General features: G+C 55.2%; 113 protein-coding genes and 1 pseudogene (2 of these 114 cut by a window edge). 44 read left to right on the top strand and 70 right to left on the bottom strand.

Annotated features, from left to right (window positions below):
- A protein-coding gene (gene dsbB / locus FU672_RS01835; protein ID WP_024909807.1) for a disulfide bond formation protein DsbB crosses the window boundary here: on the top strand, window positions 1-163 show its end. The gene continues 368 nt to the left of window position 1, outside the view; 163 of the gene's 531 nt are visible here — the last part of the coding sequence; its start codon lies off the left edge, out of view; its stop codon occupies window positions 161-163.
- A 125-nt stretch (window positions 164-288) separates the two neighbouring features.
- Here dsbB and ycgN read toward each other — a convergent pair whose 3' ends face one another.
- From ycgN to FU672_RS01850, 3 genes are all read right to left on the bottom strand, one after another.
- A complete protein-coding gene (gene ycgN, locus FU672_RS01840; protein ID WP_048029481.1) occupies window positions 289-729 on the bottom strand; it encodes a cysteine cluster protein YcgN in 441 nt (146 codons plus the stop codon).
- A gap of 93 nt (window positions 730-822) precedes the next feature.
- Window positions 823-1,482, bottom strand: coding sequence for a fumarylacetoacetate hydrolase family protein (locus tag FU672_RS01845; RefSeq protein ID WP_148241925.1), 660 nt, complete (start codon window positions 1,480-1,482; stop codon window positions 823-825).
- Between the two features lie 47 nt (window positions 1,483-1,529).
- A complete protein-coding gene (locus FU672_RS01850; protein ID WP_029742143.1) occupies window positions 1,530-1,805 on the bottom strand; it encodes a YcgL domain-containing protein in 276 nt (91 codons plus the stop codon).
- Between the two features lie 123 nt (window positions 1,806-1,928).
- Between FU672_RS01850 and minC the strand changes: the two genes are divergently transcribed.
- From minC to minE, 3 genes are read left to right on the top strand one after another with little or no spacing between them, the layout of a single operon-like run.
- Window positions 1,929-2,636 (top strand): septum site-determining protein MinC, encoded by a 708-nt coding sequence (gene minC, locus FU672_RS01855; RefSeq protein WP_148241926.1) that lies wholly within the window; start codon window positions 1,929-1,931, stop codon window positions 2,634-2,636.
- Window positions 2,637-2,659: 23 nt separating this feature from the next.
- Window positions 2,660-3,472 (top strand): septum site-determining protein MinD, encoded by an 813-nt coding sequence (gene minD, locus FU672_RS01860; protein WP_148241927.1) that lies wholly within the window; start codon window positions 2,660-2,662, stop codon window positions 3,470-3,472.
- A 3-nt stretch (window positions 3,473-3,475) separates the two neighbouring features.
- The gene (gene minE / locus FU672_RS01865; protein ID WP_008500504.1) at window positions 3,476-3,745 is read left to right on the top strand and encodes a cell division topological specificity factor MinE; all 270 of its coding nucleotides are present in this window, start codon (window positions 3,476-3,478) and stop codon (window positions 3,743-3,745) included.
- A gap of 74 nt (window positions 3,746-3,819) precedes the next feature.
- Here the strand turns inward: minE and rnd are convergent, their stop codons facing one another.
- The 5 genes from rnd to yoaA form a co-directional block, all read right to left on the bottom strand.
- Complete coding sequence (gene rnd, locus FU672_RS01870) at window positions 3,820-4,947, bottom strand: ribonuclease D (protein ID WP_148241928.1); 1,128 nt, start codon at window positions 4,945-4,947, stop codon at window positions 3,820-3,822.
- A gap of 71 nt (window positions 4,948-5,018) precedes the next feature.
- On the bottom strand, window positions 5,019-6,704 hold the full coding sequence (gene fadD, locus FU672_RS01875) for a long-chain-fatty-acid--CoA ligase FadD (RefSeq protein WP_148241929.1): 1,686 nt from the start codon (window positions 6,702-6,704) through the stop codon (window positions 5,019-5,021).
- Window positions 6,705-6,907: 203 nt separating this feature from the next.
- A complete protein-coding gene (locus FU672_RS01880) occupies window positions 6,908-7,489 on the bottom strand; it encodes a Slp family lipoprotein (RefSeq protein ID WP_148241930.1) in 582 nt (193 codons plus the stop codon).
- A 37-nt stretch (window positions 7,490-7,526) separates the two neighbouring features.
- Window positions 7,527-8,222, bottom strand: a complete 696-nt coding sequence (gene tsaB / locus FU672_RS01885) for a tRNA (adenosine(37)-N6)-threonylcarbamoyltransferase complex dimerization subunit type 1 TsaB (RefSeq protein ID WP_148241931.1) — start codon at window positions 8,220-8,222, stop codon at window positions 7,527-7,529.
- Between the two features lie 66 nt (window positions 8,223-8,288).
- Window positions 8,289-10,199, bottom strand: a complete 1,911-nt coding sequence (yoaA, locus tag FU672_RS01890; RefSeq protein ID WP_148241932.1) for a DNA repair helicase YoaA — start codon at window positions 10,197-10,199, stop codon at window positions 8,289-8,291.
- Window positions 10,200-10,332: 133 nt separating this feature from the next.
- Between yoaA and FU672_RS01895 the strand changes: the two genes are divergently transcribed.
- Window positions 10,333-10,677 carry a RidA family protein gene (locus FU672_RS01895; protein ID WP_134350647.1) on the top strand — a complete coding sequence of 115 codons (345 nt, stop codon included), beginning with the start codon at window positions 10,333-10,335 and terminating at the stop codon, window positions 10,675-10,677.
- A gap of 6 nt (window positions 10,678-10,683) precedes the next feature.
- Here FU672_RS01895 and FU672_RS01900 read toward each other — a convergent pair whose 3' ends face one another.
- Window positions 10,684-10,869: a YoaH family protein gene (locus FU672_RS01900; protein WP_148241933.1), complete on the bottom strand. Its 186-nt coding sequence runs from the start codon at window positions 10,867-10,869 to the stop codon at window positions 10,684-10,686.
- Between the two features lie 61 nt (window positions 10,870-10,930).
- Between FU672_RS01900 and pabB the strand changes: the two genes are divergently transcribed.
- The 4 genes from pabB (at window position 10,931) to pdeD (ending at window position 16,120) form a co-directional block, all read left to right on the top strand.
- A complete protein-coding gene (pabB, locus tag FU672_RS01905; protein ID WP_148241934.1) occupies window positions 10,931-12,256 on the top strand; it encodes an aminodeoxychorismate synthase component 1 in 1,326 nt (441 codons plus the stop codon).
- A gap of 6 nt (window positions 12,257-12,262) precedes the next feature.
- On the top strand, window positions 12,263-12,841 hold the full coding sequence (locus tag FU672_RS01910) for a CoA pyrophosphatase (protein WP_047652298.1): 579 nt from the start codon (window positions 12,263-12,265) through the stop codon (window positions 12,839-12,841).
- Between the two features lie 185 nt (window positions 12,842-13,026).
- Window positions 13,027-14,391, top strand: coding sequence for an L-serine ammonia-lyase (gene sdaA / locus FU672_RS01915; RefSeq protein WP_148241935.1), 1,365 nt, complete (start codon window positions 13,027-13,029; stop codon window positions 14,389-14,391).
- 130 nt (window positions 14,392-14,521) lie between these two features.
- Window positions 14,522-16,120 carry a cyclic di-3',5'-guanosine monophosphate phosphodiesterase PdeD gene (gene pdeD, locus FU672_RS01925; RefSeq protein ID WP_148241936.1) on the top strand — a complete coding sequence of 533 codons (1,599 nt, stop codon included), beginning with the start codon at window positions 14,522-14,524 and terminating at the stop codon, window positions 16,118-16,120.
- Between the two features lie 6 nt (window positions 16,121-16,126).
- On the opposite strand, the gene yoaE is transcribed toward pdeD, so the two are convergent.
- Window positions 16,127-17,686 carry a CNNM family cation transport protein YoaE gene (yoaE, locus tag FU672_RS01930; protein WP_148241937.1) on the bottom strand — a complete coding sequence of 520 codons (1,560 nt, stop codon included), beginning with the start codon at window positions 17,684-17,686 and terminating at the stop codon, window positions 16,127-16,129.
- A gap of 461 nt (window positions 17,687-18,147) precedes the next feature.
- Here yoaE and manX point away from each other — a divergent pair, with 461 nt between their 5' ends.
- From manX to mntP, 5 genes are all read left to right on the top strand, one after another.
- On the top strand, window positions 18,148-19,113 hold the full coding sequence (manX, locus tag FU672_RS01935; protein ID WP_148241938.1) for a PTS mannose transporter subunit IIAB: 966 nt from the start codon (window positions 18,148-18,150) through the stop codon (window positions 19,111-19,113).
- Between the two features lie 46 nt (window positions 19,114-19,159).
- Window positions 19,160-19,960, top strand: a complete 801-nt coding sequence (manY, locus tag FU672_RS01940; RefSeq protein WP_008500490.1) for a PTS mannose transporter subunit IIC — start codon at window positions 19,160-19,162, stop codon at window positions 19,958-19,960.
- Window positions 19,961-19,972: 12 nt separating this feature from the next.
- Complete coding sequence (locus FU672_RS01945; RefSeq protein WP_006810994.1) at window positions 19,973-20,824, top strand: PTS mannose transporter subunit IID; 852 nt, start codon at window positions 19,973-19,975, stop codon at window positions 20,822-20,824.
- A 54-nt stretch (window positions 20,825-20,878) separates the two neighbouring features.
- Window positions 20,879-21,337 carry a DUF986 family protein gene (locus FU672_RS01950; RefSeq protein WP_121932072.1) on the top strand — a complete coding sequence of 153 codons (459 nt, stop codon included), beginning with the start codon at window positions 20,879-20,881 and terminating at the stop codon, window positions 21,335-21,337.
- Window positions 21,338-21,735: 398 nt separating this feature from the next.
- Window positions 21,736-22,302 (top strand): manganese efflux pump MntP, encoded by a 567-nt coding sequence (gene mntP, locus FU672_RS01955; protein WP_032642447.1) that lies wholly within the window; start codon window positions 21,736-21,738, stop codon window positions 22,300-22,302.
- On the opposite strand, the gene rlmA is transcribed toward mntP, so the two are convergent.
- The 7 genes and pseudogenes from rlmA to mgrB all read right to left on the bottom strand — a co-directional run bounded on the left by rlmA (window position 22,299) and on the right by mgrB (window position 27,532).
- A complete protein-coding gene (gene rlmA / locus FU672_RS01960) occupies window positions 22,299-23,114 on the bottom strand; it encodes a 23S rRNA (guanine(745)-N(1))-methyltransferase (RefSeq protein WP_148241939.1) in 816 nt (271 codons plus the stop codon). The genes mntP and rlmA overlap by 4 nt on opposite strands.
- Window positions 23,115-23,179: 65 nt before the next feature.
- Window positions 23,180-24,898 (bottom strand): peptidoglycan DD-transpeptidase FtsI2/PBP3(PARA), encoded by a 1,719-nt coding sequence (ftsI2, locus tag FU672_RS01965; RefSeq protein WP_148241940.1) that lies wholly within the window; start codon window positions 24,896-24,898, stop codon window positions 23,180-23,182.
- 219 nt (window positions 24,899-25,117) lie between these two features.
- Window positions 25,118-25,327 (bottom strand): transcription antiterminator/RNA stability regulator CspE, encoded by a 210-nt coding sequence (cspE, locus tag FU672_RS01970; RefSeq protein WP_001062678.1) that lies wholly within the window; start codon window positions 25,325-25,327, stop codon window positions 25,118-25,120.
- Window positions 25,328-25,340: 13 nt separating this feature from the next.
- Window positions 25,341-25,485: pseudogene (locus FU672_RS01975) on the bottom strand (DUF2627 domain-containing protein).
- Between the two features lie 525 nt (window positions 25,486-26,010).
- Complete coding sequence (locus tag FU672_RS01980; protein WP_148241941.1) at window positions 26,011-27,000, bottom strand: MBL fold metallo-hydrolase; 990 nt, start codon at window positions 26,998-27,000, stop codon at window positions 26,011-26,013.
- Between the two features lie 23 nt (window positions 27,001-27,023).
- Window positions 27,024-27,314 carry a YebO family protein gene (locus tag FU672_RS01985; RefSeq protein ID WP_148241942.1) on the bottom strand — a complete coding sequence of 97 codons (291 nt, stop codon included), beginning with the start codon at window positions 27,312-27,314 and terminating at the stop codon, window positions 27,024-27,026.
- Between the two features lie 74 nt (window positions 27,315-27,388).
- Window positions 27,389-27,532: a PhoP/PhoQ regulatory lipoprotein MgrB gene (mgrB, locus tag FU672_RS01990; RefSeq protein WP_006175995.1), complete on the bottom strand. Its 144-nt coding sequence runs from the start codon at window positions 27,530-27,532 to the stop codon at window positions 27,389-27,391.
- A 160-nt stretch (window positions 27,533-27,692) separates the two neighbouring features.
- On the opposite strand from mgrB, the gene FU672_RS01995 reads away from it, so the two are divergent.
- Complete coding sequence (locus FU672_RS01995; protein ID WP_148242123.1) at window positions 27,693-27,932, top strand: YobH family protein; 240 nt, start codon at window positions 27,693-27,695, stop codon at window positions 27,930-27,932.
- 66 nt (window positions 27,933-27,998) lie between these two features.
- On the opposite strand, the gene kdgR is transcribed toward FU672_RS01995, so the two are convergent.
- Window positions 27,999-28,790 carry a DNA-binding transcriptional regulator KdgR gene (gene kdgR / locus FU672_RS02000; RefSeq protein ID WP_148241943.1) on the bottom strand — a complete coding sequence of 264 codons (792 nt, stop codon included), beginning with the start codon at window positions 28,788-28,790 and terminating at the stop codon, window positions 27,999-28,001.
- Between the two features lie 179 nt (window positions 28,791-28,969).
- Here kdgR and FU672_RS02005 point away from each other — a divergent pair, with 179 nt between their 5' ends.
- Complete coding sequence (locus FU672_RS02005) at window positions 28,970-30,343, top strand: MFS transporter (protein ID WP_148241944.1); 1,374 nt, start codon at window positions 28,970-28,972, stop codon at window positions 30,341-30,343.
- A gap of 50 nt (window positions 30,344-30,393) precedes the next feature.
- Here the strand turns inward: FU672_RS02005 and htpX are convergent, their stop codons facing one another.
- From htpX to msrC, 4 genes are all read right to left on the bottom strand, one after another.
- Window positions 30,394-31,275 carry a protease HtpX gene (gene htpX, locus FU672_RS02010; protein ID WP_014884290.1) on the bottom strand — a complete coding sequence of 294 codons (882 nt, stop codon included), beginning with the start codon at window positions 31,273-31,275 and terminating at the stop codon, window positions 30,394-30,396.
- Window positions 31,276-31,468: 193 nt separating this feature from the next.
- Entirely contained in the window at window positions 31,469-33,517 is a 2,049-nt protein-coding gene (gene prc, locus FU672_RS02015; RefSeq protein ID WP_063143722.1) for a carboxy terminal-processing peptidase, read from the bottom strand.
- A gap of 19 nt (window positions 33,518-33,536) precedes the next feature.
- Complete coding sequence (proQ, locus tag FU672_RS02020) at window positions 33,537-34,223, bottom strand: RNA chaperone ProQ (protein ID WP_023336085.1); 687 nt, start codon at window positions 34,221-34,223, stop codon at window positions 33,537-33,539.
- Window positions 34,224-34,319: 96 nt separating this feature from the next.
- A complete protein-coding gene (msrC, locus tag FU672_RS02025) occupies window positions 34,320-34,817 on the bottom strand; it encodes a free L-methionine (R)-S-oxide reductase MsrC (protein ID WP_148241945.1) in 498 nt (165 codons plus the stop codon).
- Between the two features lie 132 nt (window positions 34,818-34,949).
- On the opposite strand from msrC, the gene yebS reads away from it, so the two are divergent.
- From yebS to FU672_RS02045, 4 genes are all read left to right on the top strand, one after another.
- Window positions 34,950-36,233 (top strand): membrane integrity lipid transport subunit YebS, encoded by a 1,284-nt coding sequence (gene yebS, locus FU672_RS02030; protein ID WP_148241946.1) that lies wholly within the window; start codon window positions 34,950-34,952, stop codon window positions 36,231-36,233.
- On the top strand, window positions 36,202-38,835 hold the full coding sequence (locus FU672_RS02035) for a PqiB family protein (protein ID WP_148241947.1): 2,634 nt from the start codon (window positions 36,202-36,204) through the stop codon (window positions 38,833-38,835). Before yebS ends, FU672_RS02035 begins: the two co-directional genes overlap by 32 nt.
- A 77-nt stretch (window positions 38,836-38,912) precedes the next feature.
- On the top strand, window positions 38,913-40,355 hold the full coding sequence (rsmF, locus tag FU672_RS02040) for a 16S rRNA (cytosine(1407)-C(5))-methyltransferase RsmF (RefSeq protein WP_148241948.1): 1,443 nt from the start codon (window positions 38,913-38,915) through the stop codon (window positions 40,353-40,355).
- 106 nt (window positions 40,356-40,461) lie between these two features.
- Window positions 40,462-40,701: a YebV family protein gene (locus FU672_RS02045; RefSeq protein WP_008500472.1), complete on the top strand. Its 240-nt coding sequence runs from the start codon at window positions 40,462-40,464 to the stop codon at window positions 40,699-40,701.
- Between the two features lie 34 nt (window positions 40,702-40,735).
- On the opposite strand, the gene pphA is transcribed toward FU672_RS02045, so the two are convergent.
- Window positions 40,736-41,380, bottom strand: a complete 645-nt coding sequence (gene pphA / locus FU672_RS02050; protein ID WP_148241949.1) for a protein-serine/threonine phosphatase — start codon at window positions 41,378-41,380, stop codon at window positions 40,736-40,738.
- A gap of 167 nt (window positions 41,381-41,547) precedes the next feature.
- On the opposite strand from pphA, the gene FU672_RS02055 reads away from it, so the two are divergent.
- Complete coding sequence (locus tag FU672_RS02055; protein ID WP_148241950.1) at window positions 41,548-42,489, top strand: VirK/YbjX family protein; 942 nt, start codon at window positions 41,548-41,550, stop codon at window positions 42,487-42,489.
- Between the two features lie 174 nt (window positions 42,490-42,663).
- A complete protein-coding gene (locus FU672_RS02060) occupies window positions 42,664-43,560 on the top strand; it encodes a glycosyltransferase family 17 protein (RefSeq protein ID WP_148241951.1) in 897 nt (298 codons plus the stop codon).
- A gap of 440 nt (window positions 43,561-44,000) precedes the next feature.
- On the opposite strand, the gene FU672_RS02065 is transcribed toward FU672_RS02060, so the two are convergent.
- From FU672_RS02065 to yobA, 3 genes are read right to left on the bottom strand one after another with little or no spacing between them, the layout of a single operon-like run.
- The gene (locus FU672_RS02065; RefSeq protein WP_148241952.1) at window positions 44,001-44,339 is read right to left on the bottom strand and encodes a YebY family protein; all 339 of its coding nucleotides are present in this window, start codon (window positions 44,337-44,339) and stop codon (window positions 44,001-44,003) included.
- 16 nt (window positions 44,340-44,355) lie between these two features.
- Window positions 44,356-45,225, bottom strand: coding sequence for a copper homeostasis membrane protein CopD (gene copD / locus FU672_RS02070; RefSeq protein WP_148241953.1), 870 nt, complete (start codon window positions 45,223-45,225; stop codon window positions 44,356-44,358).
- Window position 45,226: 1 nt separating this feature from the next.
- Complete coding sequence (gene yobA / locus FU672_RS02075) at window positions 45,227-45,598, bottom strand: CopC domain-containing protein YobA (protein ID WP_148241954.1); 372 nt, start codon at window positions 45,596-45,598, stop codon at window positions 45,227-45,229.
- A gap of 137 nt (window positions 45,599-45,735) precedes the next feature.
- Between yobA and FU672_RS02080 the strand changes: the two genes are divergently transcribed.
- The 3 genes from FU672_RS02080 (at window position 45,736) to exoX (ending at window position 47,414) form a co-directional block, all read left to right on the top strand.
- Window positions 45,736-45,966, top strand: coding sequence for a DNA polymerase III subunit theta (locus tag FU672_RS02080; RefSeq protein ID WP_013096102.1), 231 nt, complete (start codon window positions 45,736-45,738; stop codon window positions 45,964-45,966).
- A gap of 110 nt (window positions 45,967-46,076) precedes the next feature.
- A complete protein-coding gene (locus FU672_RS02085; protein ID WP_148241955.1) occupies window positions 46,077-46,727 on the top strand; it encodes a carbon-nitrogen hydrolase family protein in 651 nt (216 codons plus the stop codon).
- Between the two features lie 24 nt (window positions 46,728-46,751).
- On the top strand, window positions 46,752-47,414 hold the full coding sequence (exoX, locus tag FU672_RS02090; protein WP_148241956.1) for an exodeoxyribonuclease X: 663 nt from the start codon (window positions 46,752-46,754) through the stop codon (window positions 47,412-47,414).
- Here the strand turns inward: exoX and ptrB are convergent.
- Window positions 47,411-49,471, bottom strand: coding sequence for an oligopeptidase B (gene ptrB, locus FU672_RS02095; protein WP_148241957.1), 2,061 nt, complete (start codon window positions 49,469-49,471; stop codon window positions 47,411-47,413). The two genes, exoX and ptrB, sit on opposite strands and share 4 nt — an antisense overlap.
- Window positions 49,472-49,556: 85 nt before the next feature.
- Window positions 49,557-50,204, bottom strand: coding sequence for a tellurite resistance TerB family protein (locus FU672_RS02100; protein WP_148241958.1), 648 nt, complete (start codon window positions 50,202-50,204; stop codon window positions 49,557-49,559).
- Between the two features lie 170 nt (window positions 50,205-50,374).
- Between FU672_RS02100 and purT the strand changes: the two genes are divergently transcribed.
- Window positions 50,375-51,553: a formate-dependent phosphoribosylglycinamide formyltransferase gene (gene purT / locus FU672_RS02105; protein WP_148241959.1), complete on the top strand. Its 1,179-nt coding sequence runs from the start codon at window positions 50,375-50,377 to the stop codon at window positions 51,551-51,553.
- 42 nt (window positions 51,554-51,595) lie between these two features.
- Here the strand turns inward: purT and kdgA are convergent, their stop codons facing one another.
- From kdgA to zwf, 3 genes are all read right to left on the bottom strand, one after another.
- On the bottom strand, window positions 51,596-52,237 hold the full coding sequence (gene kdgA, locus FU672_RS02110) for a bifunctional 4-hydroxy-2-oxoglutarate aldolase/2-dehydro-3-deoxy-phosphogluconate aldolase (RefSeq protein WP_014884307.1): 642 nt from the start codon (window positions 52,235-52,237) through the stop codon (window positions 51,596-51,598).
- A 39-nt stretch (window positions 52,238-52,276) separates the two neighbouring features.
- A complete protein-coding gene (gene edd, locus FU672_RS02115) occupies window positions 52,277-54,088 on the bottom strand; it encodes a phosphogluconate dehydratase (protein ID WP_148241960.1) in 1,812 nt (603 codons plus the stop codon).
- Between the two features lie 233 nt (window positions 54,089-54,321).
- Window positions 54,322-55,797 carry a glucose-6-phosphate dehydrogenase gene (zwf, locus tag FU672_RS02120; protein WP_023312228.1) on the bottom strand — a complete coding sequence of 492 codons (1,476 nt, stop codon included), beginning with the start codon at window positions 55,795-55,797 and terminating at the stop codon, window positions 54,322-54,324.
- Between the two features lie 356 nt (window positions 55,798-56,153).
- On the opposite strand from zwf, the gene FU672_RS02125 reads away from it, so the two are divergent.
- Complete coding sequence (locus FU672_RS02125) at window positions 56,154-57,023, top strand: MurR/RpiR family transcriptional regulator (protein ID WP_023312229.1); 870 nt, start codon at window positions 56,154-56,156, stop codon at window positions 57,021-57,023.
- A gap of 140 nt (window positions 57,024-57,163) precedes the next feature.
- A complete protein-coding gene (pyk, locus tag FU672_RS02130) occupies window positions 57,164-58,606 on the top strand; it encodes a pyruvate kinase (RefSeq protein ID WP_020883399.1) in 1,443 nt (480 codons plus the stop codon).
- Between the two features lie 62 nt (window positions 58,607-58,668).
- Here pyk and lpxM read toward each other — a convergent pair whose 3' ends face one another.
- From lpxM to znuA, 3 genes are all read right to left on the bottom strand, one after another.
- Window positions 58,669-59,640 (bottom strand): lauroyl-Kdo(2)-lipid IV(A) myristoyltransferase, encoded by a 972-nt coding sequence (gene lpxM / locus FU672_RS02135; protein WP_148241961.1) that lies wholly within the window; start codon window positions 59,638-59,640, stop codon window positions 58,669-58,671.
- Window positions 59,641-59,761: 121 nt separating this feature from the next.
- Complete coding sequence (gene mepM, locus FU672_RS02140; RefSeq protein ID WP_148241962.1) at window positions 59,762-61,081, bottom strand: murein DD-endopeptidase MepM; 1,320 nt, start codon at window positions 61,079-61,081, stop codon at window positions 59,762-59,764.
- Between the two features lie 15 nt (window positions 61,082-61,096).
- Complete coding sequence (gene znuA, locus FU672_RS02145) at window positions 61,097-62,041, bottom strand: zinc ABC transporter substrate-binding protein ZnuA (RefSeq protein ID WP_063143730.1); 945 nt, start codon at window positions 62,039-62,041, stop codon at window positions 61,097-61,099.
- Between the two features lie 77 nt (window positions 62,042-62,118).
- Between znuA and znuC the strand changes: the two genes are divergently transcribed.
- Both znuC and znuB read left to right on the top strand, forming a co-directional pair.
- Window positions 62,119-62,874 carry a zinc ABC transporter ATP-binding protein ZnuC gene (gene znuC / locus FU672_RS02150; protein ID WP_148241963.1) on the top strand — a complete coding sequence of 252 codons (756 nt, stop codon included), beginning with the start codon at window positions 62,119-62,121 and terminating at the stop codon, window positions 62,872-62,874.
- Complete coding sequence (gene znuB, locus FU672_RS02155; protein ID WP_148241964.1) at window positions 62,871-63,656, top strand: zinc ABC transporter permease subunit ZnuB; 786 nt, start codon at window positions 62,871-62,873, stop codon at window positions 63,654-63,656. Before znuC ends, znuB begins: the two co-directional genes overlap by 4 nt.
- Window positions 63,657-63,745: 89 nt before the next feature.
- Here the strand turns inward: znuB and ruvB are convergent, their stop codons facing one another.
- From ruvB to aspS, 6 genes are all read right to left on the bottom strand, one after another.
- Window positions 63,746-64,756, bottom strand: a complete 1,011-nt coding sequence (ruvB, locus tag FU672_RS02160; protein WP_148241965.1) for a Holliday junction branch migration DNA helicase RuvB — start codon at window positions 64,754-64,756, stop codon at window positions 63,746-63,748.
- 8 nt (window positions 64,757-64,764) lie between these two features.
- Complete coding sequence (gene ruvA, locus FU672_RS02165; RefSeq protein ID WP_148241966.1) at window positions 64,765-65,379, bottom strand: Holliday junction branch migration protein RuvA; 615 nt, start codon at window positions 65,377-65,379, stop codon at window positions 64,765-64,767.
- Between the two features lie 81 nt (window positions 65,380-65,460).
- Window positions 65,461-65,982: a crossover junction endodeoxyribonuclease RuvC gene (ruvC, locus tag FU672_RS02170; RefSeq protein ID WP_148241967.1), complete on the bottom strand. Its 522-nt coding sequence runs from the start codon at window positions 65,980-65,982 to the stop codon at window positions 65,461-65,463.
- A gap of 34 nt (window positions 65,983-66,016) precedes the next feature.
- Window positions 66,017-66,757: a YebC/PmpR family DNA-binding transcriptional regulator gene (locus FU672_RS02175; RefSeq protein WP_040075122.1), complete on the bottom strand. Its 741-nt coding sequence runs from the start codon at window positions 66,755-66,757 to the stop codon at window positions 66,017-66,019.
- 27 nt (window positions 66,758-66,784) lie between these two features.
- A complete protein-coding gene (nudB, locus tag FU672_RS02180) occupies window positions 66,785-67,228 on the bottom strand; it encodes a dihydroneopterin triphosphate diphosphatase (protein ID WP_033145850.1) in 444 nt (147 codons plus the stop codon).
- Window position 67,229: 1 nt separating this feature from the next.
- A complete protein-coding gene (gene aspS / locus FU672_RS02185) occupies window positions 67,230-69,002 on the bottom strand; it encodes an aspartate--tRNA ligase (protein WP_148241968.1) in 1,773 nt (590 codons plus the stop codon).
- 263 nt (window positions 69,003-69,265) lie between these two features.
- Here aspS and FU672_RS02190 point away from each other — a divergent pair, with 263 nt between their 5' ends.
- The 5 genes from FU672_RS02190 to cmoB are packed head-to-tail and all read left to right on the top strand — an operon-like array spanning window position 69,266 to window position 72,846.
- Window positions 69,266-69,832, top strand: a complete 567-nt coding sequence (locus FU672_RS02190) for a hydrolase (protein ID WP_148241969.1) — start codon at window positions 69,266-69,268, stop codon at window positions 69,830-69,832.
- Entirely contained in the window at window positions 69,829-70,647 is an 819-nt protein-coding gene (locus FU672_RS02195) for a DUF72 domain-containing protein (RefSeq protein WP_148241970.1), read from the top strand. The genes FU672_RS02190 and FU672_RS02195 overlap by 4 nt, the downstream gene beginning before the upstream one ends.
- Window positions 70,648-70,698: 51 nt before the next feature.
- Window positions 70,699-71,094, top strand: coding sequence for an MAPEG family protein (locus tag FU672_RS02200; RefSeq protein WP_021240443.1), 396 nt, complete (start codon window positions 70,699-70,701; stop codon window positions 71,092-71,094).
- Window positions 71,095-71,134: 40 nt separating this feature from the next.
- Window positions 71,135-71,878: a carboxy-S-adenosyl-L-methionine synthase CmoA gene (gene cmoA, locus FU672_RS02205; protein WP_148241971.1), complete on the top strand. Its 744-nt coding sequence runs from the start codon at window positions 71,135-71,137 to the stop codon at window positions 71,876-71,878.
- Window positions 71,875-72,846, top strand: a complete 972-nt coding sequence (cmoB, locus tag FU672_RS02210; RefSeq protein WP_148241972.1) for a tRNA 5-methoxyuridine(34)/uridine 5-oxyacetic acid(34) synthase CmoB — start codon at window positions 71,875-71,877, stop codon at window positions 72,844-72,846. Before cmoA ends, cmoB begins: the two co-directional genes overlap by 4 nt.
- A 176-nt stretch (window positions 72,847-73,022) precedes the next feature.
- Here the strand turns inward: cmoB and cutC are convergent, their stop codons facing one another.
- Together cutC and FU672_RS02220 are read right to left on the bottom strand one after the other, a co-directional pair.
- A complete protein-coding gene (gene cutC, locus FU672_RS02215) occupies window positions 73,023-73,766 on the bottom strand; it encodes a copper homeostasis protein CutC (RefSeq protein WP_148241973.1) in 744 nt (247 codons plus the stop codon).
- A gap of 78 nt (window positions 73,767-73,844) precedes the next feature.
- The gene (locus FU672_RS02220) at window positions 73,845-74,405 is read right to left on the bottom strand and encodes a VOC family protein (protein WP_148241974.1); all 561 of its coding nucleotides are present in this window, start codon (window positions 74,403-74,405) and stop codon (window positions 73,845-73,847) included.
- Between the two features lie 239 nt (window positions 74,406-74,644).
- Between FU672_RS02220 and argS the strand changes: the two genes are divergently transcribed.
- Window positions 74,645-76,378: an arginine--tRNA ligase gene (gene argS / locus FU672_RS02225; protein WP_148241975.1), complete on the top strand. Its 1,734-nt coding sequence runs from the start codon at window positions 74,645-74,647 to the stop codon at window positions 76,376-76,378.
- Between the two features lie 57 nt (window positions 76,379-76,435).
- Here the strand turns inward: argS and flhE are convergent, their stop codons facing one another.
- The 14 genes from flhE to FU672_RS02295 form a co-directional block, all read right to left on the bottom strand.
- Window positions 76,436-76,828: a flagellar protein FlhE gene (gene flhE / locus FU672_RS02230; RefSeq protein WP_121424215.1), complete on the bottom strand. Its 393-nt coding sequence runs from the start codon at window positions 76,826-76,828 to the stop codon at window positions 76,436-76,438.
- Entirely contained in the window at window positions 76,828-78,906 is a 2,079-nt protein-coding gene (flhA, locus tag FU672_RS02235; RefSeq protein ID WP_148241976.1) for a flagellar biosynthesis protein FlhA, read from the bottom strand. The genes flhE and flhA overlap by 1 nt, the downstream gene beginning before the upstream one ends.
- Entirely contained in the window at window positions 78,899-80,047 is a 1,149-nt protein-coding gene (gene flhB, locus FU672_RS02240; RefSeq protein ID WP_148241977.1) for a flagellar biosynthesis protein FlhB, read from the bottom strand. Before flhB ends, flhA begins: the two co-directional genes overlap by 8 nt.
- A 147-nt stretch (window positions 80,048-80,194) precedes the next feature.
- Window positions 80,195-80,839 carry a protein phosphatase CheZ gene (gene cheZ, locus FU672_RS02245; protein WP_023312251.1) on the bottom strand — a complete coding sequence of 215 codons (645 nt, stop codon included), beginning with the start codon at window positions 80,837-80,839 and terminating at the stop codon, window positions 80,195-80,197.
- Window positions 80,840-80,849: 10 nt separating this feature from the next.
- Complete coding sequence (cheY, locus tag FU672_RS02250; RefSeq protein ID WP_008500431.1) at window positions 80,850-81,239, bottom strand: chemotaxis response regulator CheY; 390 nt, start codon at window positions 81,237-81,239, stop codon at window positions 80,850-80,852.
- Window positions 81,240-81,256: 17 nt separating this feature from the next.
- Window positions 81,257-82,306 (bottom strand): protein-glutamate methylesterase/protein-glutamine glutaminase, encoded by a 1,050-nt coding sequence (locus FU672_RS02255; protein WP_148241978.1) that lies wholly within the window; start codon window positions 82,304-82,306, stop codon window positions 81,257-81,259.
- Window positions 82,303-83,169: a protein-glutamate O-methyltransferase CheR gene (gene cheR, locus FU672_RS02260; protein WP_148241979.1), complete on the bottom strand. Its 867-nt coding sequence runs from the start codon at window positions 83,167-83,169 to the stop codon at window positions 82,303-82,305. The genes FU672_RS02255 and cheR overlap by 4 nt, the downstream gene beginning before the upstream one ends.
- A 19-nt stretch (window positions 83,170-83,188) precedes the next feature.
- On the bottom strand, window positions 83,189-84,790 hold the full coding sequence (gene tap / locus FU672_RS02265) for a methyl-accepting chemotaxis protein IV (RefSeq protein ID WP_148241980.1): 1,602 nt from the start codon (window positions 84,788-84,790) through the stop codon (window positions 83,189-83,191).
- A 44-nt stretch (window positions 84,791-84,834) separates the two neighbouring features.
- Window positions 84,835-86,502: a methyl-accepting chemotaxis protein II gene (tar, locus tag FU672_RS02270; RefSeq protein ID WP_148241981.1), complete on the bottom strand. Its 1,668-nt coding sequence runs from the start codon at window positions 86,500-86,502 to the stop codon at window positions 84,835-84,837.
- An 84-nt stretch (window positions 86,503-86,586) separates the two neighbouring features.
- Window positions 86,587-87,549: a Csu type fimbrial protein gene (locus FU672_RS02275; RefSeq protein ID WP_148241982.1), complete on the bottom strand. Its 963-nt coding sequence runs from the start codon at window positions 87,547-87,549 to the stop codon at window positions 86,587-86,589.
- Window positions 87,546-89,930: a fimbria/pilus outer membrane usher protein gene (locus FU672_RS02280; RefSeq protein ID WP_148241983.1), complete on the bottom strand. Its 2,385-nt coding sequence runs from the start codon at window positions 89,928-89,930 to the stop codon at window positions 87,546-87,548. The genes FU672_RS02275 and FU672_RS02280 overlap by 4 nt, the downstream gene beginning before the upstream one ends.
- Entirely contained in the window at window positions 89,906-90,664 is a 759-nt protein-coding gene (locus tag FU672_RS02285; protein WP_148241984.1) for a fimbrial biogenesis chaperone, read from the bottom strand. Before FU672_RS02285 ends, FU672_RS02280 begins: the two co-directional genes overlap by 25 nt.
- A gap of 16 nt (window positions 90,665-90,680) precedes the next feature.
- On the bottom strand, window positions 90,681-91,229 hold the full coding sequence (locus tag FU672_RS02290) for a Csu type fimbrial protein (RefSeq protein WP_148241985.1): 549 nt from the start codon (window positions 91,227-91,229) through the stop codon (window positions 90,681-90,683).
- An 11-nt stretch (window positions 91,230-91,240) separates the two neighbouring features.
- Complete coding sequence (locus tag FU672_RS02295; protein ID WP_148241986.1) at window positions 91,241-91,813, bottom strand: Csu type fimbrial protein; 573 nt, start codon at window positions 91,811-91,813, stop codon at window positions 91,241-91,243.
- A gap of 429 nt (window positions 91,814-92,242) precedes the next feature.
- Between FU672_RS02295 and FU672_RS02300 the strand changes: the two genes are divergently transcribed.
- A complete protein-coding gene (locus tag FU672_RS02300) occupies window positions 92,243-93,508 on the top strand; it encodes a dicarboxylate/amino acid:cation symporter (RefSeq protein WP_148241987.1) in 1,266 nt (421 codons plus the stop codon).
- Between the two features lie 104 nt (window positions 93,509-93,612).
- On the opposite strand, the gene cheW is transcribed toward FU672_RS02300, so the two are convergent.
- From cheW to flhD, 6 genes are all read right to left on the bottom strand, one after another.
- Window positions 93,613-94,116, bottom strand: a complete 504-nt coding sequence (gene cheW, locus FU672_RS02305; RefSeq protein ID WP_008500420.1) for a chemotaxis protein CheW — start codon at window positions 94,114-94,116, stop codon at window positions 93,613-93,615.
- Window positions 94,117-94,135: 19 nt separating this feature from the next.
- Window positions 94,136-96,169: a chemotaxis protein CheA gene (cheA, locus tag FU672_RS02310; RefSeq protein WP_148241988.1), complete on the bottom strand. Its 2,034-nt coding sequence runs from the start codon at window positions 96,167-96,169 to the stop codon at window positions 94,136-94,138.
- 4 nt (window positions 96,170-96,173) lie between these two features.
- Window positions 96,174-97,103, bottom strand: coding sequence for a flagellar motor protein MotB (gene motB, locus FU672_RS02315; protein WP_029741333.1), 930 nt, complete (start codon window positions 97,101-97,103; stop codon window positions 96,174-96,176).
- On the bottom strand, window positions 97,100-97,987 hold the full coding sequence (gene motA, locus FU672_RS02320) for a flagellar motor stator protein MotA (RefSeq protein WP_008500417.1): 888 nt from the start codon (window positions 97,985-97,987) through the stop codon (window positions 97,100-97,102). Before motA ends, motB begins: the two co-directional genes overlap by 4 nt.
- Before the next feature lie 123 nt (window positions 97,988-98,110).
- Window positions 98,111-98,689 (bottom strand): flagellar transcriptional regulator FlhC, encoded by a 579-nt coding sequence (gene flhC / locus FU672_RS02325; RefSeq protein WP_013096051.1) that lies wholly within the window; start codon window positions 98,687-98,689, stop codon window positions 98,111-98,113.
- 2 nt (window positions 98,690-98,691) lie between these two features.
- Complete coding sequence (gene flhD / locus FU672_RS02330; RefSeq protein WP_063143681.1) at window positions 98,692-99,042, bottom strand: flagellar transcriptional regulator FlhD; 351 nt, start codon at window positions 99,040-99,042, stop codon at window positions 98,692-98,694.
- A gap of 794 nt (window positions 99,043-99,836) precedes the next feature.
- Between flhD and uspC the strand changes: the two genes are divergently transcribed.
- On the top strand, window positions 99,837-100,265 hold the full coding sequence (gene uspC / locus FU672_RS02335; protein WP_148241989.1) for a universal stress protein UspC: 429 nt from the start codon (window positions 99,837-99,839) through the stop codon (window positions 100,263-100,265).
- A gap of 15 nt (window positions 100,266-100,280) precedes the next feature.
- Here uspC and otsA read toward each other — a convergent pair whose 3' ends face one another.
- From otsA to araF, 5 genes are all read right to left on the bottom strand, one after another.
- Window positions 100,281-101,705: an alpha,alpha-trehalose-phosphate synthase gene (otsA, locus tag FU672_RS02340; RefSeq protein WP_148241990.1), complete on the bottom strand. Its 1,425-nt coding sequence runs from the start codon at window positions 101,703-101,705 to the stop codon at window positions 100,281-100,283.
- On the bottom strand, window positions 101,680-102,483 hold the full coding sequence (gene otsB, locus FU672_RS02345; RefSeq protein WP_148241991.1) for a trehalose-phosphatase: 804 nt from the start codon (window positions 102,481-102,483) through the stop codon (window positions 101,680-101,682). The genes otsA and otsB overlap by 26 nt, the downstream gene beginning before the upstream one ends.
- A 176-nt stretch (window positions 102,484-102,659) precedes the next feature.
- The gene (gene araH, locus FU672_RS02350) at window positions 102,660-103,646 is read right to left on the bottom strand and encodes an L-arabinose ABC transporter permease AraH (protein WP_025760332.1); all 987 of its coding nucleotides are present in this window, start codon (window positions 103,644-103,646) and stop codon (window positions 102,660-102,662) included.
- 14 nt (window positions 103,647-103,660) lie between these two features.
- Window positions 103,661-105,175, bottom strand: a complete 1,515-nt coding sequence (gene araG, locus FU672_RS02355; protein WP_148241992.1) for an L-arabinose ABC transporter ATP-binding protein AraG — start codon at window positions 105,173-105,175, stop codon at window positions 103,661-103,663.
- 71 nt (window positions 105,176-105,246) lie between these two features.
- The gene (gene araF / locus FU672_RS02360) at window positions 105,247-106,236 is read right to left on the bottom strand and encodes an arabinose ABC transporter substrate-binding protein AraF (protein ID WP_024909787.1); all 990 of its coding nucleotides are present in this window, start codon (window positions 106,234-106,236) and stop codon (window positions 105,247-105,249) included.
- 789 nt (window positions 106,237-107,025) lie between these two features.
- Here araF and FU672_RS02365 point away from each other — a divergent pair.
- Complete coding sequence (locus tag FU672_RS02365) at window positions 107,026-107,529, top strand: non-heme ferritin-like protein (protein WP_148241993.1); 504 nt, start codon at window positions 107,026-107,028, stop codon at window positions 107,527-107,529.
- A gap of 157 nt (window positions 107,530-107,686) precedes the next feature.
- Window positions 107,687-109,030 carry an anaerobic C4-dicarboxylate transporter gene (locus FU672_RS02370; RefSeq protein WP_148241994.1) on the top strand — a complete coding sequence of 448 codons (1,344 nt, stop codon included), beginning with the start codon at window positions 107,687-107,689 and terminating at the stop codon, window positions 109,028-109,030.
- A 42-nt stretch (window positions 109,031-109,072) separates the two neighbouring features.
- On the opposite strand, the gene FU672_RS02375 is transcribed toward FU672_RS02370, so the two are convergent.
- Complete coding sequence (locus FU672_RS02375) at window positions 109,073-109,324, bottom strand: DUF2766 family protein (protein WP_008500405.1); 252 nt, start codon at window positions 109,322-109,324, stop codon at window positions 109,073-109,075.
- Between the two features lie 108 nt (window positions 109,325-109,432).
- Window positions 109,433-109,516 (bottom strand): stress response protein AzuC, encoded by an 84-nt coding sequence (azuC, locus tag FU672_RS02380; RefSeq protein WP_014884364.1) that lies wholly within the window; start codon window positions 109,514-109,516, stop codon window positions 109,433-109,435.
- Between the two features lie 234 nt (window positions 109,517-109,750).
- Here azuC and yecR point away from each other — a divergent pair, with 234 nt between their 5' ends.
- The 3 genes from yecR (at window position 109,751) to tyrP (ending at window position 112,250) form a co-directional block, all read left to right on the top strand.
- Window positions 109,751-110,089, top strand: coding sequence for a YecR family lipoprotein (gene yecR, locus FU672_RS02385; protein WP_148241995.1), 339 nt, complete (start codon window positions 109,751-109,753; stop codon window positions 110,087-110,089).
- Between the two features lie 204 nt (window positions 110,090-110,293).
- On the top strand, window positions 110,294-110,791 hold the full coding sequence (gene ftnA / locus FU672_RS02390) for a non-heme ferritin (protein WP_111964846.1): 498 nt from the start codon (window positions 110,294-110,296) through the stop codon (window positions 110,789-110,791).
- 307 nt (window positions 110,792-111,098) lie between these two features.
- The gene (gene tyrP, locus FU672_RS02395) at window positions 111,099-112,250 is read left to right on the top strand and encodes a tyrosine transporter TyrP (protein ID WP_262348993.1); all 1,152 of its coding nucleotides are present in this window, start codon (window positions 111,099-111,101) and stop codon (window positions 112,248-112,250) included.
- Between the two features lie 34 nt (window positions 112,251-112,284).
- Here tyrP and FU672_RS02400 read toward each other — a convergent pair whose 3' ends face one another.
- Entirely contained in the window at window positions 112,285-112,953 is a 669-nt protein-coding gene (locus FU672_RS02400) for a YecA/YgfB family protein (RefSeq protein ID WP_148241997.1), read from the bottom strand.
- A 424-nt stretch (window positions 112,954-113,377) separates the two neighbouring features.
- Here FU672_RS02400 and FU672_RS02405 point away from each other — a divergent pair, with 424 nt between their 5' ends.
- Window positions 113,378-113,752: the start of a branched-chain amino acid ABC transporter substrate-binding protein gene (locus FU672_RS02405; RefSeq protein WP_148241998.1), read on the top strand. Its footprint extends 747 nt past the window's final position; the window shows 375 of its 1,122 coding nt (coding positions 1-375); the start codon lies at window positions 113,378-113,380; its stop codon lies off the right edge, out of view.

Raw genomic sequence — 113,752 nt, forward strand, 5'->3', positions numbered from 1 at the left:
GTTTGTCGCATCCGGTGACTGCTCCGTTCGTCAGTGGGAATTCCTGACGCTGGAGATGCCGCAGTGGCTGGTGGGTATTTTTGCCGCCTACTTCGTCGTTGCGTTGCTGGTGCTAATCGCTCAGCCGTTCAAACCGAAGAAACGCGATTTGTTCGGAAGGTAAAAGCAAAACGGCAACCGAGGTTGCCGTTTTTAGTGTTTGCGCCCTCTCCCGTGGGAGAGGGTTGGGGTGAGGGCATCAGGCCGCACAAACACAATAAAAAACCCGCTTCGGCGGGTTTTTTATTGTCAACGGGTCGGGTGGTTCATGATGTGATCTTCCCAGTCGCGCACCTCGGACTCTTTAACCGCAATGTGGCGCACAGAAATGCGTTCACCGTGCATCGCCGCTTTCGACCCCGTCAGCAGCGGGTGCCAGGTCGGTAAATCTTTCCCTTCGGCCAGCAGGCGATACGCGCAGGTATGCGGCAGCCATTCAAACGTCGGCAGATTATCCCGGGTTAACTTGATACAGTCAGGCTCAAATTCAAACCGGCGCTCATAGTTGCGGCACTGGCAGGTTTTAATGTTTAACTGCTTGCAGGCTACGTTGGTGAAGTAGATTTCGTCCGTATCTTCATCCATCAGCTTGTGCAGGCAGCACTGCCCGCAGCCGTCGCACAATGATTCCCATTCCGCGTCAGTCATGTCGTCGAGAGTTTTGCTTTGCCAGAAAGGGATGTCGTTCATCAGGATGTCCACACGTCAAAAGAAAGCGCACCTTATAACGAGTCTGGCACGTTGTTGCAAGTTTTGCCGCCCTCTTCAGGCGGCAAGAGGGGGTTACAGCACGCGGGTTTTCAGCGACAGGCCGTTAAAACCGACCTCAAGCTCATCACCGCTGAGCAGCGGACCAACACCTTCCGGGGTTCCGGTCAGGATCACATCGCCCGGTTTCAGGGTAAAGAAGCGGCTCATGTAGGCGATCAGGGGCACAATCTTATGGATCATGTCTGCCGTGGTGCCTTGCTGGCGGATCTCGCCGTTAACCTTCAGGCTAAGCGGGGTGTCCTGCGGATCGCCGGTAAATTCGCTCACCGGAACAAACGCCGAGATCGGGCAGGCGTTATCAAACCCTTTGGCTTTTTCCCACGGCTGCCCTGCTTTCTTCATTTTGCCCTGCACGTCACGCAGCGTCAGATCCAGCGCCACGCCGTATCCGGCAATCGCTTTCTGAACATGTTCTTCTGAGGCCTGGCGCAGCGTCGCGCCGATCAGCACGGCGAGTTCAACTTCGTGATGCACCGAGCCCAGCCCCTGCGGCAGCGCCAGCGGCTGGCGGATATCGCAAAGCGCCGTTTCAGGCTTAATGAACAGAACCGGCTCTTCTGGCGTCGCGCTGCCCATCTCCTGAATATGTTTTGCATAGTTGCTGCCCACGCAGACGACTTTGCTGACGGGATAATCCAGTAATGCACCTTGCCAGTTATGATGTTGATACATGGTCGCCCCCTAAACGGTTGATGTGTTGTGCCCAAAAACAGTTGAGACTATTTTTTACCGTTCGCCTCAAGATGTTGTTTTAATAAATTCTCGGGTGGCGGTGGAAGCTGTAAATAATAGCCTTGCTCAGCTAAGGCCGTTTTCACTTTATCCAGATCGGCATTGATCAGTTTTTTACGACCATCAAGCGGCAGCAGCATCGCCAGCTGTGGTCGGCCAAAGTTCTTCATTAATTCTTCAGGCACGCGTGAAAAATCGTCTTTCTTTTCGACATAAAGATAGGTCTGGTCACGGCTTGTACTTCTGTAGATCACACAAAACATGTTTTTACTCTGAATTAATGGGTGGTTGCTTGCCTCAATATACTCCTGACTATAACATGCCTGATACTCTTCGGAATATCGCAGCGAGTGGTTGCGGTTAATAGCAAATTGAGTAAGGCCAGGATGTCAAACACGCCCATCGAGCTTAAAGGCAGTAGCTTCACCTTATCAGTGGTACATTTGCATGATGCAAAACCCGAGGTTATTCGTCAGGCGTTAGAAGACAAAATCGCCCAGGCTCCCGCCTTTCTGAAGCACGCCCCTGTTGTTATCAACGTCAGCGGTCTTAAGGCTCCGGTTAACTGGAAACTTCTCCAGCAGGCCGTCTCCTCGACCGGACTGCGTATCGTGGGCATTAGCGGCTGCAAAGATACTGAGCTGAAAGCGGAAATTGACCGTGCGGGGCTGCCTCTTCTGAGTGAGGGCAAAGAAAAAGCCCCTCGTGCGGCACCCGTTGCCGTACAAACGCCCCCTCCTGCGGTGCAAAACGTTACTACCGTCACAAAAACGCGAATGATTGATGTGCCGGTTCGTTCCGGTCAGCGCATTTATGCACCAAACTGTGATCTAATTGTTACAAGCCACGTCAGTGCTGGCGCTGAGCTGATTGCAGATGGCAATATTCACGTATACGGTATGATGCGTGGACGTGCGCTCGCAGGTGCAAGTGGCGATCGAGATGCGCAAATATTTTGTACTCACCTGACGGCGGAACTGGTGTCCATCGCAGGTGAATATTGGCTGAGCGACAAGATCCCAGCCGAATTTTATGGCAAAGCGGCTCGCCTGCTTCTGGCAGACGACGCGTTGACCGTTCAACCGTTGAATTGATCCCTTTTTAACAAGGAATTTCTATGGCACGCATTATTGTTGTTACTTCGGGTAAAGGAGGCGTTGGCAAGACCACCTCCAGCGCGGCCATCGCTACTGGTTTGGCCCAGAAGGGAAAGAAAACCATCGTTATCGACTTCGATATCGGTCTGCGTAACCTCGACCTCATCATGGGATGTGAGCGTCGCGTCGTGTATGATTTCGTGAACGTCATTCAGGGCGATGCCACGCTGAACCAGGCGATGATTAAAGACAAGCGCACCGAGAACCTCTACATTCTCCCGGCTTCTCAGACGCGTGACAAAGACGCCCTGACTCGTGAAGGGGTGGAAAAGGTGCTCGACGAGCTGAAAAAAATGGAGTTCGACTTCATTGTCTGCGACTCTCCTGCCGGCATCGAAACCGGTGCCCTTATGGCGCTCTACTTCGCTGATGAAGCAATCATCACCACCAACCCTGAAGTTTCATCCGTGCGTGACTCAGACCGCATTCTGGGCATCCTCGCCTCTAAATCCCGTCGTGCGGAAAATGGCGAAGACCCGATTAAAGAACACCTGCTGCTCACCCGCTACAACCCGGGCCGCGTGAACAAAGGTGACATGCTGAGCATGGAAGACGTGCTGGAGATCCTGCGCATTAAACTGGTGGGCGTAATCCCGGAAGATCAGTCCGTGTTACGTGCCTCTAACCAGGGCGAGCCAGTGATCCTTGATATAACGGCAGATGCAGGTAAAGCGTATGCTGATACCGTTGATCGTCTGCTGGGAGAAGAACGTCCTTTCCGCTTCATTGAAGAAGAGAAGAAAGGTTTCCTCAAACGCCTGTTCGGAGGATAAGTTATGGCATTACTGGACTTTTTTCTCTCGCGGAAAAAGAACACCGCCAACATCGCAAAAGAACGTCTGCAAATTATCGTTGCGGAGCGTCGTCGTAGCGACGCCGAGCCTCACTACCTGCCGCAGCTGCGTAAGGACATTCTGGAAGTGATCTGTAAATATGTGCAGATTGATCCGGAGATGGTTACGGTGCAGCTGGAACAAAAAGACGGGGATATTTCGATTCTGGAGCTGAACGTTACGCTCCCGGAAGCGGAAGAGTCGCGACCGTAGGTTTGTGATTTCGTAGCCCCGGTAAGCGCAAAGCCACCGGGGGAATATGCCGGGTCTATCGCCCGGCATATTTTTTATCGCGGAAAACCTTCCAGCAGCGTATTCAGGCGATCGGCCATCAATTTCCCGCGCCATCCCGCCATCATTTCCGGCACGCCATTCTGCGGTTTCAGCTTCCAGTGCCAGTTCAGCAGCTGGTTAATCTGACGACGTGAGGCCAGTAGCTCCGCGGTCAGTTTGCTTTCCGTTGCAACTGTCTGCACCAGCGCTTTGATATCCTTAAACGCTTTGCGATAGCCCGGCATATCCATCAGGTTCAGCAGCGGTTCCGGCAGCGCATCTTCCGGCAGCTCCTGCGCTTTTGCGACCAGCGCCAGCAGGGTTTTGCCGTGGAAGCGGATCTCGCTGCCCGAAAGCCCAATGCTGTCCAGCTCGCCCAGGCTGCCCGGCATATAGCGCGCAACCGCCCAGAGATGCTCTTCGCGAACCACAAAGTTAACGGCCAGATCGCGCTCGCGCGCTTTACGCAGACGCCAGTCCGCTAACAGCTGCAGACACGCCAGCTGACGCGTACGCAGCTGCCAGGCGTTGCTGATATCACGCCAGGCCTCTTTCGGGTCAACCACTTCCTGGCGACGCTGCTGGGTCATACGACACTCGTCCAGCGCCGCAGAGAGCCATCCAGAGGCTTCTGCCTCTTTCATCAGCTGTCCGGCAATCGGCAGCAGGTAAAACACGTCTGCCGCCGCATACTCCAGCTGACGTGCGGTTAGCGGACGCGCCAGCCAGTCGGTACGGGATTCACTTTTATCCAGCGTCAGGCCCGTATACTCTTCCACCATGGCGGCAAAACCCCACGAGAGCGGACGATTACTGAACGCGGCGAGGATCTGCGTATCAATCAACGGCTGAGGCATAATGCCAAAGGTGTTCAGAAAGACTTCCAGATCTTCACTGCCCGCGTGCAGGTATTTCGTCACGGCGGTATCGAGCAGCAGGTCACGCATCGGCGTCCAGTCGGTAATGCCGAGAGGGTCGATCAGAGAGACATGTTTGCCGTCGTACATCTGAATCAAACCCAGCTGCGGATAATAGGTCCGGGTACGGACAAACTCGGTATCCAGGGCAATGGCAGGAAAGTCGCGCGTCACTTCGCACAGCGAAGCCAGCTCGTCATTGGTCGTGATCATCTGGTAATTCAAAACGGGTTCTCTTTTGTTTGCGCCCATAAAAAACGCCGGCTTAACCGGCGTCTGGGCGATTAGCGTGAAGCTCAGGCCTTATTGTCTACTTTGCCACGGGCTTCGTCACGTAATTCTCGTCGTAATATCTTTCCGACGTTGGATTTCGGCAGCTCATCGCGGAATTCAACCAGCTTCGGCACCTTGTAGCCCGTCAGCTGACGACGGCAGAACGTTATCAGCTCCTCCTCGGTGAGCGAAGGATCTTTCTTGACCACAAATATTTTGACCGCTTCGCCGCTGCTGCCGGAAGGGACGCCTACAGCAGCCACTTCGAGTACGCCGCTGTGCTGCATAACCACGTCTTCGATCTCATTCGGATAGACGTTGAAGCCGGAGACCAGGATCATGTCTTTCTTGCGATCGACGATGCGCAGGAAGCCCTCGTCATCCATTACCGCAATATCACCGGTGTGCAGCCAGCCGTCTTTGATGATTTCGTCGGTCGCATCGGGGCGCTGCCAGTAACCCAGCATCACCTGCGGACCTTTGACGCACAGCTCACCCGGCTCACCCGGCGCGACTTCGTTATCGTTATCATCGACCAGTTTGGCCTCTGTGGAAGGAACCGGCAGACCAATGCTTCCACTGTGATAGTCGATATCGTGTGGGTTGACGCTGACCAGCGGAGCACATTCCGTCAGTCCGTATCCTTCCAGCAAATACTGACCGGTGAGCTTCACCCAGCGCTCGGCGACCGCCTGCTGAACCGGCATGCCGCCGCCCGCAGAGAGATGCAGCGTGGAGAAATCCAGCTGCTGGAACTCTTTGTTATTAAGCAGCGCGTTAAACAGGGTATTTACCCCGGTCATGGCGGTGAACGGGTATTTCGCCAGCTCTTTCACCAGCCCCGGGATGTCACGCGGGTTCGTAATCAGTACGTTTTGACCGCCCAGCTCAATAAACAGCAGGCAGTTCATGGTGAGGGCGAAAATGTGGTACAGCGGAAGGGCCGTAATGACCAGCTCTTTTCCAGGATGCAGCAGTGGCCCGTAAGTCGCGTTAACCTGCTCAAGGTTCGCCAGCATGTTCCGGTGGGTCAACATCGCGCCTTTCGCCACGCCGGTGGTGCCACCGGTATACTGCAGAAACGCGAGGTCTTCCGCCACCACTTCTGGCTTCACATACTGCATACGGTAACCCGCATGCAGCGCGCTGCGGAAGGAGATGGCGTCCGGCAGGTGGTATTTTGGCACCAGACGTTTGACGTATTTGACGACAAAGTTAACCAGCGTGCCTTTAGCGGTGGAGAGTTGATCCCCCATGCGCGTCAGGATGACGTGTTTAACCTGGGTTTTGTCGACCACTTTTTCCAGCGTATGGGCGAAGTTGGACACAATGACAATCGCGACCGCGCCGCTGTCGTTCAGCTGATGCTCCAGCTCGCGCGGGGTGTACAACGGGTTGACGTTGACGACAATCATCCCGGCTCGCAGGATACCGAACAACGCCACCGGGTATTGCAGCAGGTTTGGCATCATCAGCGCGACGCGGTCCCCTTTTTGCAGCCCCAGCCCTTCCTGAAGATACGCCGCAAACGCCCGGCTACGCTCCTCAAGCTTACGGAACGTCATGACCTCGCCCATATTCACGAATGCGGGTTGGTCCGCGTAGCGCCTTACCGAGTGTTCAAATAATGCCACCAGGGATTGATAACGGTCAGGATTGATCTCAGCAGGAACATCTGCGGGATAACGGTTAAGCCAAACCTTCTTCAATGCATCACCTCTGAAATGAGTGTTCGTCGTCATCACAACCCCGATAATAAACAGTTTGTTAACATTATATTAACTCAGCGTACCAGTTTATTAATTGTTCAGATTTAAGGTTGCGAAGCGCGTCACTCTTTTTTTTCGTTTTATCCGTAAAAAAACAGAGACAGCGGCTGAGCCGCTGTCTCTTTCCTAACAATAACAGTAAGTTACTCAGTAACGATCGTCTGAACCTGTGCAGGACCCGGGTTGTACCAACCCCAGCCCGGGTAGCCGTAACGATAAGGATGCGGACCCCACATCCACGGATCCATCGGCTGAGGCGGCATGATCACCTGCTGTGCCAGCCGCCAGCGTTTATACCCGTTAACCTGCATGGTCATAAATTTATACGGCGTGCTGCCGATTTTGCCCTGCACGGCGCCGGTAATCGGTCCGACGACGGTCACCAGCTGTCCGCGAAAATCGACCGGATCGAGGAAGCCACTGACGTCCGCATAGATACGTCCCCGGGAGGCCTCGCCCAGTACAGGCCGCGCGCCGCTGTCCAGCGGAACGGTCGCGATCTCCAGACGGGTTTTCCCCTGCTGGTTTTGTACGTCTACTACCTTACCGCCAAAGCGCGCTTCCTGGCCGACGTAAAGCTCAGGCGCATTCATCACCCGAACCAGATCCTGCTGTGGCGTCGGGCTGCTGCCCTTAATCGCATCAGGAACGGAAACGCATCCGCTCAGTGCTATGGCAACTGCACCTGCCATAATAAGGCGTACTACTTTAGTCTGAACCGCCATGATGCGACTCCTTTTTCTCAGTTCCTGTTACTGAGATTCACTCGCGGCCCGGAAGTTTCTTCCACGCAACGGTGTTTCGCAAATAAACCGGCTCCGCGTGTTCAACGGCAACGGTTTTTCCTGCTGCGAGCAGCTGGCAGGCAATCGGAAGCATATCTTCCGCAGCCGGCAGCAGCACGTTGCCGTCCACCAGCGTCACCCCGGTGCCGCTCGCCATCTCCGGCCACGCCGGCCAGCCGGTGCCGACGGTCGCCCACTCACCGGAGAGCTGTTGCAGTCGTTCAGTGACCGCTTCCGGCTTAAGCACGGCTTCCGTCTCTTCACCGTGCCATACGCCCTGTTCGTCGCGGGTGTATTCTGCCCAGTAAACTTCGCCCATGCGGGCATCAATCGCTGCCAGCACGCGCGTTGCTCCGGTCATGCGCCATGCGCCCTGCGCCATGGTGGCAAGGGTAGAGACGCCGATCATCGGCAGTTCGGCGCCCAGCGCCAGCCCCTGCGCAATACCAATCCCGATACGTACGCCCGTAAAGCTGCCAGGGCCACGGCCAAAGGCCAGCGCGTCGAGGTCGGTTAAGGAGGTGTTGCCCTGGGTTAAAATGGCTTTTACCAGGGGCAGAATGCGTTGGGTGTGTTCCCGGGGGCACTCTTCGAAATGAGCAGAAACAGCACCGTCGTTCAACAGAGCGACAGAGCAAGCCTCTGTCGCGGTATCAATAGCCAGAATTCGCATCAGTCGTCGCGCTCTCGCAAGGGTCAGTCACAAAATGGCGCGCATCTTAGCACACTCCGGGGTAAATTACTCCGCCGTTGGGTTTGCCAGGAAACGCACAGCGCGTTTTATGTCCCGCGTCCGCGGCGCGGGCGGCAGGCTTGCAAGGAAGGTCGCGCCGTAAGGGCGCATCACCAGCCGGTTATCGCAAATGACCAGCACGCCGCGATCGGTGACGTCGCGGATCAATCGCCCTACCCCCTGCTTGAGGGTAATCACCGCGTCCGGCAGCTGTACCTCGTCGAACGGATCGCCGCCGCGCAGACGGCAGTCTTCCATTCGCGCTTTCAGCAGCGGATCGTCCGGGGAGGTAAACGGCAGCTTATCAATGATCACCAGCGAGAGGGTGTCTCCCCGCACATCGACCCCTTCCCAGAAGCTGCTGGTTGCCACCAGCAGGGCATTACCGGCGCTGACAAATTGCTGTAACAGCTGGCCTTTACTGGTTTCGCCCTGCAGCAGCACCGGTAACGTCATGGTGGCGCGAAACTGCTCGGCGAGGTCACGCATCATGGCGTGAGAGGTGCAGAGCATAAAACAGCGGCCGTTGTTGGCCTCGATCATCGGTTTTAACATCGCGGCCAGATGGCGCGCCGCACCCGGCTGATTCGGCAGCGGCAGATTACGGGGAACGCAGAGCAGCGCCTGTTTTTCGTAATCGAACGGGCTGGGCAGGAGCAGCGATTCCGCCTCCTCAATGCCAAGACGTTCCGTGAAGTGATGCAGATCGTCATTCACCGACAGGGTTGCCGAGGTGAAGATCCAGCTTCCCGGTTTTTGCGCCATCACCTCTTTAAATTTATCCGCCACCGTCAGCGGCGTGAGCGCCAGCGTGAAATGCCGCGAGGTGCACTCATACCAGTAGCTGAACCCCGGCTGGTTGATCTCTTTCAGCCGTTTGAGCCGCCCGCGATAGAGCGTGGCGCGCTCGAAGGCAGCATCCAGCAGCGCGGAACGGCCGAGCGACAGTTTTGCCACGTCGTAGCAGAGTTCCAGGGCATCATCGAGCAGCAGCAGCGCGCGCTGGATATTGCTGTCCGCCAGCAGTTCGCGCAGGTTACCGCGATAGCCCGGCTCGCCGAGCTGTAAGCGGAAATCCTGCGCGCTTTGCGCCAGGCGGTCGGCGCACTTCTGCAACTGCTGGGTATCTTTGAGTTCGGTTCGGTAAGCGATGGTGAAATCTTTCGCCAGATCCTGAAGCTGGCGGCTGGAAAGCGACTGACCAAAATACTGGCTGGCGATGTCCGGAAGCTGATGGGCTTCGTCGAAGATCATCACGTCCGCCTCCGGGATCAATTCGCCGAAACCGCTGTCCTTGACGACCATATCCGCGAGGAACAGATGGTGATTCACCACCACCACATCCGCATCCATCGCCGTTTTGCGCGCTTTCACCACAAAGCAGTCTTTATACAGCGGGCAGTCGCTGCCGAGGCAGTTGTCATTGGTGCTGGTCACCAGCGGCCAGGCAGGTGAGTCTTCCGGCACGCTCGCACAGGTGCTGATATCGCCCTCTTCGGTCTGGTTCGCCCAGGCGCGAAGGATAATGACGTCGCTGAGGGTTTGCACCGGCAGGTCACCGCCAGCCAGCGCCTGCTGCTCAAGACGTTCCAGGCAAAGATAGTTGGAGCGCCCCTTCAGCAAGGCCAGACGGCCCTTGTATTTCAGCGCCTTGGCCACTGTGGGCAAATCGCGGCTGTAGAGCTGATCCTGCAGCGCCTTCGATCCGGTGGAAATAATCACCTTCTTTTTCGCGCGCAGCGCCGGAGCCAGGTAAGCATACGTTTTACCCGTGCCGGTTCCGGCTTCAACCACCAGCGGCTGAGCCTTATCGATGGCGCGTGCAACGGCGTGCGCCATCTGACGCTGAGGCTCACGGGGTTTGAAGCCGGGAATAGCCTGCGCTAATTGACCTTCAGGGGAAAAATCGTCTGCCACGGTGCTCTCTCACTGTATTTTTGCACAGGGATTATGTCAGCCCATCCTCTCCAGTGCCACCCCAAATAGTGACGACAACGGAACAATATGGCAGTCTTGCCGCCTGATGACGAAAAATAACGAGGAAACGTTTATGACGATTGTGCGCATTGATGCCGAAGCCCGCTGGTCTGATGTGGTGATCCACAACCAGACGCTCTACTACACCGGCGTCCCCGCTAACCTGGATGCAGATGCCTTCGAACAGACGGCTAACACCCTGGCGCAAATTGATGCAGTGCTTGTTAAGCAAGGTAGCGACAAATCCCGCATTCTGGATGCGACGATTTTCCTGGCAAATAAAGACGATTTCGCGGCAATGAACAAAGCCTGGGATGCATGGGTTGTGGCGGGTCACGCGCCTGTACGTTGCACCGTACAGGCTACGCTGATGAAACCGGAGTATAAGGTTGAGATCAAGATTATCGCGGCGGTTTAAGCCCGGTTACTCTTCTTCATCTTCATCTTCGAATCGCGCCACAATCCGCTCGCCGGTATGACTGGCGCGAATTTCATGAGCGACAACGGTAATCGCCTCTCCGCTGCTCATACCCTGGGTCATCAGTTCCTGAATGCGTTCAACCGCTTTCTGCTGTTGGTCATGACTGAGAGAAGGTAAACCTGCAAACATCGTCAACTCCTGCTAAATTATTCGCGCTAATTATTTCACGCTACCCGGTAGTATGCCACACATGAACATGCGCTTCCCCACTGTTATTACCTTGCCCTGGCGTACAGACGCTGCGGAATTCTGGTTTGCCCGTCTGAGCCACCTTCCTTTTGCGATGCTGCTGCATTCTGGCCACGCGGACCACCCTTATAGCCGCTTTGATATCCTGGTAGCCGATCCGCTGAAGACACTGACGACCAATGATCTGTCGCGAACGGACGATCCGCTTATGCAGCTTCAGCAAGCCATTAACGCGCTGGGCTTATCTGCCACACCGAACCCGGACCTTCCTTTTCAGGGGGGCGCGCTGGGCCTGTTTGGTTACGATCTGGGTCGCCGTTTCGAAACGCTGCCGGAACATGCGCAGGCTGATATTTCCCTGCCAGACATGGCCGTGGGGCTGTATGACTGGGCGTTAATTGTTGATCACCAGAAAAAAACGGTTTCCCTGCTGAGCCATCATGACGTGCAGGCGCGTCTGGCGTGGCTTGAGGCGCAACAGCCTGCACCGGCACAGACGTTCACGCTGACCTCCGGCTGGCGCTCAAATATGAGCGCAGCGGAATATGCCGAAAAATTTTCGCGCGTTCAGGCGTATCTGCAAAGCGGTGACTGCTATCAGGTTAACCTCGCCCAGCGTTTCCAGGCGACATACCGGGGAGATGAGTGGCAGGCATTTACCCGTCTTAATGCCAGCAATAAGGCGCCGTTCAGCGCGTTTGTCCGTCTGGAACAGGGGGCAATACTCAGCCTGTCACCTGAGCGCTTTATTCATCTGGCCGAGGGCACGATTCAAACCCGTCCGATTAAAGGCACTCTGCCGCGTCTTGCCGATCCCGATGCCGACCGCCAGCAGGCGGAAAAGCTGGCCGCCTCGCCGAAAGACCGCGCCGAAAACCTGATGATTGTCGATCTGATGCGTAACGATATTGGCCGGGTGGCCGTTCCGGGCAGCGTGCGCGTGCCGGAACTGTTTGTCGTCGAGCCTTTCCCGGCGGTGCATCATCTGGTCAGTACCATCACCGCGACGCTACCGGCCTCCCGCACGGCCTGCGATCTTCTGCGCGCGGCGTTCCCGGGCGGCTCCATCACCGGTGCACCAAAGGTGCGGGCGATGGAGATCATTGATGAGCTGGAACCGCACCGCCGCAACGCCTGGTGCGGCAGCATTGGCTATATCAGCCTGTGCGGCACGCTGGATACCAGCATTACCATTCGCACGCTGACCGCCTGCAACGGAAACCTTTACTGTTCAGCCGGGGGCGGCATTGTTGCCGATAGCGAGGTCGATGCGGAATATCAGGAAACCTTTGATAAAGTTAACCGTATCCTGAAACAACTGGAGTAATCACGGGTGGAAAAAGAGAACCTGACGCTGGATGATTTTTTATCTCGCTTTCAGCTATTACGACCGCAGGTCAACCGCGAGGCGCTGAATCAGCGTCAGGCGGCTGTGCTGATCCCGGTCGTGCGTCGCGCGCAGCCGGGCCTGCTGCTCACCCAGCGTTCTCCCCATTTACGTAAGCACGCGGGTCAGGTCGCTTTTCCGGGGGGCGCCGTAGACAGCTCCGACGCCTCGCTGATTGCCGCCGCGCTGCGGGAAGCGCAGGAAGAGGTTGCCATTCCGCCGGAGGCTGTGGAGGTCATCGGCGTGCTGCCGCCCGTCGACAGCGTCACTGGTTTTCAGGTCACGCCGGTGGTAGGCATTATCCCGCCGGGCCTGCAGTATCACGCCAGCGTCGATGAAGTCTCTGCGGTGTTTGAAATGCCGCTGGATGAAGCCCTCCGACTGAGTCGTTATCACCCGCTGGATATTCAGCGTCGTGGGCATGACCATCGGGTCTGGTTGTCCTGGTATCAGCATTATTTTGTCTGGGGCATGACGGCGGGCATTATTCGTGAGCTGGCGTTGCAAATCGGCCTGAAGCCTTGACTATACTTTACATTCCGCCCTCTTCTACCAGGTTTGCGATCTGCGTCGCGCTATTAGCAAAACCCATCGTCAACCATTAGTTTAATTCATGTGAATAGTTAAGCCGAGGTCGGTGTTCCCTCTTACACTATGCGCAGTTATAACATCGTTACTGGAACCCCGGTAACCCTGTCAGGAGTGTGAAAGTGATTAGTATATTCGACATGTTCAAAGTGGGAATTGGCCCTTCGTCTTCCCATACTGTTGGCCCGATGAAGGCCGGTAAACAGTTCGTCGATGATCTGGTCGAAAAAGGATTACTGGAAAGCGTTACCCGTGTCGCCGTGGATGTTTACGGCTCGCTGTCATTAACGGGTAAAGGCCACCACACCGATATCGCCATTATTATGGGTCTGGCAGGGAATATGCCGGATACCGTTGATATTGATGCCATCCCGGCATTCATCCGCGACGTGGAAACACGCGGCCGCCTGCTGCTGGCAAACGGCCAGCAGGAAGTCGATTTCCCGCAGGATGACGGCATGCGTTTTCGTAGCGACAACCTGTCGCTGCATGAAAACGGCATGACCATTCACGCTTATAGCGGTGAAAAAGAGATTTACAGCAAAACGTACTACTCCATCGGCGGTGGCTTCATCGTCGATGAAGAGCATTTTGGCAAAGATAGCGTCGGCGACGTCAACGTACCGTACCCGTTCAAATCGGCTACCGAGATGCTGGGCTACTGCAAAGAGACCGGTCTTTCACTGTCCGGCATGGTGATGCAGAACGAACTGGCGCTGCACAGCAAAAAAGAGATTGAAGACTACTTTGCGAACGTCTGGCAAACCATGCGCGCCTGTATCGATCGTGGGATGAACACCGAAGGCGTTCTGCCGGGTCCACTGCGCGTGCCGCGTCGTGCCTCTGCCCTGCGTCGTATGCTGGTGACCACAGACAAGTTCTCTAACGACCCGATGAACGTGGTCGACTGGGTGAACATGTTTGCCCTGGCGGTTAACGAAGAAAACGCCGCCGGTGGCCGCGTCGTGACGGCGCCAACCAACGGTGCCTGCGGTATCGTTCCGGCAGTGCTGGCCTACTACGATCACTTTATTGAGCCTGTAACGCCGGACATCTATATCCGCTATTTCCTGGCGTCAGGTGCCATCGGTACGCTGTACAAAATGAACGCCTCCATCTCCGGTGCTGAAGTGGGCTGTCAGGGTGAAGTCGGCGTTGCCTGCTCTATGGCGGCGGCGGGTCTGGCAGAGCTGCTGGGCGCAAGCCCTGAGCAGGTCTGCGTGGCGGCCGAAATCGGTATGGAACATAACCTCGGTCTGACCTGTGACCCGGTCGCGGGCCAGGTGCAGGTTCCGTGCATCGAGCGTAACGCGATTGCCTCGGTGAAAGCCATCAACGCCTCACGTATGGCGATGCGCCGTACCAGCGAACCTCGCGTGTCGCTGGATAAGGTGATTGAAACCATGTACGAAACCGGCAAAGACATGAACGCGAAATACCGCGAGACGTCCCGTGGTGGCCTGGCCATTAAGGTGCAGTGCGACTAATACTGCCTTTCGCCCATCTGCAACGGATGGGCGAATTTCCCTCTTCTTTCTCGTCTCCTTCTGCTTTCCCCACTACACTTTTACTGTTGCGTCCGGCTTTTGTGGCTGGTGGCTTATCAGGCGACCGTTCATGCAAACTGCACAAACGATCATTAAAAACTATCGCCGAAAACGCGTTATCGTCTGTGTCACGGTTGCGCTCCTCACGCTCATCCTGACGTTAGGCATTCGCTTTATTTCACAGCGCAATGTTAACCAACAGCGGATCCTCGATTTTACCAGCCATACCGTTCGCGCCCTTGATAACGTACTGCTTTCTTTAGAGAACCGCCGCAGCGTGCTGCAACCCCTGGTTGGGCAGCCCTGCCCGCAGGCGCACCTGGTGCTGCGAAAGCAGGCCGCCATTTTGCAGACGGTACGCTCCATCGCGCTGATTAACGACGGCGTCCTGTATTGCTCAAGTATTTTCGGGAGCCGCAATGTGCCCGTTCGCGACTTCCTGAAAGAATTACCCGCCAGCACGGCGAAGCTGATTTTATCGACCGACCAGTGGCTGCTCAAGGGCAGCCCGATATTGATCCAGTGGTATCCCGTCTCTCAGGACGGTGAAGCAGGCGTTATCGAAATCATCAATATCGATCTGATCGCCAAAATGATCCTCGAGCCCCAGCGCCCGCTCATTAATGACGTGGCGCTGACCGTGGGCGATCGCTTTCTGCGCTATGGACAACGCGTCACCGACAGCCTGACGTTTGATGAGGAGGGCTCTCTTTTCCAGCAGTCATCAACCCGAAATCCTTTCACCATTACGGTCAGCGGGCCAGGCCCTGGAGAGTTAGCCTTAAAAAGCCTGCCAGCCCAGCTGCCGCTGGGGCTCATGCTCAGTCTGCTGCTGGGCTATCTCGCCTGGCTGGCAACGGCAAACCGGATGAGCTTTACGTGGGAGATTGATATGGGCATTGCGGCGCGGGAATTTGAGCTTTTCTGCCAGCCGCTGGTGAATGCCCGTACCCAGGCGTGCACTGGCGTGGAGATCCTGCTGCGCTGGAACAATCCGCGTCAGGGTTGGATCACCCCGGAGGTGTTTATCCCTCTGGCAGAAGAACATAACCAGATTGTCCCCCTGACCCGCTATGTCATCGCCGAAACGGTGCGCCAGATAGGCTACTTCCCTGCCAGTGCCGGTTTCCACATCGGCATTAACGTCGCCGCCAGCCATTTCCGTCACGCGGTGTTGATACAGGACCTGAACCGTCTCTGGTTCAGCGCCTGTCCGCGCCAGCAGCTGGTGATTGAATTAACGGAACGGGATGCGCTGCTGGATGCGGATTATCGCATCGTGCGCGAACTCCATCGCAAAGGGGTGAAGCTCGCTATCGACGATTTCGGTACCGGAAACAGCTCCCTCTCCTGGCTTGAAAAGCTGCACCCGGACGTACTGAAAATCGACCAGTCGTTTACCACCGCCATTGGTACCGACGCCGTGAACTCAACGGTGACGGATATGATTATTGCTCTGGGTCAGCAGTTGAATATCGAACTGGTGGCTGAAGGGGTCGAGACAGAGGAGCAGGCCTGCTACTTACGCCGCCATGGCGTACCCGTCCTGCAGGGTTTTTTCTATGCGCGGCCCATGCCGCTACGGGATTTTCCGAAGTGGCTGGCGGGAAGTGCGTCCCCGCCAGCGCATCATAACGGGCACATCGTGCCCTTAATGCCGCTGCGCTAAGCAGACTTACTCATCTTCGTCGTGGGCAGATTGTTCTTTAACAATACGAACCATATCAACGCGATAGTCGTTGGCTTCAACGATCGTAATGTGCAGCGGCGCCAGCTCGATCACATCTCCGACGCGCGGGATTTGTCCGTTAACGGCGATAACCAGACCGGCAACGGTCGCGATGTCTTCTTCATCGTTGATCACGTTTTCCAGCCCCAGCGTGTGCGAGAGCGCGTGCAGGTCGGTGGTACCTTTAACCAGCCAGCCTTCACCGTCAGCAACAATCTCTGGCGTTTCGTCGGCATCCGGGAATTCACCGGCAATCGCTTCCAGCACGTCCAGCGGCGTGACCAGCCCCTGCACCACGCCAAACTCGTTGGTGACGATAACAAAGCTACCGCGAGCGCGACGTAACACCCCGAGCAGGTTGATAGGATCCAGCGTTTCCGGCACGACAATCGCAGGCGACGCAGCAGCAACGGCTTCCACGTTGACGCCCTCCTCCAGGGCCACCAGCATCTCTTTCGCCCGCACGACGCCGATGATCTCATCCAGTTCACCGCGACACACCGGGAACAGGCTGTGTGGTGAAGAGAGCAGCTGCTGGCGAATTTCATCAACGCTCAGGTTTGCATCGACCCAGCTGATTTCCCCGCGCGGCGTCATGATGCCTCGCAGAGAACGGGAGGCCAGGGAGAGCACGCCGTTGATCATGTAGCGTTCTTGTTCCACAAACGCCCCTTCCGGGACCGGAACCGGATTATGGTTTTCGGAATCAGACCGGACGTTCACCTGGCGACGACCGCCCATCAGGCGCAGAATGGCATCTGCGGTACGGGCGCGCAGCGGCTGAGTCGACTGCTGCTTAATAAAGTTACGGCGCGCAATCTGGTTGAACAGCTCGATCAGGATCGAGAAGCCAATCGCAGCGTACAGGTAGCCTTTCGGAATATGGAAGCCAAAACCTTCCGCCACCAGGCTCAGACCAATCATCAGCAGGAAGCTCAGACACAGCACGACCACCGTCGGATGCTGGTTGACGAAGCGCGTCAGTGGCTTCGAGGCCAGAAGCATTACCGCCATCGCAATCACGACAGCGGCCATCATTACCGGCAGATGATTCACCATGCCGACCGCCGTGATCACCGCATCCAGCGAGAAGACCGCATCAAGCACCACGATCTGCAGCACGACCACCCAGAAGCTGGCATAGCCTTTACCGTGCCCATCATCGTGCTGACGGTTTTCCAGCCGTTCATGTAGCTCTGTCGTTGCTTTGAAAAGCAGGAATATCCCCCCGAACAGCATGATTAAATCACGCCCGGAGAAGGTGTAATCCATGACGGAGAACAGCGGTTTGGTCAGCGTGACCATCCAGGAGATGACGGAGAGCAGCCCCAGTCGCATGACCAGCGCCAGCGAGAGACCAATCAGACGTGCTTTATCACGCTGTTTTGGCGGCAGCTTATCCGCAAGAATGGCGATAAACACCAGGTTATCAATGCCGAGAACAATCTCCAGCACCACCAGCGTGAGCAATCCCACCCAGATTGACGGGTCCATTAAGAATTCCATGACAAGCTCCTGCTAAAGGAATGACGAAACGGTGCCCCACTCAACGTGGGCAAAACAGAGGCAGACAGAGTCGAAACATGGCGAGGGTCGCCGGTGAAAAAGGCGCGAAATGGCCTGGTAGATGACTGACGTCGGTGACGGTCCATATAGTGGGCTGTAGCCCTATACTCCTGAACAAGTAAACGGAGGCTAAACATATCAGAGACAACGTGTTTTACGCAAAGATTTACGTTCTTTTGCAAAAACGCAAAAAGACTAAATTTGTGTTGAGAATTTTCTCGATCGCGAAAGCTAAATTACGGATCTTCATCACATAAATTATTTTTTCACTGTCTAAAATAATTCGCGGAAGTCTTAGTTTTTTGAACTCTAACCCTTATCTGAATCGATTCGGTTCGCCAATACGATTCTCAGTACGACTGCCTGGCAGGCGTATTAATGATAATAAAAGGAGGTAGCAAGTGACCATTGCTATTGTCATAGGCACACATGGTTGGGCTGCTGAGCAGCTACTCAAAACGGCAGAGATGCTGTTGGGCGAGCAGGAAAACGTCGGCTGGATCGATTTCGTTCCCGGTGAAAACGCCGAGACGCTGATAGAGAAGTACAACGCTCAACTCGCGAAGCTGGATACCAGCAAAGGCGTGCTGTTTCTCGTCGATACATGGGGCGGCAGCCCGTTCAATGCTGCCAGCCGCATTGTCGTCGATAAAGAGCACTATGAAGTTGTCGCCGGGGTTAACATCCCCATGCTGGTGGAAACCTTCATGGCGCGCGACGACAATCCGGCGTTCGATGAGCTGGTGGCGCTGGCCGTTGAAACCGGTCGCGAAGGGGTAAAAGCCCTGAAAGCGCAGCCGGTTGAAAAACCTGCCCCTGCGCCTGCAGCAGCACCGAAAGCGGCAGCACAGGCAAAACCGATGGGCCCGAACGATTACATGGTTATCGGCCTTGCGCGTATTGATGACCGCTTAATCCACGGCCAGGTCGCAACGCGCTGGACCAAAGAGACCAACGTTCGACGCATTATCGTGGTCAGCGACGAAGTTGCCGCCGATACCGTACGTAAAACCCTTCTGACTCAGGTTGCTCCTCCTGGCGTTACCGCGCACGTCGTGGATGTCGCCAAGATGATCCGCGTTTACAACAACCCGAAATACGCGGGTGAACGCGTGATGCTCCTGTTCACTAACCCGACAGACGTTGAGCGCATTGTTGAAGGCGGCGTGAAAATCACCTCCGTGAACATTGGTGGTATGGCATTCCGTCAGGGCAAAACGCAGGTCAACAACGCCATTTCAGTCGATGCGAAAGATATCGAGGCATTCAACAAGCTGAATGCGCGCGGTATTGAACTGGAAGCCCGTAAGGTTTCCACGGACCAAAAACTGAAAATGATGGATTTGATCGGCAAAGTTGGGAAATAAGCCCGCGCCGGTTCTCACATAGAGATTATGTAATAGGAGAAGTGCAATGGAGATTACTACTCTTCAGATTGTGCTGGTGTTCGTCGTCGCATGTATTGCGGGTATGGAATCCGTACTTGATGAATTTCAGTTCCACCGCCCTCTGGTGGCCTGTACGCTGATTGGGGCCGTTCTGGGTGACATGAAGACCGGTATCATCATCGGTGGTACCCTGGAAATGATTGCCCTGGGCTGGATGAACATCGGCGCAGCGGTTGCGCCCGATGCCGCGCTGGCCTCTATCATTTCGACCGTTCTGGTTATTGCCGGTCACCAGAGTATTGGTGCCGGTATCGCCCTGGCGATCCCGCTGGCAGCGGCAGGCCAGGTTCTGACCATCATCGTTCGTACTATCACCGTTGCCTTCCAGCACGCGGCGGATAAGGCGGCCGAAAACGGCAACCTCACGGCACTGTCGTGGATCCACGTTTCATCCCTGTTCCTGCAGGCGATGCGTATCGCGATCCCGGCGGTTATCGTGGCGATCTCTGTCGGTACCAGTGAAGTCCAGAGCATGCTGAACGCCATTCCAGAAGTGGTCACCGGCGGTCTGAACATCGCGGGCGGTATGATCGTGGTTGTCGGTTATGCGATGGTCATCAACATGATGCGCGCAGGCTACCTGATGCCGTTCTTCTACCTCGGCTTCGTGACCGCTGCCTTCACCAACTTCAACCTGGTTGCACTGGGTGTGATTGGTGCAGTGATGGCGATTCTCTACATCCAGCTCAGCCCGAAATATAACCGCGTCGCGGGTGCCCCAGCGCAGGCTGCTGGTAACAACGATCTCGATAACGAACTGGACTAACAGGTGAGCGAAATGGTTGATATGACAAAAACTACCACCGAGAAAAAACTCACTCCGGGTGATATTCGTGGCGTGTTCATCCGTTCTAACCTGTTTCAGGGTTCATGGAACTTCGAACGTATGCAGGCGCTGGGCTTCTGCTTCTCCATGGTACCGGCGATCAAACGCCTGTACCCGGAAAACAACGAAGCACGCCGTCAGGCGATCAAGCGTCACCTGGAATTCTTTAACACCCATCCTTACGTTGCGGCCCCCGTACTGGGCGTAACGCTGGCGATGGAAGAGCAGCGTGCGAACGGCGCAGAGATTGATGATGGTGCTATCAACGGTATCAAAGTCGGTCTGATGGGCCCGCTGGCTGGTGTCGGTGACCCTATCTTCTGGGGTACCGTTCGTCCGGTCTTCGCGGCACTGGGTGCCGGTATCGCGATGAGCGGCAGCCTGCTTGGCCCACTGCTGTTCTTCATCCTGTTCAACGCCGTGCGTCTGCTGACCCGTTATTACGGTGTGGCCTACGGCTACCGTAAAGGGGTGGATATCGTTAAGGACATGGGCGGCGGCTTCCTGCAGAAACTGACTGAGGGGGCGTCAATCCTCGGCCTGTTTGTTATGGGGGCGCTGGTTAACAAGTGGACGCATGTGAACATCCCGCTGGTGGTGTCGACCATCACCGGGCAGGATGGTCAGACGCGTGTGACGACTGTGCAGACGATTCTGGACCAGCTGATGCCTGGCCTGGTACCGCTGCTGTTGACCTTCGCCTGCATGTGGCTGCTGCGTAAGAAAGTGAACCCGCTGTGGATTATCGTTGGCTTCTTCGTCATCGGTATCGCGGGCTACGCTGTCGGCCTGCTGGGTCTGTAAGTTTCAATGCTGTAGGCCGGGGGCTTGCCCCCGGTTTTTTTATCTGGAGGATGAATGACTGTCACGGACATCGTACTGGTTTTATTTATTGCAGCCCTTCTGGCTTACGCGATCTATGACGAGTTCATCATGCCCCGCCGCCACGGCGAGACGCTGCTCTCCCTTCCCCTTCTGCGACGCGGGCGCGTGGATGCGTTTATCTTCGCGGGCCTCATCGCTATTCTTATTTACAATAACGTCACCAGCCATGGTGCAATATTAACCACATGGTTATTATGTGCGCTGGCATTAATGGCGGTTTATCTGTTCTGGATCCGCACGCCGAAAATCATTTTTAAATCCCGCGGGTTTTTCTTCGCCAATGTGTGGATAGAATATAACCGTATTAAAGAGATGAATTTATCTGAAGACGGTGTGCTGGTGATGCAATTAGAACAACGCCGCCTGCTTGTTCGGGTGAAGAATATTGATGACCTGGAAAAGATATACAAGTTACTCGTTAAAACTCAATAAGTTATATATATAGCAATGGCTATATATTGCGTTTATCGTGCGCAAGAAATATAGCCAAAGCTATATCCCCTTCGTTAATCTGATCTCTATTTGTTAACGATATCTTCACGCTTAAAGACAAATGAAAATCGTTATCACTAAGCATTTTAAATAATGCCTCTTCATTGTTGTTTTATATTCTCAAAATATGTTAAGGTTGCGCCCGTCGTTGGGGAGTAGCCGATTTCCTGTTCGCAGGAAATGTACGTGTCAACATACTCGTTGAAAAACGTGGCGCGTACGGATCGCTGACAGCACATCTTATGTGCGGCGCGATCAGGCGAGACCATAGATACATCAACTGCTGTTTACTGGGGGCAGTGATGTGTCATATGGATATCCCCGGTCTGGACGCTGTTATGAATATCTCCGCTACGATCCTCCTCGCTTTTGGCATGTCCATGGATGCATTTGCTGCTTCCATCGGAAAAGGCGCCACGCTCCACAAACCTAAATTCTCAGAAGCCCTGCGTACCGGCCTTATTTTTGGTGCTATCGAAACGCTGACGCCGCTTATCGGCTGGGGCCTTGGCATGCTCGCCAGCCAGTTCGTGCTGGAGTGGAACCACTGGATTGCGTTCGTTCTGCTGGTATTTCTCGGTGGCCGAATGGTGATTGAAGGTTTTCGCGGCGGTGATGAAGAAGACGAGGAGCCTCAGCACCGCCACGGATTCTGGCTGCTGGTCACCACGGCAATTGCCACCAGCCTTGATGCGATGGCCGTCGGTGTCGGTCTGGCATTCCTGCAGGTCAATATTATCGCCACCGCGCTGGCCATCGGCTGCGCAACGCTGATCATGTCCACGCTGGGCATGATGGTCGGACGGTTTATCGGCCCGCTGCTGGGTAAACGCGCCGAGATCCTGGGGGGAATTGTGTTGATTGGCATTGGTGCCCAAATCCTCTGGGCACACTTCGCCGGTTAATCTTCGCGCTGCCAGACGTGGATACTGAAATCTGTCTGGCAGCAAAATGTTGAGCGTGCAGCTAACGCTTCCCACACTTCCGGTTTTGCCCGCCACGCGAACGGCGTCATCTGCAGCAACGCGGTGGCCTCTTCCCCTTTCAGCGTCATTTCATACGCCACGGTTTGCTCATGCTTTAGGGTAAAACCGGCCAGCTGTTCAGAATGAGGAGCATGCAGACGCACTTCGTCGTAGATCAGCCCTTTCAGCTCCATCAGATGACGCGGGCCCGGCGTCACGGTGACCACCCATCCGCCCGGTTTCACCACGCGAGCCAGCTCTTCCGCCTTGCAGGGCGCGTAAATGCGGATAACAGCATCCATGCTGGCATCGTCAAACGGCAGCCGGTGGCTGGATGCCACGCAGAACGTCACGTCCGCGTAACGCTTTGCCGCCGCGCGAATAGCCACTTTCGACACGTCCAGACCGAATGTCAACGCGCCCTTCTCACGGGCAATCTCAGCAAACCGTGCGGTGTAGTACCCTTCCCCGCAGCCGATATCGAGCATGGCGGTTGATGCACCCGGCAGAATGTCATTCAGCCTCTGCGCGACCGTCTCCCGCAGCGGCAGATAGTGTCCGGCATCAAGAAACGCGCGGCGCGCCTGCATCATCTCTGCACTGTCGCCTGGATCGCGGGAGCGCTTATGCTGCACCGGCAGAAGATTCACGTAGCCTTCTTTTGCCATATCAAACTGATGCCCCTGCGGACAGGTATAACTTTTATCTGAGTGCGTCAGGGGGGCGTGGCAAAGGGGACAACTGAAGGACATGGTGACTCCGGAGCATAATCAAAGGGCGAAGTGTACCGCTATTCGCCCTGGTTATAAACGCCCGGTTAACGCATAACGATGAGGTGATCGGAACCCGCCGGTAACCCGTCAGGTTTCACATTCTCCAGACGCAGCACGTTACCCATAATCTCACTGAAGACAGGCGCGGAGACGGCACCGCCGTAGTAGGCCCCATTTTGCGGATCGTTAATGACCACCACCAGGGCAAAGCGCGGATCGCTGGCAGGCGCAACGCCGGCAGTATAGGCAACGTATTTATCGACGTACTTCCCGCTGTCGTCAATTTTCTTCGCCGTACCGGTTTTTACCGCCACCCGGTAATCGCGAACGGCGGCCTTAACCCCGCCGCCGCCGGGCAGCGCAACGCTCTCCATCATGTGCTCCACCTCGTGCGCAATCTCTTCCGACATGACGCGGTGCCCGATAACAGGTGGATCGATACGCGTAATTGAGAGAGGTCGCTCAAGCCCGAAACCGCCAATCGTGGCGTAGACGTGCGCCAGCTGGAGCGGCGTCACCATCAGTCCGTAACCGAAGGCAAAGGTCGCGCGGTCGAGCTGGCTCCAGTATTTACGCTGGGGCAACAGCCCCGCGCTCTCACCCGTTAAGCCAAGCCCCGTATTCGTGCCAAACCCAAAGTTTCGATAGGTATCAATAAGATGCTGGACAGGCATTGCCAGGGACAGTCGGGAAACGCCGGTGTCGCTCGATTTTTGCAGGATCCCGGTCATGGTCAGTTCAGGATAATAGCCCACATCGCGGATACGATGCCCGTCGAGGATATACGGGTGAGTGTCAATCACGCTGTCCGGCTGGACCAGCCCCTGCTGCAGGGCCGTCATCAGCACCAGCGGTTTGACCGTCGAACCGGGTTCGAACGTATCGCTGATCGCACGGTTGCGAAAATCGTTTATCGTCGCGCCTTCCCGGTTATTGGGGTTGAAATCCGGGTAGCTCGCCATGGCGAGAATTTCCCCGGTTGGGATATTAATTAACACCGATGCCCCAGACTCGGCCTTGTTCCAGGCCACGGCATTATCGAGTGCATCTTCAGTGATGGTTTGCAGTCGCTCGTCGATACTTAACTGGATGTTATGCGCCGGTGCTGGTGCCACTTCCGTCAGGTTTTCAACCACGCGTCCGTAGCGGTCTTCCCTTACCTGTCGCACACCCGCCTTGCCGGTGAGCTGCGCGTTGAAGCTCTTTTCCACGCCTTCAATGCCCTGCCCGTCAATATTGGTGAAGCCAATCAGGTTCGCTGCCACATGGCCCGCAGGATAAAAACGGCGGGATTCATCGCGTAAATTGATGCCGGGCAGATTCAGTTTATCGATCCACTTTGCCTGTACAGGATCGACCTGACGGGCAAGATAAATAAAACGCCCCTGCGGGTTGGCGTTGATTCGCGCCGAGAGTGTGCCCAGGGAGAGATGCAGCGCATTTGCCAACGCCTGCCAGCGTTCGTCAACCCCGACGCCCCCTTTTGCCAGCACAGTTTTAGGATCGGCCCAAACGGCCCGGACAGGTACGCTCACCGCCAGGGGGCGACCTTCGCGATCCATTATCATGCCGCGCGGCGCATCAATCGCCAGTTGACGGAGGGAGCGCATATCTTCCTGCTTCACCAGATTGTCAGGCTTGATGATTTGCAGCCAGGCAACGCGGCCCAGCAAAAAAGCCAGACTACAAAAAATAGCTAAACAGAGCAGCACAAAACGCGCCGGCGTGAAATTTCCGGCAGTCGTTATCGATTTCTTCTTCACCTGAACCCCAGGACTGTTAAACAACGCCCTGATTTAACGAGAAAAGATGGGCTTAGGGTGGGGAAACAGTGCTACTAACCTCGCAGCTTTGCAACAAGTTACTAACAAGGCCACAGATGGTAATATTTTGAAAGATAAAGGGCATAAAAAAGCCCCGCGTTATGCGAGGCTTTATGTCTGAGATTGAAGTGCTAAGCGCTTCAGTCAGCAGTGGTTCGATCAGATAGCAGTTACGTTAACTGCAGCTGGGCCTTTCTGGCCGTCCTGAATTTCGAACTCAACGTTCTGGCCTTCAGCCAGAGTTTTGAAGCCGTTACCCTGGATTGCAGAGAAGTGTACGAACACGTCTTTGCTGCCGTCAGCAGGAGTAATGAAACCAAAACCTTTAGACTCGTTGAACCACTTAACTTGACCTTTAATCTTTGCCATTTTGCAAAATTCCTTAGAGTGTTTTCTTAGCCCGCAGGCATTAACTGAGATAAAACTGAGACATTACTGCATGAGGCACTAATATAAGGTTCGGCAGAGAAGCGGTATTCAACGACAACGTGTTTACTCAGGACTTCTTTACTGAAAATGCCACACATAAACAGAACTGTACCTCGTTTGACCCAAAACGTGTTATCACACACTATGTTTAATATGGCAAGCCATTTTTAAACATGTCTCGATCCGCCGCACAAATTCGAACAGTGCCTGTCAGGTTTTGCACAATTATGCGCATCACGTACAGACAGCTCTGCTGCGTAACAAAGACCCAGCATTGCTTTCACAACCGCTGTAATCTAAGACTTTTTTAACATAGCTCAATCATAACGAAGCGTCCAGCAACCGGGAAAAGAAATCTTACGTCTTGATTGAGTTAGAACAATTTGTGAAAACTTATGCTTAAATCATTGTAACGCGACCAAATTGTTTCAGAGAAAAAACACCGTTAATAACCCACACCCAGTTGTATTAAAATGCACCAGTTAATAAACCGTGTTATGCACCAAAATAATGAAATTTTTATGACTCTGCATCAAAAGAAGGCAAGCAAAACGTTTCGATATAAATAAAACATTTCTGCGCGCGTTTACATACAGAATATATGCAACAATTAATCGCTTCGTTTATAAGGATAAATATTCACCAATTTTCAATATCCTGAAAGAATGATTAACTGGTGCTAAATTATCTAGCGCGTCAGTTAACTCCCGCACAGGTTCATCCAGGGCTTCATCTGCCAGTTCAAACACGCCCCAGTGAATGGGAAACGCCAGAGGACAACCCATCTGCTGCCACAATGCCACCGCTGATTGCGGATCCATATGATGGACAGCCATAAACCATCGTGGGGCATAGGCACCAATCGGTAACGCGGCAGCATCTATATGGCCCAGGCGTTCTGGTATCAACAGCAGCTCAGGCGAATACCCCGTATCACCGCTGAACCAGAAACGATGATGTCGACCTTCCATAACCCAGCCGCACCATAATGAGCGATTGCGGTTCCATGGCGTGCGCATACTCCAGTGCTGTGCCGGTACAGCGGTCAGCGTGATCCCCTGCCAGGTGAAACTCTGCCACCAGTCGAGCTCAACCACGCGTTTTGCTCCCCGACGTCGAAACCAGTCGGCCAGGCCCAGCGGAACAAAAAAACTGATGTCGGGAAAGCGTTTGAGGATACGGCGAATGGTCGCGTCATCAAGATGATCGTAATGATTGTGCGAGATGACGACCGCATCAAGCTGATGAAGTTGATCGACTGACAGCACGGGAGGCGTTTTACGCTGTGGTCCCAGGAAAGGGAGCGGAGAAGCGCGCCGTGAAAAAACCGGATCGGTAAGGAGGATATTGCCGTCCAGCTGCAGCAACACACTCGCGTGTCCGAGCCACCACACCCCATCTTCATGAGGTTGCGTAAGCTCAACCGGTTGCCACCACTGGCGGATAAAGTCTTCATAACCCAACGCGGGTGGCTTCGGTAAACCGGCCTCTTTACGCGCTTTACGCCAACGGTCAAGGTCGCCGGGTTGATGTCCGACAGAATCGGTATTACGAAAACCGTTCGGAGTGTGATGTTTCAGGGAGGGGTCATACCAGGGATTTTTCCAGACCACAGCCACCTCCCAGCATAAAAAGATTAACGCTCAGCCACCAGGCGGATAAAGTCGTCTTCGTCTTTGGTATCTTCAGCGACCGCGTCTCTCGGCGCGTCTTTCTCTTCCGGTTCGTTAGCCTCACACAGACGGCGTAGCAGCGCAGTCTGACGTTTTTGCTGATCGAGCAGCGCTTCCAGCAGTTCAATCTGCTCGCTAGTACGCGAACTGGCACGGTTCACGAAAAACCAAATGACCAGCCCCACAAGCAGAACAACCAAAGAAATCACCAGGGATGCCATATTCAGCAGCCCTGAATTCAGTAACTCACCCATTTCACCACCTCAATAAAAACGTCTATTTTACCACTGGCGCGAAGGAAGGAAATCACCTTGAGAAAAAATGCGTGTTACCACGGAATAAACTTATTGATTGCGCAAACGCCGCTAAAAAACTGTACATCCTGATCGCACATCACATTGATCGTCTGCGTCCATAACACCACGCACGCTATCAGCACGATAATCAGAATTACCCAGCGTATTTTTTTCACTCCACACTCCGTCTAAAAACCTGATGTAACGAGATTATCACGCTTATCTTAAACAAGGACTAACTGCGCCGCCATCGCGTTTTTTTCAGAATTCTGCACTTGTTTCATCGCGTAAACCGTTTACGCTAGCATTATGATAACAACGATAAAAGAGGTAATGATGCGCTTAATCATTCGAACAATTATTGCACTGGCCATTGTCTGGATTGGCCTCCTGCTAACGGGTTATGGCGTGCTTGTGGGAAGCACCGAGAACGCAGCTGGGTTAGGGATTCAATGTAAATATTTAACAGCACAGGGCGTGAGCACTGCGCAATATCTGCATACTGACAGCGGGATCGTTGGCTTAACCCACTGTCCGGTCCTGCGTAAGACTTCCGTCGTGATTGATAATGGCTAATCAGCTGGGTAAATGACTGACAAAAAACGCCGCAACAGATGCGGCGTTTTTTTATGCGAGCAGAGATTAGAACGGGTAGTCGTGATAACCCATCTGTTCAGAAATCTTACGTGCGGCAGTGTGCAGAATAGCCACATACTCATGCAGACGCTCTTCGGAGAAGCGTAAGGTTGGGAAGGAGATACTTAAGCCCGCGATCACCACGCCAAAACGGTCAAACACCGGAACGCCGATGCAGCGCAGCCCCTCTTCCTGCTCCTCGTTATCTTCGCCATACCCCTGCTCGCGTACGTGGTCGAGCACCGTTAACAGCGCGTCCGTGCTGGTAATGGTTCGTGAGGTACTTTGCTTGTATTCCACGCCTTCGAGGATCTGCTTCACTTCCTCACGATCGCGCCACGCCAGCAGAACCTTACCAATCGCGGTACTGTAGAGCGGGTTGCGACGACCAATGCGCGAATACATGCGCAGATTGTACATGGAGTCGATTTTATGGATGTAAACAATGCTGTCTTCATCCAGCGCGCCGAGATGGATGGTCTCTTTGGTCAGGCGAGAGATTTCACGCATCTGAATATCGGCGCTGCGGATCAGGTCAACATTTTGTAGCGCACGGGCACCCAGCTCAAACAGCTTCAGCGTCAGAGAGTATTTTTCAGATTCGCCTTCCTGGGCAACGTAGCCCAGCGACTTCATGGTTTGCAAAAAGCGATATACGGTGCTTTTCGACATCATCACGCGCTGCGACAACTCTGTAATACCTATTTCACGCTCTTCTCCCAGCGCCTGTAAGATGCCAAACACCTTCAGCACGGAAGAAACAGAATCTGGCTGTTTATCCAAATCCGCAATAGCCATTTACCACCTCATAGAGAGTGTTTTATAAAAATCAGAACCGGTTTTTATTATAAGTTCCCGTCATGTCACCTGCAATCAATCCTCGTTTGCTTCGTTACAAATCTGCGACATATCACGGCTGTAACAATGCTAAAATAGTTACCCTGAGAATAATTTCACGCTGAGCTTTTTTAATCCTAATGGAAAAGACCCTTTCCGATGGCCTGCCTTTACCCCAGCGGTATGGCGCTATAGTAACCATCATTATCGGTATCTCGATGGCCGTCCTGGACGGCGCAATAGCGAACGTTGCCCTGCCAACCATCGCCAGCGACCTGCATGCCTCTCCCGCTAGTTCGATATGGATTGTTAACGCCTATCAGATTGCGATTGTGGTTTCCCTGCTCTCGTTCTCTTTCCTGGGCGATATGTTCGGTTACCGTCGGGTGTATCAATGCGGTCTGGTGGTTTTCACCATCACGTCCTTGTTATGCGCCCTGTCAGATTCACTGCATACCCTGACGCTTGCCCGCATTGCGCAGGGTTTTGGCGGCGCGGCGCTCATGAGCGTAAACACCGCGTTGATCCGCTTAATTTATCCGCAGCGTCATCTGGGGCGCGGCATGGGGATAAACTCGTTTATTGTCGCCGTCTCTTCCGCCGCCGGGCCAACCATTGCGGCGGCGATCCTATCCGTTGCGTCATGGCAATGGCTGTTCGCCATTAACGTGCCGCTGGGTATCGTCGCTATATTCTTTGCCCTGCGCTTTCTTCCCGCTAACGGTCCCAAAAGCACCATGCCGCGCTTCGATGTGGCAAGTGCGGTGATGAATGCCCTGACCTTTGGCCTGCTGATTACGGCGCTGAGCGGCTTTGCGCAGGGACAGTCTCTGATGCTTACCGCCGCGGAGCTCATCGCCCTGCTGGCAATCGGCTTCTTCTTTGTTCGCCGCCAGCTCACCCTCCCTGTGCCTTTACTGCCCGTTGATCTGCTGCGTATTCCCCTCTTTTCCCTCTCCATTTGCACGTCTGTCTGCTCGTTCTGCGCCCAGATGCTGGCTCTGGTTTCTCTCCCCTTCTTTCTGCAGGGCGTGGTAGGATGCTCAGAAGTGGAGACCGGCCTGCTGTTAACCCCCTGGCCGCTGGCGACAATGGTGATGGCGCCGCTGGCAGGTTACTTAATTGAACGCGTCCATGCTGGTTTATTGGGAGCGTTGGGGCTGGCGGTGATGGCGACAGGTCTTTTCGCGCTGGCTCTGCTACCGTCATCGCCAACCGATCTGGACATCATCTGGCGCATGATCCTGTGCGGTGCGGGGTTTGGTCTGTTCCAGTCTCCTAACAACCACACCATTATCACCTCCGCGCCGCGTCATCGCAGCGGAGGCGCCAGCGGCATGCTGGGGACCGCGCGCCTGCTGGGACAAAGCAGCGGTGCGGCGCTGGTCGCCCTGATGTTTAATCTTGCCGGACAAAACGGCAACCATGTTGCGCTTCTCACTGCGGGTGCGCTCGCCTCCCTCGCGGCGGTCGTCAGCGGCCTGCGGGTGACCCAGCCCAGAGTTCAGGCGTAAAAAAAGCCGGGCGGAGTGTTCTCCTGCCCGGCTTACTGTGGTGCTTTACGTTACTTCAGGTATTCCCCACTGCGCAGCGCTTCAATACGTTTATCCAGCGGCGGGTGAGACATAAACAGCTCGCTCAGCGATTTGGATTTACCGTTAATGCAGAAAGCCATCATGCTGTTCGCTTCCTGCGGCTCGTAGCTGGTTTTCAGACGCTGCAGCGCGGCAATCATCTTCTCACGACCAACCAGTTTCGCCGAGCCGGCATCCGCGTGGAATTCACGGTGGCGGGAGAACCACATGGTGATGATGCTGGCCAGAATACCGAATACCAGTTCCAGAACCATCGAAACGGCAAAGTAGATCAGCGGGTTGCCGTTGCTCTCTTCGCCTTCGTCGCGGTTGCCGCCCATAAAGCCTGCCGCAATCTGCGCCAGAATACGGGAGATGAAGATCACGAAGGTGTTCACCACGCCCTGAATCAGGGTCATGGTCACCATGTCACCGTTTGCGATATGGCTGATTTCGTGGGCGATAACCGCTTCGGCTTCGTCACGGCTCATGTTCTGCAGTAAACCGGTGCTGACGGCAACCAGTGACGCATCGCGACGAGCGCCCGTGGCGAAAGCGTTGATGTCCGGGGCATGGTAAATCGCCACCTGCGGCATGGCGATCCCGGCCTGACGGGATTGCTGAGCCACCGTATTCATCAGCCACTGTTCCATATCGTTACGTGGCTGTTCAATAACCTCACCGCCCACCGATTTCAGTGCCATCCACTTCGACATCAGCAGGGAGATGAACGAGCCACCAAAACCAAACAGCAGCGCCATAATCAACAGACCCTGAACGCTGCTCGACTGAATTCCTGTCAGGCTTAGCACGAGCCCGAAAACCACCATGACCGCCAGGTTGGTGAGCAGGAAGAGCGCGATTCGCATCATAATTTTCTTTTTACCTCAGTTTAACAAAACGCACTATGCGATTACCCACATCGTATGGGTATTGCGGCTATTTTCAAGCATCCGGCGGGCGTAAGTCACCAGAAAGACACAACTTTACACAATTGGAAATCTGGCTGACGGAAGGATGAAGAACAAAAAGAAACAGGCACAATTTCTTGTGCCTGTTGGGAGGTTATTTTGCCGGAGCGGGCTGTACGGCAGGTTTCTCTTTTTCCTGATTCGCCAGGTCGAGAGCGATATGCACCGTCTCGTCCAGATACGGATCCGGCTCCTGGTAATCTTTTGGCAGATCGTCCAGTTTCTTGAGCAGAGGCTTACCTTCACGCTTGAAGCGATCGTTGATACGCGCCAGGCGGGTTGCATCGTCTTCGTTGTTCTCTTTCTCACGCTGTGCGTAGTTCAGAGAAACGATATTCCGCTTATCTTTCAGGGCATTGAACCGTGCAATGTCCTTCATGATGTACTGGAATTCCGGATCTTTCGCGATGCGATCGTTATGCGCTTTCAGCAGTTCGGGGCCAAATTGCGTCATATCACCCGCTTTCACGTAGGTCGCGGCATTGATGCTGTCCCACGGCAAGGCGTTATCTTCAAACTTCTCACCGGTTTCCGTCTCTTCCGTGCCTGTTGGCATCATGATGTCCGGCGTTACGCCCTTACGCTGCGTACTGCCGCCGTTCACGCGGTAGAATTTCTGAATGGTGTACTGAACCGAGCCCAGTGCAGGCCATTCCGGGCGCAGCATTTGATCGTAAATACGATTCAGAGAGCGATACTGCTGAACGGTGCCTTTCCCGAAGGTTGGCTCACCGACGATCAGCGCGCGACCATAGTCCTGCATGGCAGCGGCAAAGATCTCAGACGCGGAAGCACTGAAGCGGTCAACCAGGACCACCAGCGGGCCTTTGTAGTAGACCACACCGTCGTTGTCGGCATCTTCACGCACTTTACCGTTGTTATCGCGCACCTGAACCACCGGGCCAGATGGAATGAACAGACCAGAGAGTGAAACCGCTTCCGTCAGCGCACCGCCGCCGTTACTGCGCAGGTCGATGATAATGCTGCTAACGTTCTGCTTTTCAAGCTTCTGCAGCTGAACTTTCACATCGTCAGTCAGCCCTACATAGAAGCCAGGAATATCCAGGACACCGACCTTCTCTTTACCCACGGTTTTCACCGACATTTTCACCGCGCGGTCTTCCAGACGGATACGCTCGCGGGTCAGGGTAACGATGCGGGTTTTGGTGCCTTTTCCGGCTGGCAGAACTTCCAGACGAACCTTGCTGCCTTTCGGACCTTTGATCAGCGCAACCACGTCATCGAGACGCCAGCCGATCACATCGACCATGTTCTGGCCGGTTTGTCCTACACCCACAATTCGATCGCCTACGCTAATCGCTTTGCTTTTGGATGCCGGACCACCCGCGACCATCGAATTGATCACCGTGTAATCATCGTCCATCTGCAGCACCGCGCCGATACCTTCCAGAGACAGGCTCATCTCGGTATTGAACTGTTCGGTGTTGCGTGGTGAGAGATAGTTGGTGTGCGGGTCGATTTCGTGAGCGAAGGCCGTCATGGCGAGCGAGAAGACATCCTCACTGTTGGTCTGCGCCAGACGACGAATGGCAAATTTGTAACGACGCGTCAGCGTGTCACGGATCTCTTTTTCGTCTTTGCCGGTCAGCTTAAGGCTCAGTTCGTCGTATTTAACTTTACCGTCCCACAGCGCATTCAACTCGGCTTCATCTTTCGGCCAGGGTGCTTTACTGCGATCCAGATTAAAGGTGTCAGTACCGGTGAAGTCCATCGGACGTTCCAGCACTTTCAGCGCGTACTGATAGCGTTCAAAGCGGCGCTTTTGCGACAGGTTGTAGAGATCGTAGAACAGATCCAGCTTGCCTGAACGCAACTCGTCCCCCACCTCGGATTTACGCTTAGCGAACTGCTCGACATCGCTGGCGAGCAAAACGTTATGGCTGTAATCCAGCAAGTTCAGATAGCGGTCAAAGATTTTGGCCGAAAAGGCCTGATCGAGATCGAACTGACGATAGTGCGAGCGGGTAAAACGTGAGGTCACGCGCTCGCTCACCGTCGCGTGCTGCGTCTCTTCCTTGAGTACCGGAATTTGATCAACACGCGTAATATCGTCCACTGCAAAAGCGTGACCTGTTATGGCAAACAGGCCCGCCAGCGCGGTGAGCTTAAAAAAAGTGTTCATGCCAGGCTTGGCCTCCGTTTCAGAACAACAAGTGTTCTGCGCGTACAATCATTGACATACCAGAAGTCAGCTGTACACGAACGCCATCTTTGGTGATTTCCAGTACGGTGGCGTCCATAGCATTGTTACCCGCTTTTACCTTCAGCGCCTGACCTACGCTCAGGGCGTTAATGTCAGAAACCGGTGTATGGCGCGGCTCTTCACGAGGGGCACGCGGGGCTTTTGCTGCTGGTTTGTCTGCACGCGGTTTGCGATCGTTATTATCGTGACGGCGCGGCGCAGGGCGTGGTTTACGCTCACGACGAGGCGCTTCTTCCTGCCCGTTTGCCGCTGCGGCTTCGCGTTTTTTCGCCTGCTGTTCTGCACGTTGTGCCTGAACGCGTGCTTTGGCTTCTTCAAGCTGCTTGCGCGCGTGCTCAACGTGCTGCTCGTCCAGCTCACCACACGGGTTGCCGTCGAGATCCACGCGGGTCGCGCCAGCTTTGATACCGTACAGGTAGCGCCAGCTCGAAGTATAAAGACGTAAGGCGGAACGCAACTGAGTTTTGCTGAGGTTCATTTCCCCTTCAACACGTGCCACCAGATCCTGAAAAATACCGACTTTCAGGGGACGAGCTTCACCTTCCGCGCTGAAGCACTGCGGGAAACGCTCGGCCAGAAATGCGATAACTTCTTTACTGCTATTCAACTTAGGTTGATTTTCCATGAAATTTCCTGATTACAACGGACGTTGCCAACAAGCGCAGGCATGAACAGGCGTCATTATAATGACGCTATCAGTAAATGCTACGTTATCCGTTGATTATCCTGCGACGCTCGCAAAGAATTTTTGATAATTGGTTGCAGCGAGGACGTTTTCCAGATTCGCCACCAGCTCGCGCAGCCCCTGTTCGTCCTCGGTTGTAAAGCGACTGAAGACCGTACTGTCGATATCCAGAACGCCAATAATCTGATTTTTGACCACCAGCGGCAGAACGATTTCAGAATTACTGGCGGCATCACAGGCAATGTGTCCGTCAAACGCATGAACGTCTTCCACACGCTGGACTTGGTTCTCGGCCACCGCCGTGCCGCATACGCCACGCCCTACCGGAATACGCACGCAGGCCAGTTTGCCCTGGAACGGGCCAAGCACCAGCGTTTCACCTTCCAGGAGGTAAAAGCCGGCCCAGTTGACGTCAGTAAGACGTTCAAACAGCAATGCGCTAGTATTTGCCAGAGTGGCTAAGAAGCTGGTCTCACCCGCCATCAATGCCTTAAAATCGCGGTTAAGATCCGCGTAAAATTCTGTTTTGTTCATTATTCAATCACTTAGTAGTCTTACAAATTTACCGCATAGCCTATTAAAATAAGCATTAAATGCGCTCATGCTCAAGATGAATCAGTTCATGAGTTATTATGACTTTCAACAATACTTATTTGTGCGCAGCTGATGGCCTTAAAAACAACCAAAATTACGCCGACAAGAAAGATAACAGTCCATACGGTAAGCGAAGCTTTGCCACGTGCACATTATCAGCGTTGCCCCCAGTGCGATACGCTTTTTATGTTGCCGAAGATGAAATCGCACCAAAGTGCCTTTTGTCCGCGCTGCGACGCCAAAATTCGTGATGGTCGCGACTGGTCGCTAACCCGCCTCGCCGCCATGGCCGTCACCATGCTGCTGCTGATGCCCTTCGCCTGGAGCGAGCCGCTGCTCAAGCTCTACCTGCTTGGCGTACGCATTGACGCCAACGTGCTGCAGGGTATCTGGCAGATGACTCGTCAGGGCGATCCCATCACCGCTGCCATGGTGCTGTTCTGCACCGTTGGCGCACCGCTGGTGCTGGTCGCCGGCATTGCCTATCTTTGGTTTGGCAATATTCTCGGCATGAACCTTCGCCCGGTGCTGCTGATGCTGGATAAACTCAAAGAGTGGGTGATGCTGGATATTTATCTGGTGGGCGTGGGCGTGGCGTCAATAAAGGTACAGGACTACGCCTTTTTGCAGCCCGGCATCGGGCTCTTTGCTTTCATCTGCCTGGTATTGCTGAGCATCCTGACGCTGATCCACCTGAACGTTGAGCAGCTCTGGGAGCGATTTTACCCTCAGCGCCCCGCCACGCGTCCCGATGAAAATCTGCGCGTCTGTCTGGGATGCCACTATACCGGCTTGCCCGACGCGCGTGGACGCTGCCCGCGGTGTCACATTCCGTTGAGACTGCGGCGCAACAACAGCCTGCAAAAATGCTGGGCCGCGCTGCTAGCCTCCCTGGTGTTTCTGATCCCAGCCAATATGTTGCCGATTTCCATCATTTACGTGAATGGCGGGCGTCAGGAGGATACTATCCTCTCCGGGATTATCTCCCTTGCGCACAGCAACGTCGGAGTGGCAGCGATCGTCTTTATCGCCAGTATCCTGGTTCCCTTTACCAAAGTGGTGGTGATGTTTACCCTGCTCATCAGCATTCACTTTAAATGTGAACAAGGCTTACGGACCCGCATTCTGCTGCTGCGATTCGTCACCTGGATTGGCCGCTGGTCAATGTTAGATCTGTTCGTGATTTCGCTGATGATGTCGCTAATTAATCGCGACCAGTTACTTGCTTTTACAATGGGACCCGCGGCTTTTTATTTCGGCTCTGCGGTGATATTGACTATTCTTGCTGTGGAATGGCTGGATAGCCGCTTACTTTGGGATGCACATGAGTCAGGAAACCCCCGCTTCGCCGACTGAAGCGAGAATTAAAACAAAACGCCGCATTTCGCCATTCTGGTTGCTGCCCGTCATCGCTCTGATGATTGCAGGCTGGCTGATATGGACGAGCTATGAAGATCGCGGGAGTACCGTCACCATAGATTTCCAGACCGCCGACGGCATTGTCGCCGGGCGAACGCCTGTTCGCTTCCAGGGGGTTGAAGTGGGTACGGTTCAGGACATCTCCCTTGGAAAAGGGCTGAACAAGATTCAGGTGCGGGTCAGTATTAAATCTGACATGCAGGATGCCCTGCGCAGCGAAACGCAGTTCTGGCTAGTGACGCCAAAAGCCTCTCTGGCCGGCGTGTCCGGGCTGGATGCGCTCGTGGGCGGTAACTATATCGGCATGATGCCGGGTAAAGGAGAGCCGCAGGATCACTTTGTTGCCCTGGATACACAACCCAAGTACCGCCTCAATAACGGTGATTTAATGATCCATCTGCAGGCGCCGGATCTCGGTTCTCTGAACAGTGGCTCACTGGTCTATTTCCGCAAAATCCCGGTTGGCCGCGTGTACGATTACGCGATCAACCCGAATAAACAGGGCGTCACCATCGACGTGCTGATCGAGCGTCGCTTCACCAATCTGGTGAAAAAAGGCAGCCGCTTCTGGAACGTGTCCGGCGTGGATGCGGACCTCAGCCTGAGCGGTGCGAAAGTGAAGCTGGAGAGTCTGGCCGCGCTGGTGAATGGTGCCATTGCCTTTGATTCCCCGGAAAACTCAAGTCCTGCCACCGCTGATGACGCATTTGGATTGTACGCTGACCTGGCGCACAGTCAGCGCGGCGTGATAGTCAAACTCGCCCTGCCCGATGCTAAGGGGCTAAAAGCCGGTTCAACGCCGCTGATGTATCAGGGGTTGCAGGTTGGTCAGCTCACTAAAATGACGCTCAACCCGGGCGGCTCGGTCACCGGCGAAATGACTGTCGATCCGAGCGTGGTCGATCTCCTGCGCGAGAAAACGCGCATCGAAATGCGCAGTCCAAAGCTCTCTCTGAACGATGCCAGCCTCAGCACGCTGTTGACCGGAAATACATTTGAGCTCATCCCCGGTGAAGGTGAACCCAGCAATAGCTTCGTGATTGCCCCGGCGGATAAATCCCTGCTGCAAAAGCCGGGTGTGGTGACGGTCACGCTGAATGCGCCAGAAAGTTACGGTATCGAAGCCGGTCAGCCGTTAATTTTACACGGCGTACAGGTCGGTCAGGTGCTGGAGCGTAAGCTCTCCGCGGATGGCGTGACGTTCTCGGTCGCCATCGATCCACAATATAGCGACCTGGTGCATGGTGACAGCAAATTCGTGGTGAACAGTCGCGTCGACGTGAAGGTGGGTCTGGACGGCGTGGAGTTCCTCGGTGCCAGCGCCAGCGAATGGGTTAACGGCGGCATCCGTATTTTGCCTGGCGATAAAGGCCCCGTGCGCGACAGCTATCCGCTGTATGCCAACCTGGAGAAAGCGATTGAAAACAGCCTGAGCGATCTTCCTACCACCACGCTGACATTAAGTGCCGAGACGCTGCCGGACGTACAGGCGGGATCCGTGGTGCTTTATCGCAAGTTTGAAGTCGGGGAAGTGATCACCGTTCGCCCCCGTACGGACGCGTTCGATATCGAACTGCATATCAAGCCGGAGTATCGCAAGCTGCTGACGCCAAACAGCGTCTTCTGGGCCGAAGGCGGCGCGAAAGTCCAGCTTAACGGTAACGGGCTGACCGTGCAGGCCTCCCCGCTCTCACGCGCGCTGCGCGGGGCGATTAGCTTCGATAACCTCAGCGGCGCGGGCGCGAATCTGCGCAAAGGTGATAAGCGTATTCTCTTCCCGTCCGAAACCGCCGCACGTGCCGTGGGTGGACAGATTACCCTGCACGCGTTTGATGCCGGTAAGCTGGCGGAAGGCATGCCAATCCGCTATCTGGGCATCGATATCGGGCAGATCCAGAAGCTGACGCTAATTACCTCGCGCAACGAGGTGCAGGCCACCGCCGTGCTTTACCCGGAATATGTGCAGACCTTCACCCGCACGGGGTCGCGCTTCTCGGTGGTTACGCCGCAGATCTCGGCCGCGGGCGTTGAGCATCTCGACACCATTTTGCAGCCGTACATCAACGTTGAGCCAGGCCAGGGCAATGCCCGCCGTGATTTTGAGCTGCAGGAAGCCACGATCACCGACTCGCGCTACCTTGGCGGCCTGAGCATCGTGGTGGAAGTGCCGGAAGCGGGCTCGCTGAGCATCGGCACGCCGGTACTGTTCCGTGGCATTGAAGTGGGTACGGTCACGGGCCTGACGCTCGGTACGCTCTCCGACCGCGTGATGGTGGCGTTACGCATCAGCGAACGCTACCAGCACCTGGTACGTAATAACTCGGTATTCTGGCTGGCATCCGGCTATTCGCTGGACTTTGGCCTGACGGGAGGCGTGGTGAAAACCGGCACCTTCAACCAGTTCATCCGCGGCGGTATTGCGTTTGCCACGCCGCCGGGAACGCCGCTGGCGCCAAAAGCGCAGCCGGGTAAACACTTCCTGCTGCTCGAAAGCGAACCGAAAGAGTGGCGCGAATGGGGAACCGCCCTGCCGCATTAATCTGACAGGCTCCGGTGTCAACGCACCGGAGCCTTTATGTTACACTGCGCGCCTGAACTTTTCCCTGTGGTGTGCCCGTGGCTCAAAACTCCGTATTTCTTCCTGAACAATTCCTGGCGCAAATGCGCGAGGCGCTTCCTTCTCACCTGTCGTTAGACGAATTTATCGCCGCCTGCCAGCGTCCGTTACGCCGAAGTATTCGCGTCAACACGCTGAAAATCAGCGTCGATGATTTTCTGGCGCTGGTCTCCCCGTACGGCTGGCAGCTTACGCCGATACCGTGGTGTGCAGAGGGGTTCTGGATCGAACGCGATGACGAAGCCTCACTGCCGCTGGGCAGTACCGCTGAACATCTGAGCGGTCTGTTCTATATTCAGGAAGCGAGTTCAATGCTGCCGGTTGCTGCCCTGTTTGCAGATGGCAATGTGCCTGAACGCGTGATGGATGTTGCCGCGGCGCCCGGCTCGAAAACCACGCAAATTGCCGCCCGGATGGGTAACCACGGGGCGATCCTTGCCAACGAGTTTTCCGCCAGCCGCGTGAAGGTGTTGCATGCCAACATCAGCCGCTGCGGTATTCATAATGTTGCCCTGACGCACTTCGACGGACGCGTGTTTGGCGCCGCCCTACCGGAAGCCTTCGATGCCATTCTGCTGGACGCCCCCTGCTCCGGCGAAGGGGTGGTGCGAAAAGATCCCGATGCGTTAAAGAACTGGTCCGTGGAGAGCAACCTTGAGATCGCCGCCACGCAGCGAGAGCTGATCGAGAGCGCATTTCACGCTTTGCGCCCCGGCGGCACGCTGGTCTATTCAACGTGCACCTTAAACCGCGATGAAAACGAAGACGTCTGTCTGTGGCTGAAAGCGACCTACCCGGAGGCAGTCGAGTTCCTGCCGCTTCACGATCTGTTTGCCTCGGCGCAAGAGGCGGTAACCCCCGAGGGTTTCCTCCACGTGTTCCCGCAGATTTACGACTGCGAAGGGTTCTTTGTGGCGCGTCTGCGTAAAACGCAGGCGGTTGCTCCCCTGCCCGCACCTAAATTCAAGGTCGGCAACTTCCCGTTTTCCCCCCTTAAAGGTCGCGATGCAGCGCAGCTTGAAGCCGCGGCCAAAAAGGTTGGACTGGTCTGGGATGAGAGCCTGCACCTCTGGATGCGTGATAAAGAGATATGGCTGTTCCCGGCTCAGATCGCGCCGCTCATCGGAAAGGTCCGTTTTTCCCGAATCGGGATCCGCCTGGCGGAAGTGCATAATAAAGGGTATCGCTGGCAGCATGAGGCCGTTATCGCCCTTGCCGGACGCGAGAATACCTTTGCCCTGACGCATCAGGAAGCCGAAGAGTGGTACCGTGGTCGCGATGTCTATCCGGACAGCACGCCATCAGGCGATGAGGTGATAGTGACGTATCAGGGATACCCGCTGGGACTGGCAAAAAAGGTCGGCTCAAGGCTGAAAAACAGCTATCCGCGCGAGCTGGTTCGGGACGGCCGACTGTTTACCGGTAGCGATCGCACGGACTGAAAAAAAGCGCATTTTTTTACTGGCGATTTTGCTCTCCTTGTCTACGATCAAAAATGGGTGATCGCACTGGTCATACCAGATTTTGACAACCGACCCGGAGAGCACTATGACGAAAACCAGCGTGCGTATTGGCGCTTTTGAAATCGACGACGCAGAGCTGCGCGGCGAAGCACAAGGCGATCGAACGTTAAGTATTCCCTGCAAATCCGACCCGGATTTGTGCATGCAGCTCGATGCATGGGATGCAGACACCAGCGTCCCGGCAATACTTGATGGCGAACACTCTGTCCTTTACCGTGAGCATTACGATAGTAAAACCGATGCCTGGGTCATGCGTCTTGCCTGACCTAAAGAGAACCCGCCCGAAGGCGGGTTATTTATTACTGCAGCTGCGCCAGCGTAAAGTAACCGTCGAAAACAGCCCCCGTATCAATGTAGTGGAGATTATCAAAATCATACCTTCTGTCGAGGGGCGTATGTCCAAACCAGAAATGATCCGCGCCGCTGATGCCCTGCCCTTTGCCCACCATAAATCCCATCAACCTGTCACGGTTCCATAAGACGCGCTGGGCACTAACCGGTTTTTGCCAGCGGTATTCCGCAGCCGGATAATCAGCATGGGCAATCACATTCAGACCGTTCGCACAGGTAATCTCGATGATATGCGGTAAATTGCGACAGGCGTCGAGCAACGACAGCGCAAGCTGCTGCTGGTCGTGTTCAAGATGCGCAAACCACGTTCCGCCATTTATTGTCCAGAGAGAAAAATCGTTATTATCCAGACTGTCGAGCGCCATTTGCTCATGGTTACCCCGCACCGCACGAAACCATTTTTCATGAATTAACTGCAGGCATTTAACGCTATCAGGGCCACGATCGATCATATCCCCGACAGAAATAAGCAAATCCTCATACGGGTTAAAGTGACGGCGTTTAAGCTCATCCATAAGCCACTGGTAACAACCGTGTATATCGCTGACAACCCAGACGTGACGCCACATCCCACCTTCAATTCGCTGATACATAGGACCTCCTTTTAACAGTATAGCCGCCGCAGAATAGTCAACAGACAGGCGCGGTCCTCATGAAGTGAAACAAACGGTAAACCAAACAGAAATAAAGATCCTCGCGCTATTAATCCCTTTTTATTGGCTCTTTAGAATAAGGGTAGAAAAAAAAGAGGGGTCTTCACGTGTCTAATACGCACCTGCATAACGATGTTTTTTATCCGCATCGCACAAATATTATTTCCGAGCTGGTGAACGGCAAACGCGTGCCGGGGCCAATCTGGCGGAAACGCGAATATCGCCTGAAGTTCCTTTTACGCTCGCTTCTGTTCTGGTCTTCTACCCATCGCATGCTGGAAGCCCTTTCTGGTCGCGACGATTTCGACAGACTGCTTGCCTCGCAAATTACGTTGCCCAGCAAGACCCACCGGCAGTATCTGATGCGCGGCCTGACGGCTAACGATCGCGCCGACGCTATCGTCAACCATTATTACTGGATTGATAGCCTGAAAGAGAGCGGTCTCGCTCAGGCCCTGACCAGCCCGCAGGAGCAAACCGTTGCGCAGTTCCATGCCAAAGACGGTGTAACCTATATGGTCAATGCTTCCTCTGCGGGGAAAGCCGAGCGCGAAGGCGAAAGCACCTTGTGGCTACGCGACAACGAGGATACGCTGCTGGCCAGCCTTACCTTTAGCGTCGCACGCAGCAACGGTCAGCAAGTCATGGTCATCGGCGGGCTTCAGGGACCCCGGCGCAGCGTATCGCGAGACGTCATTAAACAGGCCACCCGCGCCTGCCACGGCTTGTTCCCCAAACGGGTGTTGATGGAAGTCCTTTTCCAGCTGGCTGCGCAGTCATCTGTCCGCGCTATTTTTGCCGTCAGCGATGAGGGACACGTTTTCCGCGCGTTGCGATATCGCCTGAGCAAAGGCCGCCATTTCCATGCCAGCTACGATGAATTTTGGGCATCTCTGGACGGTAAAAAGCTCTCAACCTTCTGCTGGCAACTGCCGCTACAGATGGAGCGTAAATCCCTGGAAGAGATTGCCAGTAAAAAACGTGCCGAATACCGCCGTCGCTTTGAGCTGCTCGATGAAATAGAGGCATCCGTTAAGTCCCACTTTTAAGCCTGGCTGGCGTTTTCGCTCACTGCATAGTGGATGCATTCTGTTTAAAAGAGGAATGATAAAGCAGCCCACTATTGCACAGGGCGAGGGCGCTCAGTTAGCATTGCGCGAAATGAAACTGACGAATGCGTTGGGAAAAGCGCAATGCGGGCGCAAAAATGAGGGAATTCGGTAATGATCTATGACTGCTTCTTATATTACGATGAAGATATGCTTCTCGAAATCAGGCTGAATACGCTAGCGGACGTTGTCGATCGCTTCGTTATCGTTGAGTCAACGCATACCTTTACCGGTAAAAAGAGGCAGCTGCATTTTGACGTAAATAAATACAGTCAATTTAAAGATAAAATTATCTACGTTGTTCATGATAAAGAACCGATTACGAAAGCCGCTGAAGAATCACATCCGGTTCGAGAGGTCATTCCGGGGCTGCCAGACGGTATGGTGGTGGATGCGTGGGCAAATGAAGCCGCGCAGAGGAATGCTATCATGCAGGGTTTGACGCAGGCCAGCGATGATGATTTGATTTTAATTTCCGATGTGGATGAGATATTTTCCCCTCGGGTGGTAGCATCGATAAATCCCAAAAAGCTCTGCACCACTATTTATCAGAATTTCTATAATTATCAGTTTAACCTGCAGGTTTTTAATACTGACAACACGCCAAGAAAATGTAAATTACCGAGAGCTACCCAATATAAAAATCTCGTTAATTTCTTTGGCGGTGAACCTGAATCATTCAGGAATCTTAAACGCACCCGAAGCGTCAAAAACTGGTCCTGGCTAAAATGGAACTGGTTCAAGGTTAACAACAGCATCATTGAAAATGGTGGCTGGCATTTCTCATGGGTGATGACACCTGAGCGCATCTCAGAAAAAATGTCTACCATTTCCCATACTGAATATGATCTTCCTGAGTTTAACAACCCGGAACACATCATGAAGGTCATTAAAAATGCGGAAGATATCTGGGGACGCGACAGGACGTTAATCAGGCAAGAGCTGACGGTTGAAAACTTCCCGGAGTACATTGTCCGCAATAAAGACAAATTCAGCGCGTTCATTATTTAACTTACGGGCTGCCCTTTTGCTCGCCAGAAGACGTTTGCTCAGCGATCGCTCGGCCACAAAATTTTAACAAAGATCCCAAAAAACCCTGGACGCACGCGGTCCTGAGTATGTTATGGTTTAGACAGGATATGGAATGTTCGAGAAAGTTTCGGGTGATTTCGAGTCAACACCGAACAACGCTTTGAAAAACATACAGATAAAAAGAGACCGAATACGATTCCTGTATTCGGTCCAGGGAAATGGCTCTTGGGAGAGAGCCGTGCGCTAAAAGTTGGCATTAATGCAGGCTAAGTCGCCTTGCCTTTTAAGAATAGATGACGACGCCAGGTTTTCCAGTCCACAGCTAAAGCGGTCGGAAAAAAAGCGCCAGAGCATCATTAAATGTGAAAAACCGCAGTGCTTACGCAAGCATCTGCGGTTTTTTATTGGAAAGCTGAACGTTAGCAGAGCTTGTCGGCGCGCTCGATAAACGGTGCCAGACTCATTTTTTGTCCCGGATGCGCCGGGTCATCGATCTGAATAATGCTAATCGGCTGGCCGCTGCTCTTACCGCTGGCTACCTGCTGCTCTGCGGTTTCATTTAACGGGTATTGCACCAGCGTGCTCGGGTTGATCGCATACAGCGCATGACCCGGACGGCAGGTCAGCATTACCTCTTCGCGATTGAAAGCCCATTTGTCCTTACCCACTTCAAAACGGCTAACGGTGATAACCTGCGGCGCGGCAAGCGCGCTCCCCGTGCAGGCCAGCAATATGAGAGAAAGTACTGTCTTTTTCATATGATATTTAACCTTGTCAGAAGGGTTCCCAGGTGGCGAACAGACTGACCGTTGCCAGTACCAGCGCTCCCAGCACCACTTCTGCCTGTGTCATCCTGATAAAAATCTGTTGTGCTCGCCCGGTCTCCGGACGAAACCGTGGCACCAGAAAATACCGATTTGCCAGCGCAATTACCACCATCAACGCCACCAGCGCACATTTGAACAACAAAAACTGCACGTAGCCAGCCTGCCAGGGAATATGAACGCCCAGTATCATGAGCGCATTTATCACGCCGGTGAGCAGCACGCCCGCGACGGCGTAATGCCCCACGCGCGAGAAGCGCATCATGGTAAAGATGGCGGCATTCTGCCACCGCCCTTTCGCCAGGCGCATGCAGAACAGCAGGGGCAGTAATCCGCCAAACCAGGTTGCGGCACATATCAGGTGAACGGCATAATTAAGACGCTGCAACGCCCCCATCGGACCGTCGTTCATCGCCGCGTGCCCTACCCCAGCCAGCAGGATAAGCTGGCCCATTGCGAGCAGCAGCAGCCGCGAACCTTTCAGCGGCGCAAGCCATGCCGCACCGACCGTCATCGCAGCGAGAATAATTTGCCACAGCCAGACGCCACCAAACCGGGTCCCCATCACGCTGTACCAGACCTGCGGGGCAAACACATCTCCCCAGCCGTTACCCATCAATCCGCCCTGCAGCATAAACATCAGGAACGCTGCCGCCAGGCTCACTAAGGCCGCCACTTTCTGCTGCGACTGGAAACGTCGTGACATCAGACGCTGGAGAGAGGAAGGCGCAAACCAGACGCTGTAAAGCGCATTGCCAAAAACCAGCATTAGCGCCCCGAAATGGATAAAGCGTAACCCGATATAACACAGCGCCAGCATGCTATTTCACGCTAAAGTGATAGCTGCCTTTGGTTTTATGGCCGTCTACGGAGACTACATGCCAGTCCACCTGGTAAGTCCCTGACGCCAGCGTTTGTTCCAGCGGAACGGTGAGCTGAGCTTTATTCTTTTCGTCTCGCGTAGCGGTCCCCGTTTTGATGACCTGCTTTTGCGCATCCGTTACCACCACGCCGCTAAAACCAGGTTCGATACCTTCCGAAAAATTCAGCGTAAGTACCTGCGGTGCGGTCACCACGCTGTCTGCTGCCGGGATTTGCTGTTTAAGATGTGCATGTGCCAGCACGGAGGGCGTCATCATTGTCGAGGCCACAAAAACCAGTGCGCATACCGCGCGGGAAGCGGAGAAACCCATCGCAATCATTCCTTTTTGTTATGTCTGTATGCTAAAGAATAACGCTGTATAATAAACGAGTCGAGGATCATCCTGCCTCCGCTTGTCATCATCGTGCAATCGCGGTAACGTTGCCGCCGCATAAAAAGGAGAAGGTAATGAAGATCAATCTGGCCGCCCTTCCGCAGGACGAGATGGATAAAGTGAATGTCGATCTCGCTGCCGCTGGCGTCGCGTTCAAAGAGCGTTACAACATGCCCATCGTGGCTGAAGTCGTTGAACGGGAACAACCCGCCCATCTGCGCGACTGGTTTCGCGAAAGATTAATTGCCCACCGTCTCGCCTCGGTTAACCTCTCCCGTTTACCGTACGAGCCTAAAGTTAAATAAGCTTAACGAGTCGTTACACTTCCTTACGCGGAATCTGGCAGGATAAGAAAACCCTGATAAATTTAGGTGTATTCTTAAATCTCTGCGACTCAGTGTATAAGGAAGTCACGATGTCACATTGGAATATAGCGGCAGCCCAGTATAGCGGTCAGCACCAGAGCGTGGATGACCATGTTACGCACCACCTGCGCTTCATCGCCGAAGCAGCACGGCAGCGGTGTGATTTGCTGGTCTTCCCTGAACTCTCATTAACGGGCTCAGGCGCACCGACGTTACCTCCCCCACCCGATGACGCGCAGCTGGAACCGCTGCTTAACGCGGCACATTTTTACCAGATTACCGTTATTGCCGGAATTCCCCTGGAGCGGAATGGTCAGCGCCAGAAAGGCCTCGCGCTGTTTACGCCCGCTCGCCACCGCATCCTGCGCTACCCGCAAGGTCGCGGTGCCAGCCTGGTGCCGGGGGATAAACACCTTACCATCATTGATGCGCATGCCGATTCCCCCAATCTCGATCCCAGGGCAACGCTTGTTACCAGCTGCCAGTCAGTAAGGGATAACCGCTGGCGGCAGTCCATCAGCACCCTGCAGCGCTTCGCGCATAAATATGCCATTGCGGTGCTAATGGCAAACGCCTGCGGCGGTAGCGCGCTGTGGGATGAAAAAGGCCAGCTGATCGTACGTGCGGATAAGGGCGAGCTTCTGGTGACCGGTACGCTAGGCGGAGAGGGTTGGCAAGGCGATATCATTCCTTTAGGCTAGGCGTTTTAAGCTCAGGAGTTTTCAATGCTGCGCGTCATCGATACCGAAACTTGCGACCTTCAGGGCGGAATTGTAGAAGTGGCCTCTGTCGACGTGGTTGATGGTAAAATCGTCAACCCAATGAGCCATCTGGTGCGTCCCGATCGCCCCATCAGCCCTCAGGCGATGGCTATCCATCGCATTACCGAATCGATGGTGGCGGATAAGCCGTGGATCGAAGAGATCATTCCCCATTACTACGGTAGCCCATGGTACGTCGCGCATAACGCCAGTTTTGACCGCCGGGTGTTACCTGAAATGCCGGGCGAATGGATTTGCACCATGAAACTGGCGCGCCGACTGTGGCCGGGGATCAAATACAGCAATATGGCGCTGTATAAATCCCGTAAGCTCAGCGTCAGAACGCCAGAGGGACTGCACCATCACCGTGCCCTGTACGACTGCTATATCACCGCCGCCTTGCTGATTGACATCATGAATGCCTCTGGCTGGACGCCGGATGATATGGCGACAATCACCGGACGCCCTGCGCTACTGACCACATTTACCTTTGGTAAATATCGCGGGAAACCGGTATCCGAGGTGGCGGATAAAGACCCGGGCTATTTGCGCTGGCTGTACAACAACCTCGACAGAATGAGCCCGGAACTGCGCTTAACGCTGAAACATTATCTGGGTGACGCTTAACGCTCCGCACGGCCTGGCAGCGTTTCCTGCGCCAGGCCTATTAAAAAGGCATATTCCAGGGCAACCCCTTCGTACGATTTAAATCGTCCTGATTTCCCCCCGTGTCCGGAATCCATGTCGGTACACAGCAGCAGAAGATTGTCATCGGTTTTCAGCTCCCGCAGTTTTGCCACCCATTTTGCCGGCTCCCAGTATTGCACCTGAGAATCATGCAAACCGGTGGTGACCAGCATATGCGGGTAGGCTTTCGCTTCCACGTTATCGTACGGGCTGTACGCCTTCATATAGCGGTAGTACATCTCATCCTGCGGATTCCCCCACTCTTCAAACTCCCCGGTGGTAAGAGGAATGGATTCATCAAGCATGGTCGTGACCACGTCGACAAACGGAACCTGCGCGACAATCCCCTTAAAGCGGTCGGGACGCTGGTTGATCGCCGCCCCCATCAGCATTCCGCCCGCGCTGCCACCCATCCCAAAGCAAAGCTGCGGATCCCCGTAGCCCTGCTCAATCAGCGCATCGCAGACGTCGAGGTAGTCATTGAAGGTGTTTTTCTTTTTCAGGAATTTCCCGTCTTCATACCAGTGCTGTCCCAGTTCACCGCCGCCGCGAATATGGGCGATGGCGTAAACAAAACCGCGATCGAGCAGGCTTAACCGGCTGCTGCTAAAATCGGCGTCCATGCTTGAGCCGTACGAGCCGTAGCCGTACACCAGGATCGGATTTTTGCCTTTATGGAAATGTGCCCGATGGTAAACGAGAGAGACCGGTACCTCCACGCCATCACGGGCGGTGACCCACAGGTGCTCGCTGCGGTAGTTTTCCGACTCAAACCCTTTTACCTCGGTCTGTTTAATCACCTGGCGCTGCCCGGTATCCATATCCAGCTCAAACAGGGTGTCCGGTGTGGTCATGGATGAGTAGCCGTAGCGCAACCGCGACGATTCGGGTTCAGGGTTGAAACCAATCCACGTCACATAGGCCGGGTCGTCGAACGCAATCCCCACCACTTCCCGGGTTTTACGGTTGATTTGCCGGATACTGGTCAGCCCGCGCTGACGCTCTTCCACCACCAGCCAGTCGGTAAACAGGGTGAACCCTTCCAGCATCACCTGATCCCGCGCGGGGATAAGCACTTCCCACTTGCGCTCATCGCGCACTTTGGTTTTATAGAGACCAAAATTTTTGCCCTCGCGATTGGAGCGCAAATAAAAGCTGTGCTGGAAGTGATCCAGGCTGTACTCGTGATCCTTGCGGCGCGGCAGGAAACAAAGCGGCTGGGCATCAGGCAGTTCGGCATCCAGCAGCAGAACTTCCGACGTCGTCGCGCTGGCAAGGACGATAATCACATAGTGGCGTGAGGAGGTTTTATGCAGGCTGACATAAAACGTTTCGTCTTTCTCTTCATAAACCAGCTCGTCGTCAGCGGAGTCCGTTCCCACCGTATGTCGCCACACCTGATAAGGCAGCAGCGTCGACGCGTGCTTTTTGACGTAGTAAACCGTCTCGGAGTCATTCGCCCAGACAAAATCCGGGGAGACGTTTTCCAGCATTTCCGGATACCAGTTGCCGGTGTCCAGATTGCGAAACCGCAGGCCGTACTGGCGACGGGAGAGATAATCCTCCGCCAGCGCCATCACCGCGTTGTCAGGCGAAATGGACATGCCGCCCAGGGTATAAAACTCGCTGTGGGCGGCGCGCTGGTTGGCATCCAGCAGAATATCCCACTCATCCCATTCGGCGCTTAACACCGACTGACGCTGGTAGATAGGATACTCATTGCCGGGCTCGTAAATATGGCGATAGCGATAGCCGTTTTTGGTCCAGGGCGCGGAGATATCGCGCTGAGGAATACGCTGCACCATTTCATTCAGCAGCTGGTTCTGAAGCGTCTGCTGGCTGGACATGACCTTGCGGCCATAGTCGTTTTCCTCGTGCAGGTAGTCGAGTACCTCTGGCCGGGAGCGTGAATCGTCCCGCAGCCAGTAATAGTTGTCTATACGCGTATCACCATGCGTGGTGATCGCATAAGGTATACGTCGGGCTTTCGGTGGCATGTCATCATTCTTTTAAGTTTTACACCCTATAAGGTTGGCAAAACCCACGCATGATGCAAGCGAAACAGCGTCGCGACGGCGACGCCTATCCCTGTAATACCTGTTTTTGTTCCCGGATATCCCGCTCAATGCCCTCGCGCACGTCCTGAGGGATCTTTAACGCATCGCCCAGGGCGTTAAGGTAGCTCCGCTCCATAAAATGATCGATATCGATGGCGGCACAGCTGAGGAAATAGAGCTCCAGCGCCTCCTCCTCATTTTTCACACTTTGCGCAAGACGCTGCGGCTCGAGCGGCTGTTCTATCGCCTGTGCCACCAGCGCTCTCCCCTTCTCTTCGACACCGGCTTCGCGCAGCTGCTGCTCGATCGCCAATCGTTCTTTTTCGTCGATATGCCCGTCACTCTTCGCGGCAAAAACCAGCGCAAGAATGAGCCGTTCGGTACGCAGATCCAGCGGCGAGGTGTGCTCGCCATAATGCGGTTCATCGCTGTGCGCGGTCCGTACTCTGTCCTTGTATTTATTCCACAGCACGGTGCCCGCGATGGCGCCACCGCCGGCCAGCAGCGCGCCTGTGCCATACTTTGCCAGCAGCTTGCGCGAGGATTTATTCGCGACCAGCAGGCCTGCCAGCCCGCCGAGCGCCCCGGGTACCAGCAGTTTGCTAAGGTCCCGCTCGCCAGACGATGTTTTCTGCCCTAACAGGGATTGCAGTTGATTTAACCAGCCAGACATGGTTTCCCTCACTTAACGGTGAACATGTTCCACAGCGTAAGCGAGCGGGCGTCAGGAAATGTCTGGTCGGGCTAAAGAAGCGCAAATTTCTGCCCCCTCGTTTAGCCATGCACAAGACAGACGCAAACGTTTTCGTTTATACTGCGCGCAACTTTTTTAGGGGGATTGTTATGATTCGTTTAGGAACCGCGCTGCGACCTGCGGCGACGCGAGTGATGCTGTTGGGATCGGGCGAGCTGGGGAAAGAGGTCGCCATTGAGTGTCAACGTTTAGGTGTGGAAGTCATTGCCGTAGACCGTTACGCCGACGCACCCGCCATGCACGTCGCCCATCGTTCTTATGTGATTAACATGCTGGATGGCGATGCCCTTCGCGAACTGATTACGCGCGAGAAACCCGATTTTGTCGTACCGGAAATTGAAGCCATCGCCACCGATACGCTGATCGCCCTGGAGCAGGAAGGCCAGCGCGTGGTGCCCTGCGCGAAAGCCGCAAAGCTGACCATGAACCGCGAAGGCATTCGTCGCCTGGCGGCGGAAGAGCTGGGATTGCCCACATCGGGCTACCGTTTTGCTGGCGATAAAGCCGCATTCCAGCAGGCCGTCGAGGAGATTGGCTACCCGTGCATCGTTAAGCCGGTGATGAGCTCCTCCGGAAAAGGACAGAGCTTTATTCGCGACAGCAGCGCGCTCGATAAAGCATGGGACTACGCCCAACAGGGTGGCCGTGCCGGAGCCGGTCGCGTGATTGTCGAAGGCGTCGTGAAGTTTGATTTCGAAATCACCCTGCTGACCGTCAGCGCCGTTGACGGCGTCCATTTCTGCGACCCAATTGGGCACCGCCAGGAAGATGGCGATTACCGCGAATCCTGGCAGCCGCAGCAGATGAGCGCCCTGGCGCTGGAGCGTGCTCAGGCGATCGCCCGTAAAACCGTCCTGGCGCTGGGTGGCTATGGCCTGTTCGGCGTGGAGCTGTTTGTGTGCGGTGATGAGGTGATTTTCAGCGAAGTCTCCCCTCGCCCGCATGACACCGGCATGGTCACGCTGATTTCGCAGGATCTCTCCGAGTTCGCCCTGCACGTGCGCGCGTTCCTCGGCCTGCCCGTCGGCGGTGTCCGTCAGTACGGTCCGGCCGCCTCAGCGGTGATCCTGCCGCAGTTAACCAGCCAGAACGTCACGTTTGATAACGTCGACGGGGCGGTGGGTGCAGGATTGCAGGTACGTTTGTTCGGCAAGCCGGAGATCGACGGAACCCGCCGTCTTGGCGTGGCGTTAGCCTCCGGGAATAACGTTGACGACGCCGTGGCGAGAGCGAAAGCGGCCGCTGCAAACGTCAAGGTTGCAGGATAAAAAAAACGGGCCGTAAGGCCCGTTTTTCATGCGGCGAATGGCTTACTGCTTCGCGCCTTCAACCGCTTCACGAGCCAGTTTGGTGATGCGATCCCAGTCGCCCGCTTCCAGCGCATCCGCCGGAACCAGCCATGAACCACCGATGCACAGCACGCTTTTCAGCGCCAGGTAGTCACGGTAGTTAGCAGGAGAGATACCGCCCGTCGGGCAGAAGCGTACCTGAGAGAATGGACCCGCAATCGCCTGCAGCGCTTTGGTGCCGCCGTTCGCTTCAGCCGGGAAGAATTTAAACTCTTTCAGACCGTAGTCCATACCCAGCATCAGTTCAGAGACGGTGCTGATGCCCGGGATCAGTGGAATGGTACCTTCGGTGGCGGCTTTCAGCAGCGGCTCGGTCAGGCCCGGGCTGATGGCAAACTGCGCGCCCGCTTCAGTCACTTCTGCCAGCTGCTGCGCGTTGAGAACGGTACCCGCACCGATGATGGCGTCCGGCACTTCTTTGGCAATCGCGCGAATAGCATCCATCGCGCAGGCGGTGCGCAGGGTCACTTCCAGAACGCGAACGCCACCCGCAACCAGCGCTTTCGCCATCGGTACAGCGTGCTCCAGCTTGTTTACCACGATAACCGGCACGACAGGGCCAGTGGTCAGGATTGCTTCTGCACTTGTTTTCCAGTTTTTCATCAGAGTTTTCTCTCGCCAGATCGTTAAAATCAAGTCGTCTTAAAACGTAATACAGGTTGCGCCCTGCTCCGCGCCGGAGAGTTTCTCACGCAGCGCGCTGAACATTTCGCGTCCGGTCCCCACGCGCGATGCGCTCAGGTCAGGAATATGGGGTTGACGTGCCGCCAGCTCGGCGTCATCGACCAGCAGGGTTAACTCGCCCGTCTGGCCGTTCACGCGGATCATGTCACCGTCGCGCACTTTCGCCAGCAACCCGCCGTCGTAGGCTTCCGGCGTTACGTGGATGGCAGAAGGCACTTTACCTGAAGCGCCAGAGAGACGTCCATCGGTCACCAGTGCAATTTTGAAACGGCGGTCCAATAATACACCAAGTGGTGGCATAAGTTTATGTAATTCTGGCATCCCGTTAGCTTTAGGCCCCTGGTGACGCACTACCACCACGCAGTCTTTATCGAGCAGACCGGCGTCAAAGGCGGGTAACACGTCGTGCTGGCTTTCAAACACCACCGCCGGCGCTTCGATAATCTGGTTCTCTTCCGGTACGGCAGAGGTCTTCATTACCGCGCGGCCGAGGTTGCCGCTCAGCACTTTGGTTCCACCATGAGGAGAGAACGGTTTGTCGATGGTGGCAATCACCTGCGCATCAAGAGACGCGCTCGCCCCTTCACGCCAGTCCAGCTCGCCGTTGTTCAGCCACGGCTCCTGGGTGTAGCGCTGCAGGCCAAAGCCCGCCACGGTATTCACGTCTTCATGCAGCAGACCACCTTTCAGCAGCTCGCGCATCAGCAGCGGTACGCCGCCTGCGGCCTGGAAGTGGTTGATATCCGCAGGGCCGTTCGGGTACAGGCGTGCCATCAGCGGCACCACGGAAGAGATCTCGGAGAAGTCATCCCAGTTAATCAGAATGCCCGCCGCACGCGCCATGGCCACCAGGTGCATGGTGTGGTTGGTTGACCCCCCGGTTGCCAGCAGCGCAACAATCCCGTTGACGATGACTTTTTCGTCGACCATTTTTCCCATCGGCATCCATTCGTTGCCGTTGCCGGTCAGACGCGTGATCTGACGGGCTGCGGCCTCGGTCAGCGCCTTGCGCAGCGGCGCATCCGGCTGGATAAAGGACGAGCCCGGAAGCTGCATCCCCATAAATTCCACCACCATCTGGTTAGTGTTAGCCGTACCGTAGAACGTACAGGTCCCCGGCGCATGGTAGGACGCGGCTTCCGCCTCCAGCAGCGCCTGACGATCTGCTTTTCCTTCCGCGTACAGCTGGCGGATACGCACTTTTTCTTTGTTCGGCAGACCGCTCGCCATTGGGCCGGACGGCACGAAGATCGCAGGCAGATGCCCAAACGACAGTGCCGCCATCACCAGGCCCGGGACAATCTTATCGCACACCCCGAGATACAGCGCGCCATCAAACATGTTGTGTGACAGGCCAACCGCCGCGGACATGGCAATCACTTCGCGGCTCAGCAAAGACAGCTCCATACCGTCCTGCCCCTGCGTCACGCCGTCGCACATGGCAGGTACACCGCCCGCCACCTGGCCCACCGCATTCACGCTGTGCAGCGCGTTACGGATGATAGTGGGATAGACCTCATACGGCTGATGCGCGGAAAGCATATCGTTATAGGAGGTAATGATGGCGATATTGTTACGCAACATGCTTTTCAGCGACGCTTTATCATCAGGCTGGCAGGCAGCGAAGCCGTGCGCCAGGTTCCCGCAGGCCAGCTGAGATCGGTGGACGGTGTTGCTCTTTGCCTGTTCAATCCGGGCGAGGTAGGCCGAGCGGGTCTCTTTCGAGCGCTCGATAATGCGCTGTGTTACGCGTAACAATGTCGGATTCATAAAAGCTCCTCTAATTTATCTGTCCGGGCTCGGGAGTTTACAAAGTTGCTGGCGGTTGTTAACAACGCTGAAACGCTTGCTGTCCGGAGCTCAGGGGCAAAATCACTTCCGGCAGTGTAATAAAAAAAGCTCCGCGGGTGAATCCACGCGGAGCTTAAAAGTTGAAAATTGTGCCACTAGCTGTGTTAGATCATGTTACCGGTAAAATAACACTTTCGAGCCAGAGGATTATCTTACTCAAACTCGTTCCAGGAGCGGCCATCGCGGGTGATCATCGCAACCGACGCAACCGGTCCCCAGGTCCCCGCCTGATACGGTTTTGGCGCATCCTGATCGGCAGCCCAGGCTTCGGTGATGGAGTCGACCCATTTCCACGCCTCTTCTACTTCATCGCGGCGCACGAACAGCGCCTGGATACCGCGCATGGTTTCCAGCAGCAGACGCTCATAAGCATCGGCCAGGTGCGTCTGGTTGAAGGTTTCGGAGTAGCTCAGATCCAGCTTGGTGGTCTGCAGGTTGTGTTTATGATCCAGGCCCGGCACTTTGTTCAGAATCTGGATATCCACCCCTTCGTCCGGCTGCAGACGAATGGTCAGTTTGTTCTGCGGCAGTTCCTGCCAGGACTCTTTGAACAGGTTCAGTTCCGGATTTTTGAAGTAAACAACCACTTCGGAACATTTGGCCGGCAGACGTTTACCGGTGCGCAGATAGAAAGGAACACCCGCCCAACGCCAGTCGTCGATATCCACGCGGATCGCCACGAACGTCTCGGTGTTGCTGGACTTGTTCGCGCCCTCTTCTTCCAGGTAGCCAGGCACTTTTTTGCCTTGCGCAAACCCGGCGGTGTACTGACCGCGAACGGTCTTCTCACGCACGTTGGAGCGGTCGATGCGGCGCAGTGACTTCAGCACTTTCACTTTTGCGTCACGGATGCTGTCAGCCGTCAGGTCAGACGGTGGAGACATGGCAATCATGCACAGAATTTGCAGCAGGTGGTTCTGGATCATGTCGCGCATCTGACCGGCCTGGTCAAAGTAACCCCAGCGACCTTCAATCCCCACCTCTTCCGCCACGGTGATTTCCACGTGGTCGATAGTGCGGTTGTCCCAGTTATTCACAAACAGGGAGTTAGCGAAACGCAGCGCCAGCAGGTTCAGTACCGTCTCTTTACCGAGATAGTGGTCGATACGGTAGACCTGGCACTCTTCAAAGAACTCGCCCACCTGGTCGTTGATTTCACGCGAGGTTGCCAGCGACGTACCCAGCGGCTTTTCCATCACGACGCGTGCCGGTTTGGCGTTCAGTTTGGCTTCGCCCAGACCTTTGCAGATGGCGCCGAAGGTGCTTGGCGGCATAGCGAAATAGTTAATCGTGACACGATTTTTCTGATCCAGCATCGCGCCTAAGCGGGTAAACGCGCTGACGTCATTGACGTCCAGGTTGCAGAAATCGAGGCGTCCACTCAGGGTATCCCACAAACTTTCATCAATTTTTTCTTTCATGAAAGTTTCGAGCGCCTCGCGGACGACTTTGGTATAAGCGTCCTTGTCCCAGTCGGCGCGCCCAACACCCAGGATACGGGTATCCGGATGAATTTGGCCCGCTTTCTCCAGTTGATACAGGGAAGGCAGCAATTTTCGGCGTGCAAGATCGCCTTTCGCGCCGAAAATGACCAGGTCACATGCCTGGGCTGTTTGCGTTACCGCCATGTCATTCTCCTCAGTTGGATCACCTGGTACTTCTGCCAGGTATCGTTGTAATTTTATTACAATGCACTGTACTGCTTTTACGTCATTCCCGAAACCATTAGCGCTTATCGTCGCGTGCGATACCGCGATTTTTCACCCTTTGGATGATTACGACGGCGCAATGACGCAACAACCGTCGTTTCTTTGCGCAACAGGGTCACAGCAAAACCCGACACCGATCAAGTAATGAAAAAAAACAACAACATTATCTTGTCGATTATTACCCTTTATGGAAGCCACAAGGGTAATATCGGCTAAATCGAATCACGATTTCATCAATTTATGAAATCGTTTACACCCATGAGCATCCTGTTAACATGAACATGCTGGAAAAAATCCAGTTTCAACTGGAACACCTTAGCAAATCCGAGCGAAAAGTGGCCGAGGTCATTCTCGCCTCTCCCGCTCAGGCGATTCATTCAAGCATCGCCGCTCTGGCACAGGAAGCGGGTGTTAGCGAACCGACGGTCAATCGCTTTTGCCGCAGCCTGGAAACGCGCGGCTTTCCTGATTTTAAACTGCATCTGGCACAAAGTCTGGCTAACGGCACCCCTTATGTTAATCGTAATGTGGATGAAGACGACAGCGTTGATGCCTATACCGCGAAAATTTTTGAATCGGCTATGGCTTCGCTTGACCACGTCCGTCAGTCTCTGGACATGAGTTCCGTGAATCGCGCGGTGGATTTACTCACCCAGGCCAAGCGGATTGCGTTCTTTGGTCTCGGGTCGTCGGCGGCCGTGGCGCATGACGCCATGAACAAATTTTTCCGCTTTAACGTCCCGGTTATTTATTCCGATGACATTGTGCTGCAACGCATGAGCTGTATGAATTGCAGTGAAGATGACGTCGTGGTACTGATTTCGCATACCGGCCGCACCAAGAGTCAGGTAGAGCTGGCACAGCTGGCCCGTGAAAACGATGCCATGGTGATTGCCCTCACCACGGCAGGTACGCCGCTGGCGCGTGAGGCGACGCTGGCGATCACCCTTGACGTGCCGGAAGACACCGACATTTATATGCCGATGGTTTCCCGACTGGCGCAGCTCACCGTGATTGACGTGCTGGCGACCGGTTTTACCTTACGTCGGGGCGCAAAATTCCGGGATAACTTGAAGCGGGTCAAGGAAGCGCTGAAGGAATCGCGTTTTGATAAAGAATTGCTTATAAAGAGCGATGTTCCCTGATAGTTGATAACGAAGACGTAACCAATAATTACGATGTAACGATTTACGGCATTCGGTCCACTCTCCGCTGCCTTGCAGCAGATGAAGACCGATTCAATGTTCACGCAACACCAAAGTTGTTTCAGTCAACGGAGTATTACATGTCCAGAAGGCTTCGCAGAACCAAGATCGTAACCACCTTAGGCCCGGCCACCGATCGCGATAATAATCTTGAGAAAATTATCGCCGCTGGTGCCAACGTGGTGCGCATGAACTTCTCTCACGGTACGCCAGAAGACCATAAATTACGTGCCGATAAAGTGCGTGAAATCGCAGCAAAACTGGGCCGCCACGTTGCTATCCTCGGCGATTTGCAGGGTCCAAAAATCCGCGTATCGACCTTTAAAGAGGGTAAAGTTTTCCTCAATATCGGCGACAAATTCCTGCTGGATGCCAACCTGGGCAAAGGCGAAGGCGATAAAGAGAAAGTCGGGATCGACTATAAAGGCCTGCCGGCTGACGTGGTGCCTGGCGATATCCTCCTGCTCGACGACGGTCGCGTACAGCTGAAGGTGCTGGAAGTTCAGGGCATGAAAGTGTTCACCGAAGTCACCGTCGGCGGCCCGCTCTCCAACAATAAAGGCATCAACAAACTGGGTGGCGGCCTCTCTGCTGAAGCGCTTACCGATAAAGACAAAGCGGACATTGTGACTGCCGCGCTGATCGGCGTTGACTACCTGGCCGTCTCTTTCCCGCGCTGCGGCGAAGATCTGAACTATGCGCGTCGCCTGGCTCGTGATGCTGGCTGCGATGCCAAAATTGTCGCTAAAGTTGAACGTGCGGAAGCCGTTTGCGATCAGGATGCCATGGACGATGTGATCCTCGCCTCTGACGTGGTAATGGTTGCGCGTGGCGACCTGGGTGTGGAAATTGGCGATCCTGAGCTGGTAGGTATCCAGAAAGCGTTGATTCGTCGCGCACGTCAGCTGAACCGCGCGGTGATCACCGCCACTCAGATGATGGAATCTATGATCACCAACCCAATGCCAACCCGTGCAGAAGTCATGGACGTGGCTAACGCCGTGCTGGACGGTACCGATGCGGTCATGCTCTCCGCGGAAACCGCTGCAGGCCAGTATCCGGCAGAAACCGTGGCCGCCATGGCGCGCGTCTGCCTGGGCGCTGAAAAGATCCCAAGCATCAACGTCTCTAAACACCGTCTGGATGTGCAGTTCGACAACGTGGAAGAAGCGATTGCGATGTCTGCGATGTACGCGGCAAACCATCTGAAAGGCGTTACCGCCATCATCACCATGACCGAATCTGGCCGCACCGCGCTGATGACCTCTCGTATCAGCTCTGGTCTGCCGATCTTCGCCATGTCCCGTCACGAACGTACCCTGAACCTGACGGCGCTGTACCGCGGCGTGACGCCGGTTCACTTCGACAGCACCAATGATGGTGTGGCAGCCGCGCACGATGCCGTAAACCTGCTGCGCGACAAAGGCTATCTGGTGTCCGGTGATATCGTCATTGTGACCCAGGGTGACGTGATGAGCACCATCGGCTCAACCAACACCACGCGCGTACTCACGGTCGAATAATAACGGTAAATGTGCGATCCCCTCTCCCCTATGGGGAGAGGGACAGGGTGAGGGGTGTTTTTTTATTTCCTCGGATAAAGCTCTTTGCGTTTATAGGGCTCTGTTTCACCCGGTTTCCGCGTTTTAAGCAGCTTCAGAATCCACGTGTACTGTTCGGCATGCGGCCCCACCAGGATTTCTACTTCTTCGTTCATTCGACGCGCGATGGTGTGGTCGTCCGCGGTGAGCAGATCGTCCATCGGCGGACGGACCTCAATACTCAGGCGATGTGTTTTGCCGTCATAGACCGGAAATAGCGGGATCACGCGGGCACGACAGACTTTCATCAGGCGACCAATCGCGGGGAGCGTCGCTTTATAGGTCGCAAAGAAATCGACAAACTCACTGTGCTCGGGGCCGTGGTCCTGATCCGGCAGATAGTAGCCCCAGTACCCCTGACGTACCGACTGAATGAAGGGCTTAATGCCATCGTTACGGGCATGCAAACGTCCGCCAAAACGACGACGCACCGTATTCCAGACAAAATCGTAGATTTTATTTCCCTGGTTATGGAACATCGCCGCCATTTTCTGCCCCTGCGACGCCATGAGCATCGCCGGAATATCAACACCCCAGCCGTGGGGGACAAGGAAAATGACTTTCTCGTCATTGCGGCGCATCTCCTCGATGATGTCCAGCCCTTTCCAGTCAACGCGATCGACGATTTTATCCGGCCCTTTCAGCGCCAGTTCAGCCATCATCGCCATTGCCTGCGGCGCGGTGGTATACATCTCATCAATGATTGCCTCGCGCTCGGCGTCGCTTTTCTCAGGAAAACAGTAGTAGAGGTTGATCTGCGCGCGACGGCGGGCGCTCTTGCCTAAACGCCCGGCCAGACGGCCAATTTTCCCCAGAACGGGATCGCGAACAGAGGCAGGCAGCAACGCCATCCCCGCAAAGGCGTAAACACCCAGCCACGCGCCCCAGTTGCGCGGATGGCGGAAGGATTTTTCAAACTCAGGAATGTATTCAATATTGTTTTTTTGGGTTTCCATGCTGGATCCAGGGTCTGATGACGCAAAATTTTATTCAGATAGTGTAGCGAGGCAGCCGTCCACGCACAAAAGAAAAAGCCGGCGTCAGTGTGCGCCGGCTTTTTTAACAAAAACAGAGAGCTTAGTTTAAGCTCAGCTGCGGCATCACCTCTTTCACCTGCGCCAGATAATCAGTACGATCTTTACCTGTCAGGCCTTCGGTGCGCGGCAGTTTCGCCGTCAGCGGGTTCACTGCTTGCTGGTTGATCCACACTTCATAGTGCAGGTGCGGGCCGGTAGAGCGTCCGGTATTGCCGGAGATCGCGATACGGTCACCACGCTTCACCTTCTGGCCCGGTTTGACCAGCAGCTTACGCAGGTGCATGTAGCGGGTCGTGTAAGTACGACCATGACGTACTGCGACATAATATCCGGCGGCACCGCTACGTTTGGCCACCACCACTTCGCCATCCCCTACCGCCAGCACCGGTGTGCCCTGCGGCATGGCAAAGTCAACGCCACGGTGCGGCGCGACGCGCCCGGTTACCGGGTTCAGACGACGCGGGTTAAAGTTAGAGGAGACGCGGAACTGTTTTGCCGTCGGGAAGCGCAGGAAACCTTTCGCAAGGCCCGTACCGCTGCGGTCATAGAACTTACCGTCTTCGGCACGAATCGCGTAGTAATCTTTGCCCTCGGAGCGCAGACGGACACCCAGCAGCTGGCTTTGCTCGCGCTTGCCGTCCAGCATTTCGCGAGACATCAGGACGGAGAACTCATCGCCCTTCTTCAGCTTGCGGAAATCCATCTGCCATTGCATGGCTTTGATCACCGAGCTGATTTCAGCGCTGGTCAAGCCTGCATCTCGCGCGCTGGAGACAAAGCTCGCGCCCACGGTGCCTTTCAGAGCGCTGTTAACCCAGTCACCCTTCTGCATTTCGCTGGTCATCTTGAAACCGTTTGCAGTGCGATCGTAGGTGCGGGTTTCGCGGCGGGACATTTCCCAGGTCAGACGCTGCAGATCGCCATCCGCCGTTAATGTCCAGGAGAGCTGTTGTCCGATTTTCAGGTTACGAAGATCTTTATCCGCAGCCGCCAGCTGGCTGATATTGCCCATGTCGATGCCGTACTGGTTCAGCACGCTGCTCAGCGTGTCCCCGGTAGACACAACATATTCGTGGATACCCGCTTCGTTCTCGGTTTTATCGTCCAGTTCATCCTGCGGGATGGCTTCATCTTCCTGAGCCGCCTGGTCGATAGGCTCACTGGCTTCAGGCAGCAAAGAACGGATTTCGCTCTTTTCAAGCTCAATGGTTTTGATGATAGGGGCAGAACTCGGGTGGTAAACATAGGGCCGCCAGACGGCGACCGCTAAGGTGAGTACTGTAAGCGACCCCAGCATAACGCGGTGGGGTCGAGGCAGATTGTTAAATGCCAGGGCGACAGAGCGGGCTATCTGTTGCACGTATTCACTTCCTCGTTAATCTCCTTTCAGGCAGCTCGCATACTGGTTCGCCAGTTGGCTGAGGAACTGCGAATAGCTCGCTTTGCTCAACTGGATATTCGTACCTAGCGGGTCAAGGGTTCCCATGCGCACGGATGTCCCCCTGGCCACGGCTTCTACGACCGCTGGCCTGAACTGTGGCTCAGCAAAAACGCATGTCGCTTTTTGCTCAACCAACTGTGTTCTGATTTCATGTAAACGCTGCGCACCAGGCTGAATTTCAGGGTTGACGGTGAAGTGACCCAATGGGGTCAAACCGTAATGTTTTTCGTAATAGCCGTAGGCGTCATGAAAAACGAAATACCCTTTACCTTTCAGCGGTGCGAGCTCATTACCTACCTGCTTATCGGTTGCGGCTAATTGTGCCTCAAAATCCTTCAGGTTGGCGTCTAGTTTGGCTCGACTTTGCGGCATAAGTTCCACTAATTTGTCATGGATTGCAACCGCTGAAAGCCGCGCTATCTCTGGGGATAACCAAAGATGCATGTTGTACTCGCCGTGATGGTGATCTCCATCACCTTTTTCACCGTCTGCAGCATGATGGTCATGTTCGTCGCCGTCGTCATCCGCCCCTTTCATGAGCAACGGTTTCACGCCGGGGAGTTCGGCAATCGCGACCTGCTTTTCGCCAGCAACCTGTTTTGCTGACTTCTGCATAAACGCTTCCATTTCCGGACCAATCCAGACGACTAAGTCCGCGTTTTGTAAGCGTTTTACATCTGACGGGCGCAGGGAATAGTCATGCTCAGATGCACCATCAGGGAGCAAAACCTGGGTTTCCGTTACCCCGTCGGCAATGGCCGACGCGATGAATCCGAGTGGTTTAAGCGAAGCGACAACCGCAGCGTTAACATCTTGTGCGGTTGTACCCCAAAGGGCAGCGGATAATGCTGCGAAAAGAAGCGTATTTTTATGTAACATAATGCGACTAATCATCGTAGTGAATGCGTGGAATGTGATATTATAACATTCGTTGACTTCTTCAAGCTTAAAATGACATGACGACATTGGTTTCTCTTGAAAATATTTCGGTCTCATTCGGCCAGCGCCGCGTCCTCTCTGACGTGTCGCTTGATCTGAAGCCCGGCAAAATTCTGACGCTGCTCGGCCCCAATGGCGCAGGCAAATCCACCCTGGTGCGCGTGGTGCTGGGTCTTGTCGCCCCCGATGAAGGCGTGATCAAGCGCGAGGAAAAATTGCGTATTGGCTATGTGCCACAAAAACTTCACCTCAACGCCACGCTACCGCTGACGGTCAGCCGTTTTCTGCGCCTGCGCCCCGGCACACGGAAGGCCGATATTCTCCCGGCACTGAAACGCGTGCAGGCGGGTCATCTCATCGATGCGCCACTGCAAAAACTGTCCGGCGGTGAAACGCAGCGGGTTTTACTTGCCCGCGCGCTGCTGAGCAGCCCGCAGCTGCTGGTATTGGATGAGCCGACTCAAGGTGTGGATGTGAATGGTCAGGTTGCGCTTTATGATTTGATCGACCAGCTACGTCGAGAGCTTGATTGCGCTGTGCTGATGGTGTCTCACGATCTCCATCTGGTGATGGCAAAAACCGACGAAGTGCTGTGCCTCAACCATCATATCTGCTGCTCCGGTACGCCTGAAGTAGTGTCAATGCACCCGGAATTTATCTCTATGTTCGGCCCTCGCGGCGCTGAACAGCTGGGCATTTACCGCCATCATCATAATCATCGCCATGATTTACAGGGACGAATCGTACTGCGTCGGGGAAATGGACACTCATGATTGAACTGTTACTGCCCGGCTGGCTGGCCGGGATTATGCTTGCCTGCGCCGCGGGCCCACTCGGCTCGTTTGTCGTCTGGCGCAGGATGTCCTATTTTGGCGATACCCTGGCGCATGCGTCTCTGCTGGGCGTTGCCTTTGGTCTGCTGCTGGATGTGAACCCCTTCTACGCGGTGATTGTGGTCACGCTGCTGCTGGCCGCCGGTCTGGTCTGGCTGGAAAAGCGCCCCCACCTCGCTATTGATACGCTGCTTGGCATTATGGCGCACAGTGCCCTGTCTCTGGGCCTGGTGGTGGTCAGCCTGATGTCGAACATCCGCGTGGATCTGATGGCCTACCTCTTCGGTGACCTGCTGGCCGTGACGCCGGAGGATCTCATCGCTATCGCCATTGGCGTGGTGGTGGTGCTCGCTATTCTGCTCTGGCAGTGGCGGAATTTACTGGCAATGACCGTCAGTCCGGATCTGGCATTTGTCGACGGCGTGAAGCTGCAGCGCGTAAAACTGCTGCTGATGCTGGTGACGGCGTTAACGATTGGTGTAGCGATGAAGTTTGTCGGCGCGCTGATTATTACGTCGCTGCTGATCATTCCTGCCGCCACGGCGCGTCGTTTTGCCCGCACGCCGGAGCAGATGGCGGGTGTGGCGGTTATCATGGGGATGATTGCGGTAACGGGCGGGTTAACCTTCTCGGCGTTCTATGACACACCAGCGGGCCCATCAGTGGTGCTAAGTGCGGCTGTGCTGTTTATTTTCAGTATGATGAAGAAGACCGCACAGTAGCCGTGTATGTCCCCGGTGGCGCTTCGCTTACCGGGGCTACAAAGGCCAAATTGTAGGCCGGGTAAGGCGTAGCCGCCACCCGGCATTATTTACGGCATTGCCGGTGGCGTAATGCCGAAATGATTCCACGCCCGCACCGTTGCCATACGTCCACGCGGGGTGCGCTGCAGGAAGCCCTGCTGGATCAGATACGGCTCCAGCACATCTTCAATCGTCTCACGCTCTTCCCCGATTGCCGCCGCCAGGTTATCCAGCCCGACCGGGCCACCAAAGAACTTATCGAGAATCGCCAGCAGCAGTTTACGGTCCATATAGTCAAAGCCTTCGGCATCGACGTTAAGCATATCCAGCGCCTGGGCGGCGATCTCGGCGGAAATCGAGCCATCGTGCTTCACTTCGGCAAAGTCACGCACGCGGCGCAGCAGACGGTTGGCGATACGCGGCGTACCGCGGGAACGCTTCGCCACTTCAAACGCGCCCTCTTCGCTCATTTCCAGCCCCATATAGCGGGCGCTACGGCCAACGATGTGCTGGAGGTCCGCCACCTGGTAAAACTCAAGACGCTGCACGATGCCGAAACGGTCGCGCAGCGGAGAGGTCAACGACCCGGCGCGGGTTGTGGCGCCAATCAGGGTAAACGGCGGCAGATCGATTTTGATGGAGCGCGCGGCCGGGCCTTCACCGATCATGATATCCAGCTGGTAATCTTCCATCGCCGGATAGAGCACTTCCTCCACCACCGGTGACAGGCGGTGGATCTCATCGATAAACAGCACATCATGCGGTTCGAGGTTGGTCAGCATCGCAGCGAGATCGCCCGCCTTCTCCAGCACCGGGCCGGAGGTGGTGCGCAGGTTGACGCCCATTTCATTAGCGACGATATTCGCCAGCGTGGTTTTCCCCAAACCCGGTGGGCCAAAAATCAGCAGGTGATCGAGTGCATCGCCGCGCAGTTTTGCCGCCTGGATGAAAATCTCCATCTGGGAACGTACCTGCGGCTGGCCGATATACTCATCAAGCAGTTTCGGGCGGATCGCGCGATCCACCACGTCTTCTGCCTGAAGGGTGCCTGCCGATACCAGGCGGTCTGCTTCAATCATCCTTTACCTCACAATGCAGCGCGCAGCGCTTCACGAATCAGGGTTTCACTGCTGGCATCCGGTTTGGCAATTTTGCTCACCATACGGCTGGCCTCCTGAGGTTTATAGCCCAGCGCCACCAGCGCGGCAACCGCTTCCTGCTCGGCGTCATCATCCATCGCAGAGGCGCCAGGAGAGGTCAGTACCAAATCGGCCGCCGGGGTGAACAGATCGCCATGCAGACCTTTAAAGCGGTCTTTCATCTCGACAATCAGGCGCTCGGCGGTTTTCTTGCCGATGCCCGGAAGCTTAATCAGCGCCGCAGGATCTTCTCGCTCAACGGCATTCACAAACTGTGGCGCTGACATGCCGGATAAAATCGCCAGCGCCAGCTTCGGACCGACGCCGTTGGTTTTAATCAGCTCGCGGAACAAGGTCCGTTCCTGCTTGTTATTGAAGCCGTACAGCAGCTGGGCATCTTCACGCACCACAAACTGCGTAAAGACAATCGCCTCTTTGCCCGCGTCCGGCAGCTCGTAGAAGCAGGTCATCGGCATATGGACTTCATAGCCCACGCCACCCACTTCCAGCAGCACTAACGGGGGTTGTTTTTCAATGATGATGCCTCTGAGTCTGCCTATCACGTGACGCTCCTGCGTTCTGGAAAAATGTTGACTGGCGACATAATAAAAAAAGGCTGGATGTTTATCCAGCCTGATTTCTGATTATCGTAACCTGCCTCGCGCCAGATTGAGCCGCGTCTCGCTCATTTGCATCGCGTTCTGGCTGATGTGACAGTGGGTAATCGCAATGGCCAGCGCATCGGCGGCGTCGGCCTGCGGGTTCGCGGGAAGCTTCAACAAGGTACGCACCATATGCTGCACCTGGCTTTTCTCTGCGCTACCAATGCCCACCACCGTCTGCTTGACCTGACGTGCCGCATATTCGAATACCGGCAAATCCTGGTTCACGGCAGCGACGATGGCGACACCGCGCGCCTGACCGAGCTTTAGCGCCGAATCGGCGTTTTTCGCCATAAAGACCTGCTCGATGGCGAAGTAGTCCGGCTGAAACTGGGTGATGATTTCCGACACGCCCGCATAAATGAGCTTCAGGCGCGACGGCAGATCGTCAACTTTGGTGCGAATACAGCCGCTGCCCAGGTAGGTTAGCTGGCGTCCCACCTGACGGATAACGCCATAACCGGTGACGCGTGAGCCTGGGTCAATCCCGAGAATAATCGACATCACGCGTCTCCTGTAACGGATTTATACGCTCTCATTAGAGAGTCGCTGCAACCTCATCAGAGATTTCACCGTTGTGGTACACTTCCTGCACGTCGTCGCAGTCTTCGAGCATGTCGATCAGACGCAGCAGTTTTGGTGCTGTTTCCGCATCCATATCCGCTTTAGTGGACGGGATCATGGACACTTCAGCGTTGTCCGCTTTCAGGCCAGCTGCTTCCAGCGCGTCGCGCACGGCACCCATCTCTTCCCACGCGGTATAAACGTCGATAGCACCGTCATCGAAGGTCACCACGTCTTCCGCACCGGCTTCCAGCGCCGCTTCCATGATCACGTCTTCGTCGCCTTTCTCGAAGGAGATGACGCCTTTTTTGCTGAACAGGTAAGCAACGGAACCGTCAGTGCCCAGGTTGCCACCGGTTTTGGTGAACGCGTGGCGCACTTCCGCAACGGTACGGTTACGGTTGTCAGACAGACACTCAACCATCACCGCAGTACCGCCAGGGCCGTAACCTTCATAAATGATGGTTTCCATGTTCGCGTCTTCATCACCGCCCACGCCACGTGCGATAGCACGGTTCAGGGTGTCACGCGTCATGTTGTTAGACAGCGCTTTATCGATCGCTGCACGCAGACGTGGGTTCGAACCCGCATCGCCGCCGCCCAGACGCGCTGCTGTCACCAGCTCGCGAATGATTTTGGTAAAGATCTTACCGCGCTTGGCATCCTGTGCCGCTTTGCGGTGTTTGGTGTTGGCCCACTTACTATGACCTGCCATAAAAAGTTCTCCAAAAATCGCGCCTTCTCAGGCTGCGTTAATTACAAATTCTTCAATCGCCTGCCGGTTGCTCCACGACTTGGTCAGTGCGGCGGCGTCCGCCGCATTCACCCAGCGGTAGGTCAGGTGTTCGGTAAACACGATCTCCCGTTCATGGGGGAGCGCGAGACAGAACCACGATTCCGTATTGCGCTCGGTACCCGGCGCGTAGCGATGACGTAAATGGCTAAAAATTTCAAACTCCACTGTGCGCTGACAGTCCTTCAGGGTCAGTTGCTCGCGGGCAACATCAATGGTGACCTCTTCCTTTACTTCGCGCGCGGCGGCCTGCGACGCGGTTTCCCCCTCTTCCAGACTGCCGGTAACCGACTGCCAGAAATCAGGGTCATCGCGCCGCTGCAACATCAGCACCCGCTTCGTATCTTCTGCATAAATGACCACCAGGACCGAAACGGGAAGCTTATATGCCATATCAGTTTTTCTCTTCCTTCTTCACCACTTCAATGCCCAGCTCGGCCAGAGAGGCCGGGTTAGCAAAGCTTGGCGCTTCGGTCATCAGACACGCTGCGGCAGTGGTTTTCGGGAAGGCAATAACATCACGAATGTTATCGGTGCCGGTCAGCAGCATGGTCAGACGGTCAAGACCGAAGGCCAGACCCGCGTGCGGAGGCGTACCATATTTCAGCGCGTCCAGCAGGAAGCCGAACTTCTCGCGCTGCTCCTGCTCGTTGATGCCCAGGATGCCGAACACGGTCTGCTGCATTTCACCGCTGTGAATACGCACGGAACCGCCACCCACTTCGTAGCCGTTGATAACCATGTCATAAGCGTTGGCGACCGCGTCTTCCGGCGCCGCTTTCAGCTCTGCCGCCGTCATGTCTTTCGGCGAGGTGAACGGGTGGTGCATAGCCGTCAGGCCGCCTTCACCGTCGTCTTCGAACATTGGGAAGTCGATAACCCACAGCGGTGCCCATTTGTTCTCGTCGGTCAGGCTCAGGTCTTTGCCGAGCTTCAGACGCAGCGCGCCCATCGCATCCGCCACGACTTTCTTGTTGTCTGCACCGAAGAAGATCATGTCGCCGTCCTGCGCGCCGGTGCGCTCAAGGATCGCTTCCACGATGTCTGCGTTCAGGAATTTCGCGACCGGGCTGGTGATACCTTCCAGACCTTTCGCACGCTCGGTCACTTTAATATAGGCCAGACCTTTCGCGCCGTAGATCTTGATGAAGTTGCCGTAGTCGTCGATCTGCTTGCGGCTCAGTGCTGCACCACCCGGTACACGCAGGGCCGCCACACGGCCTTTAGGATCGTTAGCCGGGCCAGAGAATACGGCAAACTCAACGGCTTTCACCAGGTCTGCAACGTCCACCAGCTCCATCGGGTTACGCAGGTCTGGTTTGTCGGAGCCGTAACGACGCTCGGCTTCAGCGAAGGTCATGATAGGGAAATCGCCCAGCTCAACGCCTTTCACGTCGTTCCACAGGCTACGCACCAGGGCTTCCATCACTTCACGCACCTGCCCGGCGGTCATGAAGGAGGTTTCCACATCGATCTGGGTAAATTCAGGCTGGCGGTCAGCGCGCAGGTCTTCGTCGCGGAAGCATTTAACGATTTGATAGTAGCGATCGAAGCCGGACATCATCAGCAGCTGTTTGAAAAGCTGCGGAGACTGCGGCAGCGCGTAGAATTTACCTTTATGAACGCGGGATGGGACCAGGTAATCGCGCGCGCCTTCCGGCGTGGCTTTGGTCAGCATCGGGGTTTCGATGTCGAGGAAACCGTGGTCATCCATAAAGCGACGCACCAGGCTGGTGATTTTCGCACGGGTTTTCAGGCGCTGAGCCATTTCCGGGCGACGCAGATCCAGGTAGCGGTATTTCAGACGCGCTTCTTCAGTGTTGACGTGGTTGGAGTCCAGCGGCAGCGCTTCTGCACGGTTGATGATCACCAGATCGGACGCCAGCACTTCGATAGCACCCGTTGCCATGTCGGCGTTGACGTTTTTCTCGTCACGCGCACGCACGGTGCCGGTAACCTGAATGCAGAACTCATTACGCAGCTCAGAGGCCAGCTTCAACGCATCTGCGCGATCCGGGTCGAAGAACACCTGAACGATACCTTCGCGGTCGCGCATATCGATGAAGATAAGGCTACCAAGATCACGACGACGATTGACCCAACCACACAGGGTTACCTGCTGCCCGACGTGGGACTGACGCAGCTGCCCGCAATATTCTGTACGCATGAGATATCCCTTAATTAGCCGCAGGCTAAATGTCGCCTGGTATGCAGGCTACTATGTCGCAGCTTTCTGTATGTCACAACTGGATGAAAAAAGGCGGCTATTATACTGGAAATTCCGCCGGACGATAAGAGCGAAGCACGGCCTGGCGGTCGTTTGCTGCACTCTTATTGCGCATTCTCACAAAAATTAACAAAATTATCCGACCAGGAACAGGCCATCACGTCGTAAGGTGTCTGGAAGTGATTCATTTAACGGGAGTAACAATGTTAACACTTGATGCCAGTAAAACCGCACTTGTCGTAATTGATTTACAGGAAGGCATTCTGCCCTTCGCCGGTGGCCCGCATACTGCGGATGATGTGGTCAGCCGCGCCGCTCGCCTGGCGGAAACATGTCGTGCCAGCGGTGCGCCTGTTGTCATGGTGCGCGTCGGCTGGTCCGCGGATTACGCCGAAGCGTTAAAACAGCCCGTTGATGCCCAGGTTCCTGCGCGCGCCCTGCCTGAAAACTGGTGGACGTACCCGGTCTCACTCGGCAAACGCGACAGCGACATTGAAGTGACCAAACGCCAGTGGGGCGCTTTCTACGGTACCGATCTCGAGCTGCAGCTCCGCCGTCGCGGCATCGACACCATTATCCTGTGCGGCATTTCCACCAATATCGGCGTGGAGTCTACCGCCCGCAACGCGTGGGAGCTGGGCTTTAATCTGGTGATCGCTGAAGATGCCTGCAGCGCGGCCTCCGCGGAACAGCATCAGGGCAGCATGACCCATATCTTCCCGCGCATCGGCCGCGTGCGCAGCACGGATGAGATTATCAGCGCGCTATGATGTATGTAGGCCTGCCCCAGTGGTCGCACCCGAAATGGGTGCGCCTTGGCATCACCAGCCTTGAGGAGTATGCCCGACACTTCAACTGTGTCGAGGGTAACACCACCCTGTATGCGCTTCCCAAAGCCGAGATTGTTGCGCGCTGGCGGGAACAAACGGCCGACGACTTCCGCTTCTGCTTCAAGTTTCCGGCCACCATTTCCCACCAGGCCGCGCTGCGCAACTGCGGCGATTTGACCGAAGAATTTTTCGCGCGCATGTCGCCGCTGGCAAACCGCATCGGTCAGTACTGGATCCAGCTACCCGCCACGTTTGGCCCGCGCGATTTGCCTGCGCTCTGGCAGTTCCTGGATGCCCTGCCCCGTGAGTTCACCTACGGCGTGGAAGTCCGACACCAGGACTTCTTTGCGAAAGGCGAAGCTGAAAAAGCGCTCAACCGCGGCCTGCTTGAGCGTTCCGTTAACCGTGTAATCCTCGATAGCCGCCCGGTGCATAGCGCTGTACCCAATAACGAAGCCATCGTTGAAGCGCAGCGTAAAAAACCGAAAGTGCCGGTCCACGCCATCGTGACCGCACATAACCCAATGGTCAGGTTCATCGGCAGCGATAACATGCAGCAAAATCAGGCGATGTTCGCCGTTTGGCTGCAAACATTAGCGAAATGGGAACACTCCACCACGCCGTATCTCTTTTTACACACGCCGGATATCGCCCAGGCGCCCGAACTGGTCGATGCTCTGTGGCAGGCCTTGCGGGCTGCGGTGCCGTCCGTGGGCAGCGCCCCTTCCATCCCACAACAATCTTCTCTTTTCTGATATCACCCCCTATCATAGTGAAGTGCCATCTGCCAAAAACAGGGAGTTTGTATGGTCAGCGCGCTGTATGCGGTGTTAGGTGCATTACTGCTGATTAAGTTTTCATTTGATGTTGTGCGCCTCAGAACGCTGTACCGTGTCTCTTACGGTGACGGCGGATTTTCCGAGCTACAAAGCGCTATCCGCATTCATGGCAACGCGGTCGAATACATCCCCGCAGCCTTAATCCTGCTGCTTTTTATGGAGATGAATGGCGCAGAAACCTGGATGGTGCATATCTGTGGCCTGCTTCTGATTGCTGGCCGTCTGATGCATTATTACGGCTTTCACCACCGCTTAATCCGCTGGCGTCGTTCCGGCATGAGTGCAACCTGGTGTTCGCTTTTGCTGATGGTGCTGGCTAACCTGTGGTATATGCCGTGGGAGTTGGTTTTCTCCCTCCATTAGCGCACAATACGCCACTTTATTTTTCCCGGATTTTTACGTTATGTCAGATCGCGACACGCTTTTTTCCGCGCCAATCGCCAGCCTGGGCGACTGGACCTTCGATGAACGGGTAGCCGAAGTCTTCCCGGATATGATCCAGCGCTCTGTTCCCGGTTATTCCAATATTATTTCTATGATCGGCATGCTGGCTGAGCGCTTCGTTCAACCCGGCACGCAGGTCTATGACCTGGGCTGCTCGCTCGGCGCGGCAACGCTGTCGGTTCGTCGTAATGTTCATCACGAAGGCTGCCGAATCATTGCCGTCGATAACTCCCCGGCCATGGTTGAGCGCTGCCGTCGTCACATTGACGCGTATAAAGCCCCTGTTCCGGTGGACGTGGTGGAAGGTGATATCCGCGCGATCGAGATCAATAACGCGTCGATGGTGGTGCTGAATTTCACCCTTCAGTTCCTGGTGCCTGAAGACCGTCAGCTTCTGCTGGACAAAATTTATAAAGGGCTGAATCCTGGCGGCGCGCTGGTGCTCTCAGAGAAATTCAGCTTTGAAGATGCCGAGGTTGGCGAGCTGCTGTTTAATATGCACCACGATTTCAAGCGTGCGAACGGCTACAGCGAGCTGGAGATCAGCCAGAAGCGCAGCATGCTCGAAAACGTGATGTTGACGGATTCCGTAGAAACCCACAAAGCGCGTCTGAGCAAAGCCGGGTTTGAGCACAGCGAACTGTGGTTCCAGTGCTTTAACTTTGGCTCTCTGGTGGCGCTGAAAGCGGGGGAACCCGCATGATCGAATTCAGTAACTTCTATCAGCTGATTGCCAAAAACCAGCTCTCCCACTGGCTCGAAACCTTGCCCGCGCAGATTGCCGCCTGGCAGCGCGATCAGCAGCACGGCCTGTTAAAGCAGTGGTCAAATGCGGTGGAGTTTCTGCCAGAACTGACCCCGCATCGTCTGGATCTTCTGCACAGCATAACCGCCGAGAGCGAAGAGTCGCTCCCGGCCGGGCAGATCAACCGCATCGAAACGCTGATGCGTAACCTGATGCCGTGGCGCAAAGGGCCGTTTTCACTTTACGGCGTGAACATCAATACCGAATGGCGCTCTGACTGGAAATGGGATCGCGTTCTGCCCCACCTTTCCGATCTGACCGGACGTACCATTCTGGACGTGGGCTGCGGCAGCGGTTACCACATGTGGCGCATGATTGGCGCGGGCGCGCATCTGGCGGTAGGTATTGACCCGATGCAGCTGTTCCTGTGCCAGTTTGAAGCGGTGCGTAAGCTGCTGGGTAACGACCAGCGCGCGCACCTGCTGCCGCTGGGCATCGAACAACTCCCTGCCCTGAAAGCGTTTGATACCGTCTTCTCCATGGGCGTGCTGTATCACCGCCGTTCCCCGCTTGAACACCTGTGGCAATTGAAGGATCAGCTGGTCAGCGGCGGCGAGCTGGTGCTGGAAACGCTGGTGATTGAAGGCGATGAACATGCGGTTCTGGTGCCGGGCGATCGCTACGCGCAGATGCGCAACGTTTACTTCATCCCTTCCGCGCTGGCGCTGAAGAACTGGCTGGAGAAGTGCGGGTTTGTGGATGTGCGGATTGCCGATGTCAGCGTGACCTCTATCGAAGAGCAGCGCCGCACCGACTGGATGATCACCGAATCGCTGGAGCAGTTCCTCGACCCGGCCGACCACAGCAAAACCATCGAAGGCTATCCGGCTCCGATGCGTGCGGTGTTGATTGCGACCAAGCCGTAGCCCTTTAGCCGGGTGGCGGCTACGCCTTACCCGGCCTACTCCCGATTTTGTAGGCCCGGTAAGCGAAGCGCCACCGGGTGCAGGAGAAAAAAAGGCCCCTGTGTAATTGGCAGGGGCCTGGTACAAGCAAGCATCATATTGGGCGACATGATGCGCGGTAAAAAATCGGTACGTTGCTACACGTGATGGCGCTCAATCAGCGACTTCATTTCCGCAACCGACTCTCCCTCTACACCGTAGCGTGAATACTCATCCGCTTCAGCATCCGTCGACATTGACAACCCTGTATTGCGATAACGCATGGGCGAAGGTATCCATTTCCCCGCGGAGCTGTGCAGCTCTTCTACCCCGGCGTTTAAAAACCGTTCCAGATTGCTGGCGCGGACTCCCGCACCCGCCATTATTATTGGAACACCGGAATGTGCTTTTAGTTCCGTAATTAATTGCAGTCCTTTTTCAGCTGACGCCTGTTGACCCGATGTCAGAATGCGCGCCACGCCAAGTTCTCCAAGCGTTTCAAAGGCCTGAAGCGGATCTTTACACATATCAAATGCGCGATGAAAAGTGACGGCCAGCCCCTGCGCGGCGCTCATGATCTGACGCATGCGCGGTATATCGATATTGCCGTCCTCATCCAGCAGGCCAGTCACCAGCCCCGGGAACCCCAGATCCCGAACGAGGGCGATATCATCAAGCATGGCACTGAACTCGCCCGCCGTGTAACAAAAATCACCGCCGCGCGGACGAATAATTGGGTGAACGGGAATCGTGACGGCCTGGCGGGCAGACCTCAACACGCCGTAAGACGGCGTCAGCCCGCCCTCTTTGGGTGCCGCGCACAGTTCAATGCGGTCAGCCCCGTGTTTTTGCGCGGTCACGGCACACTCCACGCTGTAACAACAAATCTCCAGCAGCGCCATTTAATCCTCCTGAAATCCCCCTAAACAAACCATCATGACACGCCGTCCATTTTCAGTCCCGGCGTGAACTCACATCTCTTACGCTTCACTGGCAACGATCTGCTCAATGGTCCACGGATGAAACTTCACCGTGACCTGTCCGTCAGTGACGGCCAGCGTCGGGTTAGGTAACCGCTCGCGCTCGCCTTTGGGTGAACTCGTCTTCACAAAAATCCCCGGCTTGCTTAAACCTTCGTCAGAAAGAAGGGCCAGCGCGCGCGCGTTCAACGTCTCCGGCTCACCCGGCAGGACAATTTCGATATGTTCCCAGCCTTCGTGCGGATAACGTTTCTCGCCCGGCCACGGCAGTTCAACCACGGTGAATTGCCAGTGCGCCACGTTCACCGGTTCATGCAGTTTAAACAGGCAAATGGGGCGACCATTAATGATGTTTTCGGACAGTAGCTCGCCACACTGCTCGAACCCGCGACGCCAGCGCTCAGCGGTGGCATTCTGATGACAGCGCAAAGAGATGTGATCGGCCTCAAGCGGTGCGATATCCAGACCCAGACGGGTGGCAAGTTCTGTGAACGCCTGGGTGAAGCGCGGTAAATCTGCGGAAATATCATGCAGTTCGTCAATGAATTGCCAGTTCGCCATAAGTCACTCTCTTATCGTGTCGCAAAGCCGCTAATTTACTCTGTTGACCTGTTTTGACCAACCGCAGAATCCGGCTTTTTGCGACTGCATGATTATGCACACCTTCACTGCCTGGATTCTGAACAATCTTCGGCCCCCGCGATGCTGACGCCAGAAGGCATTTGCAGTATACTCCCGCCCTAAATTCTTTAACTGGCGCGGGCGGTTGTAAGCCCGCATCAAAAACGTAAGGTATCCAGGTGAATATTCAGGCTCTTCTCTCCGAAAAAGTCAGTCAGGCACTGATTGCCGCAGGCGCGCCTGCGGATTGCGAACCGCAGGTTCGTCAGTCAGCAAAAGTACAGTTTGGCGACTATCAGGCTAATGGCGTGATGGCAGTGGCTAAAAAACTGGGCATGCCGCCGCGACAACTCGCTGAGCAGGTACTGACGCATCTGGATCTTTCCGGCATTGCCAGCAAAACCGAAATCGCCGGTCCGGGCTTTATCAACATCTTCCTTGAGCCTGCATTCCTGGCAAGCCACGTTGACGCGGCGCTGAAATCTGACCGTCTGGGTGTTTCCCAGCCGGAGGCGCAAACCGTCGTGATCGACTATTCAGCCCCGAACGTGGCGAAAGAGATGCACGTTGGTCACCTGCGCTCCACCATCATCGGTGATGCCGCAGTGCGCACGCTCGAGTTCCTCGGCCACAAGGTGATCCGCGCGAACCACGTGGGCGACTGGGGTACCCAGTTCGGCATGCTGATTGCTTACCTGGAAAAACAGCAGCAGGAAAACGCGGGTGAAATGGCGCTGGCAGACCTGGAAGGGTTCTACCGCGAAGCCAAAAAACACTACGACGAAGACGAAGCCTTTGCCGAGCGCGCGCGCAGTTACGTGGTAAAACTGCAGGGTGGCGATCAATATTTCCTCGAGATGTGGCGCAAGCTGGTCGACATCACCATGTCTCAGAACCAGCTGACCTATAACCGCCTGAACGTCACCCTGACCCGTGACGACGTGATGGGTGAAAGCCTCTATAACCCAATGCTGCCTGGCATTGTGGCCGACCTGAAAGCCAAAAACCTGGCGGTTGAGAGCGAAGGCGCAACGGTTGTGTTCCTTGATGAGTACAAAAACAAGGAAGGTGAACCGATGGGCGTGATCATCCAGAAAAAGGATGGCGGCTACCTCTACACCACCACCGATATCGCCTGCGCGAAATACCGTTACGAAACGCTGCATGCCGACCGCGTGCTGTACTACATCGACTCTCGTCAGCACCAGCACCTGATGCAGGCGTGGACCATCGTGCGTAAGGCCGGTTACGTGCCGGATTGCGTTCCGCTGGAACACCATATGTTCGGCATGATGCTGGGGAAAGACGGCAAGCCGTTCAAAACCCGTGCGGGCGGTACCGTGAAGCTATCCGACCTGCTGGACGAAGCGCTGGAACGCGCCCGCCGTCTGGTGGCCGAGAAGAACCCGGACATGCCGGCAGACGAGCTGGAAAAACTGGCCAACGCCGTGGGTATCGGTGCGGTGAAATACGCGGATCTCTCCAAGAACCGTACCACCGACTATATCTTCGACTGGGATAACATGCTGGCGTTTGAAGGCAACACGGCGCCGTATATGCAGTATGCCTACACCCGCGTGCTCTCGGTATTCCGTAAAGCCAATATCGACGAAAGCGTGCTGGCGAATGCTGCCGTAACCCTCACGGAAGATCGTGAGGCACAGCTGGCAGCGCGTCTGCTGCAGTTCGAAGAGACGCTGACGGTTGTCGCGCGTGACGGAACGCCGCACGTGATGTGTGCTTACCTGTACGATCTGGCGGGCCTGTTCTCCGGGTTCTACGAACACTGCCCTATTCTGTCTGCGGAAAACGAATCGGTCCGCAACAGCCGCCTGAAGCTGGCGCAGCTCACGGCGAAGACCCTGAAGCTGGGTCTGGATACCCTGGGTATCGAAACCATAGAACGCATGTAATACAAAAAACCCGGCAAACGCCGGGTTTTGTTTTTTACAGCCCTGATAATGCAACCGTCAGCGGTAGTTCACAATGACAGAATTACTCTGCACCTTCAGCGCTGGGATTAAGCGTCCCCCGCCCGGCACTTCCCAGATGAAACGCAAAGGTTCAATGGCCGGTACGCCGTTGAACGCCTGTGTCGTGCCATTTTCGCCGTCAATTTCCGTGCAGCGCGTCTGAGAACAAAGGCGCACCCGCAGTCCGGCTGGTGTTGGACCAATCAGCCGGTAGTTCCAGACCACAAGGCCCATCTGACCGGAAACCCCTTCAGAAGGCGACAGCGGGTTAGAGGACATGGCGACACCCCGGTTGCTGAGGGTCACACCCATGCTGCTTGCCTGCCAGGTCCCCTCCCCGCCAGCCTGTGCCGCCAGCGGGAAGAGCAAAATCCAAAGCCATTTACGCATTATTTTCCTCCAATCGTCGCGGTCATGCGGATATGACGGTTATCCGACAGCTCCAGATTCGACAGCACGACCAGCTGATTCAGGCTACGACGCAGGAAGCGGGACAGCAGCGGACGCAGCGCATGGTTCACCAGCAGCACCGGCGGCGCACCCAGCATCTCCTGACGCGCCAGCGCCTCCTGCGTTTGCGCCAGCAGACGATCCGCCAGCCCCGGCTCCAGGCCGCCCCCACCCTGCAGAGCCTGAAGCAGCAGACGTTCAAGCGGTGTATCAAGACCAATGACCTGCACTTCTCCGGTTCCCGGGAACCACTGCTGGGTGATCGCACGGCCCAACGCCACGCGCACCACCGCCGTCAGCTCGTGCGGATCGCTCTGGATTGGCGCATGCTCTGCCAGCGTTTCCAGAATGGTGCGCATATCGCGGATCGGCACTTTCTCGTCGAGCAGGTTTTGCAGCACCTTGTGCAGCGTAGTCAGCGTCACCACGCCCGGGACCAGATCTTCCGTCAGCTTCGGCATCTCCTGCGTGACGCGGTCCAGCAGCTGCTGCGCTTCCTGGCGGCCAAACAGCTCCGCCGAGAATTGCCCAATCAGGTGATTAAGATGGGTCGCCACCACGGTACTGGCTTCAACAACCGTATACCCCTGGATCTGCGCCTGCTCTTTCAGGGCACTTTCAATCCAGATAGCGGCAAGGCCAAATGCAGGGTCGATGGTTTGCTCGCCCGGCAGAGTGCCTGCGGCAGTGCCCGGGTTAATCGCCAGCCAGCGGCCCGGATAGGCATCACCGCTGCCAATTTCGACACCTTTCATCAGAATGCGATAGCGCGCGGGCGGCAGGTCCATATTGTCGCGGATGTGAACAACCGGCGGCAGGAAACCCATATCCTGCGCGAATTTTTTACGGATACTGCGGATACGGCCAAGCAGCTCGCCATCCTGCTGGAAATCGACCATCGGTATCAGGCGATAGCCCACTTCCATTCCCAGAGAATCTTCCAGCTGAACGTCGTTCCAGGTCGCTTCGACGGCCTGGGTATTCTCCGGCATTTTGACCGGAGCAGGCTCCGCCGCAGGTTTGATTTCACGACCACGCATCCACCAGGCAAGCCCCAGCAGACCCGCCGTAAACAGCAGGAACACCAGGTTTGGCATGCCCGGCACCAGACCGAGCAAACCCAGAACGGCAGCGGCCAGCAGCATAACGCGCGGGTTGCTGAAGAGCTGGCCCACCATCTGCTCGCCAACGTCCTGATCGGTACTCACGCGGGTCACAATCACACCCGCCGCCGTGGAGATAACCAGCGCCGGGATCTGGGCGACCAGACCGTCACCAATGGTCAGCAGCGTATAGCTTTCCGCCGCGTGACCCATGTCCATCCCGTGCTGCAATACCCCCACCAGCAGGCCGCCGACCACGTTAATCACCATGATCAGAATGCCCGCGATGGCGTCACCGCGCACAAACTTACTCGCACCGTCCATGGAGCCGTAGAAGTCCGCTTCCTGCGTCACTTCCGAACGGCGTTTTTTGGCTTCATCTTCGGCGATAAGACCGGCGTTCAGGTCGGCGTCAATCGCCATCTGCTTGCCCGGCATCCCGTCCAGCACAAAACGCGCGCCCACTTCCGCGATACGCCCTGCACCTTTGGTGATAACCATAAAGTTGATGATAACCAGGATAACGAACACCACGATACCGATAGCGAAATTGCCGCCCACCAGGAAGTGGCCGAACGCTTCCACCACTTTACCTGCCGCTGCCGCACCGGTGTGACCTTCCATCAGGATGATACGCGTGGACGCCACGTTCAGCGCCAGGCGAAGCAAGGTGGTAAACAGCAGAATGGTCGGGAACGCGGCGAACTCCAGGGTACGCTGGGTGAACATCGCCACCAGCAGTACCATAATGGACAGCGCAATATTGAAAGTGAAAAGCAGATCGAGGATGAACGCCGGGAGCGGCAGTACCATCATCGACAGAATTAGCAGGATCAGAATCGGCCCGGCAAGGATCTGCCATTGGGTCGATTTCAGGTTGCCGGGCAGGCGCAACATTGCCACCAGATTAGCCATCAGTGTCCTTCTCGTTCATAAAATCCAGCGCGGCAGGCACCGGAAGGTTCTCAGGTTTCACAGGCCGTTGACCGCCGGCCAGACGCCAGCGCTTCAACTGCCATACCCAGGCCAGCACTTCCGCCACGGCGGCGTAGAGTTGTCCGGGGATCTGTTGTCCAATATCCGCATGGCGGTACAGGGCACGCGCCAGCGGAGGGGCTTCCAGGATCGGCACGCGGTGTTCTGTGCCAATTTCCCGGATACGCAGTGCGATCAGTCCGGCCCCTTTCGCGACGACTTTCGGCGCGCTCATTTTGTTTTCGTCATAGCGCAGCGCAACGGAATAGTGTGTCGGGTTGGTAACAATAACGTCGGCCTTCGGCACATCTTCCATCATACGGCGACGGGCGACGGCACGCTGCATCTGGCGGATACGCCCTTTCACGTGCGGGTCACCTTCCATCTGCTTATATTCGTCACGAATATCCTGACGTGACATGCGCAGTTTTTTGAAGTGGGTATAAAGCTGGAAGATCACATCAAAACCCACCATCGGGATAATACTGAGCACCACCAGCAGCGCGCAGAGCCCGACCAGATTCAGCGCGTTGCTCATCGCGGTGAGAGGCGATTCGCTGATAAGACGCATCATTTCCGGCCAGTGGTACCAGAGGTAAAACCCCGCGGAACTGCCCATCAGCACCGATTTGAGAATGGCTTTGAGCAGCTCAGCCCCGGTCTGAGCAGAGAACATTTTCGCAATGCCCGGCAGCGGGTTCAGCTTGGAAAATTTCGGCTGCAGCGATTTGGCACTAAAAACCAGACCGCCCAGCATCACCGGAGAGACCAGCGCGACCAGCACGACCCCGGTAATCAGGGGCAACAGCGCGACCATGGCCCCTTTAATAAGCTGAATAATCTGGCTGAGGATCAGATTCGGATCGTTGACCATGCTGTGGTCAAAACGTAAACCGGTGGACAACATTCCCGCCAGCTTGCGGGCGAGCGACTCCCCACCCCACCAGATAATGCACACCCCTACGATAAGGATCAGCAGGGAGGTCAATTCTCGGGATCGGGGGATCTGCCCTTCCTCACGCGCCTTTTCTAGTCGGTGGGGTGTGGGGGCTTCCGTTTTGTCGTCGTTCTCTTCTGCCACAGTGCATGCTCAGCCCATTACGTCACGGGTATCATGCCAGTGCAGCGGAAATCCAATGGCGGGAAAAGCCCGTTGATTCGGGCTCTTTTCGGTGATTTTGTCGTAAACCGCCTCAGGCAGCGTTAACCCCCTGAGGCGGAAAGACAATCAGAAGCCGAGGCTGTCCAGCAGGTCGTCGACCTGATCCTGGCTTGCCACAACGCCCGCTTTGCTGGCGTCGAGCTGGGGACCATTGAGCAGGCTTTCGTTCTCGCGTTTTGGACGGGCTGCCGGTTCCGGAATGTTCTCCAGCAGAACCATCAGCAGCTGACGCTCAATCTCCTGGATAACATCCATCATGCGCTTGATCACCTGACCGGTCAGGTCCTGGAAATCCTGCGCCATCATGATGTCCAGCAGCTGGGCGTTGGTGAAGCTGGTGTGGCCCGGCACATCACCCAGGTACTGACGGGTATCCGTCACCAGTTCGCGGGCATCCGCCAGCTCGATAGGGTTTTCAAACCACTCGTCCCAGCGTTTGCTCAGCGCTTTCGCCCCCTTTTCCATCGCATCCTGGTGCGGCTGTGACGCTTCAACGCTGTTAAGCGCACGTTCCGCGGCCTGAGCGGTCATCTGCACAACATAGTCCAGACGATCGCGGGCATCAGGAATGGCTTCCGCCGCTTCGGCAATCGCCTGATCCAGACCCAGCTCACGCAGGCTGTCACGCAGCATGCGCGTCAGGCTGCCGATGCGGACGATGATATCGCTCGGCGAGTGTTCTTCAACGGGTTTCATAGCAGGTTGCAACATTTCCATCACCTCACATGCCGAGTTTCTCGAAGATCTTACCGAGCTTCTCTTCCAGGGTTGCCGCGGTGAATGGCTTCACCACATAGCCGCTTGCGCCCGCCTGTGCAGCAGCAATGATGTTCTCTTTTTTCGCTTCTGCAGTGACCATCAGAACCGGCATAGACGCCATTCCCGCATCGGCACGAATGGTTTTCAGCAGTTCCAGACCGTCCATGTTTGGCATGTTCCAGTCGGAGATAACAAAACCAAACCCGCCAGCCTGCAGCTTGTTCAGCGCATCAACGCCGTCTTCTGCTTCTTCAACGTTGTTGAAGCCCAGCTCTTTCAGCAGGTTGCGCACAATGCGACGCATGGTGGAAAAGTCATCCACAACCAAAAACTTAAGCTCTTTATCCGCCATAAAATAATACTCCTGAGTCAAATACGTATTGCCTGTCCGGCACTGATTTTCGCCAGCATCTGCTGGCTTACCTGGCTAAGATCGACCACTTCGCTCACGCCACCCATATTGATGGCCTCGCGCGGCATGCCGAACACCACACAACTTGCTTCATTCTGCGCAATCGTCCAGGCGCCAGCCTGGTGCATTGCAAGCATTCCGGCGGCACCATCGTTACCCATCCCCGTCAGGATCACCCCAACGGCGTTGCGCCCCGCATGTTTCGCCACCGAATGAAACAGCACATCCACCGACGGACGGTGCCGGTTGACCGGCGGTCCGTCATGAATTTTGATTTGATAGTTAGCGCCGCTGCGCGACAGCTCCATATGCTTGTCACCCGGGGCGATATAGGCATGTCCCGGGAGCACGCGCTCGCCATCTTCCGCCTCTTTCACGCTGATCTGGCACAGCTTGTTCAGGCGTTCGGCGAACGAACGGGTAAAGCCTGGCGGCATATGCTGAGTGATCAGAATAGCCGGACTTGAAAGCGGCAATGGCTGGAGTACATGACGAATTGCCTCTGTTCCTCCGGTTGACGCCCCAATGACCAGCAGTTTTTCCGAGCTGAGTAAGGGACCGGCCTTCAGGGTCGCAGGCGCGGCCATCGGCGTGTGGGCGGCAAGCTTCGCACGCGACGCGGTACGGATCTTCTCAGCGATCATTTCGCTGTAGGCCAGCATCCCTTCGCGAATGCCGAGCTGCGGTTTGGTGACAAAATCCACCGCCCCCAGCTCCAGCGCACGCAGGGTGATTTCCGATCCTTTTCCGGTCAGGGAGGAGACCATCACCACCGGCATGGGCCGAAGTCGCATTAATTTTTCGAGGAAATCTATGCCATCCATGCGCGGCATCTCGACATCCAGCGTTAGCACGTCGGGGTTATATTTTTTAATTAAATCCCGCGCTACCAGCGGATCAGGCGCAGTGGCCACCATCTCCATGTCGCTGTGGCTATTGATAATTTCAGTCATGATCTGACGCATCAGCGCAGAATCATCGACAGACAATACCCTGATTTTACTCATGCTTTTTCCTTACTCAGCGCATATACCGTTTGCCCACGCAGGCTAAACTCACGCGCGAGGTTGCTGAAGTTTTCCGAGTGCCCGGCAAACAGTAAACCGTCAGGCTTGAGCAACGGAACAAACCGACGCAGAATGTCCTGTTGCGTCGTTTTATCAAAATAGATCATGACGTTACGGCAAAAAATGGCGTCGAACGGCCCCGGCACGTTGTACTGCTTATCCAGCAGGTTAACAGGCGCGAATTCGACGCAGTTCGCCAGCTCCTGGCGTACGCGTACCAGGCCTTCATGCGGGCCCGTTCCGCGCATGAAATAACGCTGCAGCTGCTGCGGTGACAGCGTTTTCAGTTCATCCTGGCGATAAACACCGTTACGCGCCTTCTCCAGCACCTCGGTATCGATATCGCTGGCGTAGACTTTCCAGCGTCCGGGCGTCATGCCCAGGGTGTCAGCAAGGGTGATCGCCAGCGAGTACGGCTCTTCACCCGTTGAGGCGGCCGCACTCCATACGCGATACTCCCCGGTGCGACGGCGTGCGTGCTCGGCCAGGACCGGAAAGTGGTGAGCTTCCCGGAAAAACGCCGTCAGGTTGGTGGTTAACGAGTTAATAAAAGCCTGCCACTCCGCGCTGTTCTGGTTCGCCTCGAGCATGCTCAGATAGCGGCCAAAATCATCCAGCTCCAGCGTACGCAAGCGTCGCACCAGACGGTTGTAGACCATGTCCCGCTTATGATCCGCAAGCACGATCCCCGCACGCTGGTAGATTAACTGACATATCCGACGAAAATGCGCGTCGGACAGCGCGAGGCGCTGTGTCATCTGCAACAATAATGACGTTTGCCCAGGGGGCATTGGTGATGTCATAGCGCCTTCTTAATTACATTCAGGATACAACTGGCACGGCCTGCGACCGCCCGACTTCTGTTACTGCTACAACGTGCTCTTTCACATTAAACACCGCGACCAGTCCGGTCAGACGATCTGCCTGGCTGGCCAGCTGATCGGTTGCCGCTGCCGCTTCCTCAACTAACGAGGCGTTCTGTTGCGTCACCTGATCCATCTGGCTGACGGCCTGGGCAACCTGCTCAATGCCGCGACGCTGTTCGTCCGACGCCGAGGCAATCTCGCCCATAATGTCATTAACCCGCGTCACGGAAGTGACGATCTCATGCATGGTTTTCGCCGCCGTATCCACCAGCGTTGAGCCCTGCTGAACGCGCGAGACCGACTCTTCGATCAGGACCTTAATTTCTTTCGCCGCGTTGGCGCTGCGGCTCGCCAGGTTACGCACTTCCCCTGCCACCACCGCAAATCCGCGCCCCTGCTCACCGGCGCGCGCCGCTTCCACGGCGGCATTCAGCGCCAGAATGTTGGTCTGGAACGCGATACCGTCAATCACGCTGATGATGTCACCAATTTTCTGCGAACTGGTGGCAATCTCCTGCATGGTGCTGGCGACATGGGACGCCTGGTCGCCGCCTTTCTTCGCCGTCATCGCCGCCTGTTTTGACAAGTCAGACGCCTGACACGCGTTATCGGCGTTCTGGCTAACCGTCGCGGTCAACTGCTCCATACTGGCCGCCGTCTGCGCCAGCGAGGCCGCCTGCTGCTCGGTGCGGGACGAGAGATCGTTATTGCCTGCCGCAATCTCTGAGATCCCGGTGTGCATGGCATAACTGCCCTGCCGCACGTCGCTCACCGTTTCCCGCAGCGATCCCTGCATCGCCTTCAGACTGGCAAAGATCGCCGAAATTTCGTTTTTGCCGAACACCGCTACCGGACGCGCCAGGTCCCCTTTCGCAATACTGTCGAAGTGGCTGCTGATAATCGCCAGCGGCTGCACAATCATTCTGCGCGACCAGAGCAGCGCCCCGCCGGTCAGCAACCCTGCCAGAATCACGACGACGGCGAAGATCGCTCCCGACATGTGATAGCTTTGACGACTCTGTTCACCCGCACGTTGAACAGACTGGTTGATATCCTGCTGCCACGCGTTAAAGCTGCCATCAAACGCCGCCTGTGACGCCTGAACCGGTGCGGTCATAAAGTCCGAAAGCTGGTTGTTCTCAAGCCATGTCGCCTGGTGGTCCAGATCGCTGTACCACTGTTCAAAGTTCGTCTTCATGGCGGCCTTCAGCGCTTTCTCTTTCTCGCTGTCGGCGGCCTGCGCCGTAAAGGCTTTAAACTGTGCGTCAGCCTGTTTCAGGCTGTCGCGCGCGGTCGCCATCAGCGCTTTAATGTCATCCGGCGGATAACTCAGCGCGGTTAAGGTTCCCGCCTTGTTCAGCGCAGTGCTTGCCTGCAACAGCACGGCACGCGTTTGTGCCAGTGCGGAGCGCTGCTGATTACTCGCCTCAACTTCCTGCAAATTCTGGTAGCCATCGCGAAACGCCCAAAAAGACAACCCGTTACTGCCAACCTGCAACACACCGCAAAGGATCAGAATCAGAAACAGTGTGGTCGAGATACGAATACGATTTAACATCCACGCTCCCATCAAGCGGCAAGCAGCCGCGGTTTAATTGTCAGTCAAAATGTTTCCCAGTTTTCATCTTGTCCGGTCGTCGCGGTGCGCGTACGGTTTGCAGCCGATTCAGCGGCTGGCGCGCGATACGTCGCCTGCGGGGTGACCGTGTTTCCAGCGAGTGAAGCGAGACGAAACGCCGAGACGGCCATCTTCAGACGGCTCGCCTGGTCTTCCAGGGCAGCAGCGGCCGCAGCGGACTCCTGCACCAGCGCGGCGTTTTGTTGTGTCACGCGATCCATTTCCGATACCGCCAGGGCAACCTGGTCGATACCACGACTCTGCTCATCAGACGCAGAGGCGATTTCACCCATGATGTCCGTCACGCGGGTGACGGCATTCACGATGTCATTCATGGTCTCCCCGGCACTTTCCACCAGCACGGAGCCGGTATCCACGCGGGAGACGGAATCTTCAATCAGCGACTTGATCTCTTTTGCCGCGTTGGCGCTGCGGCTGGCCAGGTTGCGTACTTCCCCGGCCACCACGGCAAACCCGCGTCCCTGTTCGCCCGCGCGCGCCGCTTCCACGGCGGCGTTCAGCGCCAGAATGTTGGTCTGGAAGGCAATACCGTCGATGACGCTGATGATGTCGGCGATTTTCTTCGAGCTGTCGGCGATTTCGTGCATAGTTTTCACCACGCCATCCACCACGCGACCACCGCGCTGCGCCGTCTCGGAGGCGCTTTCTGCCAGCTGAGACGCCTGGCGGGCGTTATCGGCGTTCTGCTTCACGGTCGCGGTGAGCTGCTCCATGCTGGCGGCCGTCTCTTCCAGGGCGGAAGCCTGCTGCTCTGTACGGGATGAGAGATCGTTATTCCCCATCGCAATTTCGCTGGTGCCGGTATAGATAGCCTCCGACCCGTTACGCACGTTGGCGACGGTTTCGATTAACGAACGCTGCATATGGTCAACGCTGTTTGCCAGCTCGGTGATCTCATTGCGCCCGGAAACGGTCAGCGTTTTGGTCAGGTCACCGCCGGCAATCTCACGAATGTGGGCAATGACGCGGCCGAGAGGGTTCAGCAGGATATGGCGAATGCCGTACCAGACCGCGACCAGCACAATGACCAGCGCCAGCGCCATCACGGCCATCTGCCATTTCGCAAAACGGTAGTCATTCTGGCTTGCAGTAAATGCCGAGTGATACAGATCGCCACTGACCTTCGCGTATTCCCCCAGCGCCGCGCCGAGCGCGTTTTGCATCCCTTGCGTAGGCTGCGCGAAATAGGCGTCCATGTTGCCGCTCTCCAGGAACTGAATCAGCTCTGTCAGACCGGCATGGTAGGCGTTGTATTTTTCATCGATATTCTGGCTCACCTGCTCCATAGCAGGCTGAGGGGTTATCTTTTTGAAGGCGTCGTAGTGTTTAGCGGCGTCAGCGAGGGTGGCACGGGCATTTTTCAACAGATCGGTTTTCGCGCTGCTCTGCTGATTGTTGGGATCCATCATCATGCGCGCGGACGAGCGGCTCAGGTTGATACGCGTTTGCAGCATCAGATCCCACGTCGACGTGAGTTCACTCTGCTGCAGGCGGAGATCGTTCGAGGCCGCAAAGCTGTCCTGGTTCTGTTTTAATGACGAGAAAAAAAGCCCGCCGGAGATAAGCTGAAGAAGTGCGAAAATGACCAGCACCATCATGAGCATTGTGACAACGCGGATACGGTTCAACATACAACACCTTCTCATAGATTTATTAACGGTGTTATCGGCACTGCCCACAGGAACTTTACATTTGAGAAAGGGAAAAGCGCGGGGTTAAAACGCCACGTCGACAATCAGCGTATCGGTGTAGGTTCCGGCGGGGGGTGTGGTTTGATTGGTCAGGACTTTCGCGGTGTAGTTGTAGGTGCGCAGTAAACCGTCGGTACTGACCTGCGACGATACCGCGCTGGACCAGCGCTCGCTGCCGCTGCCGCCCCAGCGGTTACCGGTGGCTTCCTTATAGATGTCGTAGCTCATGGCATTGCTGCCGCTCACCATACGCCGCACGTTGTTCAGCGCGTTAGCACCGTTATTAATACCGATGGTATACGTACTTCCTTTGGTACAGGTCACAGCAATCGCCTGCGAGACGGTGGGGAAACTTTGTACCAGCGGCGCGCTGTTGAAGTTCACATCTGGCGTGGTCATGGCGCTGCAGTCGTTGGTGACGGTCATGTTAAGTAGAATGGTGGTCGTCGCGGTGCCTGCCTGATTGATTGTGCAAATGCCTAGCGCGCCCACGGAGCACACGCTGTAGTTAATGCTGAAGGTTAACTGCACCTGATATGGCCCCGCAGTGACGTTTTGTCCGGCGACGGTGCGAAAATAGAGCGGAATGTTGTACTGCTTTGACCCCAGCAGCCCCAGCAAGGTATTCCCACTCCAGGTATACGATTTACTTATCTGTACCTCGCTGCTGCTCGCGCAGCCCGAGAGTCCGCACAGCCGGGTGGGGATCACGTCCGTGATGGTCGCATCATCTGTCCGTTTCATGGTGGCCCGGCTGCTGCCCGAAACCGATGCCGCGGTGTAGGTCAGCGTCACCGAGTCGTTGGTCAGCAGATTCAGTATGGCATCACAGGACACCACCAGCGTGCCGGTGGTTTCCACCTCGCCTGTTCCGCTGAGCGCGAAGGAAGTGACGCTGCCAAATGAGGCATTGACCGTACTGACGGTGCACGCCGCCCAGCCGCCGCCTGAGCACAGCAGCAGCATCAACAGCAGCAGGCGCGTCATGGCCCCTCCCGACATACCAGCGGGCCGTAGGTTTGCAGCTTGTGTTGCGGGTTGGCTCCCACGGTCAGGGTGGCCTTGCAGCGTTTTCCGTCAGGCGAAATCACCTCAAGCGGGTTCACATCGCTGAGATTTTCCAGCCAGGCGATGCCGTCATACCCCACCACCGCATTGCTGCGCGAGACGCGTCGGACCTGGCTTCCCACCGGCAACGCCTGCCCGTGCGCATCATACAGAATGACGCTGGCCACCCGCTCCTGCTCCATCGGGAAATCGACCAGATAGCCGCTGTGACGTCGGATGGCGATCCGCCGCTCCGTCTCTTTCAGGCGGGTATCCGCCGGCAGATTCAGGGTATCAATCCGGTAGCTTGCCGGGTAATACGCCGACACCCCGCTGACCAGCAGGTAGCCGTTGTTATTGGTTTTACCGACGGGCTGGTTCTCATAGCTGACGGGCACATCCGGGTGGCCGTCGGTACTGATGACCACAAACGCATCGTTGATCTTATTCGCCGCAAACAGCTCACCGTCCATAAGCACAACTGAGCCCATCGCCTCACCCCACCAGGTCATGGTGTCCCTTTCGCCATAACCGCCACCCTGCAGCTCTATGTTGTTATTGCGCCAGCCCAGCGTACCCTGTTGATAATCACTGGATCTTGACTGGTTGGCCCAGGCCATGTTCCAGCTGAACCCACCGTCAGAAGGCATGGAGTGGTTATAGTTGATGCGCTGGGTACTGCCTGCATCCGGGGTATGTTCAACGGTGACGGCAGCGCTGTCGCGTGCCCCCAACGGCACCTGCAGCGACAGCGCGACCGTCCAGTCTCCCCGCTGCCGGTCCCGGCTGCCAGCCAGGTAAATACTGCTCGCCCCCCACAGATTGCGGCTCCAGGAGAGATTGAGCAGCTCGGTTTTTTGACTGTCAAAACTCTCCACGCCGATCCAGGCCGCACCGATGTTGCCGTACTGTCCCAGATTGAAGGTCAGAGAATACTGGTCCGTATTACGGCTGAAGCTGGCGATGGGTTTATCGTTTTCGTCATACACCGTCGGCTGGTCGTAGAGGGCCAGGTTGCCAAAGCCGCGGTCGCGACGCGTGTGCTGGGTGGCGACGCTAAACTCGCTGGTACTGTACTGGTAGCCCCAGTTGATTTGCCCGCCCGCATCACCGCGCATGCGGCTTTGCGAGTAGGAGGTATTCACCACGCCAAACTGGCCGAGTTTTATGACCGTTCCCGCTCCGCCCAGCGCCAGCTCCTGCGCTGCTTCCGCGTGGCCCTCCAGCGTTAGCCAGTCCGTCATCCCGTAGCGGTACGAGCCGCTGCCTGCTGCCGAACCGTAGTCAAAATTCTTGATACCGTAATTGCGCCGCAGGCTGCCGAGCGTCACTGCACCATCGCTCAACCCTTGCTTAAGCAAGTCGCTGGTGACGTAAAACGGCAGCGTGGTGCTTACCTGGCGCCCCAGCGCATCCGTCGTGACCAGCACCGCATCTCCGGCGCCGTTGATATAGGGCAGATTCGTCAGGGTGAAGGGGCCCGGCTGAAGCTGGGTTGAACCGGAGCGATAGCCGTTGATAAAGAGATCGACCGAGGTGGGTACCGCGGCTTCCCCCGCGAACTCGGGCAGCGGCCATGTCACCAGGTCAGGGCGCAGGGAGAAATCCCGCCCGACGCTTACCCCGCCCATCCGCACGCTGGAGCTCCAGCTCAGGGCATCGCTGATCACGTCCCCGACGCTCCAGCTCATCGCGTCATCTTCGTTAGTGAACAACAGGGTCGTGTCATAGCGAACATACCCTTCCTGCTGACCGTCGTTACCGCTGAAATTTTCCCGCGCGTAACCGGTGGAGGAAAAGGAGCCGTTCTCGTTGAAGTAGCGGAACTCATGCCAGAGCGATGCCTGACCGCCGATATGTTCCGTGTGGTTGGTGTAGAGATCGTAATTCAGCAGCGCCCCGCGCCCGAAGTGCGGCTTGGCCTGCGCCGTTTGCGCACTGAAAGGGGTTACGCGGGCCGTCACCCAGTCGCGGGGAACGGTCAGCAGCAGGCGCTGCGCGGCGCTGTCGTACTCCACCCGAACCTGAGCAAGCGAAGTGAGATTCACCTCTCCGGTGGGAACATGCGCCGGGGGCAGCCCCGCGCGCAGCAAATCGGCGCTGGAGATAAAGAAAGCGCCTTTACGCTGCGTCACGGGCACCACCAGGCCGGTATCGTAGTGGTTGACCACGAGGGCAAGCTGGAAGACTGCCTCATCATTTATCGCCTGTGCCTGGGGAGGCGGCGGTAAACTGTCGTCGCCGGGCTCAGCCAGGGTCGCGGAACTGACGCATAGCAGTATCATCATCGCCGGCTTCAGTTGACGGGCGTCGACTGCCATTGTGCGTCCCTGGCATTAATCTGCGCGCTCATCCGCTCTGGCTGACGAACGCCAGCGGGTACCGGCCAGCTGCGGGTGCTGCCCGGAAGGACATACCCCAGTAATCCCTCCGCGACCGTGCGTTTCTGCCCCCCCTGCTCCAGTGCTACCTGGCTTAGCCTGACATGAACATCCCCCCGATTTCGGACCTCCAGCGCAGGCTGTCCACCCGCCTGCGTCACCCGCCAGCTCAGGTTTCGGGTCTCCGCCAGCGCGTGATGCGCGCCCTCTTTGAGGGTCGGGATCCCCTGTCCATACACGAACAGAGGAATGGAGTAACGCATTTGCAATTTGAGGCCGATGGTGGGTTCGGCTTTGGCATCAGGCTGGGGGATTTCATCGACGATAATGCGATAGGCCTGTTCGACGCCTGCGGGAACTGGAGCCTGTTTGATAAGGCGAATAAGCTGCTTGCTGCCAGTGCCAATCGTGACGATCGGCGGGCTGGCGACCACGGCCTGCTGCGCGGTATAACGCTCGTGTCCGTCCTCCTGCTTCCAGCGCACGATGCGGACCTGCATCGTCGTGGCGCTGTTTCCCTGGTTCTGGATCCACAGTTCCGTGGCGTTGGCGTCCGCAGCAAGCCATGGATCGATCGGCCAGAGCAGAATGGTGGCCGCCGCCTGCGCCTGGCCGGTTTCCACAGCCATGCCCAACGCGCCTGCCAGACAAACGAGTCTGAAAAATGGCTTCATCAACACTCTCCCTTTATTACCATGACAAGGTCACGGTGAGCTGATCGGAATAGGTTCCCGCCGGGCTAAACCCGGTCAGTAGCGCTACGCCAAAAAGCGGCAGCGCGATGTTATTGCTGTTGGTATAGGTCACCGGTATTGCCTGGTTGACGCCAATTTCGCTGTTCGCGGCCAGCGAGCTACTGCTGTAGAGCCGGTATGGCACCAGTTCTGTTCCACCGGACCGCTTCATACGACGAACGGAGGCGTAATTCTGCCCGCCATTAATACTCATGGTCAGCGCTACGCCAGGCGTACAGGCGATAGACAACGCCCCGTTTGGCACAAAGCTGGTGCTGACCGGCGCGCTCTCGACGCCGTTATGGGTGCCAAAATCCAGCGTACCGAGAAGCCCTCCGCTACCGGTGGCCACCGCGCATCCCGGTACAATGGTCGCGCTGACCTTAAAGGACTGTGATGTCACCGCACCCGCCGTGGGCATCATGAGCAATCCGACGATCAGCGCGAAAAAAGGCTGCACGCGTCCCCCTGCGCGTTTGCGCAGACCTGTGAGAGTTGCCTTCATGGCAGGCAGGATTAATAGGTTACGCTGACGTTAATCGTGTCGGTATAGGTACCAGGGACGACCGTCACGCTGTTACCACCGCCGGTAATACGCCCGTAGAGAGTGTAACTATCCACTCCTCCGGCCGTAGAGGCGATCGGCAACGCGGCGTTATTGGCAATCACGGTGTTAAACCCGCTGTCGCTGTACAGGCTGTAAGCCACACCCTGTGCCGCGTCGGCCGTGTTCACCAGATAGCGAGCTGGAGTTCCTGACGTGCCTATAACGGTGCCAGGGGCCGTGGAGTTGGTGTTGCCGGTGATCGCCACCGTATAGCTGGCGGTCGTGCATTGAATGGTGAAGGTGTTTCCGCCGCTGGCACCGGCCAGCTGCGTGGTCAGAGTGGAAAACGTTGCGGGATGGGTGCCGAAATCAAGTGTCCCGAAGTTAATGCCGTTTTGCGTGGGCGATCCGTTTATCAGGCAACCGTTTGTCAGCGTCAGCGTCGCGCCGATGGTGCCGCTGCTGGTGACGGCCAGCGCCTGATGGGCCGTTGTCGCAGTCAGTAAGGTACCTGCGCAGATCAAAAGGAGTTTTCTTTTCATTTACCACCCTCCAGAAGACGTCTCCGTTCCCTTGCCACATTTTATTTTTGTCGTTCAAGATGTTAGCCCCGCTTAAGGTTCCTTTGAGGGGGTTATTGAGAATTTAGTTTACGGATATCGCTTCGACCACCTGCCCCTCAACGCATAAGCCATATGTCTTATTGACTTAATTTTCCTATAAATAACAGATTGTTAAATTCATTTAATCCGCAATTTTATTTTATCTGGAGAGAATATATCCACAAAAGTGTGATGATGATCACAATATATCGTCAGGGCATTAGCAACAAAATTAATAAAACTTAAAAAGGAGTTGTATCCCCCTACACTTTGCGTCAATTTATGTGCCGAATAATTTCCCGCATCGTAATAAAAAATTTATATGTATCGATGCGGGCTACATCTGAAGCGCATAGAGGGTCTTTTTTCGTGGCAAGTGCAAACAAACTCACACTCTTCATCGTGATATTCATGCTGGCGGGTATTCTTTCAGGGGCAGCAATTCATGAATATGCATCTGCGGATGCCATCAAAGCCTGGTCGGATAATATTACCCTTCTGACCGATATTTTCCTCCGTCTGATCAAAATGGTCATTGCACCGTTGGTCTTCAGCACGCTCACCGTCGGCATTATGAAGCTGGGCGAAACCTCCACCATTGGCCGCGTTGGCGGCAAAGCGATGGTGTGGTTTATCAGCTCATCCGTGCTCTCTATTCTGGTCGGCCTGTTTATCGTCACACTGGAGCATCCGGGAAGCGGTCTGAACCTGACGATCCCAACCGAAGCGGTAGATACGGGTCTGGCCGTTGGCGGCATGACGCTGAAAGCGTTCCTGTCGCACACTATTCCGACCAGTATCGCAGGGGCGATGTCGAATAATGAGATCCTGCAGATTGTGGTGTTCTCGATGTTCTTCGGCATTGGCGGCGCGTCACTGGGACAGAAATTCAACGCACCGCTGGTGGCTGCGCTGGATGTCGTTTCCCATATCATGCTGAAGGTAACGGGTTACGTGATGTACGTTGCTCCGCTGGCCATTTTCGCGGCGATCTCCTCCGTCATTGCCACGCAGGGTCTGGGCATTCTGCTGAACTATGCCTCCTTTATTGGCGGCTACTATGTTGCCATTCTTCTCACCTGCATGGTGCTGCTGGCCGTGGGTTACATGGTGCTGAAAAAAGAGGTGTTTCGCCTGGTCAGCATGCTGAAAGATCCTGTTCTGGTGGCGTTTACCACCAGCAGCTCTGAAGCCGCCTACCCTAAAACGCTGGAGCAGCTGGAGCGTTTTGGTTGCTCGCGCAACATCGCCTCTTTCGTTCTGCCAATTGGCTACTCCTTCAACCTGGTGGGTTCGATGGTGTACTGCTCTTTCGCCTCGATGTTTATCGCTCAGGCGTACAACATTCACCTGAGCTTCTCTGAAGTGACGGTTCTGATGCTGACCCTGATGCTGGCGTCAAAAGGCATTGCGGGCGTACCGCGTTCATCCCTGGTGGTACTGGCAGCGACGATCCCGAGCTTTAACATTCCGGTGGCGGGTATTCTGCTGCTGATGGGGATCGACCACTTCCTGGATATGGGCCGTTCCGCAATTAACGTTCTGGGGAATGGTATTGCGACCGCGATGCTGTCGCAGAATGAAGGTGCGCGGGTAGCGGAAGCGGAAGCTGAGCTGGTAAAGCAGGAAGCGTAAGGTGAAAAAAAGGGTGAGGCCTGATGCCCTCACCCCAGCCCTCTCCCACAGGGAGAGGGAGCAAACACAAAAAACGGCAACCTGGGTTGCCGTTTTGCATTTACCTACGCTACGTGACTCGCGGCGATATCCAGCAGCGCCATCTCATCGCTGTTCAGCAGCTTCTCAATGTTCACCAGAATCAGCATACGCTCGCCGAGCGCGCCCAGACCGGTCAGGTATTCGGTCGACAGCGTGACCGCAAACTCCGGCGCAGGACGAATTTGGTCAGAGGTCAGGGAAAGCACATCAGATACGCCGTCCACCACGATACCTACCACGCGCTGCCCCAGGTTCAGGACGATCACCACGGTGTTGTCGTTGTAGTCAACGTCGCCCTGGCTGAACTTCACGCGCAGATCCACGATTGGCACAATGACGCCACGCAGGTTGGTGACACCTTTAATAAAAGCAGGCGTGTTAGCGATGCGGGTAACCTGGTCGTAACCACGGATTTCCTGCACTTTCAGGATATCGATGCCGTATTCCTCATCGCCTAAAGTGAATACCAGGAATTCCTGCCCTGATGGCTCGCCCGCCAGTTTCGTTACATTACTCATACCGGTCATGTTATTACCTTCTACTTAATCAGGCGGCTGTGTACGCCACACGTTGTTCACGATTTAATCCCTGAAGCGCCGACACATCGACGATCAGCGCCACGCTACCATCACCCAGAATGGTGGCGGCAGAAATACCCGGCACTTTGCGGTAGTTGCTTTCGAGGTTCTTCACCACTACCTGGTGCTGGCCAATCAGCTGATCAACCAGCAGCGCGTAGCGGCGGCCCGCGCTTTGCAGGATCACAACGATACCCTGCGTGGCCTCTGTCTTCGCCCCGTCCACTTCGAACACTTTCCACAGTTCCACCAGCGGCAGGTACTCACCGCGCACTTCGAGGACGCGCTCGCCGCCCGCCAGCGGATGCAGATCTTCTTCACGCGGCTGTAGGGATTCCATCACGGCGTTCAGCGGCAGGATAAAGACTTCGCCCGCCACTTTGACCGACATGCCGTCGAGGATCGCCAGCGTCAGCGGCAGCAGGATGCGAATGGTGGTGCCGGAACCCTGTTTAGACTGGATCTCAACGTGGCCGCCCATCTCCTGGATGTTACGTTTCACCACGTCCATGCCTACGCCGCGCCCGGACACGTCGGTCACCTGCTCTGCGGTAGAGAAGCCCGGCGCGAAGATCAGCATGCCCACTTCTTCGTCGGTCATGTTTTCATTGACCGCCATCCCCTGCGAAATCGCTTTTGCCAGGATGCGCTCGCGGTTAAGACCGGCGCCATCATCGGTCACTTCGATGCAGATGTTCCCGCCCTGATGTTCCGCAGACAGGATCAGGTTCCCGACCGGGGATTTTCCGGCGGCAATGCGGTTTTCCGGCAGTTCGATACCATGGTCGAGACTGTTACGCACCAGGTGCGTTAACGGGTCGATGATACGCTCGATCAGGCTCTTATCCAGTTCGGTTGAGCTGCCCATCAGGGTCAGTTCAATCTGTTTATTCAGCTTGCTGGCAAGGTCACGGACCAGACGCGGGAAGCGGCTGAAGACATATTCCATCGGCATCATGCGGATGGACATGACCGATTCCTGCAGGTCGCGGGCGTTACGCTGCAACTGACCCATGCTGGTAATCAGATCGCCGTGCGTGACCGGGTCCAGTTCGTTAGAACGTTGTGCCAGCATCGACTGGGTGATCACCAGTTCGCCAACCAGGTTAATCAGCTGGTCAACCTTCTCAACCGCAACGCGGATACTGGTTGACTCGCTGGAGCGCGCGGCAGGTTTTTCACCACGGCCAGGTACCGCGGCCTCTTTTGGCACCGCCTTCAACGCCGGGGCCGCAGGCGTCACAGCCGGGGCGACGGCCTGAGCGACGACAGCCACCTCTTCCGCAGCGGCAGGGGCTTCAACCGCAGCCGTTTCGGTTTCGAAGGCGATCTGGTCAGCTTCAATCACAAAGCACAGCACCGCGACGATATCGTCCTGGCCAATACCGTCATCAAGCGTCGCAGCAAGGCTGTCTTTGCCTTTTACTACATTGCTTAATTTCGCCAGATTACCCAGCTCTTCTTCCAGCAGGTTAACTTCATTCTCTTTCAGGCGTGACAGCACAACGCGCAGTTTGTCCGCCTGCGCGGCAGGTGCAGCCTCCTGCGGGGCAACCGCATCGACAACGCTCAATTTTGCGGCCGGAACAACCGCTGCGGCAACCTCACCTTTTGCTTCCAGCGCGAGCTGGCGCAGTGCATTGCAGATGTATTCAAAGCTGGCGGCATCAGGCTCTGCCGAACTTTTATAGGCGTCGAGCTGTTCCTGCATAATATCTTTGGTTTCCAAAAACAGGTTGATAATGTCGGTATTGAGCTGCATCTCACCGCGTCGTGCTTCATCAAGCAGGTTTTCCATTAAATGGGTCGTTTCCTGCAGGATGGTAAATCCAAACGTTCCGGCTCCGCCTTTAATAGAGTGCGCCGCACGGAAGATGGCATTGAGCTGCTCGGAGTCCGGTGCTTCGGGCACCAAATCGAGCAAGTGTTGCTCCATATCGGCCAACAATTCGTCGGCTTCATCAAAGAATGTCTGGTAAAAATCGCTAATATCCATGCTCACGCTATCACCTCGGATTGGCTGGTGGCGATGTTGGAACGGCAGCCGAAGGAACGGCCCCAGGCTGTTTTAAATCGTCCAGTGACTCATTCTGACTTTCGGCGTTTTCATGCAGGATGGCCTGCTCCGCCTGCTGGTTCAGCACTAAAAGACTGATACGACGGTTGATGGCATCATCCGGCCCGCGGTCGGAAACGCGCATGGTTGCGGCCATGCCGACTACGCGCAGTACCTTGCCATCATCAAGCCCACCTACCACCAGCTCGCGACGCGAGGCGTTGGCACGATCGGCAGAAAGCTCCCAGTTGCTGTATCCCTTCTCCCCACTGGCGTACGGGAAATCATCCGTGTGTCCTGACAGACTAATTCGGTTAGGAATGCCGTTCAGCACCGGTGCAATACCGCGCAGAATGTCGCGCATGTACGGTTCGACTTCCGCACTCCCGGTTTTAAACATTGGGCGGTTCTGGCTGTCGATAATCTGAATACGCAGCCCTTCCTGCACCAGGTCGATCTTCAGATGCGGGCGCAGCGCGCGCAGCTTCGGATCCGCTTCAATCAGCTGATCGAGATCGCCACGCAGTTTCTTCAGTCGCGCCTGCTCCATCTTTCTTTTCAGCTCGTCGATGTTCGGCTCTTTTTTCACCTCACCCTTCTGCTGGGTGTAATCATCGCCGCCGCCCGGGATCGGGCTTTCGCTGTTAGAGATACGCGGCCCACCGGCCACCGCCGTTGCCAGCGGCGTTCGGAAATATTCGGCAATCTGGATCAGTTCTTTTGGGCTGGAGATGGAGATCAGCCACATCACCAGAAAGAACGCCATCATTGCAGTCATAAAATCGGCGTACGCAATTTTCCACGAGCCGTGTGCACCATGCCCACCGCCCTTGTGCTTGCGTTTTTTTACGATGACGATCGGATGGGACTGGTTTTTCATGCGTCCTCAGTTGTCGTCTGTTGATTTGGGTTTTTCACCGCACGCACGTGTTCTTCAAGCTCGATAAACGACGGACGCTCGCTGGAGTAAAGCGTTTTACGACCAAACTCAACCGCGATCGGTGGCGCGTAACCGTTGAGGTTAGAGAGCAGCGTGATCTTCACGCACTGCATCATTTTGGTGGTCTCCGCGCTCTTCTGGCGCAGAACGCTTGCCAGCGGAGAGATGAAGCCGTACGCCAGCAAAATACCGAGGAAAGTTCCCACCATCGCATGGGCAATCAGCGCACCGAGCTCGGCTGCCGGACGGTCTGCCGAGGCCAGGGCGTGAACCACCCCCATCACCGCGGCAACGATACCGAATGCCGGAAGCGAGTCGCCGACCAGCGCCAGGCTGTTGGCCGGCACTTCAGATTCGCTTTCGTGGGTTTCGATCTCTTCGTCCATCAGCGCTTCGATTTCGAAGGTATTCATGTTGCCGCTGATGATGAGTCGCAGATAGTCGACGATGAAATCCAGCATCATGGCGTCAGCAAGAATTCGCGGATAGCTGGCAAAAATTTCGCTCTCTTTTGGGTTTTCAATATCCCGTTCAAGCGAGAACATCCCCTGCTGACGCGACTTCGCCATCAGGCGATAGAGCAGTGCCAGCAGATCCATATACATGCTTTTGGTGTATTTCGAGCGACGGAACAGCAACGGAATCGCTTTCAGCGTGCCCTTGATCGATTTACCGTTGTTACCAACGATAAAAGCCCCTACCCCTGCACCGCCGATGATAATAAGTTCAGCCGGTTGATAGAGTGCTCCAAGGTGCCCGCCGGTCATCATGTAACCGCCGAAAACTGTACCGAGAACTACCAGGTAACCTAATAAGATAAGCACGACATCATCCTTCCGCTAGTGACTATGGCAAGGACGTCCAGCTCGCAGCGTTTACCGTTTGCGGGGTAAAAAAAAGCAGCGGTAATTGCTTACCGCTGCTGGAATCTTTCCCACACGTTCGGGTTAAACAGCTTGTTCGATCTGTTCATCCAGCAGTTGTGGAATAATATCGGCAGCATCCCGGGAAAGTTTACGTCTTTTTACTGCGCGGGATGGAGGCTGACATAAACTACAGGCGAAGCTGCCTGCAGGCTGATGAGCATGGGTAATAAAATTGCCATCGCAGCAATTGCAGCGCGACAGTTCAAGCATTCCGCTCTCAACAAAACGCACCAGCGTCCATGCGCGGGTCAGCGCCAGCAGAGGGCCTTCTTCCTGCTGTGGGCATTGTTCAAGGTAAAGTTTGTACGCTTTGATCACGGCGTCAACGCCGCTACACAAACCGGTTTTAAGAAGATACTGCCAGGCATTACAGAACATGGAAGCGTGAATATTCTGCTCCCACGTCATAAACCAGTCGGTAGAAAACGGCAGCATGCCTTTCGGCGGGGGACTACCACGTAACTCTTTATACAGTTTGATGAGACGGCCACGGCTCAACTGAGTCTCGCTTTCCAGCATTTGTAAACGAGCACCCAGTGTAATCAGCTCCATGGCCAACTGTATGTCACGCGCTTCCTGAACAATGCTTTTCTCGCTCATTGCTAGGCCCTTTTCTTACGGGCTGCGTCATCAGGCTGGCTGATTTCGGTAAGCAAGCGAGTGGAGAGAAGAATACCGGTGTGGATCTGTTGAAGATCGTCCACACGGGAATCCTGCGTCAGACGCGTTATTGTCTGCGAATCATCGAAACGGAACTGGCAAACCAGTTGATTCGTTTCAGCCAGTTTAACCATCTGCGGGAGGGTTAAGCCGCCCAGCATGGTTGCCATCTCTTCGTTAATACCCAGACGAAACATCGCGGACGCCTTGTCCTGACTAATCAAACGCTGCGCGAGCAGTAAATACGACAAATTGATGTCATAGATATGTTTTAGCAACTCGGATGTATGCATTGTTCCCATCCCGAATAACCAACTATTATTTTTATGCGGAAAGACCGCACCCCGTGATGTCGCCGGGAAATCACCCGGTATAAAAAAGAAAAGGCTAAATGCATAGTTGAATTTAGGTTTGTATTCACTGAAACCGTAAGAGAGAAACCGCGAATGCGTCTCTTACATGTTTTATCATTTCTTACAAATAACTAAGATTTTTCCTAATTCGACGCAAACTCTACTCGTCAGTTTTGCCACATACAATCCAGCCACCCTCAAATTTAAAAAAAATGTGATCCACGTCACACAATTTAAGTGAATATCCCCCATAAATCCATCAGTATGACTTGTAATTTGTTCACTTTTTAACCGATCAGTACTGTTTTGTATTCTTAATTGACGAATACTCATGCAGACGGGTGATCCGAACTGGCATGCAACGTGCTTTTATCGCCGTAAGCGCCGCGCGGAAACATTTACAACAAACCCCTCTCCGGGAAACATTTTTCTTACCGTGAAAAAACATATAGTTATGCAGATAGCACAAAAAAGATGTTTCAGGACGTGATCATTTGAAATGAGTTTGTAACGCGTCAAAACGATTTAACAGTGAAAGCGTGAATTTGTGTGATTTACGTTAAGTTGTTAATTTTTTTCATTTAGGCGCATTTTTCAGTTATTCTTCTTATAAGAATAATTAATGAATAATTATGATAAGCTTCACACTAATGTCGTAATCAGCTCTTGCAGATCCAGGGAATTCGCGGTAAAGGTGATCAAACGCTGTCTGTCAGACACCTAAGGAGTGCGCCATGAGTTACTCCCATCTTCTTGTTTCCGTTGCAGTTTCCCCCGAAAGTCATCAGCTCGTCGCCCGGGCAGTTTCCATTGCCAGACCCCACAATGCCCGCATCAGCCTCATCACGCTCGCCGCAGAGCCAGAGATGTATAATCAGCTGGCAGCCCCTATGCTGGAGGATATTCGTGAGGTCCTGCAGGAAGAAACACAGCAATTTCTGCGCGAATTGGTGGAAAAGGCACAATATCCGGTTTATGAGACAATTATTGCGACCGGGGAACTTAATGCCCATATTCTCGACATGTGTCGTAAACAACATATTGATTTAGTGATTTGCGGGAATCATAACCACAGCTTTTTATCGCGTGCAGCCTGCGCGGCGAAATCCATTGTCGCGTCGAGCCAGGTCGATGTGCTGTTAGTGCCGCTTGGGGGGAATTAACCCCCCAGAGGAAAATCAGGCGAGTTTAGGGAAGGTCGCGATCTTTTTTTGCAGATCGCCTTCATGACTTTGCGGGATGATATCCCGGAGATCCTGAATAAAACGTGCCTGCCAGTGGTTAATGTCGTTCTTACGGATCGTCTCCATCATGTCAGCATGGCGGGAAAGACGTTCCGTGAGCGGCATTGTCAGGGCGCGATTCAGCGCGTTTGCCACATCATCCCTGTCATAAGGGTTAACGATAAGCGCTGACGTGAGCTCATTTGCGGCTCCGGCAAACTGGGAGAGCACCAAAACCCCCGGATCGGCAGGATCCTGGGCCGCCACATACTCTTTCGCGACGAGGTTCATCCCGTCGCGCAGCGGCGTGACCAGGCCAACATCCGCATAGCGGAAAACCTTCATCAGGATCTTACGGTCAAAGTGCTGATTCAGGTAAAAGAGCGGTGTCCAGCCCAGTTGCCCGTAGCGGCCATTAATGCGCCCTGCTTCTGTCTCCAGCTGGTGGCGAATATCCTGATAGGCCTGAACCTCACCGCGCGACGTCGGCGCGATCTGGGTATAGCGGATTTTACCGTGATGCTGCGGGTATTTATCCAGCAGCGTTTCATACGCCAGGAAGCGTTCCGGCAGCCCTTTGGAATAATCAAGACGCTCTACCGAGAAGATATTTTTCACGTGCTTGAGTTCATTCTTAAGCTGCGCCAGCTTTGGCGGCAGCGGGCCGGAAGCCTGCTCAGCGATTTCGTCAGGCTCAATTCCTATTGGATACACTTCGGTGTGGAAGGTTTTCCCCCACGCCGTATGGTTTTTCCCGCCTTTAGTCATCAGACGCGTTTTACCTGACACGGAGTCAAGGAACGCGAGGCGGTCATTTTCGGTCTGGAAGCCCAGCAAATCGTAATCACACAGCGCCTCCAGCAGCTCTTCATGCGGCGGGAGCGCGGTAAAAATCTCCGGCGTCGGGAACGGGATGTGCAGGAAGAAGCCAATCCGGTTATTTACCCCTCTTTTTCGCAGCTCTCTGGCGAAGGGCAACAGGTGATAATCGTGGATCCATAAAATATCGTCTTCTTCTATTAATGGCAGCAGTTTATCCGCCAGCAGCGCATTCACGCGCGAGTAGCCTTCGAAGGCTTCACGCTGGAATTTGACCAGGTCAAGACGATAGTGAAACGCAGGCCACAGGACGGCATTCGAGAACTGCGAGTAATACTCGTTATAGTCTTTCTCTTTCAATGCAAACGAAGCCCACGTAATATTTCCGCGCGTCACCTTTTTGAGCGGTTTCTCTTCTTCACTGATTTCCCCACTCCAGCCAAACCACAGCCCGCCAGCGGCTTTTAAGGCACCTAACACCCCTACCGCCAGGCCACCTGCACTGGATTTTTTATCATCAGGCGGTGCGATTCGGTTAGAGACGACGACTAAGCGACCCATAATGCTTTCCCCCTTTGCTTTGCGCTATTTGTTGTTGTTGCTGGTTAGCGATGTCAGATATCCACTGCCAGACGCTGGCGACATCCGCCAGTCGCCATTCGGCTACAGTGTCACCAGGCCCCACCTTGACGGCGATCCCTCCGGCCTGATTCACCACACGAAACCCGGCCTCGTCGGTCAGGTCATCCCCAATGAAAACGGGCGTTCGCCCTTTGAAAGGCGGCGACGCCATAAACGCGGCGATGGCGGCACCTTTATTAATCCCTTTCGGTTTTAACTCCACTACGCATTTGCCGGGTTGCAACGCCAGCTGTGGATGCGTATCTGCAACCGTCTGAGCAAGCGCAAGCACGGCCTCCTCATGCTGCGGCGCCTGACGATAATGCAGGGCAAAGGCCATGCCTTTGGCTTCCAGCTCGGTGCCAGGCAGCGCTTCGAGCGCAGCAGAAAGCTGCTTATGGAGCGTTTGCGTGAGCGCGTCGGGGAGTGAAACGATATGCGTGTGATCATGGATGTCGCGGCGCTCCGCTCCGTGTACACCGGCCAGCGGAAAGTGGTAAGGACTGGCGAGCATATCCAGCTCGGCCATTGAGCGCCCTGATATCAATGCCAGTGCTCCCTCGTTCATGAGCGAGAGCTGATGCAAATCCTGTAAAACCGCATCCGGAATAGACACCTGGTCAGGGTGCGGCTTTATCCCGGCGAGCGTGCCGTCGAGATCAAAAAAGAAAGCATAATGTCCGGGCAGTACAGGCGGTGCGGTTAACATGTCAGCCACCCTTTTCCTCCTTACGGTTTACGAGAGGTAAACGCCTTTACCTCTTTCATAGCCATGTAAGTATAGACAGTGTGACGTGGCTCGCCATTTGACAACCGCCCCGCCAGTTTTGCTGGCGAGGCGGTTAAGGGGTCAACTAAGGTTATAAGTTGAGCAATAAAAGACGGGGAAAAGGGTTACACGGTACGCTTCGCTTTTTGCTTGTAACGGTCGAAAATCACCGCTGCCAGCAGGATCAGGCCACGAACCACGTACTGCGAGAACGGCGAAATATTCAGCAGGTTCATGGCGTTCTCCACCGTGCCTAAAATCAGGATACCGGCCACCACATATGAGATTTTTCCGATGCCACCCTTGAGGGAAACGCCCCCTAACACGCAGGCCGAAATGACGATCAGCTCGTAACCGATAGAGGTCATCGGCTGGCCGCTGGTCATACGCGAAGCCAGAATAATCCCCGCAGCGGCAGAAACCAGCCCTGAGAGCACAAAGATAATAATCTTGGTTCGCACGACCGGTACCCCAGCCAGACGAGCGGCTTCTTCGTTACCGCCAATTGCCAGCGTATTACGGCCAAAGGTGGTCCGGTTGAGCAGGAAGCCGAACAGGATCAGGCAAGCCACGGTCAGCCAGATAGGCGCAGGCAGACCCAACCAGTTGGCGTAACCCAGCGTAAAGAAGCGCTCGTCTTCAATCCCCACCGCTTTACCATCGGAGATGATATAGGCCAGCCCGCGGACAATTTGCATCGTCGCAAGCGTGGTGATCAGGGCGTTAATCTTCAGACGCGCGATAACAAAACCGTTCACCAGACCGCTGATGACGCCGAGTAACAGACCGGCCAGAACGCCTATCCACAGGCTCTCCGTCATGTTGATCACCACTGCCGTCGTGACGCCCGCACAGGCAATCACCGACGCCACCGACAGGTCAAAATCGCCGGAGGCCAGACAAAACAGCATCCCGCAGGCCACCATCCCGGACATGGAAATGGCCAGTCCCAGTCCCTTCATATTAATAAAGGTGGCAAAATTAGGAACAAAGATCGCGCAGGCAAGGAACAGTGCGGCAAATACCACCAGCATGCCGTACTGATCCCAGATACGTCCAACACTCAACGCCGACTTCGACTTCGGCACTCCGGATGTAGTAACAGAGGACATCATTAACTCCTTACTCAGGCGACAGCCTGGCTGACTTTAGGCATGGCGAGCTTCAACGCCTGTTGTTCATTCGCCTGTTCATGAAGTAATTCACCGGCAATTTCACCTTCACGCATCACCACAATGCGGTCGGCCACGCCAAGCACCTCCGGCAGATCGCTGGAGGCGAAGAGCACCGCCACGCCGCGTTTTGCCAGCTCATAGATCACGTTATAAATCTCGTGTTTTGCCCCCACATCGATACCGCGCGTCGGTTCGTCCAGCAAAATGACCTTCATATCTTCTGACAGCCAGCGGCCTAAAATCGCCTTCTGCTGGTTTCCGCCTGACAAATTCATGATCAGCTGTTCCGGACCCGGTGTTTTGATATTCAGCGAGCGAATATGGTGGTCGGCGTTGCTCGACTCCCAGCTATCGTTTATCAGGCAGCCTGCGCGAATAAACTTGCGGCGGGCGGAAATATTGATGTTGTCGCGTACCGAATGCACCGGAATAATCCCCTCGGCTTTACGGTCTTCCGGGCAGAGCATCATGCCCGCCTTGATCGCGTGGGCCGGCTTCTGAATATCTACCCGCTCGCCGTCAATGGAGACCAGCCCATCGGTAATGCGGGTACCGCCGAACAGGCCTTTCATCAATTCACTGCGCCCCGCCCCCACCAGACCAAACAGGCCGACGATTTCGCCGCTGCGGACGGATAACGAAACAGGCGTTCGCACGCCCGGCGCTTTGACGTTATCCAGGCGCAGGCGTTCAGGGCCATACTGGCGCGGCTGCCAGTGATAAATATCACCCAGCTCGCGTCCGACCATCGCCTGAACAAGCTGGTCATGGTTAACCTGCTCCATGTCGGTAAAGGTGCGCACATAGCGTCCATCTTTAAAGACGGTGATGGCGTCGCTCAGGGCAAATATCTCTTCCATACGGTGTGAGACATACAAAATCGTACGGCCTTCCTGCCGCAACTCGCGGATCACGCGGAACAGATTGTCAATTTCACGCGCAGAGAGCGAACTGGTGGGCTCATCGAAGGCAATAATTCTGGCGTTACGCGCCAGCGCTTTGGCAATTTCAACCATCTGCCACTGGCCGATGGAGAGATATTTCAGCGGCGTCTGGGGATCGACGTCCAGTCCAAGGTGTTTAAGCTGCAGCCCCGCTTCATAATTAAGTAGCGAACGATTCACCACGCCGCCTTTATGCGGGAGCTGTCCTAAATAGATATTTTCCGCCACGGTCATCTCAGGAATGAGGTGCAGCTCCTGGTAGATGATGGCTACCCCGGCATTGAGCGCCGCCGTGGTATCGGCAAACGCCGCCTCTTCGCCGCGAATGGCCAGCGTGCCGGTTGTTGGCGCGTAGTTGCCGCTGAGGATTTTTAACAGCGTGGATTTTCCCGCACCGTTTTCCCCCATCAGGGCGTGAACCTGGCCGGCATAGCAGTCGAAGCTGATATCGGTCAGCGCGTTAACACCGGGAAAGGTTTTCCCGATGCCGCGAAAAGAGAGATACGGATTAGACTGTTGCATAACAACTCCGTGATTCCTGTAGTGTGTACGTCTGGCCCCTCACGATGCATGAGGGGCACAATCACAGCGTATTACTTACCGCCCAGTCCTTTTTTCGCCAGCTCCTCTTTGAAGTTGTCGCGGGTAATCAGCACCACGTCGGTCACTTCGGTAAATTTCGGCGGCTCAGCTCCTTTGGTTACCCAGTTGTAGAGCATCTCACTGGATTTGTAGCCGTGAACGTCCGGGCTTGGCAGCAGAGAGCCGTAGAAGCCGGTAGCCTGCGCTTTGGACAGCTCGCTGACGGCGTCAACACCGTTGATGCCAATCCCGATCACGTCAGGCGCTTTGAAACCCTGGCCTTCCGTCGCGCGTACCCCACCCAGCACGGTGTTGTCGTTCATGCCGACTACCAGCCAGTGTTTGACCTCCGGATGCTGGACCAGCATAGAGTTCGCGGCGTCGAAAGCGCCCGGGATATCGTTGGATTTGGTTGGGACTTTATAGATCTGTTTTTCCGGGAAGCCAGCCGCTTTCAGCGCGTCCATTGAACCGGAAGTACGGCGACGTGCGGTGTCCAGCTCGTCCGCGGTGATGGCCATCACCGCGGTCTCTTTGACATCCCAGCCGCGCTTTTGCATCTCTTTATAGAGTTCCTGGCCCTGGCGTTCGCCGATTTTGGTGGCCGCCATCATGACCAGCGGGACGCTGTCCATCGGCTTGCCTTTGGCGTTAACGAACTGATCGTCAACCGCAATGACCTTCATGTCGTAACCGCGCGCTTTCGCCGCGATTGCCGATCCCAGCTTTGGATCCGGGGTACAGATAACAAAGCCTTTCGCGCCGCTGGCCGCCAGGCTGTCGATGGCGTTCAGGGTTTTCTCACCGTCTGGCACGGCGATTTTAATCACTTCAAAACCTAAATCTTTCCCGGCTTTATCGGCGAATTTCCACTCAGTCTGGAACCAGGGTTCTTCGGGCTGTTTTACCAAAAAACCGAGTTTTAAATTCTCAGCGATAGCGGATTGTGACATAACGGCAGCCAGACCGATGGCCGCCAGCGCTTTAGTAAATTTGTGCATGGTAAACTCCAGCTTTAGCATTCTTTTCTGTAGGGAATATGTGCGTGCTTCTTATTTAATCGGACTTAAAACAAGGCATTAGCGCTTACCTCGTCATAAGCGTTATTGCTTGTGATAGTTTTAGCGGGAAATTAATCATCCATAAGAGAGCCCCATCACACCGCAGAATTACAGTAATTGCGTACATAAATTCAGCGAAAAATGACATAAAAAAGGCAGGATTTGTCGGACAAATGAAAGTGGGTTAAGCAGAATTATCCATAAGATTAGCTAAGATATCCCTGATACCCCTCAGCGGGCAAAACGGTACCTGGCGTTAAATGGGTTCAACATGTTTTTCATCACAAATGTACAATGCAGCTGAAGAATCGTTATTCCGCAGAATTTGATTTAGCGCAATTTTATTAGCACATCATATATTCGAAACGATTAATCCGTATTTCTCTTTTTTACGGAGCATTATTCCAACTTAATATTTTCGAAAGAGTAACAGTGTATCACTGCAATAAAAATCGTTAATTATTAGACCATTAAGCCACGTTCAATTCATGGCGAGCGAATTGCATTTCTGTACTATATTAAACTTTGTAATGTATGGTAAATACAGCTTAATTAAGAGTTTTCTTAGACCAAAGACAAGGGTATGCTTATTTATATCGAACACAGGAAGTGAATTTCGGTCGACTTCGGTCACGGCAGAATGTCTATTTCTGCTCTTTTTCTTCGTATTTGCCTGACGCTCAGGTTAAGCAACGGACATCACGTCCCACAGTCAATAAGGATATGAGTATGGCTACCCAAACGATGATGCAAAAACTTAACGCGCAGATGAACCTTGAGTTCTACGCCTCGAATCTGCACCTTTACTTAAGTGCGTGGTGTTCCGAGAATAGCCTCACGGGATCTGCCACATTCTTTCGCTCTCAGGCGCAAAGTAACGTCACCCATATGATGCGTGTCTTTAACTTCCTGAAAGCCGCAGGGGCAAATCCTGTCGTTAAAGCCCTTGATGGGATCAATGAAAACTACTCTTGCCTGGAAGAGCTGTTTCAGAAAACGCTTGAAGAGTATGAACAACGCTGCAGCACCCTCAACAAGCTGGCCGATGAAGCCAAAGCGCAGCAGGACATTACGACGCTTAAATTCTTACGTGATATGGACAAAGAACAGCAGCAGGATGGCATGCTGCTGAAGACGCTGGCGGATGAGATCCATAATGCGCAGCAGGCGGGTTTATGTCCTGAGCAAACCGACCGTCATCTGCTCGACATCGTGGCCGTGCAGCATCATTGAGTCTTTTGACCTGCTTCCGTTCCGGGGGCAGGTTCCCCTTCTAAGCTCCAACCTTCTGCTTTTGCTGAAATTTAACAAATCAGATCTGGCTCCCAATGATTAACCACACAACGTGTGATGATTTATTTAGTTACATAATCATTGACGAGGGAGCATCATGATCACCATTGAGTTTGTTGTCATTCTCCTCTGCCTGCTGACGGGTACGCGTTTCGGCGGTATGGGGCTTGGGTTAATCAGCGGTATTGGTCTTTTTATTTTATGTTTTATCTTTGGTCTGCAACCGGGTAAGCCGCCGGTAGACGTTATGCTGACCATCCTCGCGGTGATTGGTTGTGCGGCTACGCTGCAGACTGCGGGTGGCCTCAACGTCATGATGCAGTTTGCTGAACGTCTGCTGCGCAAACACCCGCAGCACATCACCCTGCTCGCCCCTTTCACCACCTGGATGCTGACCTTCCTGTGCGGCACCGGGCACGTGGTCTACACCATGTTCCCCATCATTGCGGATATCGCCCTGAAAAAAGGGATCCGCCCCGAGCGCCCCATGGCCGTGGCATCGGTCGCATCGCAGATGGCGATTACGGCATCCCCCGTTTCCGTTGCCGTGGTGTCGCTGGTGTCCATCCTGGCGGCCCAGCATGGGATCGGCCACGCGTGGGGGATTCTGGAAATTCTCGCCGTGTCGGTTCCCGCTTCACTTTTCGGCGTGGCCATTGCGGCCCTGTGGAGTTTACGCCGTGGAAAAGATTTGGCAGACGACATGGAGTTTCAGGAAAAGCTGAAAGATCCTAAGCAGCGCGAGTTTATCTACGGCGGAACGGAGACGTTAATGAATCAGCGTTTCCCTAAACAGGCCTACTGGTCCACGTGGATTTTCTTTGCCGGTATTGCCGTGGTCGTTCTGCTGGGGGCATTCCCTGAACTGCGCCCCGCCTTTGAGCTGAAAGGCAAAATGACGGCGCTGTCGATGAACCTTGTCATTCAGATGATGATGCTAATTGCGGGCGCCGTGATGCTAATGGCCTGTAAGGTCAATGCGTCGGCGATTTCCAACGGCGCGGTGTTCAAGGCCGGTATGGTGGCGATCTTCTCGGTGTTCGGCGTGGCGTGGATGAGCGATACCTTTTTCCAGGCGCATCTCGATGAGTTAAAGCTGGCGCTGGAAGGCGTCGTGAAAAGCCACCCGTGGACGTATGCCATTGTGCTGTTTCTGGTGTCAAAACTGGTGAACAGCCAGGCGGCTGCGCTGACGGCCGTTGCGCCTATGGGCCTCATGCTTGGCATCGACCCGAAGATGCTGATCGCCTTTTTCCCGGCGTCATACGGCTATTTTGTCCTGCCGACCTATCCAAGTGATTTGGCCTGCATCGGCTTTGACCGTTCAGGCACGACCCGCATCGGCAAATTTATCATCAACCACAGCTTTATTCTGCCAGGGCTGATTGGGGTAAGCTGCGCGTGTGCGGCAAGCTACCTGCTGGTCCAGACGTTCTTCTGACCGCATCAAAGGGCGACGCCTGCCGTCGCCCATTTCCCTGCTTTAGTGGGACTCACCCTGAGGGGTGAATCGCAGTTCAATCAGCGCGATGGCTTTTTGGATCGCACGAAGCGTAACCGGGTCAGCGGCAGCAGGATGGCTGGCGAAATCGATGTTTTTCAGCTGCGTAGACATCTTCTCGCGCACTTCAACCGGCGCAATCACGTCCAGAACATCAAGAATTTGTTTGATAACCAGCTGACAGGCAACAACGTCAGAGACCAGCTCCTGATCGGCGCTCAGGTTTTGTGACATGGGGTTTTCTCCTTATTTAAAGGCCGTCATAGTAGCAAAACACGCCCCCTGACATCTTCCCTTCATCGCCTGCAGGTACAAAAAAACCCGCCGAAGCAGGTTTTTTTATCAGAACATGGCGCCCGGCGGCACGTCTTTGAACGTGCGGCAGTAATTGGCCCACATGCTTTTCAGGATTTTGCGCAGTTTCACGATGATGCTCCATTAACTTGTTATACAACTTTATTATCAACGTGCCTATAATATGACCATTATCACAAAAATCAACACACTTGTGACGCACATCACATTTCCATCAGGGTATGGCCTGAAAGCGCTCACCGCTGACCCGTTGCGAAGAGTGAGGGCAGATTGTCCGGCTATTCCAGGCATTGCAGCGGGCATCTGCGGGTACGATAACGTATTTCCATCCACTCAGAGCGAACCATGAAAAGAGTCATTGTAGCCGGCACAATCCTGCTGCTCGCGGGGTGTAGTATTAACCGCCAGGCTGAAGTCAGCAGCCTCGACGCGCCGAACGGCATCGTCCGCCTCGACTACGGCCAGGCAGCGCTGCAAAATGCGTATTCCGATGAGTATGTGAATAACGGCACGGCGGCAAAAGCGTGTCAGAACATGGGATTTGCCACTGCCTCAGCCTATGGTCAGCCCATTAAAACCTGCACCCTGACCAGCGGCTCTGTGTGCCTGAACGAGAGCGTGACTATCCAGTATAAATGTATGGGTTACGCCGTTAATCCTAAGTCAAATAATCCGTGGTATTAATCGAAGCTGCCAGCGCGTGCTGGCAGTTTATTTCATTACGAACAAAAATAATTCTCATTAATAAGTTATAAAAATCGCCAATGCGTTTTATTCCCATTCGTATTTTAAATAAATAAAATAAAAATTTTACGTTTTGCAAATAATTAAATAACAAATTATAGTGTCGCTCATTGTGAACCAGAAATAATAATCCGGAGCGTCACCATGCTGAAAACTGAAATGATCGACAAGCTCAACGCACAAATGAACCTTGAGCTTTTTTCATCCCTGCTCTACCAGCAGATGAGCGCCTGGTGCAGCTACCACAGTTTCGAAGGTGCGGCCGCGTTTCTGCGTCGTCACGCTCAGGAAGAGATGACCCACATGCAGCGTCTGTTTGATTATCTGACAGATACGGGCAGCCTGCCGCGCATTGACACCGTGGCATCACCGTTTGCGGAGTATAATTCTCTCGATGAACTGTTCCGCGCTACCTACGAGCACGAGCAGCTGATCACGCAGAAAATTAACGAACTGGTTCATGCGGCGATGACCAGCCAGGATTATCCAACCTTTAATTTCCTGCAGTGGTACGTCGCTGAGCAACACGAAGAAGAGAAGCTGTTTAAATCCGTGCTGGATAAATTATCTCTGGTGGGGAAATCCGGCGAAGGTCTTTACTTTATTGATAAAGAACTTTCCACTCTTGATACACAGAATTAATATCAATGCGGTGCTGGTTTCCGGCACCGCGTTAATTTGCCTTCCCTCCCCCGCCTAAAACACGCATTTTATTCCCTGTTCGCTTTGTTTACGTCACGCCTGACCGTCGCCCCGCGTCGGATTGGCAGCAGCACAATACGTAAACCTTTCATTACACCCCTTGTAACGGTGGTTTGACGAATTACCCCTTTTGCCTTACTCTGCGCCGCAGATTTATTCGCGGTTAAGCATCGTTGTAGAGGAAAGCGTGAAAAACAGAACCCTGGGAAGTATTTTTATCGTCGCCGGAACGACAATTGGCGCAGGAATGCTGGCAATGCCCCTGGCCGCTGCGGGCGTGGGATTTGGCATGACCCTGCTGCTGCTGGGCACGCTCTGGGCGCTGATGTGTTATACCGCACTGTTGCTGCTTGAGGTTTACCAGCATGTGCCTGCCGACACTGGTCTGGGTTCTCTTGCGGCCCGCTATCTGGGACGCTATGGCCAGTGGATAACCGGCTTTAGCATGATGTTCCTGATGTACGCCCTGACCGCCGCCTATATCAGCGGCGCCGGGGAACTCATCGCCTCCAGCGTCAACGACTGGTTTGGCTCTGACATTACCCCTGCGACCGGGGCTATCTTCTTTGCGCTCATCGGCGGCGGCGTGGTCTGCGTGGGGACATCGCTGGTCGATCTGTTTAACCGTTTTTTGTTCAGCGCCAAAATTCTCTTCCTGATTGTCATGCTGGTCCTGCTGGCACCGCATGTGCACAAGGTCAACCTGCTGACGCTGCCGCTGGAAAAAGGGCTGGCGCTTTCCGCGATCCCGGTCATTTTCACCTCGTTTGGCTTCCACGGCAGCGTGCCAAGCATCGTCAGCTATATGAACGGCGATATTCGCAAGCTGCGCCGTGTCTTTGTTATCGGCAGTGCTATCCCGCTGATCGCCTATATTTTCTGGCAACTGGTGACGCTGGGCAGCATTGATTCTTCAACCTTTATAGGGCTGATGGCGCAACACGCCGGCCTGAACGGTTTTCTGCTGGCCCTGCGCGAGGTCGTCACCTCCCCGCACGTGGAGCTGGCGGTGCACCTGTTTGCCGACCTGGCGCTGGCAACCTCGTTCCTGGGCGTGGCGCTCGGCCTGTTTGATTACCTGGCGGACCTTTTCCAGCGTCGCAATACCGTGGCCGGACGGTTACAGACGGGCGCAATCACCTTCCTGCCGCCGCTGGCTTTTGCGCTGTTTTACCCACGCGGGTTTGTGATGGCGCTGGGGTACGCAGGGGTGGCGCTGTCGATCCTTGCCCTCCTCCTCCCTTCCCTGCTGGCATGGAAGAGCCGCCAGCAGCATCCTCAGCAAGAATATCGCGTGGCGGGAGGAAAACCGCTGCTGTGCGTTGTGTTTGGCTGTGGGGTGGTGATTATTCTGGTGCAGATGTTGATTGCAGCCGGGATGCTGCCAGAAGTGGGATAAATAAAAAAAGGGGCTATCATCAGCCCCCTTTTTATCAGTGCAAACAGCAGCTCTTAAACTTCTTACCGCTGCCGCAAGGACACGGATCGTTACGCCCGACCTTCGTGCCGTTCACCGTCGGCTTCTTCACTTCCGGCTGCTGCGGGTTGTTTACCCAGTATTGATATAAACGCAGTGCCGCAGGCTGAATGCTCTCGATGCTGGCGATATACTCCTCTTCGGACAGTTCATCCAGCTTTTCGCTGTTCTCTTCCGTCCCGTGCAGCGCAATCACCTCAAGATCGGCCTTCAGGGCTTCCGGCAAGGCTGACCAGTCCGTCAGCGCCACACCGCGCATATAGCCATAGCACCACTCTTCCACCACGGTATAGCTCTCACCGTCAACGTCGTTATAACCGAACATCGGTTCAAACTGTTCCGGGTACTCGCTCAGGCGCTCGGCAATATCGTTCATATGCTTAAAGCAGAGATCGATAAAACGGTTCATCTCACGATCGTTTTTCCAGCGCGGAATGTACTTCTCACCACCCCACACCGCCACCAGCCAGGCATCTGGCTCAACGACAACAGGACCGGAAAGCACTGCGGTAAGCATGCCGTCCAGTTCGGACACGTCAATTACGGACGCGTCATCATGACCGTAAGACATTAACGTCTCTTCAAGCCACGCCATTTCGCTTTCATTCAATGGGCCTTCAGTCATCGCTGACACTCCTGCAAAAAGGAAACGATCCTAACACATATCTCCCGCCTCTCCGGGCTGAAGTTTAGGTCTTTATTGCTGCAAAAACGTGCAAATCGTGACCGTTGCACAACTTATGGGCTTTATTGTTAACGATATGTGATCTCCGCTGTAATTTCTTCTCCTCCCGCAAGGCGGCATAACGCGGCGCTCTATACTCAAACATGTCGCAAGCCCGTCAATGGGTTAACCATTCTGGCAACGTTTTTGCTTAACGTTCTTCGCGCGACCCTGCGCAGGGAAATCTCGCCGTAATATGCAGGATGCCGTCTGTATCTTGTTCGTTTAGTGCATTTTGTTCTTGCTCGTGTTTTGGATTGGCTGCGCCGTCGGGCGTTCGGGTTTACGCCGTGGTGCAAAAACCTCTTTGCTAAGGAACATAATAATGTCGCTGAAATTTATCAGAACTCCTCTTTCTCTTGTGTTGGCCGGTTGTCTGGTGACGGCGTTTTCCGCCCGGGCAGATATTGTGATTGGCGTGGCCGGGCCGTTCACGGGTCCGAATGCCACCTATGGCGATCAGTACTGGCACGGCGCAACGCAGGCCGCTGAAGACATTAATGCCGCAGGCGGCATTAACGGCGAGAAGATCAAACTGGTTCAGGGGGATGATGCCTGTGAGCCTAAGCAGGCCGTGGCCGTGGCCAACCGTTTAGTTGACCAGGATAAAGTCAACGCCGTGGTCGGCCATTTCTGCTCCTCTTCCACAATGCCCGCCTCCGAGGTGTATAGCGACGCGGGCATTATTGCGATTACCCCC

Source organism: Enterobacter asburiae (assembly GCF_008080435.1).
Lineage (GTDB): Bacteria > Pseudomonadota > Gammaproteobacteria > Enterobacterales > Enterobacteriaceae > Enterobacter > Enterobacter asburiae_C.

What these genes read in the sequence shown, in the direction of transcription:
- ycgN (WP_048029481.1), bottom strand. Translation starts at nt 729, where the DNA reads ATGAACGACATCCCTTTCTGGCAAAGCAAAACTCTCGACGACATGACT.
- FU672_RS01845 (WP_148241925.1), bottom strand. Translation starts at nt 1,482, where the DNA reads ATGTATCAACATCATAACTGGCAAGGTGCATTACTGGATTATCCCGTC.
- FU672_RS01850 (WP_029742143.1), bottom strand. Translation starts at nt 1,805, where the DNA reads ATGTTTTGTGTGATCTACAGAAGTACAAGCCGTGACCAGACCTATCTT.
- minC (WP_148241926.1), top strand. Translation starts at nt 1,929, where the DNA reads ATGTCAAACACGCCCATCGAGCTTAAAGGCAGTAGCTTCACCTTATCA.
- minD (WP_148241927.1), top strand. Translation starts at nt 2,660, where the DNA reads ATGGCACGCATTATTGTTGTTACTTCGGGTAAAGGAGGCGTTGGCAAG.
- minE (WP_008500504.1), top strand. Translation starts at nt 3,476, where the DNA reads ATGGCATTACTGGACTTTTTTCTCTCGCGGAAAAAGAACACCGCCAAC.
- FU672_RS01880 (WP_148241930.1), bottom strand. Translation starts at nt 7,489, where the DNA reads ATGGCGGTTCAGACTAAAGTAGTACGCCTTATTATGGCAGGTGCAGTT.
- tsaB (WP_148241931.1), bottom strand. Translation starts at nt 8,222, where the DNA reads ATGCGAATTCTGGCTATTGATACCGCGACAGAGGCTTGCTCTGTCGCT.
- FU672_RS01895 (WP_134350647.1), top strand. Translation starts at nt 10,333, where the DNA reads ATGACGATTGTGCGCATTGATGCCGAAGCCCGCTGGTCTGATGTGGTG.
- FU672_RS01900 (WP_148241933.1), bottom strand. Translation starts at nt 10,869, where the DNA reads ATGTTTGCAGGTTTACCTTCTCTCAGTCATGACCAACAGCAGAAAGCG.
- pabB (WP_148241934.1), top strand. Translation starts at nt 10,931, where the DNA reads ATGAACATGCGCTTCCCCACTGTTATTACCTTGCCCTGGCGTACAGAC.
- pdeD (WP_148241936.1), top strand. Translation starts at nt 14,522, where the DNA reads ATGCAAACTGCACAAACGATCATTAAAAACTATCGCCGAAAACGCGTT.
- yoaE (WP_148241937.1), bottom strand. Translation starts at nt 17,686, where the DNA reads ATGGAATTCTTAATGGACCCGTCAATCTGGGTGGGATTGCTCACGCTG.
- manY (WP_008500490.1), top strand. Translation starts at nt 19,160, where the DNA reads ATGGAGATTACTACTCTTCAGATTGTGCTGGTGTTCGTCGTCGCATGT.
- FU672_RS01945 (WP_006810994.1), top strand. Translation starts at nt 19,973, where the DNA reads ATGGTTGATATGACAAAAACTACCACCGAGAAAAAACTCACTCCGGGT.
- FU672_RS01950 (WP_121932072.1), top strand. Translation starts at nt 20,879, where the DNA reads ATGACTGTCACGGACATCGTACTGGTTTTATTTATTGCAGCCCTTCTG.
- mntP (WP_032642447.1), top strand. Translation starts at nt 21,736, where the DNA reads ATGAATATCTCCGCTACGATCCTCCTCGCTTTTGGCATGTCCATGGAT.
- rlmA (WP_148241939.1), bottom strand. Translation starts at nt 23,114, where the DNA reads ATGTCCTTCAGTTGTCCCCTTTGCCACGCCCCCCTGACGCACTCAGAT.
- cspE (WP_001062678.1), bottom strand. Translation starts at nt 25,327, where the DNA reads ATGGCAAAGATTAAAGGTCAAGTTAAGTGGTTCAACGAGTCTAAAGGT.
- FU672_RS01985 (WP_148241942.1), bottom strand. Translation starts at nt 27,314, where the DNA reads ATGGGTGAGTTACTGAATTCAGGGCTGCTGAATATGGCATCCCTGGTG.
- FU672_RS01995 (WP_148242123.1), top strand. Translation starts at nt 27,693, where the DNA reads ATGCGCTTAATCATTCGAACAATTATTGCACTGGCCATTGTCTGGATT.
- kdgR (WP_148241943.1), bottom strand. Translation starts at nt 28,790, where the DNA reads ATGGCTATTGCGGATTTGGATAAACAGCCAGATTCTGTTTCTTCCGTG.
- FU672_RS02005 (WP_148241944.1), top strand. Translation starts at nt 28,970, where the DNA reads ATGGAAAAGACCCTTTCCGATGGCCTGCCTTTACCCCAGCGGTATGGC.
- htpX (WP_014884290.1), bottom strand. Translation starts at nt 31,275, where the DNA reads ATGATGCGAATCGCGCTCTTCCTGCTCACCAACCTGGCGGTCATGGTG.
- prc (WP_063143722.1), bottom strand. Translation starts at nt 33,517, where the DNA reads ATGAACACTTTTTTTAAGCTCACCGCGCTGGCGGGCCTGTTTGCCATA.
- proQ (WP_023336085.1), bottom strand. Translation starts at nt 34,223, where the DNA reads ATGGAAAATCAACCTAAGTTGAATAGCAGTAAAGAAGTTATCGCATTT.
- msrC (WP_148241945.1), bottom strand. Translation starts at nt 34,817, where the DNA reads ATGAACAAAACAGAATTTTACGCGGATCTTAACCGCGATTTTAAGGCA.
- yebS (WP_148241946.1), top strand. Translation starts at nt 34,950, where the DNA reads ATGGCCTTAAAAACAACCAAAATTACGCCGACAAGAAAGATAACAGTC.
- FU672_RS02035 (WP_148241947.1), top strand. Translation starts at nt 36,202, where the DNA reads ATGAGTCAGGAAACCCCCGCTTCGCCGACTGAAGCGAGAATTAAAACA.
- FU672_RS02045 (WP_008500472.1), top strand. Translation starts at nt 40,462, where the DNA reads ATGACGAAAACCAGCGTGCGTATTGGCGCTTTTGAAATCGACGACGCA.
- pphA (WP_148241949.1), bottom strand. Translation starts at nt 41,380, where the DNA reads ATGTATCAGCGAATTGAAGGTGGGATGTGGCGTCACGTCTGGGTTGTC.
- FU672_RS02060 (WP_148241951.1), top strand. Translation starts at nt 42,664, where the DNA reads ATGATCTATGACTGCTTCTTATATTACGATGAAGATATGCTTCTCGAA.
- FU672_RS02065 (WP_148241952.1), bottom strand. Translation starts at nt 44,339, where the DNA reads ATGAAAAAGACAGTACTTTCTCTCATATTGCTGGCCTGCACGGGGAGC.
- copD (WP_148241953.1), bottom strand. Translation starts at nt 45,225, where the DNA reads ATGCTGGCGCTGTGTTATATCGGGTTACGCTTTATCCATTTCGGGGCG.
- yobA (WP_148241954.1), bottom strand. Translation starts at nt 45,598, where the DNA reads ATGGGTTTCTCCGCTTCCCGCGCGGTATGCGCACTGGTTTTTGTGGCC.
- FU672_RS02080 (WP_013096102.1), top strand. Translation starts at nt 45,736, where the DNA reads ATGAAGATCAATCTGGCCGCCCTTCCGCAGGACGAGATGGATAAAGTG.
- FU672_RS02085 (WP_148241955.1), top strand. Translation starts at nt 46,077, where the DNA reads ATGTCACATTGGAATATAGCGGCAGCCCAGTATAGCGGTCAGCACCAG.
- exoX (WP_148241956.1), top strand. Translation starts at nt 46,752, where the DNA reads ATGCTGCGCGTCATCGATACCGAAACTTGCGACCTTCAGGGCGGAATT.
- ptrB (WP_148241957.1), bottom strand. Translation starts at nt 49,471, where the DNA reads ATGCCACCGAAAGCCCGACGTATACCTTATGCGATCACCACGCATGGT.
- FU672_RS02100 (WP_148241958.1), bottom strand. Translation starts at nt 50,204, where the DNA reads ATGTCTGGCTGGTTAAATCAACTGCAATCCCTGTTAGGGCAGAAAACA.
- purT (WP_148241959.1), top strand. Translation starts at nt 50,375, where the DNA reads ATGATTCGTTTAGGAACCGCGCTGCGACCTGCGGCGACGCGAGTGATG.
- kdgA (WP_014884307.1), bottom strand. Translation starts at nt 52,237, where the DNA reads ATGAAAAACTGGAAAACAAGTGCAGAAGCAATCCTGACCACTGGCCCT.
- edd (WP_148241960.1), bottom strand. Translation starts at nt 54,088, where the DNA reads ATGAATCCGACATTGTTACGCGTAACACAGCGCATTATCGAGCGCTCG.
- zwf (WP_023312228.1), bottom strand. Translation starts at nt 55,797, where the DNA reads ATGGCGGTAACGCAAACAGCCCAGGCATGTGACCTGGTCATTTTCGGC.
- FU672_RS02125 (WP_023312229.1), top strand. Translation starts at nt 56,154, where the DNA reads ATGAACATGCTGGAAAAAATCCAGTTTCAACTGGAACACCTTAGCAAA.
- pyk (WP_020883399.1), top strand. Translation starts at nt 57,164, where the DNA reads ATGTCCAGAAGGCTTCGCAGAACCAAGATCGTAACCACCTTAGGCCCG.
- lpxM (WP_148241961.1), bottom strand. Translation starts at nt 59,640, where the DNA reads ATGGAAACCCAAAAAAACAATATTGAATACATTCCTGAGTTTGAAAAA.
- znuA (WP_063143730.1), bottom strand. Translation starts at nt 62,041, where the DNA reads ATGTTACATAAAAATACGCTTCTTTTCGCAGCATTATCCGCTGCCCTT.
- znuC (WP_148241963.1), top strand. Translation starts at nt 62,119, where the DNA reads ATGACGACATTGGTTTCTCTTGAAAATATTTCGGTCTCATTCGGCCAG.
- znuB (WP_148241964.1), top strand. Translation starts at nt 62,871, where the DNA reads ATGATTGAACTGTTACTGCCCGGCTGGCTGGCCGGGATTATGCTTGCC.
- ruvB (WP_148241965.1), bottom strand. Translation starts at nt 64,756, where the DNA reads ATGATTGAAGCAGACCGCCTGGTATCGGCAGGCACCCTTCAGGCAGAA.
- ruvC (WP_148241967.1), bottom strand. Translation starts at nt 65,982, where the DNA reads ATGTCGATTATTCTCGGGATTGACCCAGGCTCACGCGTCACCGGTTAT.
- FU672_RS02175 (WP_040075122.1), bottom strand. Translation starts at nt 66,757, where the DNA reads ATGGCAGGTCATAGTAAGTGGGCCAACACCAAACACCGCAAAGCGGCA.
- nudB (WP_033145850.1), bottom strand. Translation starts at nt 67,228, where the DNA reads ATGGCATATAAGCTTCCCGTTTCGGTCCTGGTGGTCATTTATGCAGAA.
- aspS (WP_148241968.1), bottom strand. Translation starts at nt 69,002, where the DNA reads ATGCGTACAGAATATTGCGGGCAGCTGCGTCAGTCCCACGTCGGGCAG.
- FU672_RS02190 (WP_148241969.1), top strand. Translation starts at nt 69,266, where the DNA reads ATGTTAACACTTGATGCCAGTAAAACCGCACTTGTCGTAATTGATTTA.
- FU672_RS02195 (WP_148241970.1), top strand. Translation starts at nt 69,829, where the DNA reads ATGATGTATGTAGGCCTGCCCCAGTGGTCGCACCCGAAATGGGTGCGC.
- FU672_RS02200 (WP_021240443.1), top strand. Translation starts at nt 70,699, where the DNA reads ATGGTCAGCGCGCTGTATGCGGTGTTAGGTGCATTACTGCTGATTAAG.
- cmoA (WP_148241971.1), top strand. Translation starts at nt 71,135, where the DNA reads ATGTCAGATCGCGACACGCTTTTTTCCGCGCCAATCGCCAGCCTGGGC.
- cmoB (WP_148241972.1), top strand. Translation starts at nt 71,875, where the DNA reads ATGATCGAATTCAGTAACTTCTATCAGCTGATTGCCAAAAACCAGCTC.
- cutC (WP_148241973.1), bottom strand. Translation starts at nt 73,766, where the DNA reads ATGGCGCTGCTGGAGATTTGTTGTTACAGCGTGGAGTGTGCCGTGACC.
- FU672_RS02220 (WP_148241974.1), bottom strand. Translation starts at nt 74,405, where the DNA reads ATGGCGAACTGGCAATTCATTGACGAACTGCATGATATTTCCGCAGAT.
- flhE (WP_121424215.1), bottom strand. Translation starts at nt 76,828, where the DNA reads ATGCGTAAATGGCTTTGGATTTTGCTCTTCCCGCTGGCGGCACAGGCT.
- flhA (WP_148241976.1), bottom strand. Translation starts at nt 78,906, where the DNA reads ATGGCTAATCTGGTGGCAATGTTGCGCCTGCCCGGCAACCTGAAATCG.
- cheZ (WP_023312251.1), bottom strand. Translation starts at nt 80,839, where the DNA reads ATGTTGCAACCTGCTATGAAACCCGTTGAAGAACACTCGCCGAGCGAT.
- cheY (WP_008500431.1), bottom strand. Translation starts at nt 81,239, where the DNA reads ATGGCGGATAAAGAGCTTAAGTTTTTGGTTGTGGATGACTTTTCCACC.
- FU672_RS02255 (WP_148241978.1), bottom strand. Translation starts at nt 82,306, where the DNA reads ATGAGTAAAATCAGGGTATTGTCTGTCGATGATTCTGCGCTGATGCGT.
- cheR (WP_148241979.1), bottom strand. Translation starts at nt 83,169, where the DNA reads ATGACATCACCAATGCCCCCTGGGCAAACGTCATTATTGTTGCAGATG.
- tap (WP_148241980.1), bottom strand. Translation starts at nt 84,790, where the DNA reads ATGTTAAATCGTATTCGTATCTCGACCACACTGTTTCTGATTCTGATC.
- tar (WP_148241981.1), bottom strand. Translation starts at nt 86,502, where the DNA reads ATGTTGAACCGTATCCGCGTTGTCACAATGCTCATGATGGTGCTGGTC.
- FU672_RS02275 (WP_148241982.1), bottom strand. Translation starts at nt 87,549, where the DNA reads ATGACGCGCCTGCTGCTGTTGATGCTGCTGCTGTGCTCAGGCGGCGGC.
- FU672_RS02280 (WP_148241983.1), bottom strand. Translation starts at nt 89,930, where the DNA reads ATGGCAGTCGACGCCCGTCAACTGAAGCCGGCGATGATGATACTGCTA.
- FU672_RS02285 (WP_148241984.1), bottom strand. Translation starts at nt 90,664, where the DNA reads ATGAAGCCATTTTTCAGACTCGTTTGTCTGGCAGGCGCGTTGGGCATG.
- FU672_RS02290 (WP_148241985.1), bottom strand. Translation starts at nt 91,229, where the DNA reads ATGAAGGCAACTCTCACAGGTCTGCGCAAACGCGCAGGGGGACGCGTG.
- FU672_RS02295 (WP_148241986.1), bottom strand. Translation starts at nt 91,813, where the DNA reads ATGAAAAGAAAACTCCTTTTGATCTGCGCAGGTACCTTACTGACTGCG.
- cheW (WP_008500420.1), bottom strand. Translation starts at nt 94,116, where the DNA reads ATGACCGGTATGAGTAATGTAACGAAACTGGCGGGCGAGCCATCAGGG.
- motB (WP_029741333.1), bottom strand. Translation starts at nt 97,103, where the DNA reads ATGAAAAACCAGTCCCATCCGATCGTCATCGTAAAAAAACGCAAGCAC.
- flhC (WP_013096051.1), bottom strand. Translation starts at nt 98,689, where the DNA reads ATGAGCGAGAAAAGCATTGTTCAGGAAGCGCGTGACATACAGTTGGCC.
- flhD (WP_063143681.1), bottom strand. Translation starts at nt 99,042, where the DNA reads ATGCATACATCCGAGTTGCTAAAACATATCTATGACATCAATTTGTCG.
- uspC (WP_148241989.1), top strand. Translation starts at nt 99,837, where the DNA reads ATGAGTTACTCCCATCTTCTTGTTTCCGTTGCAGTTTCCCCCGAAAGT.
- otsA (WP_148241990.1), bottom strand. Translation starts at nt 101,705, where the DNA reads ATGGGTCGCTTAGTCGTCGTCTCTAACCGAATCGCACCGCCTGATGAT.
- araH (WP_025760332.1), bottom strand. Translation starts at nt 103,646, where the DNA reads ATGTCCTCTGTTACTACATCCGGAGTGCCGAAGTCGAAGTCGGCGTTG.
- araG (WP_148241992.1), bottom strand. Translation starts at nt 105,175, where the DNA reads ATGCAACAGTCTAATCCGTATCTCTCTTTTCGCGGCATCGGGAAAACC.
- araF (WP_024909787.1), bottom strand. Translation starts at nt 106,236, where the DNA reads ATGCACAAATTTACTAAAGCGCTGGCGGCCATCGGTCTGGCTGCCGTT.
- FU672_RS02365 (WP_148241993.1), top strand. Translation starts at nt 107,026, where the DNA reads ATGGCTACCCAAACGATGATGCAAAAACTTAACGCGCAGATGAACCTT.
- FU672_RS02370 (WP_148241994.1), top strand. Translation starts at nt 107,687, where the DNA reads ATGATCACCATTGAGTTTGTTGTCATTCTCCTCTGCCTGCTGACGGGT.
- FU672_RS02375 (WP_008500405.1), bottom strand. Translation starts at nt 109,324, where the DNA reads ATGTCACAAAACCTGAGCGCCGATCAGGAGCTGGTCTCTGACGTTGTT.
- yecR (WP_148241995.1), top strand. Translation starts at nt 109,751, where the DNA reads ATGAAAAGAGTCATTGTAGCCGGCACAATCCTGCTGCTCGCGGGGTGT.
- ftnA (WP_111964846.1), top strand. Translation starts at nt 110,294, where the DNA reads ATGCTGAAAACTGAAATGATCGACAAGCTCAACGCACAAATGAACCTT.
- tyrP (WP_262348993.1), top strand. Translation starts at nt 111,099, where the DNA reads ATGCTGGCAATGCCCCTGGCCGCTGCGGGCGTGGGATTTGGCATGACC.
- FU672_RS02400 (WP_148241997.1), bottom strand. Translation starts at nt 112,953, where the DNA reads ATGACTGAAGGCCCATTGAATGAAAGCGAAATGGCGTGGCTTGAAGAG.